Annotated in this window: 98 protein-coding genes; 55 read left to right on the plus strand and 43 right to left on the minus strand. The window is 60.9% G+C overall.

The window, feature by feature from the left end; genetic code table 11:
• Nucleotides 1-686 (minus strand): TPM domain-containing protein (locus tag D8U71_RS02015; protein WP_130887058.1); only part of this gene is annotated, 686 nt, incomplete at its 3' end.
• Nucleotides 687-699: 13 nt separating this feature from the next.
• Nucleotides 700-1,308 (minus strand): LemA family protein, encoded by a 609-nt coding sequence (locus tag D8U71_RS02020; RefSeq protein ID WP_024011957.1) that lies wholly within the window; start codon nt 1,306-1,308, stop codon nt 700-702.
• Nucleotides 1,309-1,566: 258 nt separating this feature from the next.
• Here D8U71_RS02020 and bglX point away from each other — a divergent pair, with 258 nt between their 5' ends.
• Nucleotides 1,567-3,858: a beta-glucosidase BglX gene (gene bglX / locus D8U71_RS02025; RefSeq protein ID WP_130887059.1), complete on the plus strand. Its 2,292-nt coding sequence runs from the start codon at nt 1,567-1,569 to the stop codon at nt 3,856-3,858.
• 185 nt (nt 3,859-4,043) lie between these two features.
• On the opposite strand, the gene D8U71_RS02030 is transcribed toward bglX, so the two are convergent.
• The 5 genes from D8U71_RS02030 to D8U71_RS02050 all read right to left on the minus strand — a co-directional run bounded on the left by D8U71_RS02030 (nt 4,044) and on the right by D8U71_RS02050 (nt 8,396).
• Nucleotides 4,044-5,201: a phosphatidylserine/phosphatidylglycerophosphate/cardiolipin synthase family protein gene (locus tag D8U71_RS02030; RefSeq protein WP_056783426.1), complete on the minus strand. Its 1,158-nt coding sequence runs from the start codon at nt 5,199-5,201 to the stop codon at nt 4,044-4,046.
• A gap of 1 nt (nt 5,202) precedes the next feature.
• Nucleotides 5,203-5,793: a YceI family protein gene (locus D8U71_RS02035; RefSeq protein ID WP_130887060.1), complete on the minus strand. Its 591-nt coding sequence runs from the start codon at nt 5,791-5,793 to the stop codon at nt 5,203-5,205.
• Nucleotides 5,794-5,963: 170 nt separating this feature from the next.
• The gene (locus D8U71_RS02040) at nt 5,964-6,260 is read right to left on the minus strand and encodes an amidase (RefSeq protein WP_130887061.1); all 297 of its coding nucleotides are present in this window, start codon (nt 6,258-6,260) and stop codon (nt 5,964-5,966) included.
• Nucleotides 6,257-7,336: a serine hydrolase gene (locus D8U71_RS02045; RefSeq protein WP_130887062.1), complete on the minus strand. Its 1,080-nt coding sequence runs from the start codon at nt 7,334-7,336 to the stop codon at nt 6,257-6,259. Before D8U71_RS02045 ends, D8U71_RS02040 begins: the two co-directional genes overlap by 4 nt.
• Nucleotides 7,337-7,517: 181 nt before the next feature.
• Nucleotides 7,518-8,396, minus strand: coding sequence for an acyl-CoA dehydrogenase family protein (locus D8U71_RS02050; protein ID WP_130887063.1), 879 nt, complete (start codon nt 8,394-8,396; stop codon nt 7,518-7,520).
• Between the two features lie 153 nt (nt 8,397-8,549).
• Between D8U71_RS02050 and olsB the strand changes: the two genes are divergently transcribed.
• Nucleotides 8,550-9,305, plus strand: coding sequence for an L-ornithine N(alpha)-acyltransferase (olsB, locus tag D8U71_RS02055; protein ID WP_016771324.1), 756 nt, complete (start codon nt 8,550-8,552; stop codon nt 9,303-9,305).
• Nucleotides 9,305-10,099: a lysophospholipid acyltransferase family protein gene (locus tag D8U71_RS02060; protein ID WP_130887064.1), complete on the plus strand. Its 795-nt coding sequence runs from the start codon at nt 9,305-9,307 to the stop codon at nt 10,097-10,099. Before olsB ends, D8U71_RS02060 begins: the two co-directional genes overlap by 1 nt.
• Before the next feature lie 105 nt (nt 10,100-10,204).
• Here D8U71_RS02060 and D8U71_RS02070 read toward each other — a convergent pair whose 3' ends face one another.
• Nucleotides 10,205-10,789 (minus strand): ACP phosphodiesterase, encoded by a 585-nt coding sequence (locus D8U71_RS02070; protein WP_130887065.1) that lies wholly within the window; start codon nt 10,787-10,789, stop codon nt 10,205-10,207.
• A gap of 168 nt (nt 10,790-10,957) precedes the next feature.
• On the opposite strand from D8U71_RS02070, the gene D8U71_RS02075 reads away from it, so the two are divergent.
• Genes D8U71_RS02075 through D8U71_RS02085 form a run of 3 tightly spaced genes read left to right on the plus strand, consistent with a single transcriptional unit; the run spans nt 10,958 to nt 13,544 of the window.
• Nucleotides 10,958-11,260 (plus strand): metalloregulator ArsR/SmtB family transcription factor, encoded by a 303-nt coding sequence (locus D8U71_RS02075; protein ID WP_016771327.1) that lies wholly within the window; start codon nt 10,958-10,960, stop codon nt 11,258-11,260.
• A 34-nt stretch (nt 11,261-11,294) separates the two neighbouring features.
• Nucleotides 11,295-12,461, plus strand: a complete 1,167-nt coding sequence (locus D8U71_RS02080; protein WP_016771328.1) for an MFS transporter — start codon at nt 11,295-11,297, stop codon at nt 12,459-12,461.
• A 33-nt stretch (nt 12,462-12,494) separates the two neighbouring features.
• Nucleotides 12,495-13,544, plus strand: coding sequence for an alkene reductase (locus D8U71_RS02085; RefSeq protein ID WP_016771329.1), 1,050 nt, complete (start codon nt 12,495-12,497; stop codon nt 13,542-13,544).
• 483 nt (nt 13,545-14,027) lie between these two features.
• Here the strand turns inward: D8U71_RS02085 and emhR are convergent, their stop codons facing one another.
• Nucleotides 14,028-14,660, minus strand: coding sequence for an efflux system transcriptional repressor EmhR (gene emhR / locus D8U71_RS02090; protein WP_024011948.1), 633 nt, complete (start codon nt 14,658-14,660; stop codon nt 14,028-14,030).
• 266 nt (nt 14,661-14,926) lie between these two features.
• On the opposite strand from emhR, the gene emhA reads away from it, so the two are divergent.
• The 5 genes from emhA to D8U71_RS02115 all read left to right on the plus strand — a co-directional run bounded on the left by emhA (nt 14,927) and on the right by D8U71_RS02115 (nt 23,478).
• On the plus strand, nt 14,927-16,084 hold the full coding sequence (gene emhA, locus D8U71_RS02095) for an efflux RND transporter periplasmic adaptor subunit EmhA (protein WP_016771331.1): 1,158 nt from the start codon (nt 14,927-14,929) through the stop codon (nt 16,082-16,084).
• Between the two features lie 3 nt (nt 16,085-16,087).
• Nucleotides 16,088-19,252 carry an efflux RND transporter permease subunit EmhB gene (gene emhB, locus D8U71_RS02100; RefSeq protein WP_024011946.1) on the plus strand — a complete coding sequence of 1,055 codons (3,165 nt, stop codon included), beginning with the start codon at nt 16,088-16,090 and terminating at the stop codon, nt 19,250-19,252.
• Nucleotides 19,249-20,709, plus strand: a complete 1,461-nt coding sequence (gene emhC / locus D8U71_RS02105) for an efflux RND transporter outer membrane subunit EmhC (RefSeq protein ID WP_024011945.1) — start codon at nt 19,249-19,251, stop codon at nt 20,707-20,709. The genes emhB and emhC overlap by 4 nt, the downstream gene beginning before the upstream one ends.
• Before the next feature lie 416 nt (nt 20,710-21,125).
• On the plus strand, nt 21,126-22,385 hold the full coding sequence (locus tag D8U71_RS02110) for an OprD family porin (RefSeq protein ID WP_130887066.1): 1,260 nt from the start codon (nt 21,126-21,128) through the stop codon (nt 22,383-22,385).
• A gap of 292 nt (nt 22,386-22,677) precedes the next feature.
• Nucleotides 22,678-23,478, plus strand: a complete 801-nt coding sequence (locus D8U71_RS02115) for a methyltransferase domain-containing protein (protein WP_125925264.1) — start codon at nt 22,678-22,680, stop codon at nt 23,476-23,478.
• A gap of 132 nt (nt 23,479-23,610) precedes the next feature.
• On the opposite strand, the gene pcaC is transcribed toward D8U71_RS02115, so the two are convergent.
• The 11 genes from pcaC to pcaR all read right to left on the minus strand — a co-directional run bounded on the left by pcaC (nt 23,611) and on the right by pcaR (nt 34,689).
• The gene (pcaC, locus tag D8U71_RS02120) at nt 23,611-24,003 is read right to left on the minus strand and encodes a 4-carboxymuconolactone decarboxylase (protein WP_024011942.1); all 393 of its coding nucleotides are present in this window, start codon (nt 24,001-24,003) and stop codon (nt 23,611-23,613) included.
• A gap of 10 nt (nt 24,004-24,013) precedes the next feature.
• A complete protein-coding gene (gene pcaD / locus D8U71_RS02125) occupies nt 24,014-24,805 on the minus strand; it encodes a 3-oxoadipate enol-lactonase (protein ID WP_125925263.1) in 792 nt (263 codons plus the stop codon).
• Between the two features lie 11 nt (nt 24,806-24,816).
• On the minus strand, nt 24,817-26,181 hold the full coding sequence (locus tag D8U71_RS02130) for a 3-carboxy-cis,cis-muconate cycloisomerase (protein ID WP_130887067.1): 1,365 nt from the start codon (nt 26,179-26,181) through the stop codon (nt 24,817-24,819).
• 45 nt (nt 26,182-26,226) lie between these two features.
• Complete coding sequence (locus D8U71_RS02135) at nt 26,227-27,522, minus strand: MFS family transporter (RefSeq protein WP_041478914.1); 1,296 nt, start codon at nt 27,520-27,522, stop codon at nt 26,227-26,229.
• 262 nt (nt 27,523-27,784) lie between these two features.
• A complete protein-coding gene (gene pcaG / locus D8U71_RS02140) occupies nt 27,785-28,351 on the minus strand; it encodes a protocatechuate 3,4-dioxygenase subunit alpha (protein WP_130887068.1) in 567 nt (188 codons plus the stop codon).
• Nucleotide 28,352: 1 nt separating this feature from the next.
• Nucleotides 28,353-29,057 carry a protocatechuate 3,4-dioxygenase subunit beta gene (gene pcaH / locus D8U71_RS02145; protein WP_129998851.1) on the minus strand — a complete coding sequence of 235 codons (705 nt, stop codon included), beginning with the start codon at nt 29,055-29,057 and terminating at the stop codon, nt 28,353-28,355.
• A 36-nt stretch (nt 29,058-29,093) separates the two neighbouring features.
• A complete protein-coding gene (pcaF, locus tag D8U71_RS02150; protein ID WP_177421638.1) occupies nt 29,094-30,299 on the minus strand; it encodes a 3-oxoadipyl-CoA thiolase in 1,206 nt (401 codons plus the stop codon).
• Nucleotides 30,296-31,075 carry a CoA-transferase subunit beta gene (locus D8U71_RS02155; RefSeq protein WP_130887069.1) on the minus strand — a complete coding sequence of 260 codons (780 nt, stop codon included), beginning with the start codon at nt 31,073-31,075 and terminating at the stop codon, nt 30,296-30,298. The genes pcaF and D8U71_RS02155 overlap by 4 nt, the downstream gene beginning before the upstream one ends.
• Complete coding sequence (locus tag D8U71_RS02160; protein ID WP_130887070.1) at nt 31,075-31,932, minus strand: CoA transferase subunit A; 858 nt, start codon at nt 31,930-31,932, stop codon at nt 31,075-31,077. Before D8U71_RS02160 ends, D8U71_RS02155 begins: the two co-directional genes overlap by 1 nt.
• Before the next feature lie 274 nt (nt 31,933-32,206).
• The gene (locus D8U71_RS02165; RefSeq protein WP_130887071.1) at nt 32,207-33,553 is read right to left on the minus strand and encodes an MFS transporter; all 1,347 of its coding nucleotides are present in this window, start codon (nt 33,551-33,553) and stop codon (nt 32,207-32,209) included.
• 293 nt (nt 33,554-33,846) lie between these two features.
• Nucleotides 33,847-34,689, minus strand: a complete 843-nt coding sequence (gene pcaR / locus D8U71_RS02170) for a pca regulon transcriptional regulator PcaR (protein ID WP_016771343.1) — start codon at nt 34,687-34,689, stop codon at nt 33,847-33,849.
• Between the two features lie 630 nt (nt 34,690-35,319).
• On the opposite strand from pcaR, the gene D8U71_RS02175 reads away from it, so the two are divergent.
• Nucleotides 35,320-35,520, plus strand: a complete 201-nt coding sequence (locus tag D8U71_RS02175) for a hypothetical protein (protein ID WP_008080067.1) — start codon at nt 35,320-35,322, stop codon at nt 35,518-35,520.
• Nucleotides 35,521-35,890: 370 nt separating this feature from the next.
• Entirely contained in the window at nt 35,891-37,366 is a 1,476-nt protein-coding gene (locus D8U71_RS02180; protein ID WP_016771345.1) for an inorganic phosphate transporter, read from the plus strand.
• A 735-nt stretch (nt 37,367-38,101) separates the two neighbouring features.
• On the opposite strand, the gene ccoM is transcribed toward D8U71_RS02180, so the two are convergent.
• The 3 genes from ccoM to D8U71_RS02185 all read right to left on the minus strand — a co-directional run bounded on the left by ccoM (nt 38,102) and on the right by D8U71_RS02185 (nt 38,967).
• A complete protein-coding gene (gene ccoM, locus D8U71_RS28735; protein WP_016771346.1) occupies nt 38,102-38,215 on the minus strand; it encodes a cytochrome c oxidase subunit CcoM in 114 nt (37 codons plus the stop codon).
• 154 nt (nt 38,216-38,369) lie between these two features.
• Entirely contained in the window at nt 38,370-38,531 is a 162-nt protein-coding gene (locus D8U71_RS28305) for a hypothetical protein (RefSeq protein WP_016771347.1), read from the minus strand.
• Between the two features lie 94 nt (nt 38,532-38,625).
• Complete coding sequence (locus tag D8U71_RS02185; protein ID WP_024011931.1) at nt 38,626-38,967, minus strand: hypothetical protein; 342 nt, start codon at nt 38,965-38,967, stop codon at nt 38,626-38,628.
• Nucleotides 38,968-39,206: 239 nt separating this feature from the next.
• Between D8U71_RS02185 and rapA the strand changes: the two genes are divergently transcribed.
• A complete protein-coding gene (gene rapA, locus D8U71_RS02190) occupies nt 39,207-42,053 on the plus strand; it encodes an RNA polymerase-associated protein RapA (RefSeq protein ID WP_122751984.1) in 2,847 nt (948 codons plus the stop codon).
• 162 nt (nt 42,054-42,215) lie between these two features.
• Here the strand turns inward: rapA and D8U71_RS02195 are convergent, their stop codons facing one another.
• Nucleotides 42,216-43,565 (minus strand): MFS transporter, encoded by a 1,350-nt coding sequence (locus D8U71_RS02195; protein WP_073475856.1) that lies wholly within the window; start codon nt 43,563-43,565, stop codon nt 42,216-42,218.
• A gap of 302 nt (nt 43,566-43,867) precedes the next feature.
• On the opposite strand from D8U71_RS02195, the gene D8U71_RS02200 reads away from it, so the two are divergent.
• Both D8U71_RS02200 and D8U71_RS02205 read left to right on the plus strand, forming a co-directional pair.
• Nucleotides 43,868-44,236, plus strand: a complete 369-nt coding sequence (locus tag D8U71_RS02200) for a YkgJ family cysteine cluster protein (RefSeq protein WP_130887072.1) — start codon at nt 43,868-43,870, stop codon at nt 44,234-44,236.
• A gap of 150 nt (nt 44,237-44,386) precedes the next feature.
• Nucleotides 44,387-46,669, plus strand: a complete 2,283-nt coding sequence (locus D8U71_RS02205) for a bifunctional diguanylate cyclase/phosphodiesterase (RefSeq protein WP_130887073.1) — start codon at nt 44,387-44,389, stop codon at nt 46,667-46,669.
• Here the strand turns inward: D8U71_RS02205 and D8U71_RS02210 are convergent.
• Entirely contained in the window at nt 46,560-47,456 is an 897-nt protein-coding gene (locus D8U71_RS02210; RefSeq protein ID WP_177434876.1) for an NAD(P)-dependent oxidoreductase, read from the minus strand. The two genes, D8U71_RS02205 and D8U71_RS02210, sit on opposite strands and share 110 nt — an antisense overlap.
• A 196-nt stretch (nt 47,457-47,652) precedes the next feature.
• Between D8U71_RS02210 and D8U71_RS02215 the strand changes: the two genes are divergently transcribed.
• Nucleotides 47,653-49,851, plus strand: a complete 2,199-nt coding sequence (locus D8U71_RS02215; protein WP_123442974.1) for a hypothetical protein — start codon at nt 47,653-47,655, stop codon at nt 49,849-49,851.
• Nucleotides 49,852-50,133: 282 nt separating this feature from the next.
• On the opposite strand, the gene D8U71_RS02220 is transcribed toward D8U71_RS02215, so the two are convergent.
• Complete coding sequence (locus tag D8U71_RS02220) at nt 50,134-50,439, minus strand: DUF2288 domain-containing protein (RefSeq protein ID WP_016771353.1); 306 nt, start codon at nt 50,437-50,439, stop codon at nt 50,134-50,136.
• Nucleotides 50,440-50,790: 351 nt separating this feature from the next.
• Between D8U71_RS02220 and D8U71_RS02225 the strand changes: the two genes are divergently transcribed.
• The 9 genes from D8U71_RS02225 (at nt 50,791) to D8U71_RS02270 (ending at nt 58,529) form a co-directional block, all read left to right on the plus strand.
• Nucleotides 50,791-51,918, plus strand: a complete 1,128-nt coding sequence (locus D8U71_RS02225) for a branched-chain amino acid ABC transporter substrate-binding protein (protein ID WP_130887075.1) — start codon at nt 50,791-50,793, stop codon at nt 51,916-51,918.
• A gap of 229 nt (nt 51,919-52,147) precedes the next feature.
• Nucleotides 52,148-53,071 carry a high-affinity branched-chain amino acid ABC transporter permease LivH gene (livH, locus tag D8U71_RS02230; RefSeq protein ID WP_016771355.1) on the plus strand — a complete coding sequence of 308 codons (924 nt, stop codon included), beginning with the start codon at nt 52,148-52,150 and terminating at the stop codon, nt 53,069-53,071.
• On the plus strand, nt 53,068-54,324 hold the full coding sequence (locus D8U71_RS02235; protein WP_016771356.1) for a high-affinity branched-chain amino acid ABC transporter permease LivM: 1,257 nt from the start codon (nt 53,068-53,070) through the stop codon (nt 54,322-54,324). Before livH ends, D8U71_RS02235 begins: the two co-directional genes overlap by 4 nt.
• On the plus strand, nt 54,321-55,088 hold the full coding sequence (gene livG, locus D8U71_RS02240; RefSeq protein WP_016771357.1) for a high-affinity branched-chain amino acid ABC transporter ATP-binding protein LivG: 768 nt from the start codon (nt 54,321-54,323) through the stop codon (nt 55,086-55,088). Before D8U71_RS02235 ends, livG begins: the two co-directional genes overlap by 4 nt.
• Nucleotides 55,089-55,790 carry an ABC transporter ATP-binding protein gene (locus D8U71_RS02245; protein ID WP_003222380.1) on the plus strand — a complete coding sequence of 234 codons (702 nt, stop codon included), beginning with the start codon at nt 55,089-55,091 and terminating at the stop codon, nt 55,788-55,790.
• Between the two features lie 292 nt (nt 55,791-56,082).
• Nucleotides 56,083-56,388 carry a DUF2282 domain-containing protein gene (locus D8U71_RS02255; RefSeq protein WP_016771358.1) on the plus strand — a complete coding sequence of 102 codons (306 nt, stop codon included), beginning with the start codon at nt 56,083-56,085 and terminating at the stop codon, nt 56,386-56,388.
• Nucleotides 56,389-56,413: 25 nt separating this feature from the next.
• On the plus strand, nt 56,414-57,301 hold the full coding sequence (locus tag D8U71_RS02260) for a DUF692 domain-containing protein (protein WP_130887076.1): 888 nt from the start codon (nt 56,414-56,416) through the stop codon (nt 57,299-57,301).
• Nucleotides 57,298-58,056, plus strand: a complete 759-nt coding sequence (locus tag D8U71_RS02265; protein WP_130887077.1) for a DNA-binding domain-containing protein — start codon at nt 57,298-57,300, stop codon at nt 58,054-58,056. The genes D8U71_RS02260 and D8U71_RS02265 overlap by 4 nt, the downstream gene beginning before the upstream one ends.
• Nucleotides 58,053-58,529 carry a DoxX family protein gene (locus D8U71_RS02270; protein ID WP_130887078.1) on the plus strand — a complete coding sequence of 159 codons (477 nt, stop codon included), beginning with the start codon at nt 58,053-58,055 and terminating at the stop codon, nt 58,527-58,529. The genes D8U71_RS02265 and D8U71_RS02270 overlap by 4 nt, the downstream gene beginning before the upstream one ends.
• A 17-nt stretch (nt 58,530-58,546) precedes the next feature.
• Here D8U71_RS02270 and D8U71_RS02275 read toward each other — a convergent pair whose 3' ends face one another.
• Nucleotides 58,547-59,461 carry a LysR family transcriptional regulator gene (locus D8U71_RS02275; protein WP_130887079.1) on the minus strand — a complete coding sequence of 305 codons (915 nt, stop codon included), beginning with the start codon at nt 59,459-59,461 and terminating at the stop codon, nt 58,547-58,549.
• Nucleotides 59,462-59,563: 102 nt separating this feature from the next.
• Here D8U71_RS02275 and D8U71_RS02280 point away from each other — a divergent pair, with 102 nt between their 5' ends.
• The 3 genes from D8U71_RS02280 to D8U71_RS02290 all read left to right on the plus strand — a co-directional run bounded on the left by D8U71_RS02280 (nt 59,564) and on the right by D8U71_RS02290 (nt 62,587).
• A complete protein-coding gene (locus D8U71_RS02280; protein ID WP_130887080.1) occupies nt 59,564-60,163 on the plus strand; it encodes a short chain dehydrogenase in 600 nt (199 codons plus the stop codon).
• Between the two features lie 60 nt (nt 60,164-60,223).
• Nucleotides 60,224-60,877, plus strand: a complete 654-nt coding sequence (locus D8U71_RS02285) for a hypothetical protein (protein WP_130887081.1) — start codon at nt 60,224-60,226, stop codon at nt 60,875-60,877.
• A gap of 96 nt (nt 60,878-60,973) precedes the next feature.
• Nucleotides 60,974-62,587, plus strand: coding sequence for an NAD(P)/FAD-dependent oxidoreductase (locus D8U71_RS02290; protein ID WP_130887082.1), 1,614 nt, complete (start codon nt 60,974-60,976; stop codon nt 62,585-62,587).
• Nucleotides 62,588-62,722: 135 nt separating this feature from the next.
• Here D8U71_RS02290 and D8U71_RS02300 read toward each other — a convergent pair whose 3' ends face one another.
• A complete protein-coding gene (locus tag D8U71_RS02300) occupies nt 62,723-63,817 on the minus strand; it encodes a PLP-dependent cysteine synthase family protein (protein WP_073475880.1) in 1,095 nt (364 codons plus the stop codon).
• Nucleotides 63,818-64,068: 251 nt separating this feature from the next.
• Between D8U71_RS02300 and nhaA the strand changes: the two genes are divergently transcribed.
• The 5 genes from nhaA to D8U71_RS02325 are packed head-to-tail and all read left to right on the plus strand — an operon-like array spanning nt 64,069 to nt 66,524.
• On the plus strand, nt 64,069-65,253 hold the full coding sequence (nhaA, locus tag D8U71_RS02305; protein WP_041478038.1) for a Na+/H+ antiporter NhaA: 1,185 nt from the start codon (nt 64,069-64,071) through the stop codon (nt 65,251-65,253).
• A gap of 18 nt (nt 65,254-65,271) precedes the next feature.
• Nucleotides 65,272-65,745 carry a colicin E3/pyocin S6 family cytotoxin gene (locus D8U71_RS02310; RefSeq protein WP_232245396.1) on the plus strand — a complete coding sequence of 158 codons (474 nt, stop codon included), beginning with the start codon at nt 65,272-65,274 and terminating at the stop codon, nt 65,743-65,745.
• A gap of 7 nt (nt 65,746-65,752) precedes the next feature.
• Nucleotides 65,753-66,004, plus strand: a complete 252-nt coding sequence (locus D8U71_RS02315; RefSeq protein ID WP_125925248.1) for a colicin E3-like toxin immunity protein — start codon at nt 65,753-65,755, stop codon at nt 66,002-66,004.
• Nucleotides 66,005-66,250, plus strand: coding sequence for a colicin E3-like toxin immunity protein (locus D8U71_RS02320; RefSeq protein WP_130887083.1), 246 nt, complete (start codon nt 66,005-66,007; stop codon nt 66,248-66,250).
• A 22-nt stretch (nt 66,251-66,272) separates the two neighbouring features.
• Nucleotides 66,273-66,524, plus strand: coding sequence for a pyocin S6 family toxin immunity protein (locus tag D8U71_RS02325; protein WP_125925246.1), 252 nt, complete (start codon nt 66,273-66,275; stop codon nt 66,522-66,524).
• 72 nt (nt 66,525-66,596) lie between these two features.
• On the opposite strand, the gene D8U71_RS02330 is transcribed toward D8U71_RS02325, so the two are convergent.
• The 6 genes from D8U71_RS02330 to dinG form a co-directional block, all read right to left on the minus strand.
• The gene (locus tag D8U71_RS02330; RefSeq protein ID WP_016771369.1) at nt 66,597-67,061 is read right to left on the minus strand and encodes a glycine zipper 2TM domain-containing protein; all 465 of its coding nucleotides are present in this window, start codon (nt 67,059-67,061) and stop codon (nt 66,597-66,599) included.
• A gap of 180 nt (nt 67,062-67,241) precedes the next feature.
• A complete protein-coding gene (gene pdxH, locus D8U71_RS02335; RefSeq protein ID WP_073475891.1) occupies nt 67,242-67,889 on the minus strand; it encodes a pyridoxamine 5'-phosphate oxidase in 648 nt (215 codons plus the stop codon).
• Nucleotides 67,890-67,913: 24 nt separating this feature from the next.
• Entirely contained in the window at nt 67,914-69,017 is a 1,104-nt protein-coding gene (locus D8U71_RS02340) for an OmpA family protein (protein ID WP_130887084.1), read from the minus strand.
• 113 nt (nt 69,018-69,130) lie between these two features.
• Complete coding sequence (locus D8U71_RS02345) at nt 69,131-70,276, minus strand: serine hydrolase domain-containing protein (RefSeq protein ID WP_130887085.1); 1,146 nt, start codon at nt 70,274-70,276, stop codon at nt 69,131-69,133.
• 210 nt (nt 70,277-70,486) lie between these two features.
• Nucleotides 70,487-72,955, minus strand: a complete 2,469-nt coding sequence (locus tag D8U71_RS02350) for a beta-galactosidase (protein ID WP_130887086.1) — start codon at nt 72,953-72,955, stop codon at nt 70,487-70,489.
• A gap of 95 nt (nt 72,956-73,050) precedes the next feature.
• Nucleotides 73,051-75,195 (minus strand): ATP-dependent DNA helicase DinG, encoded by a 2,145-nt coding sequence (gene dinG / locus D8U71_RS02355; protein WP_024011911.1) that lies wholly within the window; start codon nt 75,193-75,195, stop codon nt 73,051-73,053.
• A gap of 99 nt (nt 75,196-75,294) precedes the next feature.
• Between dinG and D8U71_RS02360 the strand changes: the two genes are divergently transcribed.
• Complete coding sequence (locus D8U71_RS02360) at nt 75,295-75,759, plus strand: DUF2269 family protein (RefSeq protein ID WP_016771373.1); 465 nt, start codon at nt 75,295-75,297, stop codon at nt 75,757-75,759.
• 200 nt (nt 75,760-75,959) lie between these two features.
• On the opposite strand, the gene D8U71_RS02365 is transcribed toward D8U71_RS02360, so the two are convergent.
• The 4 genes from D8U71_RS02365 to D8U71_RS02380 form a co-directional block, all read right to left on the minus strand.
• Entirely contained in the window at nt 75,960-76,718 is a 759-nt protein-coding gene (locus D8U71_RS02365) for a collagen-like protein (RefSeq protein WP_130887087.1), read from the minus strand.
• Nucleotides 76,711-76,992, minus strand: a complete 282-nt coding sequence (locus tag D8U71_RS02370; protein WP_016771375.1) for a DUF1145 domain-containing protein — start codon at nt 76,990-76,992, stop codon at nt 76,711-76,713. Before D8U71_RS02370 ends, D8U71_RS02365 begins: the two co-directional genes overlap by 8 nt.
• A 160-nt stretch (nt 76,993-77,152) precedes the next feature.
• Nucleotides 77,153-77,875 carry an OmpA family protein gene (locus D8U71_RS02375; RefSeq protein ID WP_125925239.1) on the minus strand — a complete coding sequence of 241 codons (723 nt, stop codon included), beginning with the start codon at nt 77,873-77,875 and terminating at the stop codon, nt 77,153-77,155.
• 90 nt (nt 77,876-77,965) lie between these two features.
• Complete coding sequence (locus tag D8U71_RS02380) at nt 77,966-78,661, minus strand: OmpA family protein (protein WP_016770616.1); 696 nt, start codon at nt 78,659-78,661, stop codon at nt 77,966-77,968.
• 199 nt (nt 78,662-78,860) lie between these two features.
• Between D8U71_RS02380 and D8U71_RS02385 the strand changes: the two genes are divergently transcribed.
• The 4 genes from D8U71_RS02385 to D8U71_RS02400 all read left to right on the plus strand — a co-directional run bounded on the left by D8U71_RS02385 (nt 78,861) and on the right by D8U71_RS02400 (nt 80,650).
• Complete coding sequence (locus D8U71_RS02385) at nt 78,861-79,358, plus strand: DUF6231 family protein (protein WP_125925238.1); 498 nt, start codon at nt 78,861-78,863, stop codon at nt 79,356-79,358.
• A 4-nt stretch (nt 79,359-79,362) separates the two neighbouring features.
• Nucleotides 79,363-79,839: a YchJ family protein gene (locus D8U71_RS02390; protein ID WP_125925237.1), complete on the plus strand. Its 477-nt coding sequence runs from the start codon at nt 79,363-79,365 to the stop codon at nt 79,837-79,839.
• Between the two features lie 116 nt (nt 79,840-79,955).
• The gene (locus D8U71_RS02395; protein WP_125925236.1) at nt 79,956-80,441 is read left to right on the plus strand and encodes an LEA type 2 family protein; all 486 of its coding nucleotides are present in this window, start codon (nt 79,956-79,958) and stop codon (nt 80,439-80,441) included.
• A gap of 5 nt (nt 80,442-80,446) precedes the next feature.
• The gene (locus tag D8U71_RS02400; RefSeq protein ID WP_003198420.1) at nt 80,447-80,650 is read left to right on the plus strand and encodes an SEC-C metal-binding domain-containing protein; all 204 of its coding nucleotides are present in this window, start codon (nt 80,447-80,449) and stop codon (nt 80,648-80,650) included.
• A 145-nt stretch (nt 80,651-80,795) separates the two neighbouring features.
• Here D8U71_RS02400 and D8U71_RS02405 read toward each other — a convergent pair whose 3' ends face one another.
• Nucleotides 80,796-81,353, minus strand: a complete 558-nt coding sequence (locus tag D8U71_RS02405; protein ID WP_125925235.1) for a cysteine hydrolase family protein — start codon at nt 81,351-81,353, stop codon at nt 80,796-80,798.
• Between the two features lie 201 nt (nt 81,354-81,554).
• On the opposite strand from D8U71_RS02405, the gene D8U71_RS02410 reads away from it, so the two are divergent.
• The 10 genes from D8U71_RS02410 to pdeM all read left to right on the plus strand — a co-directional run bounded on the left by D8U71_RS02410 (nt 81,555) and on the right by pdeM (nt 95,041).
• Entirely contained in the window at nt 81,555-84,005 is a 2,451-nt protein-coding gene (locus tag D8U71_RS02410; protein ID WP_130887088.1) for a penicillin acylase family protein, read from the plus strand.
• Between the two features lie 413 nt (nt 84,006-84,418).
• A complete protein-coding gene (locus tag D8U71_RS02415) occupies nt 84,419-85,453 on the plus strand; it encodes a ligase-associated DNA damage response exonuclease (RefSeq protein WP_130887089.1) in 1,035 nt (344 codons plus the stop codon).
• Nucleotides 85,450-87,138: an ATP-dependent DNA ligase gene (locus D8U71_RS02420; protein ID WP_130887090.1), complete on the plus strand. Its 1,689-nt coding sequence runs from the start codon at nt 85,450-85,452 to the stop codon at nt 87,136-87,138. The genes D8U71_RS02415 and D8U71_RS02420 overlap by 4 nt, the downstream gene beginning before the upstream one ends.
• Nucleotides 87,139-87,510: 372 nt before the next feature.
• Nucleotides 87,511-88,293, plus strand: a complete 783-nt coding sequence (locus D8U71_RS02425; RefSeq protein ID WP_024011901.1) for a transporter substrate-binding domain-containing protein — start codon at nt 87,511-87,513, stop codon at nt 88,291-88,293.
• 56 nt (nt 88,294-88,349) lie between these two features.
• Entirely contained in the window at nt 88,350-89,078 is a 729-nt protein-coding gene (locus tag D8U71_RS02430; protein ID WP_016771383.1) for an ABC transporter permease, read from the plus strand.
• Nucleotides 89,075-89,785 (plus strand): ABC transporter permease, encoded by a 711-nt coding sequence (locus D8U71_RS02435; RefSeq protein WP_125925231.1) that lies wholly within the window; start codon nt 89,075-89,077, stop codon nt 89,783-89,785. The genes D8U71_RS02430 and D8U71_RS02435 overlap by 4 nt, the downstream gene beginning before the upstream one ends.
• 27 nt (nt 89,786-89,812) lie before the next feature.
• Nucleotides 89,813-90,931: a succinylglutamate desuccinylase/aspartoacylase family protein gene (locus tag D8U71_RS02440; RefSeq protein WP_125925230.1), complete on the plus strand. Its 1,119-nt coding sequence runs from the start codon at nt 89,813-89,815 to the stop codon at nt 90,929-90,931.
• Between the two features lie 12 nt (nt 90,932-90,943).
• On the plus strand, nt 90,944-91,708 hold the full coding sequence (locus tag D8U71_RS02445) for an ATP-binding cassette domain-containing protein (RefSeq protein ID WP_056783337.1): 765 nt from the start codon (nt 90,944-90,946) through the stop codon (nt 91,706-91,708).
• A gap of 193 nt (nt 91,709-91,901) precedes the next feature.
• The gene (locus D8U71_RS02450) at nt 91,902-94,391 is read left to right on the plus strand and encodes a ligase-associated DNA damage response DEXH box helicase (protein ID WP_130887091.1); all 2,490 of its coding nucleotides are present in this window, start codon (nt 91,902-91,904) and stop codon (nt 94,389-94,391) included.
• Entirely contained in the window at nt 94,382-95,041 is a 660-nt protein-coding gene (pdeM, locus tag D8U71_RS02455) for a ligase-associated DNA damage response endonuclease PdeM (protein WP_130887092.1), read from the plus strand. Before D8U71_RS02450 ends, pdeM begins: the two co-directional genes overlap by 10 nt.
• 44 nt (nt 95,042-95,085) lie before the next feature.
• Here the strand turns inward: pdeM and D8U71_RS02460 are convergent, their stop codons facing one another.
• The gene (locus D8U71_RS02460) at nt 95,086-95,295 is read right to left on the minus strand and encodes a hypothetical protein (protein ID WP_016771389.1); all 210 of its coding nucleotides are present in this window, start codon (nt 95,293-95,295) and stop codon (nt 95,086-95,088) included.
• Between the two features lie 107 nt (nt 95,296-95,402).
• Entirely contained in the window at nt 95,403-95,969 is a 567-nt protein-coding gene (gene dcd / locus D8U71_RS02465; protein WP_007940589.1) for a dCTP deaminase, read from the minus strand.
• A gap of 355 nt (nt 95,970-96,324) precedes the next feature.
• On the opposite strand from dcd, the gene D8U71_RS02470 reads away from it, so the two are divergent.
• Entirely contained in the window at nt 96,325-96,534 is a 210-nt protein-coding gene (locus D8U71_RS02470; protein ID WP_002554837.1) for a cold-shock protein, read from the plus strand.
• Between the two features lie 130 nt (nt 96,535-96,664).
• Nucleotides 96,665-98,119 (plus strand): toxin-antitoxin system YwqK family antitoxin, encoded by a 1,455-nt coding sequence (locus D8U71_RS02475; protein WP_225927669.1) that lies wholly within the window; start codon nt 96,665-96,667, stop codon nt 98,117-98,119.
• 50 nt (nt 98,120-98,169) lie between these two features.
• Here D8U71_RS02475 and D8U71_RS02480 read toward each other — a convergent pair whose 3' ends face one another.
• Entirely contained in the window at nt 98,170-99,177 is a 1,008-nt protein-coding gene (locus D8U71_RS02480) for a DUF481 domain-containing protein (protein ID WP_024011896.1), read from the minus strand.
• Between the two features lie 165 nt (nt 99,178-99,342).
• On the opposite strand from D8U71_RS02480, the gene D8U71_RS02485 reads away from it, so the two are divergent.
• The 4 genes from D8U71_RS02485 (at nt 99,343) to D8U71_RS02500 (ending at nt 104,115) form a co-directional block, all read left to right on the plus strand.
• Entirely contained in the window at nt 99,343-99,696 is a 354-nt protein-coding gene (locus tag D8U71_RS02485) for an MGMT family protein (protein ID WP_016771391.1), read from the plus strand.
• Nucleotides 99,697-99,739: 43 nt separating this feature from the next.
• The gene (locus tag D8U71_RS02490) at nt 99,740-101,299 is read left to right on the plus strand and encodes an AmpG family muropeptide MFS transporter (RefSeq protein ID WP_024011895.1); all 1,560 of its coding nucleotides are present in this window, start codon (nt 99,740-99,742) and stop codon (nt 101,297-101,299) included.
• A gap of 129 nt (nt 101,300-101,428) precedes the next feature.
• Nucleotides 101,429-103,144 carry a proline--tRNA ligase gene (locus D8U71_RS02495; protein ID WP_130887093.1) on the plus strand — a complete coding sequence of 572 codons (1,716 nt, stop codon included), beginning with the start codon at nt 101,429-101,431 and terminating at the stop codon, nt 103,142-103,144.
• A gap of 17 nt (nt 103,145-103,161) precedes the next feature.
• Nucleotides 103,162-104,115, plus strand: a complete 954-nt coding sequence (locus D8U71_RS02500) for a hypothetical protein (RefSeq protein WP_073475925.1) — start codon at nt 103,162-103,164, stop codon at nt 104,113-104,115.
• Nucleotides 104,116-104,215: 100 nt separating this feature from the next.
• On the opposite strand, the gene dinB is transcribed toward D8U71_RS02500, so the two are convergent.
• Nucleotides 104,216-105,277, minus strand: a complete 1,062-nt coding sequence (dinB, locus tag D8U71_RS02505) for a DNA polymerase IV (RefSeq protein WP_038861106.1) — start codon at nt 105,275-105,277, stop codon at nt 104,216-104,218.
• Between the last annotated feature and the right edge of the window lie 312 nt (nt 105,278-105,589).

The following is a 105,589-nucleotide window of genomic DNA, read 5'->3' on the forward strand; positions in this document are numbered from 1 at the left end:
CCGCCGCTGAATCCGCCGCCACCGCCAAAGCCGCCCCCTCCTCCGGAGCCGCCCCGGCCGGCAGGCAGGATACCGAGCATCTGGCAGACAAACACCGTCACGATGAACAACATCACCAGAAACATGAACAGCGCCGGGTGCCGCGAGATGAAATCATCAGCCGGGTCGCCGCTGGATTCATACACGGTCGACGGTTCGTCCAGCGGATTGCCACCGAGCACCACCAGCATCGCCGCAACGCCATCGCTGATGCCTTTGCTGAAGTTGCCGGCCTTGAACGCCGGCGTGATGACCTGATGAATGATCACCGACGACTGCGCATCGGTCAGGCGATCCTCCAGGCCATAGCCGACTTCGATGCGCAGTTTGCGCTCGTCACGGGCGACGATCAGCAAGGCGCCGTTGTTCTTGTCCTTCTGGCCGATGCCCCAGTGCCGACCCAGTTGGACGCCGAAATCCTCGATGGTGGTGCCCTGCAGATCCGGCAGCGTGACCACCACCAATTGCTCGCCGGTGGCCTGCTCGTGCGCCTGCAATTGCTGGCTCAGTTGCGCGCGAATCGATGGCTCGAGCATTTGCGCCTGATCGACCACGCGCCCGCTCAGCGGCGGAAAGGTCAATTCGGCCCGGGCGCTGACGGCGAACAGCCACAGCATCAGCACCAGGCTTAGTTTCAACACACGCATGGGCGACCTCGAGTCAGAATTTCACTTCCGGGGCCTTCTCCGCGCCGGGCGTGGTGGCTTCGAAGGTCTCGCGCATCGGCAGATCGCTGTACATCACGCTGTGCCACAGGCGACCGGGGAAGGTGCGGATCTCGGTGTTGTACTTCTGCACCGCCAGAATGAAATCGCGGCGCGCCACGGCAATGCGGTTTTCCGTGCCTTCAAGTTGCGATTGCAGAGCGAGGAAGTTCTGGTTGGCCTTCAGATCCGGGTAGCGCTCGGAGACCACCATCAAGCGGCTCAATGCGCCGGTCAGTTGATCCTGCGCCTGCTGGAACTGCTTGAGCTTCTCGGGATTGTCGAGGGTGCTGGCATCGACCTGAATCGAGGTGGCCTTGGCTCGCGCTTCAATCACGGCGGTCAGGGTTTCCTGTTCGTGGGCCGCGTAGCCCTTCACGGTTTCCACCAGATTGGGGATCAGGTCGGCACGGCGCTGGTACTGGTTCTGCACTTGGCCCCAGGCGGCTTTGGCCTGTTCGTCGAGGGTCGGGATATTGTTGATGCCGCACGCGGTCAACAGCGTGGCGAACACCAGCAACGTGGCGATCTGTAACCGTGAACGGGAGGTTGAGCTGATATTCATTGCAGTGATGCTCCATGACACATTTGATTTAAAAACCGAACGCTGGGCATTCCCGGCCAGCGGTTGGGGCATAATCGGCGCCGCCACTGGCATGCGACGGGCTAATCGGCTAAAAAGTGCCCTTCGCGTTCACGTTGCCGCTGTCGGCTGCGGTTTTCCGGCTCAGGATTTTGCGCTGGTATCCGAACAACAATAGTCGCTCCCTACATTTTGGCTGGCCGGTGTTGCATCACCGTTTGGGCTCTAGAGAAAAAATTCATGAAGAAGCTGTGTTTGCTGGGTCTGTTCGTCAGCCTGGCCAGTCATCAGGTACTGGCCGCCACGACCCCGGTACCTTTGGAAAACAAGGACGCTTTCATCAGCAACCTGATGAAACAAATGACCCTCGACGAGAAGATCGGCCAGTTGCGCCTGATCAGCATCGGCCCGGAAATGCCCCGCGAGCTGATCCGCAAGGAAATCGCCGGCGGCAACATCGGCGGCACGTTCAACTCGATCACCCGCGCGGAAAACCGTCCGATGCAGGACGCTGCCATGCGCAGCCGCCTGAAGATTCCGATGTTTTTCGCGTACGACGTGATCCACGGTCACCGTACGATTTTCCCGATTCCGCTGGCCCTCGCGTCGAGCTGGGACATGGACGCCATCGGCCAGTCCGGTCGCGTTGCGGCTAAAGAAGCCGCCGCCGACAGCCTCGACATCACCTTCGCGCCGATGGTGGATATCTCCCGCGATCCACGCTGGGGCCGCAGTTCCGAAGGTTTCGGCGAAGACACCTACCTGACCTCGCGCATCGCCAAAGTCATGGTCAAGGCCTATCAGGGCGAGACCCCAAGCGCTGCCGACAGCATCATGGCCAGCGTCAAGCACTTCGCCCTGTACGGCGCGGTCGAGGGCGGTCGCGACTACAACACCGTCGACATGAGCCCGGTGAAGATGTACCAGGATTACCTGCCGCCGTACCGCGCCGCGATCGATGCCGGCGCTGGCGGTGTGATGGTGGCGTTGAACTCGATCAACGGCATTCCGGCCACGGCCAACACCTGGCTGATGAACGACCTGCTGCGCAAGGACTGGGGCTTCAAAGGTCTGGCAGTCAGCGATCACGGCGCGATTTTCGAACTGATCAAGCACGGTGTCGCGCGCGACGGTCGCGAAGCGGCGAAGCTGGCGATCAAGGCCGGCATCGACATGAGCATGAACGACACCCTCTACGGCAAAGAACTGCCGGGGTTGCTCAAGTCTGGTGAGATCGAACAGAAAGACATCGACAACGCTGTGCGCGAAGTCCTCGCGGCCAAGTACGACATGGGCCTGTTCAAGGACCCGTACCTGCGCATCGGCAAGGCCGAGGATGATCCGGCCGACACCTACGCCGAGAGCCGCCTGCACCGCGCCGAGGCCCGCGAAGTGGCACGTCGCAGTCTGGTGCTGCTGAAGAACCACAACGAAACCCTGCCGCTGAAGAAAGACGCGAAAATCGCGCTGGTCGGTCCATTGGCGAAAGCGCCGATCGACATGATGGGCAGCTGGGCCGCCGCCGGGCGCCCGGCGCAATCGGTCACCCTGTTCGACGGCATGAGTTCGGTGATCGGCGACAAGGCCAACCTGATCTACGCCCGTGGCGCCAACATCACGGGCGACAAGAAGGTCCTCGACTACCTGAACTTCCTCAACTTCGACGCCCCGGAAGTGGTCGATGACCCGCGCCCGGCCAGCGTGCTGATCGACGAAGCGGTGAAAGCGGCGAAGGATGCTGACGTGATCGTCGCCGCTGTCGGCGAGTCCCGTGGCATGTCCCACGAATCCTCGAGCCGCACAGACCTGAACATCCCGGAAACCCAGCGCGAATTGATCCGTGCGTTGAAAGCCACTGGCAAACCGCTGGTACTGGTGCTGATGAACGGCCGTCCGCTGACGATTCTCGAAGAGAACCAGTCGGCCGATGCGATTCTGGAAACCTGGTTCAGCGGCACCGAGGGCGGCAACGCCATTGCCGACGTGCTGTTCGGCGACTACAACCCGTCGGGCAAACTGCCGGTGACTTTCCCGCGTTCCGTGGGCCAGATCCCGACCTACTACAACCACCTGAGCATCGGCCGGCCGTTCACTCCGGGCAAACCGGGCAACTACACCTCGCAGTATTTCGATGACACCACCGGCCCGCTGTTTCCGTTCGGTTATGGCTTGAGCTACACCACCTTCGCCCTGAGCGATATGGCGCTGTCATCGACCACCCTGAACGCCAGCGGCAAGCTCGACGCCAGCGTCATGGTCAAGAACACCGGCAAGCGTGACGGCGAAACCGTGGTGCAGTTGTACATCCAGGACGTCACCGGTTCGATGATCCGCCCGGTGAAAGAACTGAAGAACTTCCAGAAGATCATGCTCAAGGCCGGCGAACAGAAAGTCGTGCACTTCACCATCACCGAGGAAGACCTGAAGTTCTACAACGCCCAGCTCAAATACGCAGCCGAGCCTGGCAAGTTCAACGTGCAGATCGGCCTGGATTCGCAGGCGGTGACGCAGCAGAGCTTTGAATTGCTGTAACACCGATCCCACATTGATCGTTCCCACGCTCCGCGTGGGAATGCAGCCCGTGACGCTCCGCATCACTGGACGCGGAGCGTCCCTAGAGGCATTCCCACGCAGAGCGTGGGAACGATCAAATGACACACCGCTTTCGCGAGCAGGCTCGCTACCAGATTGGATTCAGGGTGTATTCAAAATCGTGGTTATCCGCGACGGTCGAGAATATTCACCACCAACCGATCCACCCAGCCCCACACCCGCTGCTTGACCCGCCGCCACAACGGTCGGCGCTGCCACTCCTCCAGACTCACCAGCTGACTCAAGCCGAAGTCCTTCACAAAGCTCGCCTCCACCGCTGCCGTCAACGCCGGGTCCAGCGCCTCCAGGTTCGCCTCCAGATTGAAACGCAGATTCCAGTGATCGAAGTTGCACGAACCGATGCTTACCCATTCGTCCACCAGAACCATTTTCAGGTGCAGGAAGCACGGCTGGTATTCGAAGATCTGCACCCCGGCCTTAAGCAGGCGCGGGTAGTAGCGGTGCCCGGCGTAGCGCACTGACGGGTGATCGGTGCGCGGCCCGGTCAGCAACAGCCGCACATCGACCCCGCGTGCAGCGGCTTTGCGCAGCGAGCGGCGGATTTTCCAGGTAGGCAGAAAGTACGGCGTGGCCATCCAGATGCGTTTTTGCCCGCTGTTCAGCGCGCGAAACAGCGATTGCAGAATGTCCCGGTGCTGGCGGGCGTCAGCGTAGGCCACGCGGCCCATGCCCTCGCCCTTGTCTGGTACGCGGGGCAGACGCGGCAGACCAAAATGCGCGGCCGGACGCCAGGCGCGGCGGTAACGGTTGGCGATCCACTGGCGATCGAACAGCAATTGCCAATCGATCACCAATGGGCCGCTGATCTCGACCATCACTTCGTGCCACTCGCTGACATCATGGCCCGGCGTCCAGAATTCATCGGTCACGCCGGTGCCGCCGACCACTGCCAGGCATTGGTCGACCAGCAGCAACTTGCGGTGGTCACGATAGAAATTGCCGACCCAGCGCCGCCAGCTCAGGCGATTGTAGAAACGCAGCTCGACCCCGGCCTGGGTCAGACGCTGACGCAGATGCAGCGTAAACGCGAGGCTGCCGTAATCATCGAACAGGCAACGCACGCGCACTCCGCGCTCGGCCGCCGCGACCAGCGCCTGGACGATGGCTTCGGCGCAGGCGCCGGCCTCGACCAGATACAGCTCCAGTTCGATCTGTTCTGTAGCTCCAGCGATGTGCTCGAGCATGCGCGGAAAGAACTGCGGGCCGTCGATCAACAGTTCGAAACGGTTGCCGTCACGCCAGGGAAACACCGCACCGCGCATGTCAGCGCGCCGTGAAAATCAGCACCGCACCCACCGGCACCGACAGACTGATCGCCGACAGATCGGCGAGTTTGCGCAGGTTTTCCAGGCCCGGCGCCAGATCGAAATCCTCGGCGTTGATCACCAGCGGCTCCAGTGTCACCACCTGAAAGCGCCGATCATCCAGACGCGTGGCGAGCAACTCGGCCGGGTATTCGTGCTGCTTGCCGTGCAGGCTGACGGTAAGCGGCAGGCGCAATTCCAACTGCGCGCCGGGCGCCAGATCGTTAATCGGGCGCAAGTCGATCTGGGTGGTGATGGTCGCCGAAGGGAATTGCTCGATCTGGAACAGCTCCTTGCGCATGCGCTCATCGCGCAGCGGAATGCCGCTGTTGATCGATTCGAGCTCGACTTCGACCTCGGCGCGACCGTTGGGGTCGACCTTGCCGTGCAGCACCAGAAAGCGCTGCACTTCCGACACGCTGGCATTTTTGGTGCTGACGAACGACAGCCGCGACGACTCGCCGTCCAGGTACCAATTGGCCTGGGCCGGCAGTGCAGCGGCGGTCAACAGCAGACTGGCGAAGGTTGTATAGAGGGAGCGGTTGAACATTGAACACTCGTGGGGGCGATAAACCTGCACGAACCTTAACCGCCCGCCAAGTTATTGCAAGCCCTGTGGGAGCGAGCCTGCTCGCGAATGCAATGCTCCCCGCACAGCATGTATTGCGGCTTGCGACGATTTCGCGAGCAGGCTCGCTCCCACAGGGGAGACCAGATAATTCAGGGATTCAGGCGACAGCCCTGGCGTTCGCTCAGCCACTGCGCGCTGTGGCTGCGGCCCAAGCCGCTGACGGTGATGATTTTGCTCGAAGCGTCATCGGTAAAACCGCTGGTTGGCAGCCATTGCTTCACATAGCTACGGCAATACCCAGCATCGTTGTTCATCACATAACGACACGAGCAATATTCCTTGGCGGTGTAGGCGCTGATGATGTCCGGGAAAGCCCAGAGGTTTTCCCGTTCATACCAACCCCAACCGAGCAGCACGACCAACAGCAACAATAGAAAGCGCTTCATGGCCGCACCGCCTGCAACACGCGTTTGAGCAATTCATTGTGCTGGTAGCTGCCATCTCGATCATCGGCGTAACGCACGATCACCAGTTTCTCGCTGGGCATCACATACAGCGCCTGGCCCCAGTGGCCGAGGGCGGCGAAGGTGTCGGGTGGGGCGTCGGGCCATGGTGATGGTGTGCCATCGACAGGGCGATTGAGCCACCAATGTCCGCCGGGCACGGCTTCGTCCTGCTGCGCCTTGTAGCCAGCAAAGGGCTTGAGATTGAATGCCACCCAATCCTCGGGCAGCAACTGCCGATCGTTCCAGCGCCCGCCCCGCGCCATCAACAGACCGACCCGCGCCAGATCCCGCGCGGTGAGATAGGCATAGGACGAGGCGACAAAGGTACCGCTGGCATCGCTTTCCCACACGGCGTGGCGAATGCCCAACGGTTCGAACAATGCTGTCCACGGGTAATCGGCGTAACGCTCTGGGCCGACCATGGTTTTCAGGGCGGCGGCGAGCAGATTGCTGTCACCGCTGGAATAACGGAAAGCCTGACCCGCTGCGGCGTAGGCGTCGTGGCCCGCAGTGAACGCGGCCATGTCGCGATGGCCGCGGGTGTAGAGCATCGCCACCACCGAAGATTTCAGCGGGGCGTATTCGTAGTCTTCCTGCCAATCCAGACCGGAGGCCCAGTTCAGCAGATGGCCGAGGGTGATCGCCGGGTGTTTTTCCAGCGCCGGGTAGAACTTCAGCGCTGGATCGTCGAGCTTGAACCGGCCTTCGCCATAGGCCACGCCGAGGACAGCGGCCAGCAGGCTTTTGCTGATCGACCAGGTCAGATGCGGTGTCTGTGCAGTGGTCGGAGCGGCGTAGCGTTCGTAGATGATCTGGCCGTCGCGGATGATCAGCAAGGCGTCGGTGCGGATGCCCTGGCGGGTGACGTCGTTGCGGGGCGCGAAGGCGTAGTTTTCCAGTGCCAGGGCAGCCGGGCCGGTGATCTGTGGGGCGATAGGCCATTGCTCGCCGGGCCATTGTTCGGCGCGGACGGTGAGGCTGATCAGCAGCAGGAACAGCGACAGGCCTTTGAACATGGTGGGCGCTCTGGGAATGAACCTGCTGAGCCTAGTCAGGGTTTATGACAAATTTTAGATGTTGGTCGTCCATGAAATTGCCATCGCTGGCAAGCCAGCTCCCACAGGGGTCCCAAGTGAACACACATTTCATGAACACGTTTGAAACCTGTGGGAGCGGGCTTGCCCGCGATGAGGCCAGTCAGGCCAACGCAAGAGCCTTGGCCAAGCGCTTGGCCCGGGCCCCTGCAGCCAATTGCATCACGCCTTGATCACGCTGCCACATCGCTGCCCACGCAGGATCACCCTGCACCAACGCCTGATCTACCTCGGTCTTGAGTGATTCAAACTGCGCAAACAACCCGCCCAGCACGACATGCCCGGCCGGATTGTTCGGCGCTTGCCGGCTGGCCTCGGCGCACCCGGCCAGAAGCGCCAGCAAACGCAATTGCAGGGCCTGCGGCCAGTCGTTGTCCTGGCCGACGCCGTACAACCACGCGGTCATGGCGCTGAGCACGTAGACATCTTCAAGACTGCGAAACGGTTTGACGTAGGCGTCCCAGCCATCGCCGGCGAGCAGTTCGCACAGGGCGCCGTCGAGGTGCAGGCTACCGTGGCTGATGTCCGGCATCAACGGCAACGCCGGCAGTTTTTCCACCTTAACGCCGGGCTCGCCGGGATACACCACCGCCAGACTCAGGCGCGGTGCTTCGTCAAGCTCCTCACTGCGCGCAGCCACCAGTAACCAATCGGCGGCGTCGCCTGCGGTGACGAAATCCTTGCGCCCGCTCAAGCGCAAATCTTTCAGCCGCGTTTGCATATCGGCCGGGCGCAGGCTGCGTTGTTCGGTCGCGCACAAGGCGCCGAGGCTCAGTGGCGCGCTCGGCCACAACATGCGCAGCGCCGCCTGATAACCGACCAGAAACGCCAGCCCCGGCGTGGCCATCCGCCGCCCGCCAGCCACCGCCAATTCGTACGGCGTGACGTTGCCCAGCGCCTGCAACAACGTTGCAAAACCCTCGGCCAGATCAGCAACGGCGGGCAAGCGTTCACGGCGGTGCAACAGATCTGTCCAGGGCATGGGCGCCTCCTTGTGGGCTGTCATATAAGCATCACCGAACGTTCATGGCGATGACACCGGGGCTACATAGCCTGACTTTGCACAACACGGCTGCATAAAGAAAGTCGATCGGCTGCAACCCACGACGGGTTAAAGGCCCGTACGGAGATTCACATGACGCAAATCGCCCGCATCAGCGACACCGGCAATGAACGCCGCCTGCAAGCCGAACGCCTGATCGGCGCCGAAGCCTTGCAGCAAGCCCAGGCCCTGCGCTTCGCCGTCTTCAGCGGCGAGTTCAACGCCAAACTCAAAGGCGCGGAACTGGGTCTGGACATGGATGATTATGATGTTCACTGCAGCCACATCGGCGTGCGTGATCTGAACACCGGGCGCCTGGTAGCGACCACGCGTCTGCTCGATCACACCGCCGCCAGCAGCCTCGGCAAGTTCTACAGCGAAGAAGAATTCAGCCTGCACGGCCTCGCCCATCTGCAAGGCCCGATCCTGGAAATCGGCCGCACCTGCGTCGATCCGGCGTACCGCAACGGCGGCACCATCGCCGTGCTCTGGGGCGAATTGGCCGAAGTGCTCAATCAGGGCGGCTACAGCTATCTGATGGGTTGCGCGAGCATCCCGATGCAGGACGGCGGCATTCAGGCCCACGCGATCATGCAGCGTCTGCGCGAGCGTTATCTGTGCACCGAACACCTGCGCGCCGAGCCGAAAAATCCGCTGCCGACGCTGGATATTCCATCCAACGTCATCGCCGAAATGCCACCGCTGCTCAAGGCCTACATGCGCCTCGGTGCGAAGATCTGCGGCGAGCCATGCTGGGACGAAGACTTCCAGGTGGCCGACGTGTTCATCCTGCTCAAGCGCGACGAACTCTGCCCGCGCTACGCCAAACACTTCAAGGCGGCGGTGTGATGAGCCGGTTGCGGGTGTACGCGCGAATCGCGCGAGTGCTGCTGGTGGTGACACTGGGCCTGACCATGGCCAGCGTGTTCGGCGTGTTCGAACGCATCGGTCTGGCCCACTCGATGGAGCGGCGCCAGCGCTGGTCGCGCTTCTTCATGGCGCGGCTGAGCAATGCCCTGCCGTTTCGCGTGAGGGTCCATGGCGAGCTGCCAAAACAGCCGATGCTGTGGGTCAGCAATCATGTGTCGTGGACCGATATTCCGCTGCTGGGCATGCTCACGCCGCTGTCGTTTCTGTCCAAGGCCGAAGTGCGCACCTGGCCGGTGGCCGGCTGGCTCGCAGCCAAGGCCGGCAGCCTGTTCATCCGCCGTGGGTCGGGCGACAGTCAGTTGATCCGCAAGCAAATGACCCGCCATCTGCAAACCGAACATGCACTGCTGATGTTCCCTGAAGGCACCACCACCGATGGCCGTTCGCTGCGCACTTTTCATGGTCGCCTGCTCTCGGCGGCGATCGATTCCGAAGTGATGCTGCAACCGGTGGCGATCCGTTATCTGCGTGACGGCGAAATCGACACGCTCGCACCGTTCATTGGTGACGATGACCTGCTCTCGCACCTGATGCGCCTGTTCAGCCATGACTGCGGCGACGTCGAAGTGCATCTGCTCAAGCCAATAGAGTGTCAGGGCCGCGAGCGTGCGGCGCTGGCGTTCGAAGCGCAGCAGGCGGTGCAGAAGGTGTTGTTTGGTGAGGTGGCGAAACCTGCCGAACCGCGTCGCGCAGGCGATTTGATCGCCGCCTGAAAACACAAATCCCCTGTGGGAGCGAGCCTGCTCGCGAAGGCGTCGTGCCATTCAGCATCTATATTGGCTGAGACACCGCATTCGCGAGCAGGCTCGCTCCCACATTCAGATCTTCAGCGGATCAGAGTTTTGCGCAAAATCCTGAAGTTGCGGATAAAACAGGCTGAAGTCTTCACTCAACGGCTCATACAACCGCCGCAACTCCGCCATTGCCCCGGCCAATTCCTCCGGCCTGGTCAGGCGCCGCGAGATCCCGCGCAGCACCTGCTCCAGCACATCGAATTCGCGATACGAGCCCAGCCAGTCGTTAGCGACCATGTGCGGGGCGATCTTTGCCAGCCGTTCCGGCAATTGCCGTTCACGGGACAGCACGTGATAGACGTCTGCGGTGAACTGCTCCAGCGGCCGGTCGGCATACAGCGTCCAGTCCCGCGCCAGGCAATGATCGAAAAACACATCGAGGACGATTCCGGCATAGCGCCGCCGCGTTTCGCTGAAGCGTCCCAAAGCAATGTCGACCAGTGGATGGCGATCGGTAAAGACGTCGATGCGCCGATGCAGGGCGATCGCCGCCTCCACTTCCGGGTCGAACTGGCCTTGCAGCCGCCCTTTGACGAAGTCGCCATACAGGCTGCCGAGTAACTGACCGGGGCGCTGGCCGCCGAGATGCAAATGCGCGAGATAGTTCATGGGCGCAGCTTAGCACTGCGCTCGCTCCTCCAGCACCCTCATATCGTTATAACCCGATATAGCGATTTATGCGTTCGTCAGACCGAATTCATATTGGTATATCGCGATCCAACGATTTAAAGTTCGCTCCATCGCGATATATCGCTACTGCCACCACGAGCCCAAGCCATGAACCTCGACCTCGACGAAATAATAAAAGCCCTGGCGCACCCAGTACGGCGAGACATCCTCAACTGGCTGAAAGACCCGAAAGGCGAATTCCCCGAGCAGTTGCACAACCACGAGTACGGCATCTGTGCCGGGCAGATCGATCAGCGTTGCGGCCTGTCGCAATCGACCGTGTCGGCACACCTGGCAACGTTGCAACGGGCCGGTCTGATCAGCAGCCAGAAGGCCGGGCAGTGGCATTTTTTCAAACGTAACGAGGACGTCATCCAGGCGTTTCTCAGCACCCTCAGTAAAGAGCTCTGACCCTTAACGTCAGCCAGCCGACAAGGAAACCTGCATGCCCCTTTCGCTTCTCATCCTCGCCCTGAGCGCCTTCGCCATCGGCACCACCGAGTTCGTCATCATGGGCCTGCTGCCCGACGTGGCGGCGGACCTCGGCGTGTCGATTCCCGGCGCCGGCTGGCTGGTGACCGGTTACGCCCTGGGCGTGGCCATCGGTGCTCCGTTCATGGCGCTGGCCACCGCGAAGCTGCCGCGCAAGGCCGCGCTGGTGGCGTTGATGGGCATCTTTATTGTCGGCAACCTGCTCTGCGCCATCGCCAGCGACTACAACGTGCTGATGTTTGCCCGGGTCGTCACCGCGCTGTGTCACGGCGCGTTCTTCGGCATCGGCTCGGTGGTGGCGGCCAATCTGGTCGCGCCGAACAAACGTGCCTCCGCGGTCGCCCTGATGTTCACCGGTCTGACCCTGGCCAACGTGCTCGGCGTACCGCTGGGCACCGCATTGGGTCAGGAAGCCGGCTGGCGTTCGACCTTCTGGGCGGTGACCGTCATCGGTGTGATCGCGCTGATCGGCCTGATCCGCTTCCTGCCGGCCAAGCGTGACGAAGAGAAACTCGACATGCGCGCCGAACTGGCCGCGCTCAAAGGCGCCGGCATCTGGCTGTCGCTGAGCATGACCGCGCTGTTCGCCGCCTCGGTGTTCACCCTGTTCACCTACGTTGCCCCACTGCTTGGGGAAGTCACCGGTGTGTCGCCACGTGGCGTGACCTGGACGCTGATGCTCATCGGTCTGGGCCTGACGGTCGGCAACATCATCGGCGGCAAACTCGCCGACAAAGGCATGGCCGCCACGCTGATCGGCGTGTTCATCGCCATGGCCGTGGTTTCCACGGTGCTGAGCTGGACCAGCGTCGCGCTGATCCCGACCGAGATCACTCTGTTCCTCTGGGCCACCGCGTGTTTCGCCGCTGTGCCGGCGCTGCAAGTCAACGTGGTGACCTTCGGCAAGGCTGCGCCGAACCTGGTTTCGACCCTGAACATCGGCGCCTTCAACGTTGGCAACGCCCTCGGCGCCTGGGTCGGTGGCAGCGTCATCGCCCACGGCTACGGCCTGACCAGCGTGCCACTGGCCGCCGCCGCGCTGGCCGTACTTGCCCTGCTGGTGACCCTGATTACCTTCCGCCAGAACGGCAATGCCGAGCTGGCGCCTGCTTCCAACTGATCAACTTCCTTAATTAAAGAGAGGCTTTTAGACATGGCGACTATTTTCGACCCGATCAAACTCGGCGACATCGAGCTGAACAACCGCATCATCATGGCCCCGCTGACCCGTTGCCGCGCCGACGAAGGCCGTGTGCCGAACGCGCTGATGGCCGAATACTACGTACAACGCGCCTCGGCCGGCCTGATTCTCAGCGAAGCCACTTCGGTAACGCCGATGGGCGTCGGCTACCCGGATACCCCGGGCATCTGGTCCAACGATCAAGTGCGTGGCTGGGCCAACGTGACCAAAGCGATTCACGGCGCCGGCGGCAAGATCTTCCTGCAACTGTGGCATGTTGGCCGCATTTCTCACCCTTCGTACCTGAACGGTGAAGCACCGGTGGCCCCAAGCGCCATTCAGCCAAAGGGTCATGTCAGCCTGGTGCGCCCACTGGCCGACTACCCAACCCCGCGCGCCCTGGAAACCGCTGAAATCGCCGACATCGTCGACGCCTACCGCACCGGCGCCGAGAACGCCAAGGCCGCCGGTTTCGACGGCGTGGAAATCCACGGCGCCAACGGTTACCTGCTCGACCAGTTCCTGCAAAGCAGCACCAACCAGCGCACCGACCAGTACGGCGGCTCGCTGGAAAACCGTGCACGCCTGCTGCTGGAAGTGACCGACGCCGCGATCGAAGTCTGGGGCGCCGGCCGCGTTGGTGTGCACCTGGCACCGCGTGCCGATTCCCATGACATGGGCGATGACAACCTTGCCGAGACCTTCACCTACGTCGCCCGTGAACTGGGCAAGCGTGGCATCGCGTTCATCTGCTCGCGCGAAAAAGAAGGCGCCGACAGCCTCGGCCCGCAACTGAAAGAAGCGTTCGGTGGCCCATACATTGCCAACGAGAAGTTCACCAAGGAAAGCGCCAACGAGTGGCTGGCCAGCGGCAAGGCAGACGCCGTAGCGTTCGGCGTGCCGTTCATTGCCAACCCGGACCTGCCGGCACGTTTGCAGGCCGATGCGCCGTTGAACGAGCCGCATCCGGAGACTTTCTACGGTAAAGGTCCGGTCGGTTATATCGACTATCCGACCTTGTAATCAGGCTGTAGCGCAGAAATGAAAAAGCCCCGGACTTGTGAGAGTCCGGGGCTTTTTGTTGTTCGGCTTGGGGCTTGTAGCGTGGCACCCGGCGTAGCCCCTCACCCCAGCCCTCTCCCGAGGGAGAGGGAGCCGATTGGTGTGTTTTTCAAACTTTGAGTTCGGCGGGATATTTCAGGTCGGCACGGCTTGAGCAAACAACCCGGTCGGTCCCGCCATTGGGGAGAGGGAGCCGATTTGCAGATCCTTCAGAACCCGAGTTCGGCGGGATATTTCAGGTCAGCGTCACTCGAAAGATCAGCTTGGTCGGTCCCCTCTCCCTCTGGGAGAGGGCTAGGGTGAGGGAAACGCGGCAAAACACGGATTCACAAGAGCTACACAATTTCCCTACAAAATCCACGGCCGGCTACGTTTAAACTCCCCGCCGCAATAATCGGCCATAGCGGCTGATTGACATCCTGCCGGGCAATTGCGCATTTTGTTTCATTTGCGCAGGCTTGGGCTCAGGCGCAGCATGTCCAGCCCGGTGTCGACCCAGCGTTCAGCCTCGGCGTGCAGTTCGAAGCTGTCCGGAGCCAGCAGCCAGCCGTACAGCAGGCCGTCGATGTAGGCATGAATGCTGATCGCCGCGCGGGCCGTGTCGAGGTCTTCCGGCAACTGGCCGCGATTCACCGCATTACGCAGGGTCAGGCCGATGCGCACGTTGCAATCGAGACTGGCCGTCCGGCGCTGCTGGCGCAGATCGCACATTTCATCGGTGAATTCGCACTTATGAAACAGAATTTCGTTGATGCGCCGGGTTTTCGGGTCCAGTGCAACTTGATGAAACAAATGAATCAGCAACTGCCGCATGCAGCCCAGCGGGTCCGGTTCGTCTTCGCTTTCGCTGGCCTTGGCCAGTTCATCCAGCGGTTCGTGCAGGCTGTCGAGCATGGCCTGGACCAGATCGGCCTTGTTGCTGAAATGCCAGTAGATGGCGCCACGCGTCACGCCGGCGAGGGTCGCGATGTCCGCCAGGGTGGTGCGGGCAACCCCCCTTTCATAAAAGGCTTTCTCGGCCGCTTCCAGAATCTGGCTGCGGGTTTCCTGAGCTTCCTCTTTGGTACGACGGACCATGGCAGTAAAACCTCAAACAGGATGTTTCAGGGATGGCTGAATATCCGCTGAATAAAGAGGGGGCGATCTCTCGTGAATCGACTCCCCGGCCTACAATTTCAAACCTTGCGACGACTTTTGTATCAGGGTGGGTACACGGCGCAGGTGTTTACAAACAACCATGAACGTAAGTATATTACTTAGCAAGCTACTTATCCACCCGGTACCCGATTTTTACTCTTTCACACTTCTTGTGCGCTTCTTGCGCGCCTGACCCGAGGATCTTCATGCAATTCAAGCCAGCTGTTACCGCTCTGGTCACTGCCGTCGCCCTGGCATCGCTGCTCAGCGGATGTAAAAAGGAAGAAGCGGCCCCAGCCGCTCCGCCTCCTCAGGTCGGCGTCGTCACCCTGCAACCACAAGCCTTTACCCTGACCTCGGAACTTCCGGGCCGCACCAGTGCGTTCCGCATCGCTGAAGTTCGCCCGCAGGTCAACGGCATTATCCTCAAGCGTCTGTTCAAGGAAGGCGCCGACGTCAAAGCCGGCCAGCAGCTGTATCAGATCGATCCGTCGGTCTATGAAGCTACGCTGAAAAGCGCCGAAGCCGAGCTGCGTTCGACCAAGTCGATTTCCGACCGCTACAAGCAACTGGTCGACGAACAAGCCGTGAGCCGTCAGGAATACGACACCGCACTGGCCAACCGCCTGCAATCGGAAGCATCGTTGCAGAGCGCGCAGATCAACGTGCGCTACACCAAAGTCTACGCGCCGATCTCTGGCCGTATCGGCCGCTCTTCGGTCACCGAAGGCGCACTGGTCAGCAATGGCCAGGCCGATGCAATGGCAGTGATTCAGCAGCTCGACCCGATCTACGTCGACGTGACCCAATCGTCGGTGGAACTGCTGGAGCTGCGCCGCGAGCTGGAAAGCGGCCGTCTGCAGAAGGCCGGCGACAACGCCGCTGCGGTCAAGCTGACCCTGGAAGACGGCAGCCAATACAAGCTCGACGGCAAGCTGGAATTCTCCGAAGTCTCGGTTGACCAGACCACCGGCTCGGTAACCCTGCGCGCAGTGTTCCCGAACCCCGATCACACCCTGCTGCCAGGCATGTTCGTTCACGCCCAGCTGCAAGCCGGCGTCAACAGCGCAGCGATCCTCGCGCCGCAACAAGGCGTGACCCGCGACCTCAAAGGCACCCCGACCGCACTGGTCGTCGGCGCCGATAACAAGGTCGAGCTGCGTCAGCTCAAGGCCAGCCGCACTGTCGGCAGCCAGTGGCTGATCGAAGATGGCCTGAAAGCCGGCGATCGTCTGATCACCGAAGGGCTGCAGTACGTCAAACCGGGCGTCGAGGTCAAAGCGACCGAGGCGACTAACGTCGGCACCAAGAACCCGGCCCCCGCACAGGCAGCTGACAAAGCCGCCGGCGGCAAAGGGGAGTAACCCATGTCAAAATTCTTCATCGACCGTCCGATTTTCGCCTGGGTAATCGCCCTGGTGATCATGCTGGTCGGGGCACTTTCGATCCTGAAATTGCCGATCAACCAATACCCGAGCATTGCGCCACCGGCCATTGCGATCCAGGTGACCTACCCAGGCGCGTCCGCACAAACCGTGCAGGACACCGTGGTGCAGGTCATCGAGCAACAGCTCAACGGTATCGACAACCTGCGTTATGTGTCGTCGGAAAGTAACTCCGACGGCAGCATGACCATCACCGCGACCTTCGAGCAAGGCACCAATTCCGACACCGCGCAGGTCCAGGTCCAGAACAAGCTGAACCTGGCCACCCCGCTGCTGCCGCAGGAAGTGCAGCAACAGGGTATCCGCGTGACCAAGGCAGTGAAGAACTTCCTGCTGGTGATCGGCGTGGTGTCGCGTGACGGCAGCATGACCAAGGACGACCTGTCCAACTACATCGTGTCGAACATGCAGGACCCGATCTCGCGGACCGCCGGTGTCGGTGACTTCCAGGTCTTCGGTGCGCAGTACGCGATGCGTATCTGGCTCGACCCGGCCAAGTTGAACAACTTCAACCTGACCCCGGTCGACGTGAAGAATGCCATTGCTGCGCAGAACGTCCAGGTGTCGTCCGGTCAGCTCGGTGGCTTGCCTGCCGTGCAGGGCCAGCAACTGAACGCGACGATCATCGGCAAGACCCGTCTGCAGACCGCTGAGCAGTTCAAGGAAATCCTGCTCAAGGTCAACAAGGACGGTTCGCAGGTTCGCCTCAAAGACGTGGCTGAAGTCGGCCTCGGCGGTGAGAACTACGCGATCAGTGCCCAGTTCAACGGCAGCCCGGCGTCCGGTCTGGCGGTGAAACTGGCCAACGGTGCCAACGCCCTCGATACCGCCAAAGCGCTGCGCAACACCATCGACAGCCTCAAGCCGTTCTTCCCGCAAGGCATGGAAGTGGTGTTCCCGTACGACACCACTCCGGTGGTGACCGAATCGATCAAAGGCGTGGTGCACACGCTGGTCGAAGCGATCGCGCTGGTGTTCCTGGTGATGTTCCTGTTCCTGCAGAACTTCCGCGCCACCGTCATCACCACGATGACCGTGCCCGTGGTACTGCTCGGTACGTTCGGCATCCTCGCCGCCGCCGGTTTCAGCATCAACACCCTGACCATGTTCGGCATGGTGCTGGCCATCGGTCTGCTGGTGGACGACGCCATCGTCGTGGTGGAAAACGTCGAGCGGGTGATGAGCGAAGAAGGCTTGTCACCGAAGGAAGCGACGAAGAAGTCCATGGGCCAGATCCAGGGCGCACTGGTCGGTATCGCCCTCGTGCTCTCGGCGGTACTGCTGCCGATGGCGTTCTTTAGCGGTTCCACCGGGGTGATCTACAAGCAGTTCTCGATCACCATCGTGTCGGCCATGGCCCTGTCGGTACTGGTTGCCCTGATCTTCACCCCGGCGCTGTGCGCAACCATGCTCAAGCCGATTCCGAAAGGCGAGCACGGCACCCCGAAGAAAGGTTTCTTCGGCTGGTTCAACCGCAATTTCGACCGTGGCGTACGCAGCTACGAGCGCGGCGTCGGCAACATGCTGACCCGCAAGGCGCCGTATCTGCTGGCGTACCTGTTGATCGTGGTGGGCATGATCTGGCTGTTCACCCGCATCCCGACCGCGTTCCTCCCGGAAGAAGACCAGGGCGTACTGTTCGCTCAGGTGCAGACCCCGGCCGGTTCCAGTGCCCAGCGCACGCAGGTGGTCGTGGATGAAATGCGTGAGTACCTGCTGCGTCCGAACAAGGACGGCGGTGAAGCGGACGCGGTGGCTTCGGTGTTCACCGTGACCGGCTTCAACTTCGCCGGCCGTGGTCAGAGCTCGGGTATGGCGTTCATCATGCTCAAGCCGTGGGGCGAACGTAACGCCGACAACAGCGTGTTCAACCTCGCTGCGCGTGCCCAGCAACACTTTTTCAGCTTCCGCGACGCGATGGTGTTTGCCTTCGCCCCGCCAGCGGTTCTGGAATTGGGTAACGCCACCGGTTTCGACGTGTTCCTGCAGGACCGCGCCGGTATCGGTCACGAAAAACTGATGGAAGCGCGCAACCAGTTCCTCGGCATGGCGGCGCAAAGCAAGGTGCTGACCCAGGTGCGTCCGAACGGCCTGAACGACGAGCCGCAGTTCCAGCTGGAAATCGACGACGAGAAGGCCAGTGCCCTCGGCATCACCATCAGCGACATCAACAACACTCTGTCGATCGCGCTGGGCAGTAGCTACGTCAACGACTTCATCGACCGTGGTCGGGTGAAGAAGGTATATGTGCAGGGCCAGCCGGACTCGCGCATGAGCCCCGAAGACCTGAAGAAGTGGTACGTGCGTAACGCCGAAGGCACCATGGTTCCGTTCTCGGCGTTCGCCAAGGGCGAGTGGGTCTACGGTTCGCCGAAGCTGGCGCGCTACAACGGTGTGGAAGCGGTCGAGGTCCTCGGGGCTCCGGCGCCGGGCTACTCCACCGGTGAAGCGATGGCTGAAGTCGAAGCGATTGCCAAGAAGCTGCCGTCCGGTGTCGGTATCTCCTGGACCGGTCTGTCCTACGAGGAACGTCTGTCCGGCTCGCAAGCGCCAGCGCTGTACGCCCTGTCGCTGCTGATGGTGTTCCTGTGTCTGGCGGCGCTGTATGAAAGCTGGTCGATTCCGATCGCGGTCATGCTCGTGGTACCGCTGGGGATCATCGGTGCACTGATGGCCACCAGCCTGCGCGGTCTGTCCAACGACGTGTACTTCCAGGTGGGCTTGTTGACGACCATCGGTCTGGCGGCTAAAAACGCCATTCTGATCGTCGAATTCGCCAAGGAACTGCATGAACAGGGACGCAGCCTGCGTGAAGCGGCGATTGAAGCCTGCCGCATGCGTCTGCGCCCGATCATCATGACCTCGCTGGCCTTCGTTCTCGGTGTTGTGCCGCTGGCGATTTCCACCGGCGCCGGTTCAGGCAGTCAGCACGCGATCGGTACCGGCGTGATTGGCGGTATGCTCACGGCCACGATCCTGGCGATCTTCTGGGTCCCACTGTTCTTCGTTACTGTGTCGTCCATCGGTCAGCGCAAAAAGACCGACGCGGATGAGACTACTGAAACTCCTAAAGAGGCTGGCCAATGAGCAAGTCGCTACTCTCCATCGCAGTCGCCGCCTTCGTGCTGAGCGGTTGCTCGCTGATACCTGACTATCAGCAGCCTGAGGCTCCGGTCGCAGGCCAGTACCCGCAGGGGCCGGCGTACTCGCCGGCCCAGGCTCCGGCGCAAGCCGCTGCCGAACAGGGCTGGAAGCAGTTTTTCCATGACCCGGCCCTGCAACAGCTGATCCAGGTCGCCCTGGAAAACAACCGCGACCTGCGTGTCGCGGCGCTGAACATCGACGCTTACGCGGCGCAGTACCGCATCCAGCGCGCCGACCTGTTCCCGGCAGTGTCGGCCAATGCCGCCGGCAGCCGCCAGCGTCTGCCGGCCCGTGCCTCGCAGACCGGCGAGTCGATGATCAGCAGTTCGTATTCCGCCACCGTCGGCGTCAGCGCCTACGAACTCGACCTGTTCGGTCGGGTGCGCAGCCTGAGCGAGCAAGCGCTGCAACAGTATTTCGCTACCGAAGAAGCACGCCGCAGCACACAGATCAGTCTGGTCGCCAACGTCGCCAATGCCTACCTGACCTGGCAGGCGGACAAGGAACTGCTCAAGCTGACGCAGGACACCCTCGGTGCCTTCGAAGAAAGCTACAAATTGACCAGCCGCAGCAACGAAGTCGGTGTGGCTTCGGCGCTGGATCTGGCACAGTCGCGTACCTCGGTGGAAAACGCCCGGGCGCAACTGGCGCGTTATACCCGCCAGGTCGCACAGGACGAAAACAGCCTGACCCTGCTGCTCGGCACCGGTATTCCGGCCAATCTGCAAGCAGCCAAACCGCTGTCTGATGATCTGCTCAGCGACGTACCGGCCGGTCTGCCTTCGGACCTGCTGCAACGTCGTCCGGACATTCTGCAGGCCGAGTACAACCTGAAGGCGGCCAACGCCAACATCGGCGCGGCGCGTGCAGCGTTCTTCCCGAGCATCAGCCTGACCGCCAACGCGGGCAGCCTGAGCCCGGATCTGTCCGGTCTGTTCAAGGGTGGCTCGGGGACGTGGCTGTTCCAGCCGCAGATCAACCTGCCGATCTTCAACGCCGGCAGCCTGCGCGCCAGCCTCGACTACGCCAAGATCCAGAAGGACATTGGCGTGGCGAACTACGAGAAGTCGATTCAAACGGCCTTCCAGGAAGTCGCCGACGGCCTCGCCGCCCGCCAGACCTACACCGAGCAGCTGCAAGCGCAGCGTGACTTCGTTCAGGCCAACCAGGATTACTACCGCCTGGCCGAACGTCGCTACCGCATCGGCGTCGACAGCAACCTGACCTTCCTCGATGCCCAGCGTCAGTTGTTCAGCGCACAACAAGCGTTGATCACCGACCGCCTCGCGCAGCTGACCAGTGCGGTCAACCTGTACAAGGCACTGGGCGGTGGCTGGAATGCGCAGACCGCGCAGAACGAAGCGCTGAAAGAAGAAGCGCCGAAGATGAAGCTGTTCTGATCATCGGCTGACTACATCAAGCCCACCTTATTGGTGGGCTTTTTGTTGCCTGTCGCAAAGGTTTCGCGGCCGAACTGGCCTCTTCGCGAGAAGGCTCGCTCCCACAGGGAAACGCATTCCAGTTGTGGGAGCGAGCCTGCTCGCGAAGGGGACCTAACACTCACCACAAATCAGCATGAATCTTGCGTTCGATAACCGCCCAAAACCCGCTTTCAGCAATTGAACCCGAACACACAGGCCCTTCACCATTCGAACCAGAAAACCAATAACAACAAGGTTCGACACCATGCTCCTGCGCCCTGCCCCGCCCGGCTGACCGCCACCGCTGCATCTCAGACCTGCATCACGTTGCCTGCGCCGCACCCGCCGCGACAGCGCAGCCGTTCGCCCTAAAAAAACAAGAGAGACCCAAGTCCATGACAGTTTTCCCTGTGCCCTACGCATTGCCCGCTGTGATCGCCCTGGCCATCGCCGGTCTGGCCCTGCCGGCAAGCGCCGAAGAAGGCGGTTTTGTCGAAGACGCCAAGGTCAACCTTAACCTGCGCAACTTCTACATCAACCGCAACTTCACTAACCCGACCAAGACCCAAGGCAAGGCTGAAGAGTGGACGCAGAGTTTCATCCTCGACGCCAAATCCGGCGTCACCCAAGGCACCGTCGGTTTCGGCATGGACGTACTCGGGCTGTATTCGATCAAGCTCGATGGCGGTAAAGGCACGGGCGGTACGCAGTTGTTGCCGCTGGACCATGACGGGCGCCCGGCGGACAACTTCGGCCGCACCAACGTCGCGTTCAAGGCCAGACTTTCGCAGACCGAGGTCAAGGTCGGCGAGTGGATGCCGGTGCTGCCGATTCTGCGTTCGGACGACGGTCGCTCGCTGCCGCAAACCTTCCGTGGCGGCCAGATAACCTCCAAGGAAATCGCCGGCCTGACCCTCTATGGCGGCCAGTTCCGCGCCAACAGCCCGCGCGACGACAGCAGCATGAGCGACATGTCGATGACCGGCAAAGCCGCGTTCACCTCTGATCGTTTCAACTTCCAGGGCGGCGAATACCTGTTCAACGACAAGCGCACACAGATCGGCCTGTGGAACGCGCAACTCAAGGACATCTACAGCCAGCAGTACCTCAATGTGCTGCACAGTCAGCCGCTCGGCGACTGGACGCTGGGCGCCAACCTCGGCTTTTTCTACGGCAAGGAAGATGGCAGCGCGCGTGCCGGCGATCTGGACAACAAGACCTGGTACGGCATGTTTTCGGCCAAGTACGGCGGCAACACGTTCTACCTCGGCTTGCAGAAATTGACCGGCGACAGCGCGTGGATGCGGGTCAACGGCACCAGTGGCGGCACGCTGGCCAACGACAGCTACAACGCCAGTTATGACAACGCTCAGGAACGCTCCTGGCAGCTGCGCCACGACTACAACTTCGCCGCCATGGGCATCCCCGGCCTGACCCTGATGAACCGCTACATCAGCGGCGACAACGTGCACACCGGGACGATCACCGACGGCAAGGAATGGGGTCGCGAATCGGAACTCGGTTACACGGTGCAGAGCGGCACGTTGAAGGATCTGAACGTCAGATGGCGCAACTCGACCATGCGCCGCGACTTCAGCAACAACGAGTTCGATGAAAATCGCCTGATCGTCAGCTACCCGATCAGCCTTCTCTAACCACACATGCCCCACTGTGGGAGCGAGCCTGCTCGCGAAAGCGCAGCTTCAGTCGACATCTCTGTCGAATATGAAATGGCCTTCGCGAGCAGGCTCGCTCCCACATTTGATTCCCATCACAGATGCATGCCATTGGTCAGGCCATGTAGCGCTTTTGCGGGCGACAGTTACAGTGAGCAAACCTGAAGGACTCAGGTGCTCCAACCCTTCACGCTTCCGTTTCGTAGTCGGTCTCCAGCTGTGCACCAGGTTGTCATCGGAAGACACCATTTGATCACCGGAGGATCACCTCATGATCACGCGCCGCACCACCGATTGGGACGCCAAGGCGTACCAACAGTTTTCCCGTCTCAGACAACGTCCGGTCAACGAATTGCTCGACCGTATCGAACTGCAAACCCCCCAACGCATTTACGATCTGGGCTGCGGCACCGGCATCGCTACGCAGTTGCTGGCCAAGCGTTGGCCGCGTGCGCGATTGCAGGGCATCGACAGCTCGGCGCAGATGCTCGACGAGGCCCGAGGCCTGCCGATCAAGGCCTTGTGGAAACAATCTGATCTGCTGGACTGGCAGCCTGAGCAACCGGCGGATCTGTTGTTCGCCGCCGCTGTGCTGCATTTTCTCGATGACCACGAAACCTTGCTGCCGCGCCTGCTCGGCTATTTGAATCCTGGCGGCTGCCTCGCAGCGCACATGCCGGATTGGCGCGATGCGTTGTGGTATCGGTTGATGCTGCAAACGTTGGAAGACGCCGGCCCCGGGGGCGCACCATTGGGCACGCCGGAACTGCGCCGGCGCATGGCCGTGCGGCCGCTACTGACGCTGGAGGACTACTACCGTCTGCTCGCGCCAATGACCGCGTCGCTGGACATTTGGGAGACCGAACAACTGCAAGTGGTCGACGGCAAATCGCCGGTGTATGACTGGATCAAGGTCTCGGCGTTAAGACCAGTAATGCAGGCGCTGGATTCAGCGCAGCAGGCGCGATTCATCTATCACTACCTGATGCGGGTGCATGAGCATTATCCGCAAGAGGAGGATGGGCGTACGTTGTTTGCGTTCAAGCGGATATTCATTGTCGCCAGGGTTTGAGTGCATGTGCTGATTAACACATCACGGCGTCTGCCGCTTTCGCGAGCAAGCTCGCTCCCACATTTGTTTTGTGATCGACACAACTCCAATGTGGGAGCGAGCTTGCTCGCGAAGGCGTAATTTCGGGCGCCATCAATCCCGGGATTCGACTCCTAGCTCATCCCACACCGACTCCGCCAGATGAAACGTCGCGTTCGCCGCCGGGATGCCGCAGTAAATTGCGCTCTGCATGATCACTTCCTTGATCTCGCCACGGCTGACGCCGTTGTTGGCTGCCGCGCGCAGGTGCAGTTTCAGTTCGCCCTCGCGGTTCATGCCGATCAGCATGGCGATGGTGATCAGGCTGCGGGTATGGCGGGGCAGGCCCGGGCGGGTCCAGATGTCGCCCCAGGCGTGGCGGGTGATCATCTCCTGGAATTCCGAGTTGAACTCGGTCAGCGTGGTCAGGCTGCGATCGACGTGGGCATCGCCCAGCACCGCGCGGCGGACTTGCATGCCTTCGTCGTAACGTTGTTTCTCGTCCACAAATTCTTCCTCACTGAGCCTGCAAAAACGCCAGCACACGGTCGCTGAAAGCGGCACCGGCCTGCACGTTGGACAAATGCGCCGCACGGAACTCGGCGTACTCGGCACCGCGCACGTGGTCGCGGATGAAGTGCCCGCCGGACGGCGGCGTCACCGCATCTTCGCTGCCGGCAATCACCAGCAACGGCACGTTGATCGAAGCCAGTTGTTCACGAAAATCGGCATCGCGCACGGCCGCGCAGTTGGCCGCATAACCTTGTGGATTGGTTGCGGCAAGCATGTCGGTAATCTTCTTCGCCGCCTCGGTATGGGCCGCCGAGAAGTCCGGGGTGAACCAGCGCGCAATCGAGGCATCACGCAGTGCGACCATCGCCGCCGGGCCGTCGCGCAACACGGTTTCGATGCGTGGATTCCATACCGACGGATCGCCGATTTTTGCCGCCGTGTTGCAGACGATCAGTTTGTGCAGACGATGCCCGGCATTGATCCCAAGCCACTGACCGATCAGCCCGCCCATCGACAACCCGCAGAAATGCGCGCGCTCGATATGCAGCGCATCGAGCAGACCGAGCACGTCGCGACCGAGTTGTTCGATGCTGTACGGCCCCTCGGTGACCAGCGATTGCCCATGGCCGCGCGTGTCGAAACGCAGCACGCGGAAATGCTCGGTGAACGCCGGCATTTGCGCGTCCCACATGTGCAGGTCGGTGCCCAGCGAGTTGGACAGCACCAGCACCGGCGCCTCCGCCGGGCCCTCAATTTCATAGTGCAGTTCGCCATCGGCGAGTTGAACGAAAGCCACAGCCCTCTCCTTCAGACAGTCAAAGCGTTGTGTTCAGCCACCGCGCGCTCGACCCAGACTCGCGCCTGGCCAAGGTAATGCGCGGGGTTGAGAAGATCATCGAGTTCAGCGCCACTGAGTTCGGCGGTGACTTGCGGCTCGTCAGCGAGCACCGCACGCAAATGGCGTTGCTCGGCCACTGCACGTTTGCAGCATTGTTCGAGCAGGTGATGCGCGGTGTCGCGGCCGACGCGTTGGGCGAGGACGATGCTCACCGCTTCGGCCAGCACCAGGCCTTGGGTCAATTCGAGGTTGCGGGCCATGCGCGCCGCGTCGACCTCCAGACCGTCGGCCAGCAAGCGCGCCTGTTGCAGCGAACCGGACACCAGGCAGCAGATTTCCGGCAGGGTTTCCCATTCGGCATGCCACAAACCAAGGCTGCGTTCATGTTCCTGCGGCATCGCGCTGAACAGCGTCGACACCAGCCCCGGCACCCGCGTGGCCGCGCCGATCAGCACCGCCGCGCCAACCGGGTTGCGCTTGTGCGGCATGGTCGACGACCCGCCTTTGCCCGGTGCCGCAGGCTCGAATACTTCCGCTGCTTCGGTCTGCATCAACAGGCTGATGTCGCGGCCGAATTTGCCGAGGCTCCCGGCGATCAGGCCAAGCACGGCGCCGAATTCAACGATGCGGTCACGCTGGGTGTGCCACGGTTGCTCGGGCAGGGTCAGTTGCAGCTCTTCGGCCAATGCTTTGGCGATCGGCAACGCCTGTTCACCCAGCGCCGCGAGGGTGCCGGAGGCGCCACCGAATTGCAGCACCAGCAGACGCGGTTTCAGTTGTTGCAGACGCTGACGGCTGCGCGTGACGGCGCCCAGCCATCCGGCGATTTTCATACCGAGGGTCACGGGCGTGGCGTGTTGCAGCCAGGTGCGCCCGGCCAGTGGCGTGGTGGCGAAACGTTGTGCCTGAGTGGCGAGCGAGTCGGCCAGTTGCGCCAGTTGGTCTTCGATCAGCGCCAGCGCCTGGCGCAATTGCAGGACCAGCCCGGAATCCATCACGTCCTGACTGGTCGCGCCCAGATGCACATAGCGCTCGGCTTCGGCATCGCTCGAAGCGATCTGCTTGCCCAAAGCCTTGACCAGTGGGATCGCCGAATTACCGGCCGTGGCAATCGCCTCGCCCAGCGCTGCGAAGTCATACAGACTGGCGTCGCATGCTGCGGCAATCGGTGCCACGGCCGATGAAGGAATCAGCCCGACCCGCGCCTCGGCCCGGGCCAGCGCCGCTTCGAAATCGAGCATCGCCTGCATCCGGCCCTGATCGCAGAACACTTCGCGCATATCGCGGGCGGTGAAGTAGGCATCGAACAATTGATTGCCCGGTCGCTGAGTCATAAACAGTCCTTGCCGGCGCGAGCCTCGCAGCCCGCGCACATGGGTTTACAGATCGTGGTGCAGATACTTCGCCTGCTTGGGCAAACGCAGACTGAACAGGAAGGCCACCGCCATCATCGCCGTGACGTACCAGTAGAAGGCGTTTTCCATGCCGCCGGCCTTGAGGCTCAGGGCCACAAACTCTGCCGAGCCGCCGAAGATTGCATTGGCCACCGCGTAAGCCAGGCCGACACCGAGGGCGCGCACTTCCGGCGGGAACATCTCGGCTTTTACCAGACCGCTGATCGAGGTGTAGAAGCTGACAATCGCCAGCGCCAGGGTGATCAGTACGAAGGCGAGGAACGGGCTGCTGATGCTTTTCAGGCTGAGCAGAATCGGCACGGTGAACAGCGTGCCGAGGGCGCCGAACCAGAGCATCGAATTACGCCGGCCGATCTTGTCGGCGAGCATGCCGAACAACGGCTGCATGCACATATACAGGAACAGCGCGCCGGTCATGATGTAGCTGGCGGTCTTGGCGTGCATCCCGGCGGTGTTCACCAGGTATTTCTGCATGTAGGTGGTGAAGGTGTAGAAAATCAGCGAGCCGCCAGCGGTGTAGCCGAGCACGGTGATGAACGCCGCTTTGTGATCGCGAAACAGTGCAGTGATGCTGCCGGCGTCTTTGTGCGCACGGGTTTCCTTATTGGTGGTTTCCTTCAGCGAACGACGCAGGAACAGCGAAATCAGCGCCGCCACCGCACCGACCACGAACGGAATCCGCCAGCCGTAGGCACGCAGGTCTTCTTCGGTGAGGAATTGCTGCAGGACCACCACCAGCGACACCGCCAGCAGTTGCCCGCCAATCAGCGTCACGTACTGGAACGAGGCGAAGAAACCGCGCTGGCCCTTGAGCGCAACTTCGCTCATGTAGGTCGCGGTGGTGCCGTACTCGCCGCCCACCGACAGACCTTGCAGCAAACGCGCGAACAGCAACAGCACTGGTGCCCAGACGCCGATGTCCTTGTAGGTCGGCAGACAGGCGATCAGCAACGAGCCGAAGCACATCATCAGAATCGAGATGAGCATCGAGTTCTTGCGCCCGTGCTTGTCAGCGACCCGGCCGAAGATCCAGCCACCAATCGGCCGCATCAGGAACCCGGCAGCGAACACGCCAGCGGTGTTGACCAGTTGCACGGTGGGATTATCGGAGGGAAAAAACGCCGGGGCGAAATAGATCGCGCAGAAGGCGTAGACGTAGAAGTCGAACCATTCGACGAGGTTGCCGGACGAAGCGCCGACGATGGCAAAGATGCGCTTGCTGCGCTCTTCGCCGGTGTAGTGGGAGGTGGTGGTTGTCATTGTTTTTTCACTCGATAGGGACAGTCACAGTCTAGACATACTTTGCAACAGTCCCGTTCCACATCGGATCGTCACCCACGTCTGGATCAGCCTTTGTGGCGAGGGGATTTATCCCCGCTAAAGTGCGAGGCACTCGCAAATCAGATACACGCGGTTCATCTGAATACCGCGCCGACTGGTTTTTGGGGCTGCTTCGCAGCCCAGCGGGGATAAATCCTCTCACCACAGGGACTCTGTCCTGCACGGGATTTGGGGTGTTCTCTCAATAATCGAAGAACACCGTCTCGGCATCGGTGCCCTGCAGAACTACATTCCACTGGTACACACCCGACGCATCCGCCTTGGCCAGCAACGTCTGGCGACGCTCCGCCGGCACACATTCCAGCAACGGATCAGCAACGTTCGCCGGTTCGCCCTCGAAATAGATCCGCGTCAGCAAATGCTTGACCAGACCACGGGCAAACACCAGCACCACCAGATGCGGCGCCTGGGTCGAGCCTTTCAACCCCGGCACGGTGCCCGGTTTGATCGTGGTGAAACGGAAGCGCCCTTCGGCGTCCACCGGTACCCGGCCGAAGCCTTCGAAATTCGGGTCGAGCGGTTTGTCCTGATGATCTTCCGGGTGGTCGTACTTGCCGACGGCGTTGGCCTGCCAGACTTCGAGCATGGCGTCGTTGACGACATCGCCATTGCCGTCGACCACCTGGCCGGTGATTGCCACGCGCTCGCCGAGGGTCAGCTCGTTGGCCAGGGTTTCGCGGTTCAGCCACGTCAGGCCGATGTGGTAATACGGCCCGACGGTGTGGGACGTGGTCGCATAGAGCGTCATCTTATTTCTCCATCGGCGTGGCTTCACGGCCGCGCAGCACGATGTCCCAGCGGTAACCGAGGGCGTAGGACGGAATGGTTTTTTCCAGATCGAAACTGGCGATCAGGCGTTCCTTGGCCGAAGTGTCCGGCACGCAGTTGTAGATCGGGTCATACGCCAGCAACGGGTCGCCGGGGAAATACATTTGCGTGACCAGTCGGGTGAGGATGCTCGGCCCGAACAGGGAAAAGTGGATGTGCGCCGGGCGCCAGGCGTTGTGGTGGTTGCCCCACGGATAGGCGCCGGGCTTGATGGTCTGGAACTGGTACCAACCATCGGCATCGGTGACGGTGCGGCCGGTGCCGGTGAAGTTCGGGTCCAGCGGCGCGTCGTGCAGGTCGCGGGCATGGTTGTAGCGGCCGGCGGCATTGGCCTGCCAGATCTCCACCAGAATCCCCGGTACCGGCAGGCCATCTTCGTCGAGCACGCGGCCGTGAATGATGATGCGCTCGCCCAACGGTTCGCCGTCGTGCTGTGCGGTCAGGTCATTGTCCTTCTCGGCAACGTGTTCGGCGCCGATGGTCGGCCCGGTGATTTCCGAGAGTGAATGGGGCAGGTACACCAAAGGCTTGGACGGCGAGCGCAGGTTGGTGGATTGATACGTCGGGTGCAGGTAGTCAGGCTGAGTGCCTGCCTGTGGGCGACGGTAACCAGGCTTGTCAGTCATTTCGCTTTCCTCAGTTCTTGTAAGTGCCGCAGCGCGTCAGACACGTTCGATGGCCAGGGCCAGACCCTGGCCAACACCGACGCACATGGTCGCCAGACCTTTCTTGCCGCCAGTCTTTTCCAGATGATGCAGGGCGGTCAGCACCAGCCGCGCACCGCTCATACCCAACGGATGACCGAGGGCAATCGCGCCGCCATTCGGGTTGACCTGCGGCGCGTCATCCGCCAGCCCCAGTTCACGCAGTACCGCCAGACCTTGGCTGGCAAACGCTTCGTTGAGCTCGATCACGTCGAAATCGCTGACCGCGACGCCAAGGCGCTCGGTCAGTTTGCGCACCGCCGGCACCGGGCCGATGCCCATCACCCGTGGTGCGACGCCGGCGCTGGCCATGCCGAGCACTTTTGCGCGGGCGGTCAGGCCGTGTTTTTTCACCGCTTCGGCTGACGCCAGAATCAGCGCAGCAGCACCATCGTTGACCCCGGAGGCATTGCCGGCGGTGACGGTTTTATCCGCGCCATTGACCGGTTTCAGTTTCGCCAGCGCTTCAATCGTAGTGTCGGCGCGCGGATGTTCGTCCTCGCTGACCACGGTTTCGCCCTTTTTGTGGGCGATGCGCACTTCGACGATTTCTTCAGCGAAGTAACCGGCAGCCTGCGCGGCGGCGGTACGTTGCTGACTGCGCAGAGCAAAGGCGTCCTGATCTGCGCGCGAAACCTTGTAGTCGTCGGCAACGTTGTCAGCAGTCTGCGGCATGGCATCGACGCCGTACTGCGCCTTCATCAGTGGGTTGATGAAACGCCAGCCGATGGTGGTGTCTTCCAGTTTCATGTTGCGCGAGAACGCCGCGTCGGCCTTGCCCATCACGAACGGTGCGCGGGACATCGACTCGACGCCGCCGGCAATCGCCAGCTCCATTTCGCCACTGGCGATGGCGCGGAATGCGGTGCCAATCGCGTCCATGCCCGAAGCGCAGAGACGATTGAGCGTAACGCCCGGCACGCTGTCCGGCAGCCCCGCCAGCAGCAGCGCCATGCGCGCGACGTTGCGGTTGTCTTCGCCGGCCTGGTTGGCGCAGCCGAGAAACACTTCATCGACGGCATTCCAGTCCACCGAAGGATTGCGCTCCATCAGTGCTTTGATCGGCACGGCGGCGAGGTCATCGGCGCGCACGGCGGACAGTGCGCCGCCGAAACGGCCAATAGGGGTGCGAATCGCATCGCAGATATACACGTCACGCATCATGCTTCTCCCGGTGCCTGACCGTGGGCGCCAGCGGTGCGCGCTTCAAGATCACGCAGTGCGGTCAACTCGACTTCGGTCGGCTCAGCGGTGGTTTCAACGGAGTCGGCAAAACGAATCGCCCAACCGGTGGCGGCGACCACTTGCTCGCGGGTCACGCCCGGATGCAGCGCGGTGACCACGAATTCGTGGGTGCCCTCCTCCGGTTCCATGATGCACAGGTCGGTGATGATCCCCACCGGCCCGGCGCCCGGCAGGCCGAGACGTTTACGCGAATCGCCACCTTCGCCGTGACCGACCGAGGTGATGAAGTCGAGCTTGTCGACAAACGACCGCGCCGACTGTTTAAGGATGATCAGCACGCTTTTCGCCGAACCGGCAATCTCCGGCGCGCCACCGGCCCCCGGCAGACGCACTTTCGGCGCGTGGTAGTCGCCGACCACGGTGGTGTTGATGTTGCCGAAACGGTCGACCTGCGCGGCGCCGAGGAAACCGACGTCGATGCGCCCGCCCTGCAGCCAGTAGCGAAAAATTTCACCGGTCGGCACCACCGTGTCGGCGGTCTCGGCCAGCTCACCGTCACCGATGGACAGCGGCAGTACGCTCGGCTTGGCGCCAATCGGGCCGGATTCGTAGATCAGCACCACGTCCGGCGATGAAGTCAGGCGCGCGAGGTTGGCGGCTTTCGATGGCAGGCCGATGCCGACGAAACATACCGAGCCGTTCTTCAGGCGCCGGGCCGCCGCGACGGTCATCATTTCATTGGTGGTGTAAGTCATTACTTGGCCTCCGAAGCAGCGGCCAATTTGGCCTGGAATTCGCTGAAGTCAGCGCAGCCATGGATGTATTCGTTGATCCACGCGGTAAACGTCTCACGGTCGCGAGCGATCGGGTCCCACGCCTGATAGAAACGATTGTCACGCTCGGTGTAACCGTGGGCGTAGGACGGATGCGCGCCACCCGGCACGTGGCAGACCGCGCTCAAGGCCCAGGTCGGCAGCACGCAAGCGTTCATCGGTGCGTTGAGGTCGTCGACGATTTCTTCCACGGTGACGATGCAGCGCTTGGCCGCCAGCGCGGCTTCTTTCTGCACACCGAGAATGCCCCAGAGCAACACGTTGCCTTTGCGGTCGGCTTTCTGCGCGTGAATCACGGTGACGTCCGGGCGTACCGATGGCACTGCCGCCAGCACTTCGCCGGTGAACGGGCAGGTCACGGTTTTGATCAGCGGATTGACCTTCGGCAGGTCGGAGCCGGCGTAGGCACGCAGCACCGCGAACGGCAGGCCGGACGCGCCGGCAACGTAGGCGTTGGCGAGGTCGGCGTGGCTGTGTTCTTCAATTTCCAGCGCGTGCGGCCATTTTTTCTCGACCGCGTCACGCAGGCGGTGCAGCGAGCCCACACCCGGGTTGCCGCCCCAGGAGAAAATCAGTTTGCGCGCGCAACCGGCGCCGATCAGTTGGTCGTAGATCAGGTCAGGCGTCATCCGCACCAGCGTCAGATCTTTCTTGCCTTGACGAATGATTTCATGACCCGCTGCCGTAGGGATCAGGTGAGTGAAGCCTTCGAGGGCGACGGTATCGCCATCGTTGACGAATTGCTTCACCGCGTCGTGCAGCGAAAGGATCTCAGCCATGGAGCGGGCTCCTGTTCTTGTAAGGAATCGCCAGTGATAAAAAGGCGCGAGGTTCAGCGCCGGAGTCACTGAAGATTAAGCTCGGGAAATTCGCCAAACAATCCGATAATCGACTGAGTGTTCGTTTATCGAACGGATTGTTGCCTCCCTAATGATCGTTCCCACGCTCCGCGTGGGAATGCTGCCGGGGACGCTCCGCGTCCCTGTACAGCCGAACGCAGAGCCTCCGTTGAGGCATTCCCACGCGGAGCGTGGGAACGATCATGGGTCTGCCTCAGGTCGCATCCGCATGACTGACCATGCCCTTGATCAGCACCGCCGCCGTCGCCAAACCGGCCGGAATCACCAGTGCGGTCAGCACTTGCTCGAAATTCCAGCCCAGGCCAAGCAAGGTTGCGCCCATCCACGCGCCGAGGATCGCGCCGAAGCGGCCGATGCCGAGCATCCACGACACCCCGGTCGCACGGCCCTGAGTCGGGTAGAAGCGTGCCGCCAATGACGGCATCGCCGATTGCGCGCCGTTGACGCACATGCCCGCCACCAGTACCAGCGTCGCCAGCAAGGTGATGTTGCCCAGGCTTTGTCCCACGGCGTAGGCAAACACCCCGGCCAGCAGGTAGAAAACGCCGATGACCTTGTGCGGATTGAAGCGATCCATCGCCCAGCCCACGCCGACCGCGCTCAACACGCCGCCAAACTGGAACAACGCACCGATGAACGCGGCCTGCTCCATGCTCGCGCCGCTGTCGCGCATCAGCGTCGGCAGCCAACTGGTCAGCAGGTACACAATCACCAGGCCCATGAAATAGGTCAGCCATAACAGCAGCGTGCCGGTGCTGTAAGTGCCGGAGAAGATCACCGCAAAGACATTGCGCGCCTTCACGGTCTTCTGTTCCGGCACGCTGAAGCTCGCAGCCTGGGCAACGGTAACCGGGTCGATCGGCGCGAGGGTCTTGCGTACTTTGTCGGTGCCACGGTTGCGCACCACCAGGTAGCGCGCCGATTCCGGCAGCCAGAACACCAATACCACGGCGAGGATCAGCGGCAGGATCCCGCCGATCATCAGCAGAGCATGCCAGCCGAACGCCGGGATCAGCTTCGCGGAGATGAAACCGCCGCCGGCCATGCCGAGGTTGAAGCCGCAGAACATGCTGGTCACCAGCAGCGACTTCTTGCGCTCGGGTGTGTATTCCGAGAGCAGCGTCGTCGCGTTGGGCATGCCCGCGCCGAGACCGAGACCGGTCAGAAAGCGCAACACCAGCAGTTGTTCGACGTTGGTGCTGTACGCCGAGGCCAGGCTGAAGCCGCCGAACAGAATCACCGCACCGACGAGGACAACCTTGCGCCCGAAGCGGTCAGCCAACGGGCCGGAGCCGAGCGCGCCGAAGACCATACCAATCAGCGCGGCACTCATTACCGGGCCGAGGCTGGCGCGGTCGATGCCCCAGTCTTGCGACAGCGCCGGGGCGATGAAGCCCATGGCGGCGGTGTCGAGGCCGTCGAGAAATACGATCAGGAAACACAGGATCACCACCCGCCACTGATAGCGCGAGATCGGTTGGGCGTTGATGAAGGTCTGCACATCGAGGCAGTTACCCACAGCGGACTGAGGCTGGTTCATTATTTTTATTCCACGCAAAAAACGCAGTCGAACGGCGGCCGGCCAAAGGAAGGCACGGTCACAAGAATAGAAGGTTGTAATCAGGCGTTGCGGTGAACCCGGCAACAACGGGTGGGATACAGACAGTCGGGGAGCGAGCGCATGGTGAGTTGCCTCTTGTCATTATTATGGGGTCGACAGTCCGGCGAGCTCATTCACATCAGCGCCGGATGACGCTGCCGCGACATTAATGATCCGAGGGTTTTAGCGTCAATTCGATAAACGCAACACTGTGCGTTTATCGAACAGCTTCCTCAGGCGAACAACTGCGCACTGAGGTCGCGACTGGCGCTGAGCAGGCCCGGCAAGAAGCGCTGCTCCAGCTCGGCGCGACTGACCCGCCCGGCGTGGGTGCTGACATTCAGCGCGGCGACCACTTGCCCGGAGGCGTCGTACACCGGCACAGCGATCGAGCGCAGGCCCTGTTCCAGTTCCTGATCGACAATGCACCAGCCCTGCTGCCGCACCTGCTGCAAACATTCGAGCAACGCGTCGGGGGTATGAATGGTGCGGCTGGTTTTGGCCACCAGTTCGGCGTGGTCGAGGTATTCGCCCAAGGAGGTGTCGTCCAGCGCGGCCAACAGAATGCGCCCCATCGACGTGCAATAGGCAGGGAGACGCCCGCCGACGGAAAGGTCGACCGAGATCAATCGCTGAGTGGTCGCCGAACGCGCGATATAGAGAATGTCATCGCCCTCTAGCGTCGCCATGTTGCAGGCCTCGTGCAGTTGCTCGCTCATGCGATCCAGATACGGTTGGGCCGAGACCGCCAGCGGTGTCGAGGACAGATAGGCGTGGCCGAGGGTCAGCACTTTCGGCAGCAGCGAATAGGTGCGGCCGTCGGTGGTGGCGTAGCCGAGCTTGATCAGCGTGTGCAGGCAACGGCGCACGGCGGCGCGAGGGATTTCAGTGCGATGACTTATCTGCGCGATGGTCAGGTGGCGTTTGCGTTCCTGAAACGCCTGCACCACGGCCAGACCACGGGCCAGGGACGTCATGAAATCCGGATCACCGGTCAGCGCCTGAATGCGCTTGGCCGGCGAGGCGACAATGGGCGGCGCCACCGAGGTGAAGGAGTTGCGCATTTGATCGTTCATTTCTTGTCCTTGTCCGGCACGCATCGATGCCTAGTCAAACGGCTCGCCGCGCGATGCACAAGCACCGGGGCGCCAACATTGGGCGATTATCGAACCGCCGACCGATAATCGCAATCCAGCCCCCGCTCTCCTCTTCATCCTTGAGGCAGCTTTAGCGATTCTGCTCGCAACTTAGTTGTTCCAGTTAATGGCGCCAAAAACAGAACGCCGGTTCTATAACGCTGTCTTTACACTTAACTAGCGGCAAAAGTTGCCAGCAACAAAACCATCACACATTCAGAACCGTTTTTAACTTGGCAAAGATAGTCATTCCCGAATCGGCCGCTATAATGCACCCTAGTCGCGGCGCTTTAATCAAAAGCCCGCGACTTGCTGAAACGAGGTCCTTCGTCTCAGCTCCGGCCAGCGCCCGGCGCCCATCACACATGCAACGCCAGCGCTCGCTGAAACAGGAAACTGATGCTGCGTCAGTTTTTATCTGGTGCCGTAGCCGCCTGTAACACGGAAGTCTTGATCGCCTCTGCAATGTCTCCGCGCCCGATCGGGCTGTGGATGACTGTCGGGCTCGCTCAATTGACTCGTTGCAGTGTGTTTCACCGGATATTCAATTCAACTCATACAGGTAGCACCGTGACAAAAGACGAACTGCGCGCGGAACTAGAGCGCCAGGAACAACGTTACAAGGAAGTTTACGGCGGGGAAGTCACCACCTACGCCGCTCAGCCGGAACCGGAACGCAAGGCATGGCGCAAGCGCCCTACCGTTCAGGATCAGGTGTTCAAGCAGGAAATCGAAAAGATCGAAAAGGAACTCAAAGCCGAAGAGCCATGAGCCACGGCGGTTGAGCATTCGAAAGTCGGCGTCCGCCTGAGCCACAGCGCGGTGGAAGACGACACCTCGCGCGCCCGCTATCCGCGGGCAGCGGCTGCATCGCTGTTCTGCGGCTTATGAACGAGCGTCCCACAGGTTTCAGAGATATTTCAGACAAGCGTTTGAGCCTTTGCGATGTCTGAAAAAACGGCTCGAAAATCTAGTTTATTCAATAAAATCAAGTAGTTGAAAAACCCTGCGTGCTGCTTGGTTTTCACGCCCTGCAACAAATTAAATCGAAGAAGGGTGTGACCAGTGAGCAGACGGGGCATCGATTTCCTGTCTTTTCTGGCATAATCGCGCCCCCTTACGACCGGGTCAGAAAACCTTCATGATCGATTTATTCAGCGGACTGGATGCTTGGGTGCTTGTGAGCCTCTTGCTCGCCCTGACGTTTGTCCTCGCCTTCGAGTTCATCAATGGATTTCATGACACCGCTAACGCGGTAGCCACTGTTATCTACACCAAAGCCATGCCGCCACACCTGGCGGTGTTCTTTTCCGGTGTGTTCAATTTCCTCGGCGTGCTGCTGGGCGGCGTGGGCGTGGCGTATGCCATCGTCCACTTGCTGCCGGTTGAGCTGCTGATCAATGTGAACACCGGCCATGGCCTGGCGATGGTGTTCTCGTTGCTCGCCGCGGCAATCGCCTGGAACCTGGGCACCTGGTACTTCGGTATCCCGGCTTCCAGCTCGCACACCCTGATCGGCTCGATCCTCGGTGTCGGCCTGGCCAACGCGCTGATCAACGACATTCCGTTGAGAGATGGCGTGAACTGGCAGAAAGCGATCGATATTGGCGCCTCGCTGGTGTTCTCGCCGATGGCCGGCTTCCTCATCGCCGCGCTGGTGCTGATCGGCCTGAAATGGTGGCGCCCGCTGTCGAAGATGCACAAGACACCGGAACAGCGCCGCAAGATCGACGACAAAAAGCACCCACCGTTCTGGAACCGTCTGGTCCTGGTGATCTCGGCAATGGCCGTAAGCTTCGTGCACGGTTCCAACGACGGCCAGAAAGGCATCGGCCTGATCATGCTGGTGCTGATCGGTATCGTCCCGGCGCAGTTCGTACTCGATCTGAACAGCACCACCTACCAGATCGAACGCACCCGCGACGCGACCCTGCACCTGAGCCAGTTCTACCAGCGCAACGCCGATTCGCTGGGTGAGTTCCTGGCCCTGGGCAAGAGCGTGGAAGGCGACCTGCCGGAGAAATTCCGCTGCAACCCGCAGCAGACCGAACCGACCATCACCGCCCTGCTGCACACTCTCAAAGGTGTAGCGGACTATCATTCGCTGTCGTCGGACAGCCGCATCGAAGTGCGTCGCTACCTGCTCTGCCTGGACGACACGGCGAAGAAAGTCGGCAAGCTGCCTGGCCTGGAAGCCCGTGAAAAGGCTGACCTCGACAAGCTGCGCAAAGACCTGACCACCACCACTGAATACGCCCCGTTCTGGGTGATTCTGGCGGTCGCCCTGGCACTGGGCCTGGGCACCATGGTCGGCTGGAAGCGCGTAGTGCTGACCATTGGCGAGAAGATCGGCAAGCAGGGCATGACCTATTCCCAGGGCATGTCGGCGCAGATCACCACCGCCAGTTTGATCGGCATGGCCAACATTTTCAGCCTGCCGGTGTCGACCACTCACGTGTTGTCTTCGGGTGTTGCCGGGACCATGGTTGCCAACAAGAGCGGCCTGCAGGGTGGCACGGTGAAGACTATTCTGCTGGCCTGGGTGTTGACCTTGCCAGCGACCGTGGCGCTGTCGGCCGGATTGTTCTGGTTGGCTTCGAAGGCTTTGGGTAGTTGATCGTTAGCTGTTGATTGGAAAAGGCGTGATTCGTGAGGATCACGCCTTTTTTGTTATTGGGGCTAAGAAGTATGCCGAAGGGGCAAAAGATCAAAAGCCAAAGCAAAAGCCAGATCAAGAGCCCCTCACCCTAGCCCTCTCCCGGAGGGAGAGGGAACTGACCGAGGTGTTTGAGCGAGTTACGTCGATGTGAAAGTCCGAGTTGAACTCAGGATTTGAAAAGCACACAAATCAGCTCCCTCTCCTCGGGGAGAGGGCTGGGGTGAGGGGCGAATCCAACACAGATCCAAAGCAGATCACACGCTTTTCACCACTCAAAACAATGAGCGCAAGCTCGAGTACCGCTTTTGATCTTGATTCACAGGCGACGTCGGAAGGCTGAGCGGAGGGATTGATCCGGGGGTGGGAGCGCAGCGACCGTCTGGCGCAGCCAGACACAGCGGAAGGAGGTGCAGCGAAGCAAACCGGAGCCGCTGCGCCCGGATCAGTCCCGGAGCGAAGGAACCCGAGCCTGCGAGGGCCGAACGTAGGAGCAAGCCTTTTGGGTTACCTTTTTGGCGTTTGAAAAAGGTGACTCGCCGTAAGGGCGAAACCGCCAGCAGCCACACCCGAAGCAACGGATATTCACCCAAAACCCCAACAGCCTGGTCGGCCCACAGGCCGCCACGGCCCAAAAAAAAGGGGCAACCGAAGTCGCCCCAAAATGCCTTGCGTGCCCATCAAATCCAGAAGAACTCACTTGCGCCGCTTATGCGCATCCTTCCAGATAAAAAATCCAAACCCTGCAAAAAACAGCACCATGAGCCCCACCGTGAGAACCCCGGCAAACACCACGTTATCGAAAAACATGACTGACCTCCCGGCCCTGCTTTGCTTTGCTTTGCTGCGATGGATTCAAATTAACAAACACACAGGCGCACATATTGACCAGGATCAATATCCGCAACGTTGGGAAATAAAGGAGGGGAAATAACTGACCTGCATCAACCAATGCAGCGGGAGATCAACGCTTTTTCGGCTTGTTCTTCGACTTTTTCTTGGCTTTTCCCAACGGCATCGCCTGCTCGAAAGCCTGGCGCACTTCGTTCAGGCGCTTTTCGTTGAGGTCATGCACACGCTTGGCGCGTTCAGTGCTGAGGTCGATCAGTTTGTCGTCTTGGCTCATGGCGTCCGGCACATCGCAGAAGAGATCACAGCTGCCGTCACCGGCAGGATTGCGCCAATCATGCCGCTTGGCGCAGGCGCTGACCAGTCACTGCTCAAATCTCGATATCGACCCACAGCCCCTGACGCGGCTGATCGTCTATCAACGGCACCACCGGCACGGTGTTGTCGGCGTTCAACTCGGTACCCGGCACGGCCAGATGCTCTTCAGGATCTTCATCCGCCTCGCGGCGTCGGCGGTCACGTTCCTGCTGACGACGCTGTTCTTCGCGCGCCAGCAGACGATCCTCTTCCGGATCACGCTTCTGCAGATCGATCGTGCTTTCGTTGGAGCTTTCCTGCACCGGCACCACTGGCGGGATGTCCGGCCGCTGGCGGATCGGATCCTGCTGGGAAGTGATCGGCACGGCGCTCAAGGGGAGCATCGGTGGCAACATATAAAGGTCTCCTGTCTGCAGGCTATCGGCTGGGGTGCAGGCGCCTTGAGCCGCCTGTCGCAAACTTGTGACCCGGTAGACACTGACAGGTGCCCTGCCGCTTGAAAAAAGCGACACATGACGCCTCGGCTTCAGCTTGCAGCTCGAAGCTAAAAGCTTGCCGCTGCTCCTATTCCTTTGGCCCTGAAGCCTGCATTCCGTTAAGATAGCCCGCTTTTTCAAGGTGGGAGTCAGGCAGCATGGCGCAGCAGTATCAACCGGGGCAACGCTGGATCAGTGACAGCGAAGCAGAGCTTGGTTTAGGCACCGTTCTGGCACAGGACGGCCGCTTGCTGACCGTGCTTTACCCGGCCACTGGCGAAACCCGCCAGTACGCGCTACGGAATGCGCCCCTGACCCGCGTGCGGTTCTCGCCGGGCGACTCCATCACCCATTTCGAAGGCTGGAAGATGACCGTGCAGCAGGTCGACGACGTCGACGGGCTGATGGTCTACCACGGTCTCAACGGGCAGAACGAGGTCGTCACGCTGCCGGAAACCCAGCTGTCGAACTTCATTCAGTTCCGTCTGGCCAGCGACCGCCTGTTCGCCGGACAGATCGACCCGCTGCCGTGGTTCTCCCTGCGCTACAACACCCTTGAACACACCAGCCGCCAGTTGCAGTCCTCGCTGTGGGGCCTGGGTGGCGTGCGCGCGCAACCGATCGCGCACCAGCTGCACATCGCCCGCGAAGTCGCCGACCGTATCGCCCCGCGCGTATTGCTGGCGGACGAAGTGGGTCTGGGTAAAACCATCGAAGCCGGTCTGGTCATCCATCGCCAACTGCTCTCGGGCCGCGCCAACCGCGTGCTGATCCTGGTCCCGGAAAACCTCCAGCATCAGTGGCTGGTGGAGATGCGCCGCCGCTTCAATCTGCAGGTCGCGCTGTTCGACGAAGAACGCTTTATCGAAAGCGATGCCACCAACCCGTTCGAAGACACGCAACTGGCGCTGGTCGCGCTGGAGTGGCTGGTCGACGACGAGAAGGCACAGGACGCCTTGTTCGCTGCCGGTTGGGACCTGATGGTGGTCGACGAGGCGCACCATCTGGTCTGGCATGAAGACAAGGCCAGCGCGGAGTATTCGCTGGTCGAGCAACTGGCCGAAGTCATCCCCGGCGTGCTGCTGCTCACCGCCACCCCGGAACAACTCGGTCAGGACAGCCACTTCGCCCGTCTGCGCCTGCTCGACCCGAACCGTTTCCACGACCTGGCCGCGTTCCGCGCCGAGAGCGATAACTATCGCCCGGTCGCCGAAGCGGTGCAGGAACTGCTCGACAAGGGCCGTCTCTCCGCCGAGGCGCACAAGACCATTCACGGTTTCCTCGGCAACGAAGGCGAAGCCCTGCTCACCGCCGTCAACGATGGCGATACTGAAGCCAGCGCCCGCCTCGTGCGTGAACTGCTTGATCGCCACGGCACCGGCCGCGTGCTGTTCCGTAATACCCGCGCGGCCGTGCAGGGTTTCCCGGAGCGCAAACTGCACCCGTACCCGCTGCCGTGCCCCGACGAATACCTCGAACTGCCACTGGGCGAACACGCCGAGCTGTACCCGGAAGTCAGCTTCCAGGCCCAGCCGGAAGCCAGTGAAGAAGAGCGCTGGTGGAAATTCGACCCGCGCGTGGAGTGGCTGATCGATCAGCTGAAAATGCTCAAGCGCACCAAAGTGCTGGTGATCTGCGCCCACGCCGAAACCGCGATGGACCTGGAAGACGCCCTACGCGTGCGTTCCGGCATCCCGGCCACGGTGTTCCACGAAGGCATGAACATCCTCGAGCGTGATCGCGCCGCCGCCTACTTCGCTGATGAAGAGTTCGGCGCGCAAGTGCTGATCTGCTCGGAAATCGGCAGTGAAGGTCGCAACTTCCAGTTCGCTCACCACCTGGTGCTGTTCGATCTGCCGTCGCACCCGGACCTGCTCGAGCAGCGCATCGGCCGTCTCGACCGGATCGGCCAGAAGCACATCATCGAACTGCACGTGCCGTACCTGGAAACCAGCCCGCAAGAGCGCCTGTTCCAGTGGTACCACGAAGCGCTCAATGCGTTCCTCAACACCTGCCCGACCGGCAACGCCTTGCAGCATCAGTTCGGCCCGCGCCTGCTGCCGCTGCTCGAAGAAGCCGATGACGGCGAGTGGCAAGCGCTGATCGACGAAGCACGCGCCGAGCGTGAGCGTCTCGAAGCCGAGCTGCACACTGGCCGCGACCGTCTGCTGGAACTCAACTCCGGTGGCGCTGGCGAGGGTGAAGCGCTGGTAGAAGCGATCCTCGAGCAGGACGACCAGTTCGCCCTGCCGATCTACATGGAAACCCTGTTCGACGCGTTCGGCATCGACAGCGAAGACCATTCGGAAAACGCTCTGATCCTCAAGCCGAGCGAGAAGATGCTCGACGCCAGTTTCCCGCTGGGCGACGACGAAGGCGTGACCATCACTTACGACCGCAACCAGGCGCTGTCGCGCGAAGACATGCAGTTCATCACCTGGGAACACCCGATGGTGCAGGGCGGCATGGATCTGGTGCTGTCCGGCTCGATGGGCAACACCGCCGTCGCGCTGATCAAGAACAAGGCGTTGAAGCCGGGCACCGTATTGCTGGAATTGCTCTACGTCAGCGAAGTGGTCGCACCGCGCTCGCTGCAACTGGGTCGCTACCTGCCACCGGCGGCGCTGCGTTGCCTGCTCGATGCCAACGGCAACGACCTGTCGCCACGGGTGTCGTTCGAAACCCTCAACGATCAGCTGGAAAGCGTGCCACGGGCCAGCGCCAACAAGTTCATCCAGGCCCAGCGCGATCAGCTGACGCCACGGATCAACGCCGGCGAAGAAAAGATCACCCCGCGTCACGCCGAGCGTGTGGCCGAAGCGCGCCGTCGTCTGGCCGCCGACACCGACGAAGAACTGGCGCGCCTGACCGCGTTGCAAGCGGTCAACCCGACCGTGCGCGACAGCGAACTGGAGGCGTTGCGCACTCAGCGTGAGCAGGGTCTGGCGATGCTCGACAAAGCGGCGCTGCGCCTGGAAGCGATTCGGGTGTTGGTGGCGGGTTAACCGCCCCGCTCCACCGCTGAAAACCAAGAGGCCCGCAGTGATGCGGGCCTCTTTGTTTGCCTGTTATTTGTCAGGTGATGCTGATGGCCCCTTCGCGAGCAGGCTCGCTCCCACAATGAAATGCATTCCAAACTGTGGGAGCGAGCCTGCTCGCGAAAACGGTCAGGCAGTCGCCGCAGAAATTTCTGGCTCAACCACCGCTACCAACCCCTCCTTCATCCGCTGTGCATCGCGAACAAAACACCGCGATGCCAGAAACAGAAAGACCATCGTCAGGAACAGCGCCACCGGGATCAGGTACATCGCGTCGTGCAGGCCGACAGCCTTGAACGCTTCGGTCATCTGCTCAGCCCCTGCGGCCAGCATTGCCGTATGCGCGAAGTGATCCGACAGACCACCCACGACCACCGGACCCAACCCGCCGCCGAGCAGATACAGACCGGCAAAGAACAACGCCATCGCCGTGGCCCGCAGGCGCGGTTCGACGACGTCCTGAATCGCCGTGTACACGCAGGTATAGAAGTTGTAGGCGAATAGCCAGCCGACACTGAACACCGCGACGAACACACCGATCTCGATGCGCCCGGCATGCAGCGCCCACGCCGTACACAGGGTCGAAATGATCAGACTGAACGCGGCAAACAGCAGCCGCCCACTGGCGAAGCGCTGGTGAATCTTGTCGGCGATCCAGCCGCCAAGGGTCAGCCCGACCAGTCCGGTGACGCCGACGATCACGCCGGTGGCCACCGCCGCCTCCTGCAACGGCATGAGGAAATAGCGCTGCAGCATCGGCACCAGAAACGAGTTGCAGGCATAGGTCGCGAAGTTGAAGCACAGCCCGGCCATCACCAGCCACAGGAAGGTCGGCACGGCGAGGACGCGGCGGATCGGTTTGTCGACTTTCTCTTGCGAGACCTGCACGGTTTCCGCTGCGCCGCGTTTCGGCTCTTTGATGAAGAACATGAACACCGCGAGGATCAGCCCCGGCACGGCGGCGATGAAGAACGGCGCACGCCAGCTGTCGAACGCCTTGACCATCGCGCCGATGGTGAAGAACGCCAGCAGCAGCCCCAGCGGCAGGCCAAGCATGAAAATACCCATCGCCCGCGCCCGACGGTGCGCCGGAAACAGATCGCCGATCAGCGAGTTGGCCGCTGGTGCGTAACTGGCTTCGCCGATGCCGATGCCCATGCGCACGATGAGGAAACTCCAGAAACTGCCGACCATGCCGTTGACCGCAGTCAGCGCACTCCAGGTCGCCAGGCCCCAGCCCATCAGTTTGCTGCGTGAACCGGTGTCGGCCATGCGCCCGAGTGGCAGGCCGGCAATCGCGTAAACGATGGTGAACGCGGTGCCGATGATGCCCAGCTGAAAGTCGCTGAGGTGCCATTCCATGCGGATCGGTTCGATGATGATCGCCGGGATGGTGCGGTCGAAGAAATTGAACAGGTTGGCGAGGAACAGCAGGAACAGAATGCGCCAGGCATTCGCCGCTTGGGTCGAGTTCTGCATGGGTCCGTCTCTTTATTGTTATGAGGGCTTCACTGCCAGCGCGTCGAGCCCGGAACCTGCAATCTAGTCAGCTGCGCCGGGGCTGTCTGTCATCATTCGTCAGCCTGATATCGACCCATCGCACTGTAACGAAACGTAAGCCCTTGATAAGTCTGGAATCCCCCGCCGTACGGGGCTTTCGCGGCAAAATCCGGCGACAAAAAAATAGTTTCGCTCCCCCCCTTCCCAACGCCATGGCAAAGCCTAGAATGGCCGCCGGATCCGTCCGGATCTTCCGATCAACCCCTTTGATACCCCCGCCCATGTCCGAAGCCAGTCCGTGTCTGAATTGCGGTGCCTGCTGTTCCCATTTTCGCGTGTCTTTTTTCTGGGGTGAGTGCGCATCCTCTGGCGGGACGGTGCCCGATGAACTGGTCGCGCAGATCACCCCGAGCCGGGTGGCAATGATCGGCACCGATCGCAAACCGGCGCGTTGCATGTCGCTGGCGGGTGAGGTCGGCAGCGCTGTGGCCTGCACGATCTATGACAAGCGCTCGAGCACCTGCCGCGAGTTCGAGGCGTCGTGGGAGAACGGCGAGCACAATCCCGACTGCGACAAGGCCCGCGCCGCCCACGGCCTGCCACCCTTGCCGCCACACTGCAACGACCTGCCCCTGGAGCGTATTGCCTGAGCCTTAGCGCGAATCGCTATGAGGCTAATGGCAAAATCATTACCACCAATGTGCCACTACGGCTTGCAGCCGGAAAACCGCCTCTATACTGCTTTCATTCGCCTGCGTTGATTGACGCACGGGCCAGATGAATCCGAGACGGGGCATGCTATGGAGTGGCTTGGTTTGCAGTTTGTTGCCGAGCTGCCGGCGAGCGGGCAGATTCTCCTCGATTGCAGCCACAATCCTTTGCTGGTGATGGTGGCCTATCTGGTCGCCTGCGCGGCGAGTTTCGCCACCCTGGACATGGCAGAGCGCCTGGTGCATGCCGAAGACCCGGGGTCGCGGCGAATCTGGCGCTGGATCGGCGCGACCTGCCTGGCCGGCGGCATCTGGGCCATGCACTTCATCGGCATGCTGGCCTTCCAGACCCCCATCGATATTCAGTACGACCTCGGCATTACCCTCTTGTCGTTGCTGATCGCCCTGCTCGCCTCTTGGCTGGCCATGCACACTCTCAGTGAGGTGCAGCCGAGCGCGCTGCGTTGCCTGAAGACCGCGTGTGTCATCGGTTTGGGCATCGCTGGCATGCATTACGTCGGCATGGCAGCGATGAAGTCGAGCGCCACCGCCTACTACCAGCCGGAGCTGTTCGCGCTGTCGGTGCTGATTGCCATCGGCGCCAGTTTCGCCGCGCTGTGGGTGGCGCGCTATTTGAGCGAGGGCAGTGGCGTGGCGCATCAATTGCTCAAGTACAGCGCGGCGCTGATACTCGGCGCTGGCATCATCAGCATGCACTTCACCGGCATGGCTGCGCTGGATCTGGTGCTTCCCGAAGGCGCTCTGGCAGCCAGCGGCGGCGACACCGGCCATCTGCAACTGGGCCTGACCGTAGCGCTGATCATCCTGTTGATTCTCGGCAGTGCGATCAGCGCCGCCCTCGCCGACAAGAAACTGCAGAACAAGGAAAACGACCTGCGCCGGCTCAACGCCCTGCTCAGCCAACTCGATCAGGCGCGCATGTCTTTGCAGCAAGCGGCCAATTACGACGCGCTGACCAACCTGATCAACCGCCGTGGTTTCAACCAGATGTTCGCCGAAAAACTCAGCCAGAAAACCAGCGAGGGCGGCATGCTCGCGGTGATGTTTCTCGACATCGACCACTTCAAGCGCATCAACGACAGCCTCGGCCATGACGCCGGTGACGCGCTGCTCAAAGTCATCGCCCAGCACATCAAGAGCTCGGTGCGCAGCCACGAAGACGTGGTCGCGCGATTCGGCGGCGACGAGTTCTGCATCCTCATCAGCCTGCGTGACCGCGAAGAGGCGCGTGGTATGGCGCAGCGCATCATGCACAAGATGAAAGAGCCGGTCGAACTGGCCGGCCGGCGCATGGTGATGACCACCAGCATCGGCATCAGCCTGTTCCCAGAAGACGGCACCACTTGCGAAGAGCTGCTCAAGCACGCCGACCTGGCCTTGTACCAATCCAAGGGCGCCGGGCGCAACGGTCTGCACTTCTTCAATTCCAGCCTGAAGACCCGCGCCAGTTTCGAGCTGCAACTGGAAGAGGAACTGCGCAGTGCGCTACGGCAAGACCACGCGCTGATGCTCTACTACCAGCCGATCTTCGAAGTGAAAACCGGTCGCGTGACCAAGCTCGAAGCGCTGATTCGCTGGCAGCATCCGGTTCACGGTTTGCTCACACCGGATCGCTTCATCGGTATCGCCGAGAACAACGGTTTGATCGCCGAACTGGACAATTGGGTGCTGCGCCGCGCCTGCAAGGATCTTGGCGAGCTGTCGCGGCATGGTTGTGCAGAATTGAAAATCGCCTGGAACTGCTCGCCGCTGAATCTGGCGCGCGAAGAGCTGGCCGAGGAGATCGAACACGCCTTGCACACTGCGGGCGTTGCCCCGGAACGCCTGGAACTGGAGGTCACCGAAAACGCCTTGATGGGCAACATTGCCAACACTCTGGTGCTGTTGCGGCAGATCCGCGCCCTCGGTGTGTCGCTGTCGATCGATGATTTCGGCACCGGCTATTCGTCGCTGGCCTACCTCAAGCGTCTGCCGCTGAACACCCTGAAAATCGACCGCTCGTTCATCCTCGACATCCCCACCGCCACGGCGGACATGGAGATCGTCCAGGCGATCATCGTCATGGCTCACACCCTGCATTTGCAGGTGGTCACCGAGGGCGTCGAGAGCCTGGAGCAATACGAGTTTCTCGAGCGTTCGGGCTGCGATTTCATTCAGGGTTATCTGCTCAGCCGCCCGGTGCCGCTGGACGAATTACGCGCGGTGCTCGATGAAATCAACCAGCGCAAACCCGTCCTCGGGGTCAATCCGTTGAGTCTGGCGCGCGATACATTTGCACCAGCGTCGCTGGATCCTTCGCTAAAAAGCCTTGCGCCCCATGCAGGCGCATCAATTGTGCGGCCAATCCGCTGATTGGCGTCGCCGAGCCCTGCTCGCGGGAAAATTTCACCGCCGTGTCGAGATCCTTGAGCAGCGTGCGCACGTGCCACTTGATCGGTTCGAAACGGCTCTCGGCCATTTGCGGGGCAAGGATTTGCAAGGGCTTGGAATCGGCAAAGCCACCGGCCAGCGCCTCGGCGATCAGTTTGGCATCGACCCCGGCCTGCTCGGCCAGCGCCACCACTTCGGCAATCACCAGCGCATTGCAGGCGACGATCATCTGGTTGCAGGCCTTGGTCACCTGGCCGGCGCCAATGCCGCCCATGTGCGTGACGCGCTGACCGAGGCTGAGCAGCACCGGGCGCACGCGCTCAAGATCTGCCGCTGCACCACCGACCATGATTGCCAGACTGCCGGCCTCGGCGCCGACCACGCCGCCGGACACTGGTGAATCGAGCCAGCCCATGCCGCTTTTCTCGGCCAGCTCTGCGGCCATCTCGCGAGTCGCGGTCGGTTCAAGACTGGAGAAATCCACCAATAGCTGGCCGTTTTTTGCACCTTCGGCAACACCGCCAGCACCAAACACCACTTCACGCACCACGGCAGTGTCGGCCAGACACAGCATGACGATGTCGGCGTGCGCGCACAGTTCAGCGGGGCTCGATACCTGTCGGGCGCCGGCCGCAACCAGCGGTGCACACTTGTCCGGGTTGCGGTTCCACACCGTCAGCGGATAACCCGCGGCCAGCAGACGCCGGCACATGGGCAGGCCCATCAGGCCGATTCCGGCAAACCCCAACGAAGGTAGCGTTGACATCATTTCGCCTCTTTTCGATTAAAGATCACCGAATCATGGCCGATTCATCAACGATCAGGAAAGGATTCCGCCCGGCGATCAGACCAGTCAGCACTACGAGGCCCGGGCCGTATTCGCGCACACAAGACGCGAGATCTTATTCCGTGAGGTTCGCCGGCAGTGTTCGGCGGGCCAACCCAGTCCAGGTAAATGGCGCACCATGACCTCTAAAAACAACCCCGCCAGTGCAACAGCCGATCTGACCCTGAGCCCCGCCGCGAACAGCGCGTCACTATCCAGACCGACGCCGCCTTCGCGCCCGCTGTCGACCCAGCAATACCTGTACTTCACCGAGACCAACACCGACCGCATCCTCGATAACCTCGACGGCCTGCGCGATTCGGTGTTCCCGCGCCCGCCCCATCAGGAAGGCGACAACGAGCAGCACAACGACCAGGAATTCCCCTCGGTGTGCCTGATCGGCCTCGGTCGCTGCGGCTCCAACATCGCCCTCGACGTGGCGGAGCTGGTGTACAACGCGCGCAAGTTCTACCTCAACGAATTCAACAACGAAGACCGCCCGACCGACCGGCGTCTGGCCGACAAGGGCTACAGCCCGGCGCAGTGGATCAAGAACAACCTGCGCATCGGCACCAGCAAATCGTCCAAACCGGTGTTTCTGGTCGAACCGCTGGTGATGCTCGGCGACCTCGACAAGGACATAGCCGGGCGCATCCGTTTCTCGCGCAAGGGCGAGAAAAGCGGCTTCCTGCGCGACTACAGCAAAATGAAGATCATGGACTTGTCTGAAGTCCACGCCGGTGGCGCCGGTAACGCGCCGATCCTCGGCCAGTACCTGGCGAAGATCATCCTCAACAAGGACACCCAGCGCTTCTCCAGCCCCGACTGGAAAATGATCCACTCGTACCTGATCGACAGCTGCGGGATCAAGGCCAACCAGTCGCGCCTGTATTTCTCGATCTTCAGTGCCGGCGGCGGTACCGGTTCGGGCATGGCCTCGGAGTTCGGTCTGGCGCAGCAGCACTCGTACATGAACAAGACCTTCGACACCAAGCCGATGGACGAGCATGACGGTAAGAGCGGTCATTCGTTTGTGTTCGAGCCGATCTTCACCAGCGGCATCTGCGTGCTGCCGAACATTTCCGACCACCGCAGCGAAATGTCCGAGGCGCTGCACATCAACGCCGGGCGCCTGCTGTGCAAATACCTGTCGGAGGAATGGGATTTCTCCTACAACTTCGCCAACGAAGACAGCAGCGAAGCCAGCGTGATGGGACGTATCCGCCCGTGGAACGCGATGATGCTGATCTCCAACGACATCATGCGTTACGCCGAAGAAAGCGATGACGGCAATATCCAGAACATTGATGTCAATGCCATGGAGAAGCACGCCAACCAGTACATCTCGCAGCAGATCTTCAACATTCTGACAGCGCAGGCAGTCACTACTGACTACGACCAGAACTACTTCCGCCGCGCCGGCATCGACATCGGCGAAACCATCCGCCTGGACGCCAACGACCTGTTCATGAGTCTGGCCGGGCCGGTGGCGATTGCCTACGCCGAATCGGTAGTCCCGGAAACCCCGCCGCCGAGCAGCGACAAGTTCAAGGTCTTCGATAAAGAGCCGCAGCGCCTGAACATCGACGACCTGTTCTTCCGCTCGATCGACCTGCCGCACTTCAACAAGGTCACTCAGGCCATCGAAGGCATCAGCCTGCTGCCGATCGAATCCAAGCGTTATCGCGCTTCGCTTGAGCAGTACAAGAATTCCGGCTACGACGCCGCCGCGCTGCACGATTTGCACTTCTTCAAGAATTGCTCGTCGGTGGTGTCGATCGTCTCGCTGCCGAAAGACTACAAACTGTCGTACATGGACCTGAACCGGTTGAAGACCCACCTCAACAGCCTGTTCCCCAACACCACCCTCAAGCGCTATGCGCTGGTAATCGGCGCTTCGGCCAACCTGTCGCTGACCACCCTGATCGCCAAGAGCCCATGCCTGTCGGACGATTTCCTGACCTTGATCGTGGCGTTCATCAAGCGCTGCTTCGCGAAGAACCCGTACCGTTTCGACGAGACGCTGGATAACTCGATTCTCGACTTCATCATTCAGGAAGACTTCGACGAAGAGCGGATCGACGACCTGCTCAACGAATTCGAAAACCCGGCGAAGATCCTCGATACCAACTGGTACGCGATCAAACCGATGTACGAAAAGAAATACCGTGAGTTGATCAACGACAAGGACAAGTTCGTCTCGATCAATGACATTCGCCTGTCGCGTGATTGCGTGAAGAAGTCGATCAAGTACCTGCGCGAGATCTACCGCCACCGGATTGGCAAGACCAAGGTGATTTCGCTGAATAACCATACCGGGAAGACTTACTCGGTCTGATCCAGCACCGAGTCGCGCCATTCGCGAGCAGGCTCGCTCCCACAGGAAAGTGCACTCCAATGTGGGAGCGAGCCTGCTCGCGAAGGCGCCCTCAACCTCACCGACAAATTCAGCTTACGAACATCCAGAAACAATTAAGCGACCCTCAGGCCGCTCCATAAACTGTTCCCGTTACGTTTACGTCACCGTGAGGCGTGGCATTTCTCCACGGCAAGGTGCCATCACGCTACTCCGCTACACACTTGCGGTGCGGCAATCGAGGCACCAAAAGAGTGCGGGCAATTACACGGCCGCCCTTTCCTGGATCAGAATCCACGGCGAAACCACCACGGCCCACAGCTGCGGATCACGTTCGAAAATATCCAGTGCCCGCGTTTCAGACAGCTTGGCGACCTTGTCGTCGGCCAGCCAGGCCGCGACTTTCTCGCCTTCATCCGAGGCCACGGCCTCGGCGGCGGCGATCAAATCCAGGTCAGGGTCGACCCACAATAGGGCACCCTTGGCGAAGAACGGCTCCAGCTCTTTCCAGGTAATAGATGCCGTTTCACCAAGCAGCTTGGCATAGAGGGTGCTAGGTTCTTGATTCATGGGAGCTGTCCGGAAAAGAAATCGACGCGAATGATAACGTCGGTGGTCCGGCAGAAAAACCCGGTTGCAAATCGCTGCACCGAACGAAAAGAGCAGGAACGCCAGGGAATGCTGCCTTTTGGGATATATGCCCCCGATTGCCCCGCCGCAATTCTGTCTCTTTCATTCAAAAATGCGACACCCCCAAGTTTTGCCCCGTGGCGCCCGCTTCCCAGTTGATCAAGCGGCGCTCTACACTGTACCGGTACAGTTGCCGGGGCATTTTCCGGAGGGTATCGCAAAGATATCTGACCCGGTTCTGCTGCTACGGCGCCAGAACTCTAAAAAATACAACAGTAAGAGTGGAGCACTATGACTAAGGCTACTAAGCAGATTTCCAAACTGTTTGCCGCTATGGTTCTGGCCGGGGTTGCCAGCCATTCGTTCGCAGCTGACACCATCAAAATCGGTATCGCCGGTCCTAAAACCGGTCCAGTAGCCCAGTACGGCGACATGCAGTTCAGTGGCGCGAAAATGGCCATCGAGCAGATCAACGCCAAGGGCGGCGTCGACGGCAAGAACCTCGAAGCCGTTGAATACGACGATGCCTGCGATCCAAAACAAGCGGTAGCGGTAGCGAACAAGGTCGTCAACGACGGCGTCAAGTTCGTGGTCGGTCACCTGTGCTCCAGCTCCACCCAGCCAGCTTCGGACATCTACGAAGACGAAGGCGTGATCATGATCACCCCGGCTGCCACCAGCCCGGACATCACCGCCCGTGGCTACAAAATGATCTTCCGCACCATCGGTCTCGACAGCGCCCAAGGCCCTGCCGCCGGCAACTACATCGCCGATCACGTGAAACCGAAAGTGGTTGGCGTGCTGCACGACAAACAGCAGTACGGTGAAGGCATCGCCACCGCGGTGAAATCGACCCTCGAGAAGAAAGGCACCAAGGTTGCCGTCTTCGAAGGCGTCAACGCCGGCGATAAAGACTTCTCCGCCATCATCGCCAAGCTCAAGCAAGCCGGCGTCGACTTCGTCTACTACGGCGGCTACCACCCGGAGCTGGGTCTGATTCTGCGTCAGGCTCAGGAAAAAGGCCTGAAAGCCCGCTTCATGGGTCCGGAAGGCGTGGGTAACGACTCGATCACCCAGATCGCCAAGGATGCGTCCGAAGGCCTGCTGGTGACCCTGCCGAAATCGTTCGACCAGGATCCGGCCAACGTTGCCCTGGCTGACGCGTTCAAAGCCAAGAAGGAAGATCCGAGCGGTCCGTTCGTGTTCCCGTCCTACTCGGCAGTGACCGTGATTGCCGAAGGCATCAAGGCGGCCAAGTCCGAAGACGCTACCAAAGTGGCTGAAGCCATCCACGCCGGTTCGTTCAAGACCCCGACCGGCGACCTGAGCTTCGACGACAAGGGCGACCTGAAGGACTTCAAATTTGTCGTGTACGAGTGGCACAACGGCAAACCTAAAACCGAAGTTTCGCCTCAGTAAGGCCTTGCCCGACTGACTGCCAATAAAGCCCACGGCGTGCCGTGGGCTTTGTTTTGCGAATGTATGGGCCGCGCTGGCGTGATCCGCCAGTCGACCCACCTGAAAATCTCAAAACCGTCATCAGCGGTTCGCTGGCAAAACCCGGATTCGAAGTGGATAGAGATCCACGGGGCCGGGCGGGAAAATGACTCCACCAGTGAAATGCGTACAGGTTTTTAGGAGCGCTGTAATGCCTGACCTCTATCACTTCTTCCAACAGCTGGTTAACGGCCTCAACGTTGGCAGCATGTATGCCCTGATCGCAATCGGCTACACGATGGTCTACGGCATCATTGGAATGATCAACTTCGCCCACGGCGAGGTGTACATGATCGGTTCCTACGTGGCCTTCATCGCCATCGCCGGGCTGACCATGATGGGACTCGACAGCGTCCCGCTGTTGATGACCGCGGCGTTCATCGCCAGCATCGTCGTCACCAGTTCCTACGGTTACAGCATCGAACGGATCGCCTACCGTCCCCTGCGCGGCAGCAACCGTCTGATCCCGCTGATTTCTGCCATCGGTATGTCGATCTTCCTGCAGAACACCGTTCTGCTGGCGCAAGACTCCAAGGACAAAGCTATCCCCAACCTGATCCCGGGCAACTTCGCCTTCGGTCCGGGTGGCGCACAAGAAGTGCTGATTTCCTACATGCAGATCGTGGTGTTCGTGGTGACCCTGATCGCCATGCTCGGCCTGACCCTGTTCATCTCCCGTTCCCGTCTGGGCCGCGCCTGCCGCGCCTGTGCCGAGGACATCAAGATGGCCAACCTGCTCGGCATCAACACCAACAACATCATCGCCCTGACCTTCGTCATCGGTGCTGCGCTGGCCGCCGTTGCCGCAGTGCTGCTGAGCATGCAATACGGCGTGATCAACCCCAACGCCGGTTTCCTCGTCGGCCTCAAGGCCTTCACCGCTGCGGTACTGGGCGGCATCGGCAGCATCCCCGGGGCAATGCTCGGCGGCTTGGTGCTCGGTGTAGCGGAAGCGTTCGGTGCCGATATCTTCGGCGACCAGTACAAGGACGTCGTTGCGTTCGGCCTGCTGGTTCTGGTGCTGTTGTTCCGTCCGACCGGCATTCTGGGCCGTCCGGAGGTTGAGAAAGTATGACTAGGAATCTTAAACAGGCACTGTTCAGTGCCTTGCTGGTGTGGGCGGTGGCCTACCCGGTACTCGGTCTGAAACTGACCATCGTCGGCATCAATCTGGAAGTGCACAACACCAGCCCTGCGGTACTCGCGACCATCGCGATCTGCTCGGTGCTGATGTTCCTGCGCGTGCTGTTCAACCAGCAGATCAGCAAGGCCTGGCGCTCCTCGCCGGGCATGCCGCTGATCCCGGCCAAGGCCAGCAACTTTCTGACCCTGCCAACCACCCAGCGCTATTTCATCATTGCGCTGATTCTGATCGCCCTGGTCTGGCCGTTCTTCGGCTCCCGTGGCGCGGTGGATATCGCAACGCTGATCCTGATCTACGTGATGCTCGGCCTGGGCCTGAACATCGTCGTCGGTCTGGCCGGTCTGCTTGACCTGGGTTACGTCGGTTTCTACGCCGTTGGCGCCTACAGCTACGCGCTGCTGTCGCATTACTACGGCTTGAGCTTCTGGATCTGCCTGCCGATTGCCGGCCTGATGGCGGCGACGTTCGGCTTCCTGCTGGGCTTCCCGGTGTTGCGTCTGCGCGGCGACTATCTGGCGATCGTGACCTTGGGTTTCGGCGAGATCATCCGTCTGTTCCTGCGTAACCTGACCGACATCACCGGTGGCCCGAACGGCATCAGCAACATCGAAAAACCGACGTTCTTCGGCCTGACCTTCGAGCGCAAAGCCGCCGAAGGCCTGCAGACGTTCCACGAGTATTTCGGCCTGCAATACAACTCGATCAACAAGGTGATCTTCCTTTACCTGGTTGCGCTGTTGCTCGCACTGGCCGCGCTGTTCGTGATCAACCGTCTGCTGCGCATGCCGATCGGTCGCGCATGGGAAGCACTGCGTGAAGACGAAATCGCCTGCCGCGCGTTGGGCCTGAACCCGACTGTGATCAAGCTCTCCGCGTTCACCCTGGGTGCTGCGTTCGCCGGTTTCGCCGGCAGCTTCTTCGCTGCACGTCAGGGGCTGGTAACGCCCGAGTCGTTCACCTTCATCGAGTCGGCGATCATCCTCGCCATCGTCGTATTGGGTGGCATGGGCTCGCAACTGGGTGTGATTCTGGCGGCGATCGTGATGATCCTGTTGCCGGAAATGATGCGTGAGTTCAGCGAGTATCGCATGTTGATGTTCGGTGCGCTGATGGTGCTGATGATGATCTGGCGTCCACAAGGTCTGCTGCCGATGCAACGCCCACACATGGAGTTGCGCAAATGAGCCGCGAGATCCTTAAAGTCGAAAATCTGAGCATGCGCTTCGGCGGCTTGCTCGCGGTCAACGGCGTGGCGCTGACCGTCAAGGAAAAGCAGGTGGTTGCACTGATCGGCCCGAACGGCGCCGGCAAGACCACCGTGTTCAACTGCCTGACCGGCTTCTATCAGCCTACCGGCGGCAGCATCCTGCTCGACGGCGAGCCGATCCAGGGCCTGCCGGGCCACAAGATCGCCCTCAAAGGCGTGGTGCGGACCTTCCAGAACGTGCGTTTGTTCAAGGATATGACCGCGGTCGAGAACCTGTTGATCGCCCAGCACCGTCACTTGAACACCAACTTCCTGTCCGGCCTGTTCAAGACCCCGGCGTTCCGCAAAAGCGAGCGCGAGGCGATGGAATTTGCCGAGTACTGGCTGGAAAAGGTCAACCTCAAAGAGTTCGCCAACCGCACCGCCGGCACCCTCGCCTACGGCCAGCAACGGCGTCTGGAAATCGCCCGCTGCATGATGACCCGCCCGCGGATTCTCATGCTCGACGAACCGGCCGCCGGCCTGAACCCGAAGGAAACCGAAGACCTCAAGGCGTTGATCGGTGTGTTGCGCGAAGAGCACAACGTCACCGTGCTGCTGATCGAACACGACATGAAACTGGTCATGAGCATTTCCGATCACATCGTCGTGATCAATCAGGGCACGCCGCTGGCCGACGGCACGCCGGAACAGATCCGCGACAATCCTGAAGTGATCAAAGCCTACCTGGGGGAAGCGTAAATGCTGCAGTTCGAAAACGTTTCCACCTTCTACGGCAAGATCCAGGCCCTGCACAGCGTCAACGTCGAAGTCCGTCAGGGCGAGATCGTGACGCTGATCGGCGCCAACGGTGCCGGCAAATCCACGCTGCTGATGACGCTGTGCGGTTCGCCGCAGGCGCACAGCGGCAGCATCCGCTACATGGGTGAGGAACTGGTCGGCCAGGACTCGTCGCAGATCATGCGCAAGAGCATCGCCGTGGTCCCGGAAGGGCGTCGGGTGTTTGCCCGTCTGACCGTGGAAGAAAACCTGTCGATGGGCGGATTTTTCACCGACAAGGGCGACTATCAGGAACAGATGGACAAGGTTCTCGGACTTTTCCCACGCCTGAAAGAGCGTTTCAACCAGCGCGGCGGCACCATGTCCGGCGGCGAACAGCAGATGCTCGCCATCGGCCGTGCGCTGATGAGCAAGCCCAAGCTGCTGCTGCTCGACGAGCCATCGCTGGGTCTGGCGCCGATCATCATCCAGCAGATCTTCGACATCATCGAACAGCTGCGCAAGGACGGTGTGACGGTGTTCCTGGTCGAGCAGAACGCCAACCAGGCGCTGAAAATCGCTGACCGCGCCTACGTTCTGGAGAACGGCCGCGTGGTCATGCAAGGCACCGGTGAAGCGCTGCTGACCGACCCGAAAGTACGCGAGGCGTACCTCGGCGGTTGAGTGTTATCGCTGCACAAAAAAACGGCCTTCGGGCCGTTTTTTGTTTCCTGAGCACCACCAAGGTAACCCTGTGGGAGCGAGCCTGCTCGCGAAAGCGCTCTGTCATTCAACATTATGGGTGCCTGACACACCGCCTTCGCGAGCAGGCTCGCTCCCACAGGGATACAGCTGAATCCGAAATTTTTCATAAATTTCTCGCCCCGCCTGTAACGCATCCACCCACCCGTTCTCTAGAGGGACAAGCAAGCGCAAACCGCTTGCAGAAACCCTGATAAAAAACTGGAGAAACATCATGACTGCGACTACCCGTACCCTGTCCGCTACCGCCCTGGTTCTGGCCCTCGGTTCCGCTCTGAGCATCGCCACTGTCTCCACCGCCCAGGCCGCCGATGCCAACATGGAAAAATGCTTCGGCGTGGCCATGAAGGGTAAGAACGATTGCGCCGCAGGTGCCGGGACTACCTGCGCCGGCACGGCGAAAATGGACTACCAGGCCAACGCCTGGAAGCTCGTTCCGAAAGGCACCTGCGCCACCACCGAAAGCAAAACCTCGCCGACCGGCTTCGGTCAGCTCGAAGCCTTCAAAGCCAAGTCCTGATCCACGGCCTGCCTGAGTGACGCCCATGTTCAGTCATCACGAACCGTCCCTGCCGCGCACTCAGGCCGCTCGCACCGAGCTCCCTGCCCGCGCCGGGCTGGGGCTCAAGACCGGGCACTTCCTCGAAGTGCTCGGCTCCGTACCGGACCTCGGTTTCTTCGAAGTCCACGCCGAAAACTACATGGTGGCCGGCGGCCCGTTTCATCATTTCCTCGGTCTGATTCGCCAACAGTACCCGCTGTCATTGCACGGCGTGGGCCTGTCGATCGGTGGCGAAGGCGCGCTGGACAGCCAGCACCTCAACCGCCTCGCCGAGCTGATCGAGCGCTATCAACCGCAAGCTTTTTCCGAACATCTGGCGTGGTCGAGCCACGGCCCGGTGTTCCTCAATGACCTGCTGCCACTGGCTTACGACACGCCGACACTGAACCGCGTCTGTGCGCACATCGACCAGGTGCAGAACACGCTGAAACGACCGATGCTGCTGGAGAACCCGGCGACCTATCTGGGATTTGAGCACTCGACGATCGACGAGGCCGAGTTCATCGGCGAAGTGATCCGCCGCAGCGGCTGCGGCTTGTTGCTCGACGTCAACAATGTCTACGTGTCGTGCATCAACCATCAGCGCGATCCTCTGGCCTACCTCGATGCGTTACCGCTGCACGCGGCCGGCGAGATTCATCTGGCCGGCTTCGCTGAAGATTGCGACAACCTCGGCTACCGCTTGCTGATCGACGACCACGGCGCGCCGATTGATCAGGCCGTCTGGGATCTGTACCGGCAAGTGCTGCAACGTATCGGCCCGGTGGCGACGCTGATCGAACGTGATAATCAGGTGCCGGCCTTTGACGTTTTGCTCGCCGAAGCGCAGCAAGCCGAGACGCTGTTGCGCCGCGCGGAGCGTGCGGCATGAGCACGCAAGCGGACTTCGCCGCCGCCCTGCTCAATGCGCAACTGCCGTATCCCAAGGGCCTGTGCAGCCGCAACGGCGCCGATCCGTCGCGACGTTTTGCGGTCTATCGCAACAACGTGCAGAGCTCGTTGATCAATGCCCTGGCCGACAGCTATCCGGTGGTGCTGCAATTGGTCGGCGAGGAGTTCTTCCGCGCCATGGCAGCGATTTTCGTCCAGAGTCAGCCGCCACACAGTCCGTTGATGAGCCGCTATGGCGAGCACTTCGCCGACTTCATCGCACAATTCGAACCCATTGCCGGCGTGCCTTATGTGGCTGATGTCGCGCGACTCGAGCATTTGCGTACTGTCGCCTACCACGCCGCTGATGCGCAGCCGATCCGGCCTGAACAAGTCAGTGCCGCGCTGGCCGATCCGCAGTCGCTGAGTGAACTGTGTTTCGAACTGCATCCCTCGCTGCACCTGCTCGACTCTGCTTTTGCGGTCGTGGCGATCTGGGCCGCGCATCAGCAGGAGCCAAATCTGGCGGGCATTGGCCTGAATCAAGGCCAGCATGCCCTGGTGCTGCGCAATGGTCTCGACGTTGAGGTGTTCGCTCTTGAGGCGGGTGCGAGCGTGTTCCTTCGTCATCTGCTCCAAGGCTCGCCACTGCTCGCGGCGGCAGAAAACAGCCCGCCGTTCGATCTCGCCCAAACCCTCGCCTTACTGATTGCGCATAACGCGATTACCCGTCTGAATTACAAGGAGTTGCCATGAAGGCTTTTATCCTGTGCGTCATCGCGCTGTTCGAAAAAATCCCGCACAGCCTGATTGCCCTCATCGCGCGTTTTTCCATCGCTGCGGTGTTCTGGAAATCCGGGCAAACCAAGGTCGAAGGACTGGCCGTCGACTTGATTGACGGCACCTTTGAACTGGGCTGGCCACGTTTGGCCGATTCGACGATTCCGCTGTTTCAGAGCGAGTACAACCTGCCGCTGTTGTCGCCGGAAATTGCCGCGCATCTGGCGGCGTTTGCCGAGCATGTGTTTCCGCTACTGATCCTGCTCGGCCTAGCGACGCGGTTTTCCGCGCTGGCACTGCTGGGCATGACCCTGACCATTCAATTGTTCGTCTACCCGGATGCCTACCCCACCCACGGCACCTGGGCGGCGGTGTTGCTGTACCTCATGGCGACCGGGCCGGGCAAATTGTCGATCGATCAGCTGATCGCGCGCCGATTCCAAGGCTGACCTGAAACTGTTCGATGTCAGGACTGGAGTCGATCCAGCGCCTCGCCACTGCGCTTGAACCAGCCCATCAAATAATCCGCGAGCACCTGCGTGCGCTTGGGCAATCCACCCTGATACGGGTGCACCAGATACATCGGCATGCGCCGGGTCTGGTAATCGCGCAGCAACCAGCGCAAGCGGCCGTCCGCCAGTTCCGCTTGCAGGAGATACGACGGCAAACGGGCGATGCCGGCGCCGGACAGCGCTGCTTTCTTCAACAGGCTGTAGTGATTGCTGGCAAACGGACCCGAAACCCGCACCCGCAACAACTCGTGCTGCTGGTGATACAGCCATTCTTCGCGGCCGCTGTAATGGCTGTTGAGCAGGCAACGATGCTCGACCAAGGCATGCGGCGTCGCCGGCTCGCCGAAGCGCTCGAGGTAGGCCGGGCTGGCGCAGGTCATTTCGTGCCACGCCAACAGCGGCCTGGCCACCAGCCGATCGTCATTGGCCACTTCGGCGCGAATCGCCAGATCAAAGCCATCGCGGGCCAGATCGCGATAGCTGTTGTTCAGCTCCAACTCGATCTGCACCTGCGGGTATTGCCCGGAAAACTCCAGCAACAAGCCATCGAAGAAGGTCTCGCCGAGCGACACCGGAACCGTCATGCGCACGGGACCGGCCATGTCGTCCTTCAACCGCGCCAACGCCTGCCGTGCGCGTTCGACCTGGACCACCAGCGCCTGAGCCTGCGGCAGCAGCGCCGCCCCTGCCGCCGTCAGGCTCAAGCGCCGGGTCGTGCGTTGCAGCAGCACCACACTGAATTGCGCTTCGAGCTGGCTGATGCGCTTGGAGAGTTGGCCCTTGCTGCAGCCCAACTGCTGCGCGGCCAGGGTAAAACTGCCGGCTTCGATCAGCACGGCAAACGCGGCAAGGTCATCCATTTCGCTCATGGATTGTTTCCATTTGAAAACCAAAGGTTGCCTATTAGTGCGCTTATCCGCAGAAAAAACCACTCTAGACTGAAACCTCATTCACACGTGAGGTACAGCTCGATGAAAATTCTGTTGATAGGCGCCGGCGGCACCATCGGTTCGGCGGTGGACAAAGAGTTGTCGCAACGCCACGAGGTCATTCGTATCGGTCGCAACAGCGGTGACTTGCAGGTGGATATCAGCGACAGCGCGTCGATCCGCAAGCTGTTCGAACAGACCGGCAAGTTCGATGCGTTGATCTGCGCGGCGGGCAACGTGACGTTTGCAGCGCTCGACGAGATGACTGAGGACAGCTTCGTCCTCGGCCTGAAAGACAAGTTGATGGGCCAGGTCAATCTGCTGCTGATCGGCCGCGAGTTCGCCAATGACGGCGCCTCGTTCACCTTCACCACCGGCGTGCTCAGCCACGACCCGATTCGCAGCGGCGCCTCGGCAGCTCTGGTCAACGGCGCCCTCGACAGCTTCGTCCGCGCCGCCGCCATCGAACTGCCGCGTGGCCTGCGGGTAAACTCGGTGAGCCCGACCGTGCTGACCGAAGCCCTGGGCAAATACGCGCCCTACTTCCGTGGCTTCAAGCCGGTTCCTGCAGCGGAAGTGGCATTGGCCTACGCGAAAAGTGTCGAAGGACTGCAAACAGGGCAGACGTTTCACGTGGGTTAAGGCCCTTGTGATGAACGGTCAGGCTGCGTAACGTGGCAGCACCTGTCTGGAGAGCCAAAGATGCGTGTTGCCCGTTTGATCGTCCTCGTTACCCTGCTGCCGATGTTTGCCGCCTGCCAGTTGTTCGACGGCCAGCGTGAAAGTGTGTCCCATGCCGGGCAGACGCGAATGCAGGGGCAACTGACCGCCGCCGACGGCAAACTGGTGTTCCAGCCGTGCCAGGAGCAGCGGCAACTGGTGGTCAACGACATCGGCGGCACCAGCGTCCTGCAAGAGGCCGCTACACTCGCCGACGAACAGGGCAAGCTGTTTGCCGATGTGCGCGGCAAGGTCTCCGGCGACCGTCTCGACCTCGGCCAGTTGTATCGCGTCGAGCGCTCGGGCACGGCCTGCGACGATCCGAATTTCAAACTGCTGATCCTGCGCGCCGCCGGCCATGGCCCGGAATGGAACGTCAAAGTCAGCGGCAAAGGCATGGTCATCGAGCGCGACGGCCAGGCTCCACTGGCGGTGCCGTATGTGGAAGAGCAACTGGGCGACGGCCGCTTCAATCTCAGCAGCGAAGCCAACAACCAGCGCATCGAACTGTGGGTCGCGCCACAGCGCTGCGTCGACAGCAGCACCGGCAGCGTGCAGCACATGAGCGCCGAGTTGCGCATCGACGGTCAGGTGCAGCGCGGCTGCGGCTATTTCGGCGGCGCACGCAACGACTGATCGTTTTTCCCCCACGGATCCGCTCGCGGCGGCTTATAATCGCCGCCTTTAAACGCCCTGGCGCAGTTGTGCGCCCCGCGAATCCGGATCCCCGCCATGTTACGAATCACTGAACTCAAGCTGCCAATCGACCATCCCGAAGAAGACCTGCGCACCGCCATCGTGCAACGCCTGGGCATCGCCAGTGATGATCTGCTCGATTTCACCTTGTTCAAGCGCAGCTATGACGCGCGCAAAAAGTCCTCCGAACTGTGCTTCATCTACACCATCGACCTCAACGTACGCGACGAGGCCAGAGTGTTGAGCAAGTTCGCCGACGACCGTAACGTCAACGTGGCGCCGGATGTCAGCTACAAATTCGTCGGCCAGGCACCGAGCGATCTCGGCCAGCGGCCGATCGTCGTCGGTTTCGGCCCGTGCGGCATCTTCGCCGGCCTGCTGCTGGCGCAGATGGGCTTCAAACCGATCATTCTCGAACGCGGCACCGAAGTCCGCCAGCGCACCAAGGACACCTGGGGCCTGTGGCGCAAAAGCGTGCTCAATCCCGAGTCCAACGTACAGTTTGGCGAAGGCGGCGCGGGCACGTTCTCCGACGGCAAGCTGTACAGCCAGATCAAGGACCCGAAATTCCTCGGCCGCAAAGTCCTGCACGAGTTCGTCAAGGCCGGTGCGCCGGAAGAAATCCTCTACGTCAGCAAGCCGCACATCGGTACGTTCCGCCTGACCGGTATGGTCGAAAACATGCGCGAGCAGATCCGCGAACTGGGCGGTGAAGTGCGCTTCCAGGAGCGCGTCAGCGACGTGCTGATCGAAGATGGCCAACTGGTCGGCGTGCAACTGGCCAGCGGCGAAACCCTGCATTCGAAGCATGTGGTTCTGGCCCTCGGCCACAGTGCCCGCGACACCTTCCGCATGCTCCACAGCCGTGGCGTGTTCATGGAAGCCAAGCCATTCTCGGTGGGTTTCCGCATCGAACATCCGCAGTCGCTGATCGACCGCGCGCGCCTGGGCAAATACGCTGGCCACCCGAAACTTGGCGCTGCCGATTACAAACTGGTGCACCACGCCAAGAACGGGCGTTCGGTCTACAGCTTCTGCATGTGCCCGGGCGGCACCGTGGTCGCGGCCACCTCCGAGCCCAATCGCGTGGTCACCAACGGCATGAGCCAGTACTCGCGTAACGAGCGTAATGCCAACTCCGGCATCGTCGTCGGCATCACCCCGGAAGTCGATTATCCGGGCGGCCCGCTCGCCGGTATCGAGTTGCAGGAGCGCCTGGAATCCCACGCGTTCATCCTTGGCGGCAGCGAGTACAAGGCCCCGGCGCAACTGGTTGGCGACTTCATCAACGGCAAGCCGTCGACCGAACTGGGCGAGGTCGAGCCATCGTACAAGCCGGGCGTGGCGCTGGGCGATCTGGCGCTGGCGCTGCCGGACTTTGCCATTGAGGCGATCCGCGAAGCCTTGCCGGCGTTCGAGAAGCAGATTCGCGGTTATTCGCTGCACGACGCCGTGCTGACCGGGATCGAGACGCGCACTTCATCGCCGCTGCGCATCACCCGCAACGAGTCGCTGCAGAGCATGAACGTCAAAGGCCTGTTCCCGGCCGGTGAAGGCGCGGGCTATGCCGGCGGGATTCTCTCGGCGGGTGTCGACGGGATTCGCATTGCCGAGGCAGTGGCTCGCGATATCCTCGGCCTGGAAGCCTGATCCGCATAAGCTGACACAACACAAACCCTGTGGGAGCGAGCTTGCTCGCGAAGTCGCTATTTCAGTCAATGATGATGTTGAATGAGATGACGCCTTCGCGAGCAGGCTCGCTCCCACATTGGTTTTTGCGTTTCTTCAGATGTTGGCGCGCAGCACCGAGGTCGGCAGCGCCTCCCCGCGCTCGGCACTCGCCGCCACTGCTGCAATCAACTCACCCAGTTCGTAACCCTGCGCTTTCAACCATTCCTGGTCGTAATAAGTGTCGGCATAACGCTCGCCGCCATCGCACAGGATCGCCACGATCGACCCAGACTGCCCCGCCGCTTTCATCTGCTGCGCTGCCATCAGCGCACCGATCAGATTGGTCCCGCTCGACCCGCCGACATGCCGCCCCAAACGCTGCGCCAGATAATGCATGGCCGCCAGCGACAAGGCGTCCGGCACCTTGACCATCGCATCGATCACCTTGGGCAGGAACGACGCTTCCACCCGAGGCCGGCCAATGCCTTCTATGCGCGAGCCGCAGTCCAGGCGCAGGCTGGCATCTCCGGTCTGGTAAAAATCGAAGAACACCGAACGCTCGGCATCGGCACACAACACGCGGGTGCAGTGCTGGCGATAGCGCACGTAACGGCCGAGGGTCGCGGTGGTGCCGCCGGTGCCGGGGCTGGAAATCAGCCAGGTCGGCTCAGGGTGTTTTTCGTAGCGCATCTGCTGGAAGATCGACTCGGCGATGTTGTTGTTCGCTCGCCAGTCGGTGGCACGTTCGGCGTAGGTGAACTGATCGATGAAGTGACCGCCATGCTCGCGGGCCAGGCGCTCGGATTCGGCGTAGATCTGCGTCGGATCCTGCACCAGATGGCTCTGCCCGCCGTAAAAGGCAATCTGGGCGATCTTCTCTTTCGAGGTGGTCGCGGGCATCACCGCGATAAACGGCAAACCGAGCATGCGCGCGAAATACGCTTCGGAAATCGCCGTCGAGCCGCTGGATGCTTCGATCACCGGCGCGCCGGGCTTGAGCCAGCCGTTACACAGCGCGTAAAGGAACAGCGAGCGGGCCAGGCGGTGCTTGAGGCTGCCGGTCGGGTGGCTGGATTCGTCCTTGAAATACAACTCGATGCCGGCAAAACCGGGCAGCGGCAAAGGGATCAGGTGGGTGTCGGCGCTGCGCTGGAAGTCCGCCTCGATGATGCGGATGGCTTCGCGGGCCCACTGTCGGTTGTCGCTCATGGTTTCGGTTCTCGTTGAATCAGGCAGAAGATCGGTCTTCTGAAAAAGGTCTGCCGCAAGCTTAGGAAAAATCCCGCAGGCGGCAAAGATACAGCTGAGTCTCAATGTGTCAGGCAACTGCTAGGCTCAGTGCTGCCCGAGCGAGACAGTCTGTAACGCCATATAACAAAAAAGAATATAACTTTTGTTTTAACAACTAACGGTACGGGTTAGGGTGTTTCACCTTTTTCTTGATTCGATGGAGAGCGACCTTGCCTCTGCGTAGCACTTTCACGCGTTTCTTTCAGTTGGAAGCCGCCAGCGGTCTGCTATTGATCGCCGCAGCCGTTCTCGCGCTGATCATCAACAATTCACCGCTGTCGTGGCTGTACACCGGCCTGCTCGACACCCCGGTGGTGGCGCAGATCGGCGCGTTGAAAATCGCCAAACCCCTGCTGCTGTGGATCAACGACGGCCTGATGGCGATGTTCTTCCTGCTGATCGGTCTGGAAGTCAAACGCGAAGTGCTCGACGGCCAATTGTCCAAGCCTTCGCAGATCGTCCTCCCTGGCGCAGCGGCGATCGGCGGCATGCTGGTGCCGGCGCTGATCTACTGGTTCCTCAATCGCGACAACCCCGCGGCCCTGAGTGGCTGGGCCATTCCGACCGCCACCGATATCGCCTTCGCCCTCGGCGTATTGGCCCTGCTCGGCAAACGCGTGCCGGTGTCGCTGAAACTGTTCCTGATGACCCTGGCGATCATTGATGACCTGGGCGCCATCGTGATCATCGCAATCTTCTATTCCGGCGAACTCTCTACCCTGTCCCTTGGCCTGGCGGCTGCTTGCATTGCCGCGCTGGTGGCGATGAACCGGCTCGGCGTGGTCAAGCTCGGACCGTACATGATCATCGGCCTGATCCTCTGGGTCTGCGTGCTCAAGAGCGGTGTCCACGCGACACTGGCCGGCGTGACCCTGGCTTTCTGCATTCCCCTGCGCACGAAAAACGCCGAGTCGTCGCCGCTGCTGACCCTCGAACACGCGCTGCACCCGTGGGTCGCCTACGGCATCCTGCCGCTGTTCGCCTTCGCCAACGCCGGCCTGTCACTGAGCGGCGTCACCGTCGAAAGCTTCACCCACGACGTACCGATGGGCATTGCTATCGGCCTGCTGTTGGGCAAGACCATCGGCGTGTTCGGCCTGACCTGGCTTGCGGTCAAGATCGGCATCGCCGCCCTGCCCCAAGGCGCCAACTGGGGCCAGGTCCTCGGCGTCGCGATCCTCTGCGGCATAGGCTTCACCATGAGCCTGTTCGTCGGCTCGCTGGCCTTCGAACCGGGCGTGAGTGATTACGCCGGTATGGATCGCATGGGCATCCTCACCGGCTCGATCCTCGCGGCGGTGATTGGTTATGCGGTGACTGCGGCGGCGAGTCGCAAGAATTCACAACTGCAATAACCCCTGTGGCGAGGGAGCTTGGCCCTCGCCACAGATTTCTCGCCTTACAGTTACGCAGCGAACAATCCCCACGTCATTAGCGACCCGTCCTACAGCCACACTTTCCCCGCTTCGATAACGTCGTGCGGCCCCTTCTCAGGGGCTGTCGATGGTGAAGGAAGGGACGATCAGTGGCGCGGAACAAGGACATTCCCCGGGTGCAAAACCCACCGCAGGGCGACGGACAATACCTATCACCCCGCTCCCGAAACGTCGGATATCACAGCCTTTCCCGATTTAAGAAGAGCAAAAAAGAAAACGCCGTTCAACGGTGGGCTCCGGGATCGCTGGATCAATGCAAAAGGCCGAATAATTTATGAATGGGATTATTTACTCGGCGAGCTTGAAGCCTACCGCGCAAGCGATGGTAGCCATTTAGGCTCTTACGACCACAGAACTGGTGAACAGATAGATCCACCCAAAAAAAACCGTAGTATTAAAAAATATTTATGAGGATTACATGGGACTCAAAGCCAGACTCGAATGGTACGAACAACAAACCGAACTGGATGAGGGGGAGGAACTGTCGAAAGATTTTGGCGAGGACGGCTCATTAATGGAAGCATTAGGCCTACCGTCGAAAAGCTTCAATAACGGCGGATTTGATGTAAAAGCCGATTGGCTCAAGACTCTCCAGCCCCACTTCCAGCATTCCATTCAATTTTCTTCTTACGACTATCAGGTATCGTTCGTTTACCGTGATCAATGGTAGATGGGACTGGAACTGAGATTGGAATGGTACGACACAGCAACCTTGGAGTTTCAGGGGGAAGAGTCGTCAAAAGATTTGGGTGATGACGGGTCAGTGTTAAACGCCTTGGGAATCTCCGCCGACAACAACATCAATAATGGCAGCTTCAACGTCGTTCAAAACTGGCTGCCAACAATTCAGCCGTATTTTCAACATCAAATCGATGTGCGAGTCCACGACTATCAAATTTCGTTTGACTACGGCTAACAGCCCCGAAAGTATTAGCTCCATGCACTTTCTTTTAATTGCCGGTTTTTTCCCTGACGAAGTCCAAGATGACTCCTTGCAATTCGAGCTGGATATCACCGGCAGCGAGATGAATGAAAAAGTGGCTCAGCTCATTGAATCAAAGCCCTTGGATGAGGTGGAACCCGGCGAGCTGTTGTTGACTCAGGATCAGGTAACCGCATTGGAAAACTTTCTCAACGTCAGCTTTCCAGAAGGCCTCGAATACTTCATGGGCACCTGCGCCACATACTGAATGAACAATTCACAAGCAAAGAAAACCCCGACCAGTCACCTGATCGGGGTTTTCTTTTACCCAGCTTCCCGCTTAGTGCGAAACGCGGCTGGTTCCGCCAACGGTGGAGATCCGTACCCGCTCGCCAACGCGGAATACTTCATTCTCCTGAACCTGCTGCACATAGGCGCGCATGCTGCCGTCGTCTTCGCGGACGGTGATTTCTACGCCCTGGGTGCGGGTCAGGCCTTCTTCGGTGGCCGAGCCAAGCAGGCCGCCGGCCACTGCGCCGATGACCGCAGCAACGATGCTGCCCTTGCCGCCGCCGATGGCGCTACCGCCGACGCCGCCGACCACTGCGCCTGCTGCGCCGCCGATCGGGGTCTTGGTGCCTTCGATTTTTACCGGGCGCAGGGATTCGATGGTGCCCATGCGAATCGTCTGTACACGACGCGCTTCGTCACGGGAGTAGGAGTCGCCGGTGAGGCTCGATTGGCAGCCGGTCAGCAACATCGCCATCGTCGAAAAAGAAGCAACCAGCAGAACAGACTTACGCATAGCATCAACTCCAAAAGAACATGTGTTCATTAAACCCCGTGGCCTGGCGCCTGTCACGACACCATCCGGATAAAATTGGCTTCCATTCAGGCCTGGTACAGATGCCCGCGAGCGTCCACTCAAGGTAGCGTCAAATCAGCGATCCTGCGCCATCCGCGTTTATGTCGCTCGGTAGACTGCTCAGGGTGCCAGTCGTTCCAGAATCCACTCGGCGCCCTGGAGGCGGTAGTTGAGGCGATCGTGCAGGCGGCTCGGCCTGCCCTGCCAGAACTCGATGCGCTCGGGCAACAAGCGGTAACCACCCCAATGTTCCGGGCAGTGCGGCTGGCCGTCGCTGAAGCGTTGCTCGGTGGCCTTGAGCAAATCTTCCAGTTCGCCACGACCGTTGATGACTCGGCTCTGCGGCGAGGCCCAGGCGCCGAGGCGGCTGCCCAGCGGTCGCACTTGATAATAAGCATCAGACTCTTGCGCCGTGACCTTGACCACCCGCCCCTCGATGCGCACCTGGCGCTCCAGGGTTGGCCAGAAGAAGGTCATGGCGGCAAACGGGTTGGCCGCCAGATGCTGGCCCTTGGCGCTGTCGTAGTTGGTGAAGAAGGTGAAGCCCTGCTCGTCCAGGCCCTTGAGCAACAAAATGCGGCAATGCGGACGACCGTCGGCATCAACCGTGGCCAGGGTCATGGCATTGGCTTCTACCGGCGCCTGCTCGGTTTTCACCGCATCGGCGAACCACTGGTGAAACAGCGCAAACGGCTCGGCCGGGGCTTGCGCCTCGGTCAAACCGTCACGGGTGTAGTCGCGACGCATATCGGCCAGAGCCTGGGTCATGGCGGATTCCTTTTCGTTAGCGGATCACTTCTTGGCGGCGTCGGCTGCGGCGACTTTCTTGTCGGTCGCGGCGGCTTTGGCTGGTGCAGTTTTTTTCGCTGGAGCCTTGGCCGGTGCCTTCTTCGCAGGAGCCTTGGCGGCGGTTTTCTTGGCTGGCGCCTTTTTCGCCGCCGGCACAGCGGCTTTTTTCGCCGCAGGCGCCGGGGTAACCGGTTTGGCAACTGGCTTGACGTCTTGCGCAGCGACCATCGTTACAGGCTTCGGTGCTGGCATGTTGTATTTGCTCAGCAGCGCAACCATGGTGTTCTGCGGAGTCACCAGCAGTTCGACGCGACGGTTCAAGGCACGGCCTTCAACGCTGTCGTTGGCCGCACGCGGCGCTTCGGAACCCATGCCGCGTAGCATCAGGCGATCACGTTGCAAGCCGCTGAGGCGGAAGATCGCCGCCACCGATTGCGCACGCTCCTGGCTCAGTTTGACGTTGGCCGGCGCAGCACCGCTGGTATCGCTGTGACCGAGCACCAGCACTGCGGTTTTCGGGTCGGCTTCAAGGATTTTCGCTACGCGAGTGAACGGGCCAAGGGTGACCGGCAGCAGCATCGCCGGGCGGTCTGGATTGAACGAGCCTTCGACCGGCGCCGTCACCACCAGTACGTTGTCGCGACGCTCGAGTTGCAGATTGCTGTCTTTCACCGCTTCACGCAGACGCGGTTCGTAGTCATCCAGCCAGGCCTGAGTCACCTTCGGATCCGGCATCGGCACGGCTTTGACGGTTGGCTGATCCTTGCCGCCGAACGGCCACCACCATTTGCCATTGGACTGCGCCTCGGCTTTGGCCACCTCGACCGGTTTGGCTTCAGGTTTGACCTCGGCTTTCAGATCAGCCTTGACCGCTTCGTCGCTGGAACCGAACGGCCAGTACCACGGGTTGCTGCTCTCAGCCTTGGCCACTGGCGCAGTCGCCGCAGGTTTCAGCGGAGCCGGGGCCGGAGCCGGATCTTTAGACGCAACTTTGTCGGAAGAACCGAACGGCCACCAACTGCCGCCATCTGCATCGTTTTTCGGAGTCTGTGCGCAACCGGTGATCGCTACACACAGGGCCAGGGCGAGGGTCTTTTTAGATGACATTGAAAATCCACAAAATGAAGTAATGAAAAATCAGAGCACTTTCGCCCGGATAAACAGCCGTTTTGAAACGAAAATCCCTTCGAGGTTCCGACCCTGGAACCTCTGTTGAAGCTTTACAGACAAGTGGCAAGCACCCGCGCCAGCTTTTGCGCGCGCGGATCCATCAAAACGTAAGGCCCCAGGGTATTTGTCACGAAACCGAAAGCCACATCGTGCTCAGGATCAGCAAAACCGATCGAGCCGCCCGCTCCCGGATGGCCGAACGCGCGTGGGCCGAGGCCGTAGGTGGCGTTGGGCACGTCCGGTTGATCGAGCATGCAGCCGAGGCCGAAACGGGTGCGAGTGAGCAAAGTCTTGTCATCGCCAAGGCTGTGCTCGCGGGTCAGCTCTTCGAGCATCTCGCTCTCGAGCAGGCTGCCGTCGAGCAGGCCGGCATAAAACCCGGCGAGACTGCGCGCGTTGCCGTGGCCGTTAGCCGCCGGTTGCTGCATGCGTCGCCATTCCGGCTTGTTGGTGCTGGTCAGCACTGACGGCGGATTGGTGAAGGCGCGAGTAGTCATGGCAGTCGGTTCGCGCATGGTCACTTGCAGCAGGCGCTGCGCCGCAGCGTCGCCGGCGTTGCCCTTGCCACGGGCGATGTGCGCAACGCGCTGAAACTCTTCGTCGGCCAGGCCCACGTGGAAATCCAGGCCCAACGGTTTGGCGATCCGAGCGACGATCGACTCGCCCGGCCCACGACCGTCGGCGCGGCGCAGCAATTCGCCGACCAGCCAGCCGTAGGTGATCGCGGCATAACCGTGACCGGTGCCCGGAGTCCACCATGGCGCTTCGGCCGCGAGGGCGTCGACCATCGTTTGCCAGTCGTAAAGGGCTTCAGGGGCGAGCAGTTCGCGCAGCGCCGGCAAGCCGGCCTGATGGCAGAGCAATTGGCGCAGGGTGACGGATTCTTTGCCGGCGGCGGCGAATTCCGGCCAGTAGCGGGCAACCGGGGCGTCGAGTTGCAACTTGCCTTCAGCGACCAGTTGCAGCGCGGTGACGGCGGTGAATGTCTTGGTGCAGGAGAACAGGTTGGCAATGGTGTCGCTGTGCCAGGCTTCGGCGCCGTCCTTGTCGGCAGTACCGGACCAGAGGTCGAGGACGGTTTCTCCACCGACCTTGATGCACAGGGCTGCGCCGCGTTCCTGGGGATCGTCGAACAGTGCGGCGAAAGCCTCGCGCACCGCTTCGAATTGAAGCTCGTAATGTCCCTGAATCTGCACCCGCAACTCCCCCGCGAAAACGCTCTACAAAGTGGCCCGCATTGTTCCAGCCCTTGAGGGATTTGGGAACAGGCGCGGGCCAGACGGTTGATCGGCAATTTGTGTTGATCCCTTCGCGAGCAGGCTCGCTCCCACACTGGATCTCAACAGCAGCGCAGATCCCCTGTGGGAGCGAGCCTGCTCGCGAAGAACGATAACGCGGTCTGAAACCTAGTGACCATTCCCCGAATGCCCACCCGCCTGCGCGGCCCCCGGCGCTTTGCCAGCCTCGGCCTTGCGCCCGCCTTCCACTTCCGCCGCCGGGGTTTTCTGCGCCTCCTTGCCCAACTGCTCCAGCGCCTGCAGATTGCTTTTACGCACCGCCTCGACAAAGCCCTGATACGGCAGGTCAGTGACCCCGACCAGACCGAAATGGCCGTTCTCGCCGTCGAGCAAGCGCCCGGTCACCGGTTGGTCGAGATACTGGAACCAGTGCACGCCGACAATCGATGGCTCGCTCAGTGCCTGATTGAGGAAGTTGGCATAGGCCGGGCCGCGATCTTCCTCCTTGGCCAACTGCGTCACGCCGCCCCAGAACGGCCCTCGGTCGGCCGAGCCGAAGTTGAATTCGGTGATCAGCACCGGCTTGTCCAACCCCGCCAACGCGGCGAAGTCGTAACCGTCCTGCGGCTTGAGCGTGTACATGTTGAAGCTCAACACATCGCAGTACTGCGCGCAGGAGGCCACGGCTTCAGGCGTACTGGTGGCGAAACGACCGCCCAGGAGCATCTGGTTCGGCGCGTGCCACTTCAGCGAATCGGAAATGGTCTTGAAATAGGTATCGGCGAAGACCTTCTGGAAGTATTTGAAATCCGCTTCGATCTCCGGATGCTCAGGGTTCGGCAATGGCGGCACGAAGCCCGGATCTTCCATCAACTCCCACGCCGGTAGCTCGATACCCCAGGCCTTGGACAGTCCGGCCTGATTGCGGTACTTGTCGCGCAATTGCTTGAGAAAGGCGCGTTTGGCCGGCACGTCGGTGGTCATTTTCAACGTGCCGTAGGCCAGCGCGAAGCGAGCCTTCGGATCGTCGCCAGGGCCAGCCCAGGCCAGTTCGTTGTCGGCGTAATAACCGATCAGCCACGGATCGTCACGGTGATCGCGGGCGGCAATGGCCACGGCGCGCTCGGTGGCCATGGCGAAACGCGGATCGAACGGATCCGGCATGCCGCCCCACCAATCGCTGCCGGTGCTGATGCTGGTGTAATCGCCGACGATCGACAGCGGCAAGGTGTACGGCACGCGCTCAGCGTCAGCCAGCGACGGCGCGCTCCAGTTGCCCACCGTGTTGAAGCCCCAGGCTTGCAGCCGATCGAGGGTATGGCGGGTCCAGCGTTCTTCATCAATTCTGGCTTTGCACGGAGCGGTTTCCTCGCTGGACGCTTGCACCGCATCGGTCTGCGCCGCTTCGGCAATACCGGATTTTGGCTCAGCAGGCACCGCTGCGGTTTCAGCAGCCTGCACCGAGCCGGCCTCAGCCGCGCCCGCCTTTGCCGCTTCGGCAATCCCGGCCTTGTTGTCGCTGGCGGCCTTGCACGGTTCGCCGTACAGGCGTTGCAGATTGGCGCCATAGAAGTCGTACCAGCGGCCGTTGCCGTAGCCACGGCCCTGATCGGCACCGTTGCCGCCACGGTTGTCGCCCTCGCCGAAATGCGCGGCCAGCGGGTCGTCGTTCTTCGGCAACGATTCGAACATGTACTCACGACCAGCCACGTAGGTCTGGTTGACCTGCGGGCTGACGGTGTTGACGCCCAGCGAATAGAACGGGTGGCCTGCAGGCGTCACCAGATACCAGCGGCCATCGCGTTTTTCCGTGCGAAAGAAACCGCTGGCCTTGAACGCCGGGCCCTTGTTCCAGCCGCCGAACTTGTCCAGCGAAGCCTTTTCACGCTCGGCCAGCCATGTATTCAGCTGTTGCTGCTCTTTGCTGGCGGCGCTTTTCAGTTGCTCGTCGCTGCTGACTTTTTCCGGCCATTTACTGCGGGTTGACTGACCGTATGCGTCGACCAGATTACCGTACACCGCGCGCGTCACCGACTCGCCGTCCTGCACGCCGAAACGCTCGAGCAACAGGCTCTGCGCAACTTTCGGCTGATCCATCGACAGACTCACCGAAACCACTTGGCTGCGGTCGATCTCGCCGGTGCTGCTGGCCAGCAGGATGCGTTGGCCATCAACGGTCATCGGCATCGGCGGCCCGGCTTTCATGCCCTGGCTCAGCGGCGTCGACGCCACCAGCGGCACCAGCAAGGTTTGCGCGGGGCCGGCGGACAGATCGACGCGGCTGACCAGTGTGCGGCCATCGTTGCTCTGGATCTGCACATAAACCGTCACCGCCCAGTTCATCGCACTCTGCAAACGCAAGGTCATCATGCCGGACTGCGACCAGTCCCAAGCGCCGGTCTGCGGAGTCAGGCGCAAGGTCGGGCGGGCGACCGGGTTGAACGTCACCCGGCGCAGCACTTCGCCTTCCGCGGTCTGTTCGGCATTGGCCTGCGGCAGATCGGCGTTTTCCGTGGCGACCTTGACCACGTCGGCCGGGCGCACGAAGTTGAACAGCGTCTGCTGACCGGCGGGCGCGGCCAGCAACGGCGCGGCAAAGAACATGGCGAAAACAGCGGGCAACGAACGGCGGATCATAAGAACGGAGTTCTCCCTAACGACCAGTCAAGGCCAATGGAAAAGCGGTGGCAGAGAGATAGACAACGCGGCGGGCCAATCGGCCCACCCGCGTCTCAGGATATTTCACGTCGGAAAGGAGGCAACGCATTGAGGATCGCCTTGCCGTAGCGCTGGGTGACCAGACGCCGGTCGAGCAAGGTGATGGTGCCGCGGTCTTCTTCGGTGCGCAGCAGACGCCCGCAGGCCTGAACCAGTTTCAGCGAGGCATCGGGCACTGAGATTTCCATGAACGGATTGCCGCCGCGCGCCTCGATCCACTCCGACAACGCGGCCTCAACCGGATCATCGGGCACCGAGAACGGAATCTTGGCGATCACCACGTGCTCGCAGTAGGCACCCGGCAAATCGACACCCTCGGCAAAACTGGCCAGCCCGAACAGCACACTGGAATCACCGCCATCGACTCGCGCCTTGTGCTTGTTGAGGGTTTCCTGTTTCGACAGGTTGCCCTGAATGAACACTTGCTTGCGCCAGTCGCGGTCGAGACCGTCGAACACGTCCTGCATTTGCTTGCGCGAGGAGAACAACACCAGCGTGCCGCGCGACCCTTCGACCAGATCCGGCAGTTCGCGAATGATCGCCGCCGTGTGGGCGGCGGCATCGCGCGGGTCGGCCTTCAGATCCGGCACGCGCAGCACGCCGGCATCGGCATGATGGAACGGGCTCGGCACCACCGCCGTGACAGCTTTTTTCGGCAGGCCGGCGCGCATGCGGAAACGGTCGAAAGTGCCCAGCGCCGTCAGCGTCGCCGAGGTCACCAGGCAGCCGTAAGCGACATTCCACAAACTGCGACGCAAGGTTTCCGCCGCCAGAATCGGGCTGGCGTTGACCTCGATGTCGAACAGCGAACCGCTTTCGGCCAGGGTCAGCCAGCGCGCCATGGGCGGACTGTCTTCCGGGTCTTCGGCGGTGAACGCGGTCCACAATTCCCAGTTGCCGGAAGCGCGGGACAACAGGCTGCCGAACAGCGGATACCACTCTTCGGCCTGATTGCTGGCGATGCCGATATTGACCTCACCGTCCATGCCTTCCTTGAGCAGGTCGGTCAGGCGCTGGAACAGATCGTTAAGGCGCGAATAGCCTTTTTTCAGCTCAATGCCCATTTCGCGCATGTCCTCGGGAATCACCCCGCCGACAAAGCGATGTCGCGGACGTTCGCGGCCTTCGACGTCTTCGCCGGGTTTGAAATCGGCGATCTGCTCGCAGGCGGTGAACATGAACTGCTGCTGGGTCTTGATCTCCCGTGCCAGCTCGGGCACCTGCTCGATCAGCTTGCCGAGATCGCCCGGCAGCGGATGCTGGGCCAGCAGCTTGGTGAGGTTCTTGGCGGTGGTTTCCAGCCAGTCGGCGGTGGAGCGCAGGCGCGTGTAGTGAGCGAAGTGGCCGATGGCCTTGTCCGGCAGGTGGTGACCTTCGTCGAACACGTAAATTGTGTCGCGCGGGTCGGGCAGCACGGCGCCGCCGCCTAGCGCCAGATCCGCCAGGACCATGTCGTGGTTGGTGACGATCACGTCAACCTTGCCCATGCCTTCGCGGGCCTTGTAGAAGGCGCACTGGCCGAAGTTCGGGCAATGACGGTTGGTGCACTGGCTGTGATCAGTGGTCAGGCGCGCCCAGTCGGCGTCTTCCAGCGCGTTCGGCCAGCTGTCGCGGTCGCCGTCCCACTTATTGCCGGCGAGCTTTTCGATCATGCTGGTGAACAGCTTCTGACTGGCCTCGTCGACTTCGATCTTGAAGCCTTCTTCTTCGAACAACTGCGCGGTGGCGGTTTGTGCGTGGCCTTCCTGCAGCAGCATGTCGAGTTTGGACAGGCACATGTAGCGGCCACGGCCCTTGGCCAGGGCGAAGCTGAAATTCAGCCCGCTGTTGCGCATCAGATCAGGCAGATCCTTGTAGACGATCTGCTCTTGCAGGGCGACGGTCGCGGTGGCAATCACCAGACGCTTGCCGGCCAGTTTCGCCGTAGGGATCGCCGCCAAGCTGTAGGCCACCGTCTTGCCGGTACCGGTGCCGGCTTCCACCGCGACAATCGCGGGGTCGCCACTGCGCCGGCCTTCGTCATCGGTGTCGATATCCCCGAGGACCTTGGCGATTTCGGCGATCATCAGGCGCTGGCCGTAACGCGGCTTGAGGCTCTTGGCCTCTAGAAAACGCGAATAAGCGCCCTGGATCGTGGTTTTGAGTTCAGTGCTGATCATTGAGTGTCGGGCGCTGGAAACGCTGGATAAATTTTCAGTAGTTTGGTTCGGCGGCTATCATACCTGCCTAATCGATCCTGCGCAGAACGGAGTGCCCGAATGACACCTTTTAGCCTCGTTTACCCCCTGCATGTCCTTGCCGCTCTGGTGTGGGTCGGCGGCATGTTTTTCGCCTGGATGGTCTTGCGCCCTGCGGCTGTGAAGGCTCTGGACGGCCCAGCTCGCCTGACCCTGTGGGTGGAAGTGTTTCAAGGTTTTTTCCGTTGGGTCTGGGTCGCGGTGATCCTGTTGCCGATCAGCGGCGTGGGCATGTTGCACCTGCAGCAGGTCGGCTTCGAGACCGCGCCGAAGTATGTGCAGGTGATGATCGGTTTGTATGTGGTGATGACGGCGCTGTTCATCCGCATTCAGGGGTTGATGCTGCCGGAATTGCGCAAGGCGGTTGAGGCGAAGGATTGGCCGGCGGGTGCGGCAGTGCTGGGGCGGATTCGGCGGGTGGTGGGGCTCAATCTGCTGGTCGGGTTGGTGCTGGTGGCTGTGGCGGCGGCGAGACCGATGCTCTGAATCGCACTCTTGTTCTACTGTGAACACAGTTGTGGCGAGGGGATTTATCCCCGCTGGGCTGCGTAGCAGTCCCGCTTTTGATTTTTAGAGCGGGGCCGCTTCGCGACCCAGCGGGGATAAATCCCCTCGCCACATAATTTCACTCACCAAAGATCTTCACTCACCAAAGCATTTTATTGATCAGAGAGTGGGTCGCAGTTTTAGAGCCGTTGCACGGTAACCGAACCCGCCGCTCCCTCCGACCCAGGCTGGCCATCCGCGCCGGCCTTGCCGTTCTTGCCGCCGTCAGCGCGGTAGACCAGGCAGCCCTTGGATTTGCCGCCCTTCCCTGCTTTACCACCGACACCCGCCGGGCCACCGGCACCGCCAGCCACGTTGACCTTGATCAGCTCGGCAGGGAAATCCCGTGGTACGGCGAGTCGCACCAGCGCACCCGGCGCGCCTGGCTGGCCATCGCTGCCGTCACTGCCATCGGCGCCGTGGCCGGCCGATCCATAGGTGCAGCCCGGGTCTTCACCGTTGCCGCCGTCGAGGCCGACGAAACCCGGCGCGCCCCTGCCGCCACGGGCATCGACCGTCAGTTGCGGCGCGCTCAGGGCCTGGAATTGCAGATTCAGATTGCGCCCGGCCCGGGCCGCTTTTTCATAAGTGCCGGGGGCGCCGCGCGCGGTGATCTGGCTGCCCTCGCTCAATTCAGCGCGCTTGACCTTCACTTCCAGCGCTTGTTCAGCCGGAACGATAGCAATACGTGCTTCGTGGCCAACACGCAGTTCATCGATGTTCAATTCGGTCACATTCGACGGGATCAGCAAGGTGCCGTAATCGGCGACTTCCAGTTTCTCCAGTTGCAGCGTGCTGGTGGTGTTGGGCAAGCGCATCAAAGAATTGCTTTGCACGTTGACCACCTGCGCGCAGGCCAGTGGACTGATGAATGCAGCGAGCAGGCAGAGTTTACGCATGGGAAGAAGCCTCCGGAGCGGCCGGGGCCGGGATGGTTTGCAGGTGGAAAACGCCGAACAACAGGATGCGGCCACGATCACGCCAAGGGTGCGGACGACCCTTGAGGCTGCGGTTGCACAGCAGCACTTCGAGTAGATGAATCAGCAACAACAGAGCGCCGGCCAGATTGACCAGCAGATGCAGCGGATGAACAAACGGCACCAGTTGATTGGCCAGTACCACGCAGCAGAACAGCAGGGTCAGCAAACGCCCCAGCCCCCAGAACACCTTCATACGCTCCCCCGTGTTGCGAATTATTCTTTGCACGCACAGTACCGGCTTCTGCGGGGGATAAGCCAGAGGGAAAAATGAAATTTGTGCAAACGCTGATGAAATGGCTGCCGGGGCGATGATTTCGACCCGGCAGCTCTAGCCGGCGGACTACAGACCTTTCCTAACGATTGATATGCAGCTCGACCCGGCGATTTTCCGCGCGACCTTCATCGCTGGCGTTATCGGCGACCGGCTCACTTTCGCCTCGGCCCTCGCTGGTGAGCTTGTTCGGCGCCAGGCCCTGACTGAGCAAGTACGCTGCAACACTGCTCGCGCGCCGCTCGGACAAAGCCTGGTTATAGGCGTCGGAGCCTTTGCTGTCTGTATGCCCGATGACTTTGATGCTGACTACGTCGGCATTGCGCAGCTTGTCCATCAAGGTGTCGAGCTGGGCTTTGGCCGCCGGGGTCAGATCGGACTTGTCGAAATCGAACAGCACGTTGCCGGCATCACTCAAGGTGATCACTTCGGTTTGCGGCGCCGGTTCGACCGGTTTGACTGCCACCGGATATTGCGGCAGCGGGCAGCCACGGTGATCGACTTCGGTGTTTTCCGGTGTGTCCGGGCAGCGGTCGCGGCGGTCGAATACGCCGTCGCTGTCCTCGTCGCCATCCTGGGCGTAACAGATCAGCCCGCCGGTAAGAATGCCCAATGCCGCGCCGCCACCGGCCCAGCCGGCGCTTTCAATGGCGCCAAGACCGCCGCCGACCAGGCCGCCAAGCAGGCTGCAGATCGGCCACGTACGTTGATTGAGGGGGGCGGTGCCATCGCTGTGAGTGGCACAACCGGTGAGCAAGCTGCCAAGCAGCAGCACCGGCAAGACGGACCTTGAGAAAAGACGCATTTATGAACGCTCCTGTGTACCGGCCCATACCGGTTACACAGGAGTAAAGACCCGCATCCGCGACTGCACAAGCCGCGGATGCGAGAGGGGCTAGCGGACGATTTTGATTTCGGTGCGACGGTTCTGCGCACGACCATCAGCCGACTTGTTGTCAGCCACAGGCTGGCTTTCACCAAGGCCCGACACCGAAACGAAGCTGGCACGTGGCACGCCCTGCTGGATCAGGTATTCCACCACCGAGTGCGCACGACGATCCGACAGTTTCTTGTTGTAGGCATCGCTGCCGACACTGTCGGTGTGACCGGTCACGGTCAGTTGCGCGGTAGAGGATTCCTGTTTCAGGCGATCGGCGACCTTGTCCAGCACTTGCTTGTCAGGGCCGGTCAGCGTGGCTTTGTCGAACTCGAAATGCACATCACGAATGACGATGGTTTCTTCCTTGACCACAACCGCTTCTTCGACCACTGGCGCAGGCGTCGGTGGCGGGCAACCGTCAGCATCGACCTGCACGCCTTTAGGCGTACCCGGGCACTTGTCGCGACTGTCCGGCACACCATCGCCGTCTTCATCACCATCACCATGCACCCAGCAATAGGCCGCTGCCGTACCACCGACAATCAGTGCACCATAACCGGCCCACGAAGCGCTTTCCGTCGCGCCGAGACCGGCACCGACCACACCACCGACCGCCGCACAGGTCGGCCAGTCGGTTTTCTGCAAACCTGCACAACCAGTCAACACACTGGTTAGCAGAACCAAGGGTAATGCTGTCCGAACTATGCTCATCTAGTTTTCTCCTGAGGGATCGGCTTAAAACCGATTCAGGGAGTAAAGACCGGAGTTTTAATCTCCGCCAGCAATAGGCCACCGCTGTTTGCGACCGTGTTCACAGGGGTTTGCCTCTTTGGGCGAAAACCGCCGCCACCGGGCGCTTTGCCGACGCGGTCTGGCAGGCTAGTCTTGGCGGTCTGACTGAGGAGCTTCGATGAACGCCGCCATTTCTTCGCGCACGCCACAACAGGCGTTGGCCGCTTTGCTGGATCGCTACGCCCCGGCCCGTCTGCTGCTGATCGGCGCCAGCGAGTTTCCCGCCTTGAGCGCATTCAAGGACGCGCACCCCGACACCGTGGTCGCCCATGCCGCGCCCGGCGCACTACCCGCTGAGCTGGCCGCGCAACGCTTCGATCTGGCGCTGATAGTCGATTGCCTGGAACATTTGCCCAAACGCGATGGCCTGAACCTGTTGGGCGGCATTCGCAATCTCAACGCCAGTCGCATCGCGGTGCTGGCGGATCTGGCGGCCAGTGGCTGGCAGGAAACCGATTTCTATTCGCTGGCCCTGCAGGCCAGCGAGCGTTTTCAGCGCGACGCGCAGGTGCTGACCCTGTTCACCTACGATCTGCTTGACTACAAACAAGTCCCCGACTGGCTCAATTCACGCTTCTGGGCCAATCCGGAAAACTTCGGGAAATACTGGTGGTAATGCAATGAGTACAGCCATTTGCCCATGCGGCAGCGGCAATCTGCTGGATGCCTGCTGCGGTCCTTATCACGACGGCCACCCGGCGCCTTGCGCCGAAGCCCTGATGCGCTCGCGCTACAGCGCTTATGTGCTGGGGCTGGTCGATTATCTGGTAGCGACTACCCTGCCCGCGCAGCAGGCGGGACTGAACCGACAATCGATCAGCGACTGGAGTGCGCAAAGCACCTGGCTTGGTCTTGAGGTGGAAAGCTCGGAAGTGCTCGGCGGCCAGCCGGAACACGCTTTTGTGACCTTCACCGCGCGCTGGCATGACAGCCAGGGCGAGCACAGCCATCGCGAGCGCTCATCCTTTGTTCAGAACGGCGGGCGCTGGTACTTCATCGATCCTACGGTGCAGATGAAGCTGGGGCGCAATGACGGCTGCCCGTGTGGCAGCGGGCAGAAGTTCAAGAAGTGTTGTTCGGGTTATTTCGGCGCTTGAGCTGAAGATCAAAAGATCGTCCGATCGCGGCCCGAGCCTTCGGCCGCTCCTACACGGGATTAGCCGAAGGCTGAAATCTTTTAAGGTCTAGACTGGGCACAAAGGGAGTCAATTTCATGCTCGGTCGTCGGCGCGCACTACATTTTCTGCTGTTGATGCTGATCGTAAACCTCGGCGGCTGTGCCTCGTGGTTCAGCGACGACAGCGTCGAGCCCGCCGTGCATCTGGTGAAAGTCGAGGTGGTGCGGGCCAAACTGCTCGAACAGAAATTCATCCTGCACTTTCGCGTCGACAATCCCAACGACAGCGACCTGACCGTGCGTGGCCTCGAATACCGGATTCACCTGGCCGACATGCTGCTCACCGAAGGCGAGCATGAGCACTGGTTTACCGTCGGGCCAAAGCGCAGCGCTTACTTCAAAGTGCCGATCCGCACCAACCTGTGGCCGAAGGTCAAACACGTGGTGAAACTGCTGAAAAATCCGAACCAGCAGATTCCCTATCGATTGCAGGGGGAAATGGAAACCGGTTTATTCATCGCCCACTACGTGCACCTTGAGCGCAATGGCGTGATAATCCCCGCCGATCTAACTCCGGAGTGACCTCGATGACCCAGCAACCCCATGTCCATGGCCCTGACTGCAACCACGATCATGACCACCATCATGATCACGACCATGGCCATGTCCACGGCCCGAACTGCGGCCACGCCCACCAGGAACCGGTGCGCAACGCCCTGAAAGACGTCGGCCGCAACGACCCTTGCCCATGCGGCAACGGCAAGAAATTCAAGAAGTGCCACGGCGCTTGATGTCACTGGCGAAGGTCTTCTTCGCCTGACACACCGCTTTCGCGAGCAGGCTCGCTCCCACAGGGATCGCGTTTCATCTGAAGAAATATGGTCACTGTGGGAGCGAGCCTGCTCGCGAAGGCGGCGGCGCATACACTACAAAACTTCAGCCCGCCGCCAGAATCTGTGAAGAGCCGACCACCGTCGCATACTCCCCATGCAAATTGCCCAGCGACATCCCGTGCACCTCTTCAGCGGTACGCGGTGTGCCGAAATAATCGGCCTTGTCGAAGGTAAAACATGCATCCTCTGCCACCCATGTGTCGAACCCCAGGTTGCCCGCAGTGCGCGCCGTCGACTCAACCGAGTTATTGGTCGCCACACCAACGATGATCAATTGCCCGATCCCAGCCTCACGCAACTGCGCCTCCAGCCCATTGACACAAAACGCATCCGGCACCTGTTTCTGCACCAGCCATTCCCCGTCCCGAGGAACAAATCGCTCTTGAAACTCCACTCCGTCCTGCTCGGGCCAGAACACCGAATCAGGTGAGCGCGACAAGTGCTGCACGTGAATCACCGGGCGCCCGCGCAGGCGCCACAGCGCCAATAACTCAAGCATTCGCTCTTCGGCCTGAGGATTATTCCGCCGTCCCAGCCGCGGATGCAGAATGCCTTTCTGCTGGTCGATGATGATCAGCGCAGCGTTGCTCTGAAGCTCCATAGCGATCTTTCTCCTGACAGGGCACGGGACTTGTTCCGTAGTTCAACATCAGCGCTTTCCCACAAGCAACTGTCACGCCTCTGACCGATCAGCCGACAACTGCATAAATAACCACTCGCCCTGCTTGCGCGGCCCTCGCGCCGTCACTAACGTAGCGGCTTTATTGCGCCCCCAGCCTTATACCCCCGCAGGAGCTTCGCCATGGCCTCGCCAGCCCTTACACATTTTCTTCCCCGGTTCGGCGTTGCCGCAGCAGTGGCCGGTGTTCTCGGCCTGTCCGGTTGCCAGACCTGGAACGCCCAGGACAGCCTGCCGCCGACCTCCGGCGTGCAACCGCTCAAGGGCCTGGCGCAGAACGTTTCGGTGCGGCGCAATGCAATGGGCATGCCGCTGATCGAAAGCAACAGCTTCCATGACGCGCTGTTCAGCCTCGGTTACGTCCACGCCAGCGACCGCATCAACCAGATGGTCACCCTGCGCCTGTTGGCCCAGGGCCGGCTGGCGGAAATGTCCGGCGCGTCGATGCTCGATGCCGACCGCTACATGCGCGCGGTCAATCTGAAGAAGAGCGCCGGCGAGCTGTACAAGGCCTCGTCGCCACGGCTCAAGCGCTTCTTCGAAGTGTATGCACGGGGCGTCAACGCCTACCTGTTCCGCTACGCCGACAAGTTGCCGGGCGACCTCGCCGCCAGCGGTTACAAGCCCGAATACTGGAAACCGGAAGATTCGGCGCTGATTTTTGCCCTGCTGAATTTCAGCCAGTCGGCCAACCTGCCGGAGGAAATCCAGTCGCTGGTGCTCGCGCAAACCGTGACCACTGACAAACTCGCCTGGCTGAGCCCGTCGGCGCCTGATGAAAACCTGCCAGTGGCTGAAGCCGACAAACTGCAAGGCCTCAAGCTCAACGGGCAGATTCCTGGGCTGACGGAACTGAGCAGCGCCAGCCAGCAACTGTCGGCGCTGAACCTGCTCGCCACGCCGACTGCGAACAATTGGGCGATTGCCCCGCAACGCAGCCGCAGCGGCAAGAGCCTGCTGGCCAGCGATGCGCACGGGCCGCTGGCCGCGCCGTCGCTGTGGAGTTTCGTGCAGATCCGCGCGCCGAAATATCAGGCCGCCGGCGTCACGGTTGCCGGTCTGCCGATGGTGCTCGGTGGGTTCAACGGCAAAGTGGCGTGGAGCATGACCAGCGTGCTCGGCGATAACCAGGACCTGTTCCTCGAGAAAATCCGCCGTCAGGGCAACAGCCTCACTTATGAAGTCAACGGCAAATGGCAGCCGTTGGGCGTGCGCAACGAAACCTATTTCGTCAAAGGCCAGCGGCCGATTCGCGAGGCCGTTTACGAAACCCGCCACGGCGCGTTGCTCAACAGTGCCCAGGCAGCGGCGCAGGGCAGCGGTTTCGGTCTCGCTTTACAGACGCCAAGCTTCACCGACGACAAAACGCTGGATGCCTTCTTCGATCTGACCCGAGCGCAAAACGTCGAGCGCGCCTCGGACGCCAGCCGTGAAATCCGCGCCATTACCCTGAATCTGGTCTTTGCCGATGCGAGCAATATCGGCTGGCAAGTCACCGGGCGCTTCCCCAACCGTCGCGAAGGCGAAGGCCTGCTGCCCTCGCCGGGCTGGGACGGTCGCTACGACTGGGACGGTTACGCCGACCCGATGCTGCACCCCTACGATCAGGACCCGGCACAAGGCTGGCTCGGCACCGCCAACCAGCGGGTGATTCCCGACGGCTACGGCATGCAGTTGTCGAAATCCTGGGCGGCACCGGAGCGTGGCGAACGCTTGGCGGAAATGGCTGGCAGCGGCAAGCAGGACAGCCGCAGCGTGATCGCCATGCAGTACGACCAGACCACCACTTTCGCCGCCAAGCTGAAAAAAGTCTTCGAAGCACCGGGGATGAAGCAACCGCTGAAACAGGCGATCGACGCCCTGCCGGACGCCGAACGCAGCAAGGCGCGCGAAGCCTTCACCCGATTGATGGCGTTCGACGGCAAGCTCAGCCCGACCTCGGCGGATGCGGCGATCTACGAACTGTTTCTGCAGGAAAGCATGAAGCAGATCTTCCTCGATGAACTGGGTCCTGAGTCGAGCCCGGCGTGGAAGGCCTTTGTCGCCAATGGCGATCTGTCCTACGCGGCGCAGGCCGATCATCTCTTGGGACGTGAGGACAGTCCGTTCTGGGATGATCTGCGCACGCCGCAGAAGGAAGGCAAATCCGTGATTCTCGCCCGCAGCCTCGCGGCGGCGATTACAGCGGGCGACAGCCAGTTGGGCGGCGATCATCGCGCCTGGCAGTGGGGCAAATTGCACAGCTATGCGTGGAAAAACAGCAACGGTCAGACTGTACGCGGGCCGCTGGCGGCTGGAGGCGATCACACCACGCTGAACAGCTCGGCGTTTGCCTGGGGCCAGGACTTCGCCACCACACGCGCGCCGTCGATGCGCTTTATCGTCGACTTCGGCCAGAGCGAGCCATTGATGGCGCAGAACGGTACGGGGCAGTCGGGCAATCCACTCAGTCCGAACTACCTGAACGGGATCGATGCGTGGCTGAAAGGTCAGTACATCGGCCTGCCGATGCAGCCGCAAAACTTTGATCGGGTGTATGGCAAGACCCGCTTGACCCTGACGCCCGGGAAATAGAGCAAAGATCAACAGCCCCTCACCCTAGCCCTCTCCCGGAGGGAGAGGGGACTGATTGGGGGATGCTTGGGTCTTGCGCCGACCTGAAAGAGAGACGGTGAATCCAACATTGGCTCAGGCTCAAGGCTGTGCCAGATCCATATCCACCCCGGCCCCTCAGGTCGATGTACTTCACCAGACACCTCGGTCAGCCCCTCTACAAAGCGAGGTGAATCCAACATTGGATCAGGCTCAAGGCTGTGCCGGATCCATATTCAACTCGGTGCCCCAGGTCGGTGTACCTCACCAGATACCTCGGTCGGCCCCCTCTCCCTCTGGGAGAGGGCTGGGGTGAGGGTAGCGCTTTAAAGCCGATCGAACTTCCAGCCTCACGCCCGCCTCATAGCTAACAAGCCCCCCATTCCGGTCACGACATGGATCTTGTTATTGCCCGACCTGAAGGTCTCTACTGCCCCGCCGGGGATTTCTATATCGATCCGTGGCGGCCGGTCGAGCGTTCGGTGATTACCCATGCCCATGGCGATCACGCGCGCACCGGAAATCAGCACTACTTGTCGAGCAGCGCCAGCGCCGGGATTCTGCGCGCGCGTCTGGGTCAGGACATTCAGTTGCAAACCCTCGACTACGGCCAGCGCCTGACCCACCACGGCGTGACCCTGAGCTTTCACCCCGCCGGGCATGTCCTCGGTTCAGCGCAAGTGCGCCTGGAATACGGCGGCGAAGTCTGGGTCGCATCGGGCGATTACAAGGTCGAGCCGGATGGCACCTGCACCCCATTCGAACCGGTGCGCTGCCACACGTTCATCACCGAATCGACCTTCGGCCTGCCGATCTATCGCTGGCAGCCGCAGGCGCAGATCTTCGCCGAGATCAATCAGTGGTGGGCGGCCAATATTGCCGCCGGCAAGGCCAGCGTGCTGTTCTGCTATTCCTTCGGCAAGGCACAGCGGATTCTCCACGGCATCGACGAAACCCTCGGGCCGATCCTCAGCCATGGCGCGGTCGAACCGCTGAACCGCGTCTACCGCGATGCCGGCGTGTACCTGCCGCCGACGATCTATGCGGGCGACGTAAAAAAAAGCGACCCGATCATGCGCCAGGCGCTGGTCATTGCTCCGCCGTCAGCAGGCGGCAGTACCTGGATGCGTCGTTTTGGCGACTTCAGCGATGCCTTCGCCAGCGGCTGGATGCGCTTGCGCGGGACCCGGCGGCGGCGCGGCGTCGATCGCGGTTTCATCCTTTCCGATCACGCCGACTGGCCCGGCCTGCTGTGGGCGATCAACCAGACCGGCGCGGAACGGGTGATGGTCACCCACGGCTCGATCGGCGTGCTCGTGCGCCATTTGCGCGAACAGGGCCTCGATGCACAAGGCTTCACCACCGAATACGGCGATGACGAAGACGACAACATCGCCAGCGAACCCACCGTTGCCGAGACATCGCCATGAAAGCCTTCGCCGAGTTATATGCCGAACTCGACGCCACCACGTCGAGCAACGCCAAGCTGGCGGCGATGCAGGCTTACTTCGCGCAGGCCGCGCCGGAAGATGCCGCATGGGCGGTGTATTTCCTCTCCGGTGGCAGGCCGCGACAACTGGTACCGGTGCGCATCCTACGTGAGCTGGCGGTCGCAGTTTCGGGACTGGAGCCATGGCTGTTCGAAGAAAGCTATCAGGCCGTCGGCGATCTGGCCGAGACCATTTCTCTGGTACTGCCGGAAAATTCCCACAGCTCCGAGGCCGGTCTTGCCGAATGGATCGAAGACAAGCTGCTGCCACTGCGCGGAGAAACGCCGGAGTACCTGGCGCGCCAATTGCCAATGTTGTGGGCGCAACTGGACCGGCCGAGCCTGATGCTGTGCATCAAGCTGATCACCGGCAGTTTCCGCGTCGGCGTTTCGAAGTTGCTGGTCACCCGCGCCCTCGCCTCAATGGCCGGGCTCGACAGCAAACGCGTGGCCCAGCGCCTGGTCGGTTACACGGACCTGTCGAACCGGCCGAACGCCGCCAGCTATCTGAAACTGATCGCCCCGGAATCCGCCGACGAACATGCCCAGCGCGGCGGCCAGCCCTACCCGTTCTTTCTTGCCCACGCCTTGGCGCAACCGGTCGAGGAATTCGAAGCTCTGCTCGGCCCCGCCAGCGACTGGCAGGTGGAATGGAAGTGGGACGGTATCCGCGCGCAAGTGGTCAAGCGCGACGGCAAGCTGTGGGTGTGGTCGCGCGGCGAGGAACTGGTGACCGAGCGCTTCCCCGAGTTCGATGTGCTGGTCCACGGCCTGCCCGACGGCACGGTGATCGACGGCGAAATCGTCGTGTGGAAGAGCACCCATCCGACCACCGAAGATGCCTTCGATCCGCAATCCGATGAGCCGCCGGCCGTGCAACCGTTCGCCCTGCTGCAGCAACGCATCGGTCGCAAGACCCTCGACAAGAAGATTCTCGAAGAAGTGCCGGTGGTAGTGCTGGCCTACGACCTGCTGGAATGGCAGGGCGAAGACTGGCGCAACCAGCCGCAGGTCAAGCGCCGGGCGCAACTCGAAGAGGTGATCGCGCGCTGCAACAGCCCGGTACTGCTGCCCTCCCCGGTATTGAACGGCGAAGACTGGCTCGACCTCGGCCGCCAGCGCGAAGCGTCACGCAAACTCGGCGTCGAGGGCATGATGCTCAAGGCGCGCGATTCGCTGTATGGCGTCGGCCGGACCAAGGACATGGGCGTGTGGTGGAAGTGGAAGGTCGACCCGTTCAGCGTCGACGCGGTACTGATTTATGCCCAGCGTGGACACGGCCGCCGCGCCAGTCTGTACAGCGATTACACCTTCGCCGTGTGGGACGGCCCGCCGGAATCCAGTCAACGCTCGCTGGTGCCGTTTGCCAAGGCGTATTCGGGGCTGACCGATGAAGAAATGCGTCAGGTCGACAGCATCGTGCGCAAGACTACGGTGGAAAAATTCGGCCCGGTGAGCAGCGTGAAACCGAGCCTGGTGTTCGAGCTCGGCTTCGAAGGCATCGCCCTGTCGCGCCGACACAAGAGCGGCATCGCCGTGCGCTTCCCGCGCATGCTGCGCTGGCGCAAGGACAAGACCGTCGAAGAAGCCGACAGCCTCGCTACCCTTCAGGATCTGTTGGCCTAACCGCTTTTCACTGATCGTTCCCACGCTCTGCGTGGGAACGCAGCCCGGGACGCTCTGCGTCCCCCCCAGAGCCGAACGCGGAGCGTCCGTTGATGCATTCCCACGCAGGAGCGTGGGAACGATCAGTCATCGGGACAAATCCCTTGCCACAGTTTTACCTGCTCTCAGCCACGCGCTTGAACCGAAACAGTGCATGCAAACAGCAATGCCCGTTTCCGGGCATTCAACTACCCTTGCCTCTCTGCACTCGACCTTTTAAAACACCTGTTCGGCACTCTGGTTCGGAAATTGCTACTTTCTATAGGTCGTAAGCGTTGCAGTAACAATAATTCTGCGCCACAAGCGCTCATATTGGTTCTTAGGGATTGAATAATGAAAAAAGCATTGCTGACCCTTTCTGCACTGGCGTTGTGCATGGCCGCCGGCTCCGCGCTGGCCAAGGAATACAAAGAGCTGCGCTTTGGCGTTGACCCTTCGTACGCACCGTTCGAGTCGAAAGCGGCCGATGGCAGCCTGGTCGGGTTCGATATCGATCTGGGTAACGCCATCTGCGCCGAACTGAAGGTCAAGTGCAAATGGGTCGAAAGCGATTTCGACGGCATGATTCCGGGCCTCAAAGCCAACAAGTTCGACGGTGTGATCTCGTCGATGACCGTGACCCCAGCGCGCGAGAAGGTCATCGACTTCTCCAGCGAACTGTTTTCCGGCCCGACCGCTTACGTGTTCAAGAAAGGCTCCGGCCTCAGCGCAGACGTCGCGTCGCTCAAGGGCAAGACCGTTGGCTATGAGCAAGGCACGATTCAGGAAGCCTACGCCAAAGCCGTGCTGGACAAGGCCGGTGTGAAAACCCAGGCCTATCAGAACCAGGATCAGGTGTATTCCGACCTGACCTCCGGCCGCCTCGACGCAGCCATCCAGGACATGCTGCAAGCCGAACTGGGCTTCCTCAAGTCGCCGAAAGGCGAAGGTTACGAAGTCAGCCAGCCGGTCGACAGCGAATTGCTGCCGTCGAAAACCGCTATCGGTATCAAGAAAGGTAACACTGAGCTGAAAGCACTTTTGGATAAAGGTATCAAAGCGTTACACGACGACGGCAAATACGCCGAGATTCAAAAGAAACACTTTGGCGACCTGAATCTGTACAGCGGCAAATAATGCCCCGGCGCCCATCCTCGATGGGCGCCTTTTCCATCCGCTCAGGTTGCTGATTTATGTTTGAAACCCTCCTGCAAAATCTGGGGCTGGCCTCGTTCAGTCTGCAGGGCTTCGGCCCGTTGCTGCTGCAAGGCACCTGGATGACCATCAAATTATCGGCGATGTCGCTGCTGGTGGCCGTGTTGCTCGGCCTGCTCGGCGCCAGTGCCAAACTGTCGAAAGTCAAATTGGTGCGCCTGCCCGCGCAGCTCTACACCACGCTGATTCGCGGCGTGCCGGATCTGGTGCTGATGCTGTTGATCTTCTACAGCCTGCAAACCTGGCTGACGTCACTGACCGACTACATGGAATGGGAATACATCGAAATCGACCCGTTCAGCGCCGGCGTGCTGACGCTGGGCTTCATTTATGGCGCGTATTTCACCGAGACCTTCCGTGGCGCGATCCTCGCGGTGCCGCGTGGTCAGGTCGAAGCCGCCACCGCGTACGGCCTCAAACGTGGCCAGCGTTTTCGCTTTGTGGTGTTTCCGCAAATGATGCGCTTCGCCCTGCCGGGCATCGGCAACAACTGGATGGTCATGCTCAAGGCCACCGCGCTGGTGTCGATCATTGGCCTCGCCGATCTGGTCAAGGCAGCGCAGGACGCCGGTAAAAGTACCTATCAACTGTTCTACTTTCTGGTCCTCGCCGCCTTGATTTATCTGCTGATCACCAGTGCTTCGAACTTCATCCTGCGCTGGCTCGAACGCCGCTACGCCGCCGGTGCCCGGGAGGCCGTACGATGATCGAACTTCTCCAGGAATATTGGCGCGCCTTCCTTTATACCGACGGCCAGAACATCACCGGGCTGGCGATGACGATGTGGCTGCTGACCGCCTCGATCTGCATCGGCTTCATCGTCTCGATCCCATTGTCGATCGCCCGCGTCTCGCCGCACTTCTACATTCGCTGGCCGGTGCAGTTCTACACCTACCTGTTCCGTGGCACGCCGCTGTATATCCAGTTGCTGATCTGCTACACCGGCATCTACAGCCTCGCCGCCGTGCGCGAACAGCCGATCCTCGACAGTTTCTTTCGCGACGCGATGAACTGCACGATCCTCGCTTTCGCGCTCAATACCTGCGCGTACACCACGGAGATTTTTGCCGGGGCGATTCGCAGCATGAACCATGGCGAAGTCGAAGCGGCCAAGGCTTATGGCCTGACCGGCTGGAAGCTGTACGCCTATGTGATCATGCCGTCGGCACTGCGTCGTTCGTTGCCTTACTACAGCAACGAAGTGATCCTGATGCTGCACTCGACCACCGTGGCGTTCACCGCGACCATTCCCGATATCCTGAAAGTCGCGCGGGATGCCAACTCGGCGACCTTCCTGACCTTCCAGTCGTTCGGCATCGCCGCGCTGATCTACCTGACCATTACTTTTGCGCTGGTCGGTCTGTTCCGCCTTGCCGAACGCCGCTGGCTGGCCTTCCTCGGGCCGACTCACTAGCACCGGTTTGACAATAAAGAGATAACAATGCGCCACCAGATTCATGACTTGCTGGCCCCGCTGCCGGGGACCGCACGGCAGATTCACAGTTTCCACTTCGGCCCACAGCAGGCCAAGGGCAAGGTGTACATTCAGGCCTCGCTGCATGCCGACGAACTGCCGGGCATGCTGGTCGCCTGGCACCTGAAGCAGCGTCTGGCCGAGCTGGAAGCTGCCGGCCGCCTGCGCAGCGAAATCGTCCTCGTGCCGGTGGCCAACCCGGTCGGCCTCGAACAAGTGCTGATGGACGTGCCGCTGGGCCGTTACGACCTGGAGAGCGGGCAGAACTTCAATCGCTGGTTCGTCGACCTCAGCGAAGAAATCGGCAACGCCATCGAAGGCCAACTCAACGACGACGCGCAGCACAACCTCGAACTGATCCGCACCAGCCTGCGCAACGCCCTCGCCCGCCAGACGCCGACCACACAACTGCAATCCCAGCGTCTGACCCTGCAACGCCTGGCCTGCGATGCCGACATGGTGCTGGACTTGCACTGCGACTTCGAATCGGTGGTGCACCTGTACACCACGCCCGAGGCCTGGCCACAGGTCGAGCCACTGGCGCGCTATATCGAAGCCCAGGCCAGTCTGCTCGCTACCGATTCCGGCGGGCAGTCGTTCGACGAATGCTTCACCCTGCTCTGGTGGCAACTGCGCGAGCGCTTCGGCGAGCAGTTCGAGATTCCGCTGGGCAGCTTCTCGGTGACCGTCGAATTGCGCGGCCAGGGTGACGTCAACCACCCGCTGGCCAGCCGCGATTGTCAGGCGCTGATCGACTATCTGATCCAGTTCGATGCCATCGTCGGCGAGACCAAGCCGCAACCGCCACTGCCGTACCCTCCCACGCCGCTGGCCGGGGTCGAACCGGTGACCACGCCAGTCGGCGGCCTGCTGGTGTACTGCGCCACACCCGGCCAATACCTGGAAGCCGGCCAGCAGATCGCCGAAATCATCGACCCGGTCCACGACAAGGTCACCCCCATTCATTGCACCGCCGCCGGCCTGCTGTATGCGCGCTCGCTGCGGCGCATGGCCACTGCCGGCATGGTCATCGCCCACGTCGCGGGCGCCGAAGCCTATCGCAGCGGCTACCTACTTTCGCCTTGAGGATGCTCGTCCATGTACAAACTGACCGTTGAAGGCCTGCACAAAAGCTATGGCGATCATCAGGTGCTCAAAGGCGTTTCGCTCAAGGCCAAAACCGGCGACGTGATCAGCCTGATCGGCGCCAGCGGCTCGGGCAAAAGCACCTTTTTGCGCTGCATCAATTTCCTCGAGCAACCCAATGACGGCGCCATGAGCCTCGATGGCCAGGCGATCCGCATGGTCACCGACCGGCACGGCATGCACGTCGCCGACGCCGATGAACTGCAACGCCTGCGCACGCGGCTGGCAATGGTGTTCCAGCATTTCAACCTGTGGAGCCACATGACCGTGCTGGAAAACATCACCATGGCCCCGCGCCGGGTGCTGGGCTGCAGCAAACAGGAAGCCGAGGATCGCGCCCGACGTTATCTGGACAAAGTCGGCTTGCCGGCGCGGGTCGCCGATCAATACCCGGCGTTCCTGTCCGGCGGCCAGCAACAACGCGTGGCGATCGCCCGGGCACTGGCGATGGAACCGGAAGTGATGCTGTTCGACGAACCGACCTCGGCACTAGATCCGGAACTGGTCGGCGAAGTGCTGAAAGTAATTCAGGGCCTGGCCGAAGAAGGTCGGACGATGATCATGGTCACCCACGAAATGAGTTTTGCGCGCAAGGTGTCGAATCAGGTGCTGTTTCTGCATCAGGGTCTGGTGGAGGAAGAAGGTGCTCCCGAAGAAGTGCTGGGCAATCCCAAGAGTGAACGCCTGAAGCAGTTCCTCAGCGGCAATCTTAAATAAGGTTGGCCCCCGCCCTGTGTGGGAGCAAGCCTACTCGCGAAAGCGGTTTATCAATCAACATCAATGTTGAATGAGACATCGCATTCGCGAGCAGGCTCGCTCCCACAGGGGGAATCCATCGACCGACAAAGTTAAACTTGTCCCCCCGCTTCGCTGTCTCTGAAACAACACCTCCAGAGCGCACGCAGCCGGCATGGCGAAATCCCCCGACTTTGCAAAAACCTGGTTCAGCGCCCGCGACTGGAAGCCGTTCGTCTTTCAGAAACAGGTGTGGGCGGCGGTGAAAAACGGCGAATCCGGGTTGCTCCACGCCAGCACCGGCGCCGGCAAAACTTATGCGGTATGGTTTGCTGCGCTCAACCGCTTCGCCCGCCTGCAACCGCCCGTGGCTACACCGCGCAAACGCAAACCGCCGGCCGAACCGCTGACGGTGCTGTGGATCACACCGATGCGCGCCCTCGCCGCCGATACCGCCCGCGCGTTGCAAAGCCCGGTGGATGATTTGCAGATTCCATGGTCCATCGGCCTGCGCACCGGCGACACCAGCAGCAGCGAACGCGCCCGCCAGGGCCGGCGTCTGCCAACGACGCTGATCACCACACCGGAAAGCCTGACTCTGTTGCTCGCCCGCGCCGATGCGCGCACGGCGTTGTCGACCCTGCGCATGATCGTCGTTGATGAATGGCATGAATTGCTCGGCAACAAGCGCGGCGTGCAATTGCAACTGGCCCTCGCCCGCCTGCGTCATTGGCAGCCGGAACTGATCGTTTGGGGCGTGTCCGCCACCCTCGGTAATCAATCCCACGCCGAGCAAGTGCTGATCCCACAGGGCGGCGGCGTCAGTGTTCAGGGCAAAAGCGAAAAAACCCTGCAAGTCGACACCCTGCTGCCACCGGCCATCGAGCGTTTTCCCTGGGCCGGCCACATTGGTCTGAAGATGCTGCCGCAGGTGGTGGCCGAACTCGACGCCTGCGCCAGCAGCCTGGTGTTCACCAACACCCGCGCGCAATCGGAGATCTGGTATCAGGCGCTGCTGGAAGCGCGGCCGGACTGGGCCGGGTTGATCGCGCTGCACCACAGCTCACTGTCACGCGATACCCGCGACTGGGTCGAACAGGCGCTGAAGAATGGCCAATTGAAAGCGGTGGTGTGCACCTCAAGCCTGGACTTGGGTGTGGATTTCCTCCCGGTCGAACGCGTGCTGCAGATCGGCTCGGCCAAAGGCGTTGCGCGGTTGATGCAACGTGCCGGCCGTTCCGGCCACGCGCCGGGGCGCACCTCGCGGGTGACGTTGGTACCGACCCACAGCCTGGAGCTGATCGAAGCGGTCGCCGCACGCGATGCCGTCGAGCAACGACGCATCGAGCCGCGTCTGTCACCGCACAAGCCGCTGGATGTGCTGGTCCAGCATTTGGTCAGCATGGCCCTTGGCGGTGGCTTTATTCCTGAAGACTTGTACGAAGAAGTCCGTGGTGCCTGGGCTTATCGTGACCTGACAGCGGCAGACTGGGCCTGGGCGCTGGCGTTCGTACGCCATGGCGGGATGTCTCTTACAGCGTATCCGGATTACCGCCGGGTCGAGCCGGACGAACACGGCGTCTGGCGTGTGCCGGATGCGCGTCTGGCGCGGCGCCATCGCATGAGCATCGGCACCATCGTCAGCGACGCGAGCATCAACCTGAAATTCTGGAGCAAGGGTGGTGGCGGTAAACAGCTGGGCAGCGTCGAGGAAGGCTTTATCGCGCGACTGAAACCCGGCGATGGTTTCCTCTTCGCCGGGCGCTTGCTGGAGCTGGTGCGGGTGGAAAACATGACCGCCTACGTCAAACGCAGCACCGCAAAAAAAGCCGCCGTGCCGCGCTGGAATGGCGGACGCATGCCGTTATCCAACGAACTGGCCGAAGCAGTGGTGACGCGCTTCAGCGCCGCTGCTCAAGGTCAGTTCAACGGCCCGGAAATGCACGCGCTGCGGCCGCTGCTGGAGACGCAGATACGCTGGTCCGGCTTGCCCACCACGGAAAATCTGCTGGCCGAGGTACTGAAATCCCGCGAAGGCTGGCATCTTTTCCTCTATCCGTTCGCCGGGCGCCAAGTGCATCTGGGACTGGCGAGCCTGCTGGCGTGGCGCGTCAGTCAGCGGCAACCGGTGACCTTCTCGATTGCCGTGAATGATTACGGCCTGGAACTGCTCAGCGCCACGCCGGTGGATTGGGCCGCGCATCTCGACGCTCACCTGTTCAACGCCGATGACTTGTTGCTGGATGTGCTGGCCAGTCTCAATGCCGGTGAGCTGGCGTTGCGCCGCTTCCGCGAAATCGCACGGATCGCCGGGCTGGTGTTCGCCGGGTATCCGGGCGCACCAAAGAGTACCCGCCAGGTGCAGGCGTCGAGTGGCTTGTTTTTCCAGGTGTTCAAACAATACGACGCCGACAATCTGCTGCTGGCCCAGGCCGGGGAAGAAGTCCTGCGCGAGGAACTGGATATTCGTCGTTTGGAGCAGACACTGGAGCGGATCAATCGGATGAAACTCGACTTGCATCAGGTTAAACGTCCTACACCGTTGGGCTTTCCGCTGCTGGTGGAGCGGATGCGCGAGAGCATGAGTTCGGAAAAACTGGCTGACAGGATTAGAAGAATGGTCGGTGACCTGGAAAAAACCGCTGATAACGGAAAATCGTCGTGAGTGCGTACCCGGTGCGTTTGGCCGGTGAGGAGTTATGGCTGCTGCCGGAGAAAGCCCTGTACTGGCCAGCGCAGGAAGCATTGCTGATCGCAGACGTGCATTTCGGTAAAGCAGCGGCCTATCGCAGCCTCGGCCAGCCGGTGCCGCATGGCACGACGGCGAGCAACATCGAGGTAATCGACACGTTGCTGGCGCGGCTGCCGTGTCGCCAATTGATTTTTCTCGGGGATTTCCTGCATGGGCCTGGCTCACATGTCCCGACCACACTGAATGCGCTGGCAGAGTGGCGAGCGCGCCACGCTGACCTGCCGATGACGCTGATTCGCGGCAACCACGACAAACGCGCGGGCGACCCACCGGCATCGCTGAATATCCGCGTGGTGCCAGAGCCGCTGTTATTGGGGCCGTTTGCCTTGCAGCATGAGCCCGATGCGCATCCGGAACGGCACGTGCTCGCCGGCCACGTTCACCCGGTCTATCGGCTGCATGGCAAAGGTCGGCAGAGTCTGCGCCTGGCTTGTTTCAGACTCGGTGAGCGCATCAGCCTGATGCCGGCATTCGGTGCGTTTACTGGCGGCTATCAGGTCGAGCGCGACGACAGTTGCAAGGTCTTCGTGATCGGCGACAACGAAATATGGCCCGTCAGCTAGATCGCAAACCGATCAGGCTGACGGGCCATATTCATGACAGTCGGTCAGGCAACAGGCGCCGGAGGCGGCTCATCCGGCAGCGTCGGTTCGCCTGGTTCGGTCGGTTGTTCGTTGGGAGTATCGGGATCGGGCTGGCCGGGTACGCCGCCGGACAGGCTCAAAGACGGATTCGCCAGTAACGACCAGGCCAGAACGCCTATCTGATTGGGCTCAAGCCTTGCCAGTTCAGCGCTGATTCGCGGGTCGATCTTCATAGGGCACTCCTCAGTGAAGGCCCGAATCTGTGTGTAACAAAAACGGGCAGTACACCCCATAGAGTGTCTGCCCGCCAAAGAATTCCCGACATCCGTCGGATGGTCGATCAGGTACGCGGCAAGGTTACGCCACGCTGGCCCTGATATTTGCCGCCACGATCCTTGTAGGAAACTTCACATTCTTCATCGGATTCGAGGAAGAGCATCTGCGCCACACCTTCGTTGGCGTAGATTTTCGCCGGCAGGTTGGTGGTGTTGGAAAATTCCAGGGTCACATGACCTTCCCACTCAGGCTCGAGCGGAGTGACGTTGACGATGATGCCGCAGCGCGCGTAGGTGCTTTTACCCAGGCAGATGGTCAGCACGTTGCGCGGAATGCGGAAGTACTCGACGGTGCTGGCCAGGGCGAAGGAGTTCGGCGGAATGATGCAGACGTCGCTGTGGATGTCGACGAAGCTGCCGGCGTCGAAGTTCTTCGGGTCGACAATGGCCGAGTTGATGTTGGTGAACACCTTGAAGTGGTTGGTGCAACGCACGTCGTAGCCGTAGCTCGACACGCCGTAGGAAATTACCCGGCTGTCGTCGCTGCCGCGCATCTGGCGCTCGACGAACGGTTCGATCATGCCGTGTTCCTGCGCCATGCGGCGAATCCACTTGTCCGATTTGATGCTCATGGCGGGTTTGTCCTGAATAGCGAGGTGGAAAAATTCTGTCCGGCATCTTACCGGGCGCGTCGCCGCGATCAAAGTGCGCAACGCAATTCTCGGCGAACACCCCGTATTTACGCGCTGTGGCGACGAACCGTCGCACCGCCGATCCCTAAAACACAGAATCCTTTGCAAGAAACATTGGCACGTTCCGGAAAAAGGGTTAAGGTGGCGTCACTGTGTTGCTTGTGTCACTGAGAATCTCTACACGATATGTTGAATTTCGATCCAACCATCTACAAGAATTTTTCCTGCTCTTTGCACTCAGTCTCGGCCAGGGTTCTTCCTGAGTCGCAGTTATCTTTGTTCAAGGAGTTACACCATGTCTAATCGCCAAACCGGTACCGTTAAGTGGTTCAACGATGAAAAAGGCTTCGGCTTCATCACTCCACAATCCGGTGACGACCTGTTCGTTCACTTCAAAGCTATCCAATCCGACGGCTTCAAAAGCCTGAAAGAAGGCCAACAGGTTTCTTTCATCGCTACCCGCGGTCAGAAAGGCATGCAAGCTGAAGAAGTACAAGTTATCTAACTTGTAGCTTCTTTAGAAAAGAGCCCCGCCCTTAAAAGCGGGGCTTTTTTGTGTCTGTATATTTTGTTTGCCCCTCTTTTTGCCTCCGCTCTATATGATCCGCGCCCTGGAATCACATGGAAGAAGCAGGATGCAATTCATCTCTTGGAACACATTCAACGCGTTGCTGTTGGCGTTCGCCCCCCCTCTGAATGCAGAGACCAAATCTGATCATCCGACGGTGATTCTCGGCATGAACCCTCGTGCGACATATCTGGCGAAAGGACCAGAAGTCAATGGCCACTCTTCGATGCAACTCAGAGGCGCAGCGCTCCTGACGCTCTCGACTCCTCACGCCTGCGGGAGCAACGAGGTCTATTTGACGCCAGAATCATTGGGCATTCCGAACGAATCATTTCGACGAGCGCTCGGCGAAGTCCAAGACTTGATCGACCAAAAAATCCCCCTGATTCTGACGCTCTCCGCTTGCGAGCGAAAACGCGCCTTCTTCGAAAAGGTACGCCCCTGCACTCCTGAGGAGTGCGCAGACCTGACGAACCCTCTGGCAGACGACAAGCTTTATCTGGACGAGCACCTCAAGCCGATCGGCGAAGGCCTGGCGTTGTACTACCTGAAAATGCCAATGTCCTATGACGAAGAAAAACAGGCGTGGCAAGCACAAATTTTTTACCGGGACACGCGAAGTCTACGCAGCGAGCATTACGTCGACAGAGAAGACTTCGCTTCAGCGAAACCCGTTCTGACATACAAAGCTTACTATCGAAACGGAAAACCCCGCCGGACCTACCAGAATGATGCTAACGGCCTGCGTCAGGGCGAGGCGCTGACATATTCCGAACAAGGGGTCGTCATCAAGCGTGAAAACTACCTCAACAACCATCTCGAGGGTTGGCAATTTATCTATCACGAAAATGGCAAAATCGCTGAGTCCTACAATTGGCATCTGGGCAAGCATGTAGATGGCGAGTATTTGGAATATGACGAGGACGGGACGCTGATCGGGCGCAGCAGTTATCGAAATGACGTTCTCCACGGCCCTGCCCTTGGATACCACTCGAATGGACAGATCAGGTACGAAACCGTTTTCATCAACGGCAAATCCCAAGGGCCAAATAATCATTATTTTGATAATGGAGCCGTTGAGACCTCCCGCACCAATGTCGACGGCAAGCCAGATGGCTGGCTAACCACTTACTTCATCGACGGGACAGTCAAAGAGAAACAGTTTTACAGGGACGGTGTGCAACGAAGCTATGAGCAATGGAATGAGCAAGGCAGGCAAACCTTGCAGTGGCAGTGGGATGAAAAACATCGCCAACAGGGCGACTTCAAACAGTGGTACGCGACCGGCCAGCTTAAAGAACATCGAAAATACAAAGACGGCAACCTTCACGGATCATCCACGACATGGCACGAAAACGGTGAGATGGCTTCATTTACCGATTATATCGATGGCGCCGAGCATGGACCGATGCGCTTCTTCAGGAAAGACGGCAGCCTGAGCTACCAATGCCAATACCAGATGGGCGTCAGGCAGGGAGAATGTGTTTCGATTCCCGTCAGCAAGACCAAAGCAGAAAGCTGACAATGAAAAGCCCCGCAATCACGGGGCTTTCTCCTTTCTAGCGCAGGTGCTTACCAGGCCACACCAAACCCTGCGGTATAACGGGTCTTGTTCAGATCCGCATCGTTGGTGCCGCTGATGATGTCGCGCTCGGCCTTGAGGTTGAGCGAGGCCCAGTCGGTGACCTTGTAGCGCAGGCCCAGTTCGGCATCCAGCGCGTAATCGGCAACGCCCGACAGCGGCTTGCCGACTTCGCCATTGGTGAAGAACTCGACCTTCTTGCCGATCAGGTAGCGGTTGTAGTCCCACTTCATCGCGACGGAATAGAAGTTGTCCTTGCTGCCATCGCGATACTCGTAATCGGTGCGGTTGAGCAACGAGCCCAGGGAGAACGCGCCGAGTTCGTCGTCCCAGAACTGGTAGCCCGGACCGGTACCGACCACGCGCTGACGCGCCAGCTCTTCGATGTGATCACGCTTGTAGTTGATGCGTCCCTGCCAGAACCACTGATCGGTGAGGAAGCGGTCGAGGGAGTATTCGGCGCGCCAGTTGTTGGTGGTGGTTTCCGCATCCTGGACTTCGCGGTTGTACTCGCCCTCGCCGGTATGCCGCCAGCGGCCATGGCGAGCCGAAGTCTTGAAGGCAACGTCGTAATCGTCGGTGTCCTTTTCGGCGCGCTGATAGTCCAGCGCCAGATCGACGTTGCCCTTCCAGACCAGGTCGGTGACGATCGGCTTGGGCTTGAGGATCTGCTGAATGCTCGCCAGCTCGACCGTCTTCGGCGCCTCGCCGTTGGCCAGGGTGACCTTGCCATCGTCGGCCGCCGTCAGCGACTTCGATACTTCACCGGCATAGGCGTCCTGCTTCACCAACAGGTGCTGATCGCTGTCGAGGGTCTTGACCTCTTTCCAGTCAATCGCCACTGCGCCGGCATATTTGGTCTGGATCAACAGCTTGCCGCCATCGAATACCGTGATGGTCCCGCTCAGCTTGTCGCCGTTTTTCAACCAGACGGTGTCGGCAAGCAGGGGCGTGGACGCGCTGAAAACAGCAAGGCACAACAGGGTTCTGGGGAACATAAGCAGATCGGGGGCTCAGAGTTGGCGAAAAGGGTCGGCATTATCCGTAGGATTTTGCCCATGACAAGGACTGACCGGACTATTTCAATTGAGTTCATTTCTCAACTGCGCCACGAGCGATTACCCTTGTCGCCATCGTCACGCCAATGCTCAGGAGCCGCGTACGTGAAAGACCCGCTCGACAGCGTCGAAAACGATGCGCAAATCCGACGCACGGCACTCTACTCGACGCTCGCGCAAGTGCCTGAAGGCAAAGTCGTCAGTTATGGCCAGTTGGCCGAACTTGCCGGGCTGGGCCGCGCCGCGCGCTGGGTCGGGCGGACTTTGAGCCAGTTGCCCGGCGACACCAAGCTGCCCTGGCACCGCGTGCTCGGCGCCGGCGGGCGCATCAGTCTGCCGGTCGGCAGCCCCTCCGGTGATGAACAACGTGCGCGATTGCGCATGGAAGGCATCACCGTCCAGAACAATCGTGTGGATATTCGGCGCCATGGCTGGCGTCCGGTAGAGCACAGCGGTTAGAGTGCGCGCTTTGTTTTCGCAATTTTGAGGCAGACTTCAGCCCATGCCCCGTAAAACCTGGCGCGCCGCGCTCGCCGCCTATGCCAGTCCTTCGACGCTCGTGCTGTTGTTGCTCGGTTTTGCCGCCGGCCTGCCGTACATGCTGGTGTTCTCGACGCTCTCCGTATGGCTGCGTGAAGCAGGCGTGGCCCGTGAAACCATTGGCTATGCAAGCCTGATCGGCCTGGCGTACGCGTTCAAATGGGTCTGGTCGCCCCTGCTCGACCAATGGCGCCTGCCCTTGCTGGGCAAGCTCGGCCGCCGCCGTTCCTGGCTGGTGCTCTCCCAGGCACTGGTGATTCTCGGGCTGATCGGCATGGGCTTCTGTGATCCGCAAAAGCATTTGTCCTGGCTGATCGCCATTGCCGTCGTAGTCGCCTTCGCCTCGGCCACCCAAGATATCGCGGTCGACGCCTATCGCCTGGAAATCGCCGATGACAGCCGCCAGGCCGCGCTCGCCGCCAGCTATATGTCCGGCTACCGCGTTGCCGCCCTGCTCGCCACCGCCGGCGCGCTGTTCTTCGCCGAAGGTTTCGGCTCAACCGGCTTCAACTATAAGCACGCGGCATGGACCGGCACCTATGTACTGTTTGGCGCATTGATGGTGCCCGCGCTGCTGACCACGCTGTTCATGCGCGAACCACCGGTGCCGCTGCGCACGCAGTTGCAGGCCGGGCGCTACACGTTCATGCATCAACTGATGTCGGTGTTCGTGCTGATCGTTTTGCTGGTTTCCGTGCCGGCGATGTTCACCCAGCTGTACAACACCGATTTCGCCGGCGTGCTGTTTGGTGACATGAGCCCGCTCGATTTGCTCCTCGAAGACCGCGCCTTTCTGCGCGCCATCCTCTACATATTGCTCACCGGCATGTGTCTGTCGGCCATGGGCCGGCGCGGACTGGCGCCGGTACTCACGCCGATCAATGACTTCATCCTGCGTTATCGCTGGCAGGCGCTGTTGCTGCTGGGCCTGATCGCGACCTATCGCATGTCGGACACGGTAATGGGCGTGATGGCCAACGTGTTCTACATCGACCAGGGTTTCACCAAGGATCAGATCGCCAGTGTCAGCAAGATTTTCGGCCTGATCATGACCCTCGTCGGTGCCGGCATGGGTGGCCTGTTGATCGTGCGTTTCGGCATTCTGCCGATCCTGTTTATCGGCGGTGTGTCTTCGGCAGCGACCAACCTGCTGTTCGTCATGCTCGCGGACATGGGCCCGAACCTGCAGATGCTGGTGGTGACCATTTCCCTCGACAACTTCAGCTCGGGCCTGGCGACATCGGCGTTCGTTGCCTACCTGTCGAGCCTGACCAACCTGAAGTTTTCCGCAACGCAGTACGCCCTGCTCAGCTCGATCATGTTGCTGCTGCCGCGCCTGATGGGCGGCTATTCCGGCGTGCTGGTCGAGAAGTTCGGTTATCACAGCTTCTTCCTCATTACCGCCCTGCTCGGCGTACCGACGCTGCTACTGATCGCGCTGCACTGGTTCCAGGAGCGCCGCCGCGAAGGACAAACACCGACGCCCGAGCCTGCACCGACGCCCGTCACCGAAGAATCGTAGGACGCTTCGCCAATGGCGGGAGGAATCCCGCCGCTGGCGCCTTCCGCCGGCCACACTTCTGTACGTCAGCAAAACTCGCCGGTACACTGCTCCGTCATTTCCAGTCATAGCAACCGACAACGGCCAACCATGCGCACCAGTCAATTTTTGCTCGCCACACAGAAAGAAACGCCTTCCGACGCGGTCGTGATCAGCCACCAGCTGATGCTGCGCGCCGGCATGATCCGCAAGCTTGCCTCGGGCCTGTACACCTGGCTGCCGATGGGCCTGCGAGTCATGCGCAAGGTCGAAGCCATCGTTCGCGAAGAAATGAACGCTGCCGGTTCTCTGGAAGTGTTGATGCCGAGCACCCAACCGGCCGAGCTGTGGCAGGAATCGGGGCGCTGGGAAGAATACGGCCCTGAGCTGCTGCGCATCAAAGACCGCCACGGTCGTGATTTCTGCGCGGGCCCGACCCACGAAGAAGTGATCACCGATCTGATGCGCAACGAGTTGAGCAGCTACAAACAGCTGCCAATCAACCTGTACCAGATCCAGACCAAATTCCGCGACGAAATCCGCCCGCGCTTTGGTTTGATGCGCGGCCGCGAATTCATCATGAAGGACGCCTACTCCTTCCACGCTGATCAGGCGTCGCTGCAGGTCACCTACGACCGCATGCATGAAGCCTACTGCAACATCTTCACGCGTCTGGGTCTGAAATTCCGTCCGGTAGAAGCCGACAACGGCTCGATCGGTGGTGCCGGTTCCCACGAATTCCACGTGCTGGCCGAGTCCGGCGAAGACGATATCGTCTTCAGCAACGGTTCCGACTACGCGGCGAACATCGAAAAAGCCGAAGCGGTGCCACGGGAAACCTCGCGCCCTGCGCCAACCGAAGAACTGCGTCTCGTCGACACGCCAGACACCAAGACCATCGCGGCGCTGGTGGAAAAATTCAATCTGCCGATTGAAAAGACCATCAAGACCCTGATCGTCCATGCCGAAGAAGAAGGCAAGCTGATCGCGCTGGTGATTCGTGGCGACCACGAACTGAACGAAATCAAGGCTGCCAACCAGCCTGGCGTGGCCAGCCCGCTGGTCATGGCCTCCGATGCCGAACTGCGTGACGCGATCGGCGCCGGCGCTGGTTCGCTCGGCCCGCTGAACCTGCCGCTGCCGATCATCATCGACCGCTCGGTGGCGATGATGAGCGACTTCGGTATTGGCGCGAACATCGACGACAAGCACTACTTCGGCGTGAACTGGGAGCGTGATCTGCCGGTTCCGACCGTTGCCGACCTGCGCAACGTCGTCGCCGGCGACCCAAGCCCGGACGGCAAAGGCACGCTGGAAATCAAGCGCGGCATCGAAGTCGGCCACATCTTCCAGCTGGGCAACAAGTACAGCAAGGCGATGAAGTGCGAAGTGCTGGGCGAAAACGGCAAGCCGGTGACCCTGGAAATGGGCTGCTACGGGATTGGCGTTTCCCGCGTGGTCGCCGCTGCCATCGAGCAGAACAACGACGCCAACGGCATCATCTGGAGCGACACCCTGGCGCCGTTCCAGATCGCGCTGGTACCGCTGCGCTATGAAACCGAGCAGGTGCGCGAAGCCACCGACAAGCTGTACGCCGAACTGACGGCGGCCGGCTTCGAAGTGCTGCTGGACGATCGCGACAAGAAAACCAGCCCGGGCATCAAGTTTGCGGACATGGAGCTGATCGGCATTCCACACCGGATCGTGGTCAGCGACCGCGGCCTCGCCGAAGGCAACCTGGAATACAAGAGTCGTTCCGAAGCAGAGGCGCAAGCACTGCCGGTGGCCGATCTTGTGTCCTTCCTTCAGGCCCGTATCCGCCGCTGAAACCAGATAGAGACGTCATGTTCAAGCGAAACACCTTAGGCCTCGGTGGCGCCGCCCTGTGCGGCGCCCTGCTGGTCAGCGGCTGCGCCAATCACATGTCGCAACGCAGCGAGCACGAAGAGCGGGTCGAGCGAAAACTGCTCGATCACAGCCTGCAGATCGATGTCGGCGAGCCCAAGGTGCTCGAGCTGCCGCAGCGACGCGTGAAGATCAACGAGCAGAAGACTTTCGAAGTCACCGAGTTCGAGGTCACCCGCCGTTACGACCGCTACACGCCTTATCAACCCTGGCGCGAAGTCTACGAGATTCCGCTGGGGGCGGTGGCCGTGGTCGGTGGTGTCGGTGCCAACGTGGTCAACGTGTTTGCCCTCGGTAACCTGCCGGACAGCGTCACCAAGGATTGGCTGAGCTACGGTTTTGCCGGGCTCAACCCGTTCATGAACGTGCAGTCCAATGGTCGCGCGCAGCAGAACCTCGCGGGCATCGACGAAGTCCAGCGCGACAAGCGCACGGAGTATTCGAGCCTGCCGTGGAGCGAACGACCGGTGCAGGTCAAGGCCGGCAAGCAGACGTTCGACATGACCACTGATCGCAACGGCGTGCTGCGCTTGAACCTGCTCGACAGTCCGTTCGCCGAACATGACCTCAACCATGTTGGCCGCTTGCAGATCAGTGTCGAAGACGCCAAGGACGACGTGCATACCGACTCGACCCTGATGCTCAGCGGCCACCTGCGCGGCAAGTTGATCGAGGCGCACGGGCTGATTTATGACGACCTGGAAGATGATGAGGTGAGCCAGTGGGTACACCGGGTCAAACGCCTGTCGGAGCTGGGCCTGGAAGAAGAAGCCAGCGAATTGGAACAAAGCCTGATCGAACTGACCCGCAATGATCCTGAGTTGCAGACTGAGTTTCTCAAGTCCCTGGCCAAGGATGCCGGGCGCTTAGTGGCTGATCCGGGACCGAATTAAAGCTTAAAAGCTTCGCGAGCAGGCTCGCTCCCCCAGAGGAATGCATTCTAACTGTGGGAGCGAGCCTGCTCGCGAAGAGGCCCTGCCAGGCACCGCGAATCTACCGTTCAAACAACTCCATCTGCTCAAACCCGCCGCGCAGATCCTCCAGCCTCACCCCCACCCCCAACAACCGCACCGGTTTGCCGCCGCGATTGAACGCCTGCGTCAGCATCAACTGATAACTGCCCAGGTCACGCCCTGCCCCGGCCTGTTCCAGCGTGGTCTGGGTGAAATCATGAAATTTGACTTTGACGAACGGCTTGCCCGGTCGATAACTGCTGTCGATCCGCGCCATGCGGGTTTTCAGGGTATCGAGCAACTCGGGCAATTTTTCCAGGCAGCTGCGCAAGTCCGGCAGATCAACGTCGTAGGTGTTTTCCACGCTGATCGACTGACGGCGGCTGTCGTTGTGCACCAGCCGGTCATCGATTCCACGGGCGAGATTCCACAAGCGCTCGCCGAAACTGCCGAATTCGCGCACCAGCGCCAGCCTGCCCCACTCGCGCAGATGCTGGCAGTCAACGATGCCGAGCTTGCCGAGCTTGTCGGCGGTGACCTTGCCGACGCCGTGCAGCTTGCTTACCGGCAGACCACTGACGAACTCTTCGACCTGATCCGGGGTGATCACGAACAAACCGTTGGGTTTTTTCCAGTCGCTGGCGATCTTCGCCAGAAACTTGTTTGGCGCAACGCCTGCGGAAACGGTGATGTGCAATTGGTTGGAGACCCGGCGGCGAATGTCCTGGGCGATGCGCGTGGCGCTGCCGCCGAAATGCGCGCTGTCCGACACATCCAGGTAGGCCTCGTCCAGCGAAAGCGGCTCGATCAGGTCGGTGTAGTCGGCAAAGATCGTATGAATTTCTTTCGAAGCTTCGCGATAAGCCTCCATACGCGGCTTGACGATGGTCAGGTCCGGGCACAGCTTTAATGCATGCCCGGAAGCCATTGCCGAGCGCACACCATAGGCGCGCGCTTCGTAATTGCAGGTGGCGATCACCCCGCGTCGATCCGCCGAACCACCCACCGCCAACGGCTTGCCGGCCAGACGCGGATCATCGCGCATCTCGATGGCGGCGTAGAAACAGTCACAGTCGATGTGGATGATTTTTCGCTGGGTCATGTCGGAAAAAGACAACGTGGTAAGCCGGAGCGGCAGTATCTCATTGGCACCTGTATATAGCACCAGTGGTTGAATGTTCTTTTCCGACCGTAGGAGATTTCCGCTGAATTTATTTTTTCAATCACAGATCAAGGTGCAATAGAGCTGAAAGCCTTGCGCTACCTGCCCTGCGCGCCGGCCAACCGCCGCGAAAATACGCTAAGCGCTTGAACCTCAACAGATTTATCCAGATCGACGGTTGACACACTCGCGAACCTCTGTAGAATGCCGCCACACAGACGCGGGATGGAGCAGTCTGGTAGCTCGTCGGGC

It is taken from the genome of Pseudomonas sp. Sample_21 (genome assembly GCF_004307525.1).
GTDB classification, from domain to species: Bacteria; Pseudomonadota; Gammaproteobacteria; order Pseudomonadales; family Pseudomonadaceae; genus Aquipseudomonas; species Aquipseudomonas atacamensis.

Bases quoted from the DNA above. Each gene is read 5' to 3' on its own strand.
- D8U71_RS02020 (WP_024011957.1), bottom strand. From the start codon at position 1,308: ATGAATATCAGCTCAACCTCCCGTTCACGGTTACAGATCGCCACGTTG.
- bglX (WP_130887059.1), top strand. From the start codon at position 1,567: ATGAAGAAGCTGTGTTTGCTGGGTCTGTTCGTCAGCCTGGCCAGTCAT.
- D8U71_RS02030 (WP_056783426.1), bottom strand. From the start codon at position 5,201: ATGCGCGGTGCGGTGTTTCCCTGGCGTGACGGCAACCGTTTCGAACTG.
- D8U71_RS02035 (WP_130887060.1), bottom strand. From the start codon at position 5,793: ATGTTCAACCGCTCCCTCTATACAACCTTCGCCAGTCTGCTGTTGACC.
- D8U71_RS02040 (WP_130887061.1), bottom strand. From the start codon at position 6,260: ATGAAGCGCTTTCTATTGTTGCTGTTGGTCGTGCTGCTCGGTTGGGGT.
- D8U71_RS02045 (WP_130887062.1), bottom strand. From the start codon at position 7,336: ATGTTCAAAGGCCTGTCGCTGTTCCTGCTGCTGATCAGCCTCACCGTC.
- D8U71_RS02050 (WP_130887063.1), bottom strand. From the start codon at position 8,396: ATGCCCTGGACAGATCTGTTGCACCGCCGTGAACGCTTGCCCGCCGTT.
- olsB (WP_016771324.1), top strand. From the start codon at position 8,550: ATGACGCAAATCGCCCGCATCAGCGACACCGGCAATGAACGCCGCCTG.
- D8U71_RS02060 (WP_130887064.1), top strand. From the start codon at position 9,305: ATGAGCCGGTTGCGGGTGTACGCGCGAATCGCGCGAGTGCTGCTGGTG.
- D8U71_RS02070 (WP_130887065.1), bottom strand. From the start codon at position 10,789: ATGAACTATCTCGCGCATTTGCATCTCGGCGGCCAGCGCCCCGGTCAG.
- D8U71_RS02075 (WP_016771327.1), top strand. From the start codon at position 10,958: ATGAACCTCGACCTCGACGAAATAATAAAAGCCCTGGCGCACCCAGTA.
- D8U71_RS02080 (WP_016771328.1), top strand. From the start codon at position 11,295: ATGCCCCTTTCGCTTCTCATCCTCGCCCTGAGCGCCTTCGCCATCGGC.
- D8U71_RS02085 (WP_016771329.1), top strand. From the start codon at position 12,495: ATGGCGACTATTTTCGACCCGATCAAACTCGGCGACATCGAGCTGAAC.
- emhR (WP_024011948.1), bottom strand. From the start codon at position 14,660: ATGGTCCGTCGTACCAAAGAGGAAGCTCAGGAAACCCGCAGCCAGATT.
- emhA (WP_016771331.1), top strand. From the start codon at position 14,927: ATGCAATTCAAGCCAGCTGTTACCGCTCTGGTCACTGCCGTCGCCCTG.
- emhB (WP_024011946.1), top strand. From the start codon at position 16,088: ATGTCAAAATTCTTCATCGACCGTCCGATTTTCGCCTGGGTAATCGCC.
- emhC (WP_024011945.1), top strand. From the start codon at position 19,249: ATGAGCAAGTCGCTACTCTCCATCGCAGTCGCCGCCTTCGTGCTGAGC.
- D8U71_RS02110 (WP_130887066.1), top strand. From the start codon at position 21,126: ATGACAGTTTTCCCTGTGCCCTACGCATTGCCCGCTGTGATCGCCCTG.
- D8U71_RS02115 (WP_125925264.1), top strand. From the start codon at position 22,678: ATGATCACGCGCCGCACCACCGATTGGGACGCCAAGGCGTACCAACAG.
- D8U71_RS02130 (WP_130887067.1), bottom strand. From the start codon at position 26,181: ATGACTCAGCGACCGGGCAATCAATTGTTCGATGCCTACTTCACCGCC.
- D8U71_RS02135 (WP_041478914.1), bottom strand. From the start codon at position 27,522: ATGACAACCACCACCTCCCACTACACCGGCGAAGAGCGCAGCAAGCGC.
- pcaG (WP_130887068.1), bottom strand. From the start codon at position 28,351: ATGACGCTCTATGCGACCACGTCCCACACCGTCGGGCCGTATTACCAC.
- pcaH (WP_129998851.1), bottom strand. From the start codon at position 29,057: ATGACTGACAAGCCTGGTTACCGTCGCCCACAGGCAGGCACTCAGCCT.
- pcaF (WP_177421638.1), bottom strand. From the start codon at position 30,299: ATGATGCGTGACGTGTATATCTGCGATGCGATTCGCACCCCTATTGGC.
- D8U71_RS02155 (WP_130887069.1), bottom strand. From the start codon at position 31,075: ATGACTTACACCACCAATGAAATGATGACCGTCGCGGCGGCCCGGCGC.
- D8U71_RS02160 (WP_130887070.1), bottom strand. From the start codon at position 31,932: ATGGCTGAGATCCTTTCGCTGCACGACGCGGTGAAGCAATTCGTCAAC.
- D8U71_RS02165 (WP_130887071.1), bottom strand. From the start codon at position 33,553: ATGAACCAGCCTCAGTCCGCTGTGGGTAACTGCCTCGATGTGCAGACC.
- pcaR (WP_016771343.1), bottom strand. From the start codon at position 34,689: ATGAACGATCAAATGCGCAACTCCTTCACCTCGGTGGCGCCGCCCATT.
- D8U71_RS02180 (WP_016771345.1), top strand. From the start codon at position 35,891: ATGATCGATTTATTCAGCGGACTGGATGCTTGGGTGCTTGTGAGCCTC.
- ccoM (WP_016771346.1), bottom strand. From the start codon at position 38,215: ATGTTTTTCGATAACGTGGTGTTTGCCGGGGTTCTCACGGTGGGGCTC.
- D8U71_RS28305 (WP_016771347.1), bottom strand. From the start codon at position 38,531: ATGAGCCAAGACGACAAACTGATCGACCTCAGCACTGAACGCGCCAAG.
- D8U71_RS02185 (WP_024011931.1), bottom strand. From the start codon at position 38,967: ATGTTGCCACCGATGCTCCCCTTGAGCGCCGTGCCGATCACTTCCCAG.
- rapA (WP_122751984.1), top strand. From the start codon at position 39,207: ATGGCGCAGCAGTATCAACCGGGGCAACGCTGGATCAGTGACAGCGAA.
- D8U71_RS02195 (WP_073475856.1), bottom strand. From the start codon at position 43,565: ATGCAGAACTCGACCCAAGCGGCGAATGCCTGGCGCATTCTGTTCCTG.
- D8U71_RS02200 (WP_130887072.1), top strand. From the start codon at position 43,868: ATGTCCGAAGCCAGTCCGTGTCTGAATTGCGGTGCCTGCTGTTCCCAT.
- D8U71_RS02205 (WP_130887073.1), top strand. From the start codon at position 44,387: ATGGAGTGGCTTGGTTTGCAGTTTGTTGCCGAGCTGCCGGCGAGCGGG.
- D8U71_RS02210 (WP_177434876.1), bottom strand. From the start codon at position 47,456: ATGATGTCAACGCTACCTTCGTTGGGGTTTGCCGGAATCGGCCTGATG.
- D8U71_RS02215 (WP_123442974.1), top strand. From the start codon at position 47,653: ATGACCTCTAAAAACAACCCCGCCAGTGCAACAGCCGATCTGACCCTG.
- D8U71_RS02220 (WP_016771353.1), bottom strand. From the start codon at position 50,439: ATGAATCAAGAACCTAGCACCCTCTATGCCAAGCTGCTTGGTGAAACG.
- D8U71_RS02225 (WP_130887075.1), top strand. From the start codon at position 50,791: ATGACTAAGGCTACTAAGCAGATTTCCAAACTGTTTGCCGCTATGGTT.
- livH (WP_016771355.1), top strand. From the start codon at position 52,148: ATGCCTGACCTCTATCACTTCTTCCAACAGCTGGTTAACGGCCTCAAC.
- D8U71_RS02235 (WP_016771356.1), top strand. From the start codon at position 53,068: ATGACTAGGAATCTTAAACAGGCACTGTTCAGTGCCTTGCTGGTGTGG.
- livG (WP_016771357.1), top strand. From the start codon at position 54,321: ATGAGCCGCGAGATCCTTAAAGTCGAAAATCTGAGCATGCGCTTCGGC.
- D8U71_RS02245 (WP_003222380.1), top strand. From the start codon at position 55,089: ATGCTGCAGTTCGAAAACGTTTCCACCTTCTACGGCAAGATCCAGGCC.
- D8U71_RS02255 (WP_016771358.1), top strand. From the start codon at position 56,083: ATGACTGCGACTACCCGTACCCTGTCCGCTACCGCCCTGGTTCTGGCC.
- D8U71_RS02260 (WP_130887076.1), top strand. From the start codon at position 56,414: ATGTTCAGTCATCACGAACCGTCCCTGCCGCGCACTCAGGCCGCTCGC.
- D8U71_RS02265 (WP_130887077.1), top strand. From the start codon at position 57,298: ATGAGCACGCAAGCGGACTTCGCCGCCGCCCTGCTCAATGCGCAACTG.
- D8U71_RS02270 (WP_130887078.1), top strand. From the start codon at position 58,053: ATGAAGGCTTTTATCCTGTGCGTCATCGCGCTGTTCGAAAAAATCCCG.
- D8U71_RS02275 (WP_130887079.1), bottom strand. From the start codon at position 59,461: ATGAGCGAAATGGATGACCTTGCCGCGTTTGCCGTGCTGATCGAAGCC.
- D8U71_RS02280 (WP_130887080.1), top strand. From the start codon at position 59,564: ATGAAAATTCTGTTGATAGGCGCCGGCGGCACCATCGGTTCGGCGGTG.
- D8U71_RS02285 (WP_130887081.1), top strand. From the start codon at position 60,224: ATGCGTGTTGCCCGTTTGATCGTCCTCGTTACCCTGCTGCCGATGTTT.
- D8U71_RS02290 (WP_130887082.1), top strand. From the start codon at position 60,974: ATGTTACGAATCACTGAACTCAAGCTGCCAATCGACCATCCCGAAGAA.
- D8U71_RS02300 (WP_073475880.1), bottom strand. From the start codon at position 63,817: ATGAGCGACAACCGACAGTGGGCCCGCGAAGCCATCCGCATCATCGAG.
- D8U71_RS02315 (WP_125925248.1), top strand. From the start codon at position 65,753: ATGGGACTCAAAGCCAGACTCGAATGGTACGAACAACAAACCGAACTG.
- D8U71_RS02320 (WP_130887083.1), top strand. From the start codon at position 66,005: ATGGGACTGGAACTGAGATTGGAATGGTACGACACAGCAACCTTGGAG.
- D8U71_RS02325 (WP_125925246.1), top strand. From the start codon at position 66,273: ATGCACTTTCTTTTAATTGCCGGTTTTTTCCCTGACGAAGTCCAAGAT.
- D8U71_RS02330 (WP_016771369.1), bottom strand. From the start codon at position 67,061: ATGCGTAAGTCTGTTCTGCTGGTTGCTTCTTTTTCGACGATGGCGATG.
- pdxH (WP_073475891.1), bottom strand. From the start codon at position 67,889: ATGACCCAGGCTCTGGCCGATATGCGTCGCGACTACACCCGTGACGGT.
- D8U71_RS02340 (WP_130887084.1), bottom strand. From the start codon at position 69,017: ATGTCATCTAAAAAGACCCTCGCCCTGGCCCTGTGTGTAGCGATCACC.
- D8U71_RS02350 (WP_130887086.1), bottom strand. From the start codon at position 72,955: ATGATCCGCCGTTCGTTGCCCGCTGTTTTCGCCATGTTCTTTGCCGCG.
- dinG (WP_024011911.1), bottom strand. From the start codon at position 75,195: ATGATCAGCACTGAACTCAAAACCACGATCCAGGGCGCTTATTCGCGT.
- D8U71_RS02360 (WP_016771373.1), top strand. From the start codon at position 75,295: ATGACACCTTTTAGCCTCGTTTACCCCCTGCATGTCCTTGCCGCTCTG.
- D8U71_RS02365 (WP_130887087.1), bottom strand. From the start codon at position 76,718: ATGCGTAAACTCTGCCTGCTCGCTGCATTCATCAGTCCACTGGCCTGC.
- D8U71_RS02370 (WP_016771375.1), bottom strand. From the start codon at position 76,992: ATGAAGGTGTTCTGGGGGCTGGGGCGTTTGCTGACCCTGCTGTTCTGC.
- D8U71_RS02375 (WP_125925239.1), bottom strand. From the start codon at position 77,875: ATGCGTCTTTTCTCAAGGTCCGTCTTGCCGGTGCTGCTGCTTGGCAGC.
- D8U71_RS02380 (WP_016770616.1), bottom strand. From the start codon at position 78,661: ATGAGCATAGTTCGGACAGCATTACCCTTGGTTCTGCTAACCAGTGTG.
- D8U71_RS02385 (WP_125925238.1), top strand. From the start codon at position 78,861: ATGAACGCCGCCATTTCTTCGCGCACGCCACAACAGGCGTTGGCCGCT.
- D8U71_RS02390 (WP_125925237.1), top strand. From the start codon at position 79,363: ATGAGTACAGCCATTTGCCCATGCGGCAGCGGCAATCTGCTGGATGCC.
- D8U71_RS02395 (WP_125925236.1), top strand. From the start codon at position 79,956: ATGCTCGGTCGTCGGCGCGCACTACATTTTCTGCTGTTGATGCTGATC.
- D8U71_RS02400 (WP_003198420.1), top strand. From the start codon at position 80,447: ATGACCCAGCAACCCCATGTCCATGGCCCTGACTGCAACCACGATCAT.
- D8U71_RS02405 (WP_125925235.1), bottom strand. From the start codon at position 81,353: ATGGAGCTTCAGAGCAACGCTGCGCTGATCATCATCGACCAGCAGAAA.
- D8U71_RS02410 (WP_130887088.1), top strand. From the start codon at position 81,555: ATGGCCTCGCCAGCCCTTACACATTTTCTTCCCCGGTTCGGCGTTGCC.
- D8U71_RS02415 (WP_130887089.1), top strand. From the start codon at position 84,419: ATGGATCTTGTTATTGCCCGACCTGAAGGTCTCTACTGCCCCGCCGGG.
- D8U71_RS02420 (WP_130887090.1), top strand. From the start codon at position 85,450: ATGAAAGCCTTCGCCGAGTTATATGCCGAACTCGACGCCACCACGTCG.
- D8U71_RS02425 (WP_024011901.1), top strand. From the start codon at position 87,511: ATGAAAAAAGCATTGCTGACCCTTTCTGCACTGGCGTTGTGCATGGCC.
- D8U71_RS02430 (WP_016771383.1), top strand. From the start codon at position 88,350: ATGTTTGAAACCCTCCTGCAAAATCTGGGGCTGGCCTCGTTCAGTCTG.
- D8U71_RS02435 (WP_125925231.1), top strand. From the start codon at position 89,075: ATGATCGAACTTCTCCAGGAATATTGGCGCGCCTTCCTTTATACCGAC.
- D8U71_RS02440 (WP_125925230.1), top strand. From the start codon at position 89,813: ATGCGCCACCAGATTCATGACTTGCTGGCCCCGCTGCCGGGGACCGCA.
- D8U71_RS02445 (WP_056783337.1), top strand. From the start codon at position 90,944: ATGTACAAACTGACCGTTGAAGGCCTGCACAAAAGCTATGGCGATCAT.
- D8U71_RS02450 (WP_130887091.1), top strand. From the start codon at position 91,902: ATGGCGAAATCCCCCGACTTTGCAAAAACCTGGTTCAGCGCCCGCGAC.
- D8U71_RS02460 (WP_016771389.1), bottom strand. From the start codon at position 95,295: ATGAAGATCGACCCGCGAATCAGCGCTGAACTGGCAAGGCTTGAGCCC.
- dcd (WP_007940589.1), bottom strand. From the start codon at position 95,969: ATGAGCATCAAATCGGACAAGTGGATTCGCCGCATGGCGCAGGAACAC.
- D8U71_RS02470 (WP_002554837.1), top strand. From the start codon at position 96,325: ATGTCTAATCGCCAAACCGGTACCGTTAAGTGGTTCAACGATGAAAAA.
- D8U71_RS02475 (WP_225927669.1), top strand. From the start codon at position 96,665: ATGCAATTCATCTCTTGGAACACATTCAACGCGTTGCTGTTGGCGTTC.
- D8U71_RS02480 (WP_024011896.1), bottom strand. From the start codon at position 99,177: ATGTTCCCCAGAACCCTGTTGTGCCTTGCTGTTTTCAGCGCGTCCACG.
- D8U71_RS02490 (WP_024011895.1), top strand. From the start codon at position 99,740: ATGCCCCGTAAAACCTGGCGCGCCGCGCTCGCCGCCTATGCCAGTCCT.
- D8U71_RS02495 (WP_130887093.1), top strand. From the start codon at position 101,429: ATGCGCACCAGTCAATTTTTGCTCGCCACACAGAAAGAAACGCCTTCC.
- D8U71_RS02500 (WP_073475925.1), top strand. From the start codon at position 103,162: ATGTTCAAGCGAAACACCTTAGGCCTCGGTGGCGCCGCCCTGTGCGGC.
- dinB (WP_038861106.1), bottom strand. From the start codon at position 105,277: ATGACCCAGCGAAAAATCATCCACATCGACTGTGACTGTTTCTACGCC.